The following is a 115,343-nucleotide window of genomic DNA, read 5'->3' as shown; positions in this document are numbered from 1 at the left end:
CGTCGATAGGCACGTTTGATGACCGCAGGCTCTGTCGTGCCGGTCACCCCGAGAATCCGCAGGGCCTCTTGATAGGTGCTACCGCGGGTGACCAGGGGCTTGCGTTCCGGCTCATAGTCATGGGCCAGTGCCTGGAGTTGTTGCGGCGTCCACCCCAGCCATTTGCCCCATAGCTCGATCAGCTCGCGCTCAGCGGGGCTGGCCTTGCCGTCGGCCCAGACCATGCGCCAGCAGGCGCGCAGCACGCCTTCCGCCGCATGGGGCTGCACCTTGAGCACGCGCAGGTAACTGCGCACGCGGTCGGTCCCCGACTTGCCTCGGTTGAACGCGGCAATCGCCCGGCGCTGGGCCGGCTCGCTCATGTCCAGCGAGCGCATCTCCACCCGCGCCTGCTGGATATGGCCGTCCACCACCCGCCCATTACTCTTGGCCAGGCGGCCCAGCAGGACAAACAGCAGTTCGTCATTGCGCAGCGCCGGCCGGCCGCCCAGGCGTTCGCGCAGTTGGGCCCAACTGTGCAATTGCAGGCGCCGATCCAGTGCCTGCCCCAGCAACCCACCCAACATGGCCCCCGGAATGCTGGCGATGGCAAAACCCGCCCCGGCGCCGATCAGAGTCCCAGGCCACAACATCTTACTGGCCCACGGTCAGCAGACTTTCAACCTGCGCCAGGCGCTCCAGCGTACCGACGTCAATCCAGCGTCCATCCATGTGTTCCCCCGAGACCAAGCCTTGAGCCATCGCCGTGCGCAGCAAGGGCGCCAGCTTGAAGGCACCGGCACTGCAACCCGCGAACAGCTTGGGGTGCAGCACCGAAATGCCACTGAAGGTCAGGTTATCGGCACCGGGCGCTGCATCATGAAGCAAACCATCCTTGATATAGAAATCGCCACCACTGGGGTGATGAGGCGGGTTATCGACCATGACCAAGTGCGCCAAGCCGCTCAAGGGCTGCTTGAGGCGGACAAAGTCGTAGTCGGTCCAGATATCGCCATTGACCACCAGGAACGGCTCCTCCCCCAGCAAGGGCAAGGCCTGGAAGATTCCGCCACCAGTTTCCAGGGGCTCGCCCTCTGGCGAATACTGGATACGCACGCCGTACTGCGCGCCGTCTCCCAGATAACTCTCGATTTGCTGGCCCAGCCAGGCATGGTTGATGACGATATCGGTGAATCCCGCTTTCGCCAGCGCCTCCAGGTGGTACTCGATCAGGCGCTTGCCACCGGCCTGGACCAACGGTTTTGGGGTGTGCAGGGTGAGCGGACGCATCCGCTCGCCCTTGCCGGCCGCCAGGATCATCGCCTTCATACGTGGGCCTCGGCCGGTTGGCGCAGGCTGGCCAGCAACTCGCCCAGGTCGGCCAGTTCCGGCCGATCAGCCAGCACCGCGTCTATATAGGCAAAGAAGCGCGGCACGTCCGCCAGGTAGCGCGGTTTGCCATCACGGTGGCAGATACGCGCAAAGATACCGATGACCTTGAGGTGACGCTGCACCCCCATCAAGTCGCTGGCGCGCAGGAAATCTTCAAAGTCCGCCTGCACCGGGATGCCCAATTGGCCAGCACGCTCCCAATAACCACGCTGCCATTCGCGCACCCGCGCCTGGGGCCAACTGAGGAAGGCGTCCTTGAACAGGCAGGTGATGTCGTAGGTCACGGGGCCGTAGACCGCATCCTGGAAATCCAGCACGCCAGGGTTCGGCACGCTGATCATCAGGTTGCGCGGCATATAGTCGCGATGCACCAGGACCTTGGGCTGGGCCAGGGCGCTGTCGATCAGCAATTGGCTGACCCGCTGCCATTGAGCCAACTGCTGCTCGTCGAACTCAATGCCCAGATGCCGGCGCACGTACCATTCGGGGAACAGCTCCAGCTCACGGCGCAACAATGGCACGTCGTAGCTGGGCAACCCGGCGTCCATCGGCAATTGCTGGAAAGCCAGCAGCGCGTCGATGGCTTCGGCAAACAATTGATCGGCATTTTCACCGTCAATCACATCCAGATAGGTGTTTTTGCCCAGGTCGTTGAGCAAAAGAAAGCCTTGGGAGAGATCTTCTGCATAAATTTGCGGAACATTTATTCCCGATTTCGCCAACATTCTCGCGATATCGACGAAAGGTTTGCAGTTTTCCTGGGGGGGTGGGGCATCCATCACGATCAATGTGCGACCTTCGCCCTGCCAACGGAAGTACCGTCTGAAACTCGCGTCGCTGCTGGCCGCAGTCAATGTAGCCGGGGGTACGAGCCCCCATCCCTGGGCATGGAAAAGCTCGGGTAACTGCTGATCGAGCCAGACTTTCAGGTGTTGCAAACGTAGATCTTGGTCGGGCATTACAAGGGTCTCCGACGGCGCTAGCCGTCAAGCGGGTCATGCTTTATTATCACGCATCTTTTTCAGACCATCGAGAGGCGTGCGGCCCACACCGCGGGCAGATGGCACGCAGGAAGCCCGGACTAATAAGATGGCATTGAAATCCCCCGCGTTTCGTAGAAAATTTCCGTTGCTGGTAACCGGCAGTCTGCTGGCCATGCAACCCTTCGCCACCTCATTCGTGGTCGCCGCGGAACAGTATGACTGCTCAGTCTCTGCTTCGGGTGCCTGGGATTGCGCGCCGAAAGCCAGCGCAGCCCCTTTACCACCGCGCCCGGTGCATGACGGCAGTGCCGTCAGCTCGGCCAGCGGCACGCCGCAAGGCGAAGCTGCTGGTGCCGAAGCCGTGCCGCAGACCAAGCTGGTCACCGAATCCAAGGGCCGTGGCCTGCGTTCGCGCAGCGCTGACTACAGCCACCTGGACTGGGTCCCTCGGGAGAAACTCACTGCTGCGCAACTGGCCGAAACCGGTCCTTATTGCGCCGGTGCGTACGTCGAGCCGCTCCGTCCTGGCATGAACGACAAGACGGACAAGAGCGACGCGCCGACCTTCATCGGTGCCAAGGCCTCTCGTTACGAGCAGGACACCCAGGTCGCCACCCTGGCCGGTGACGTGGTCATGCGTCAGGGCAGCATGCAGGTCGAGGCCGAAGAGGCCAGCCTGTACCAGGCCGAGAACCGTGGCGAGCTGAACGGCAATGTGCGCATGCGCGACAATGGCGCGCTGATCGTCGGCGACCATGCCCAGGTCCAACTGGACACCGGCGCCGCGCAGATCGACAACGCCGAGTACGTAATGCACAAGTCGCGCATCCGCGGTAACGCGCTGTACGCCAAGCGTGCCGAAAACGCGATCATCCGCCTCAAGGACGGTACCTACACCACCTGCGAGCCAGACAGCAATGCCTGGCAGCTGCGCGGTAACAACATCACGTTGAACCCGGCCACCGGCTTCGGTACGGCGACCAACGCGACGTTGCGGGTCAAGAACATCCCGATCCTGTACACCCCGTACATCTACTTCCCGATTGACGATCGTCGTCAGTCCGGCTTCCTGCCGCCGAGCTTCAGCTCGGGTGGGGAAAGTGGCTTCACGCTGGTGACACCGTACTACTTCAACCTGGCACCGAATTACGATGCCACGTTGTACCCGCAATACATGACCAAGCGCGGCATGTTGATGGAAGGCGAATTCCGCTACCTCACCAAGTCCAGCGAAGGTCAGTTCGGCGGCGCGTACCTGAACGATGACAGCGACGAGCGGAAGAAGCAGAGCGACTACAACAAAACCCGCTATATGCTCAATTGGCAGCATAAGGGCGGGTTGGATTCGCGGCTGTTGACTCAGATCGACTACACCAAGATCAGCGATCCGTTCTACTTCCAGGATCTGAAGTCCAATCAGATTGGCGTTGAGTCTCGTGAGTTCGTCAACCAGCAAGGTGCTGCCAGCTATCGCGGCGATACCTATACCGCTCAGTTGAATTTGCAAGCCTACGAGCTGGCGACGATCTCCCAGATCACTCCGTACAACCGGTTGCCGCAGTTAACCATCAATGGTGCACTGCCTTACCGTCCTGGTGGGCTGTACTTTGCTTATGACGCCGAGGCTGTCCGGTTTGATCGGGATTTGAGGACTGGCAATATCTTCAATAAAGATGGAGGTCCGCTCCCCAACGGCGAACCACGTCTGGACACCTACGTGAGAGGGCTAACCCGTGCAAACGGCACGCGCTTGAACGCGGCTCCAAGCGTATCGTTGCCGATGAGTTCGAGTTACGGTTTCATCACGCCAAAGCTCAAGTACGCCTACACCAAGTACGATCTTGATCTCGACGGCGCTGGCAAGCAGCAAATGATTGATGCGGGCCAGAAGTTCAAGAGTTCGCAAGATCGCGCCATTCCAATCGCCAGTGTCGATAGCGGGCTGTTTTTCGACCGCAGTACCCAGTGGTTCGGCAAGGACTACACCCAGACCCTGGAGCCGCGCCTGTTCTATCTCTATGTTCCAGAGAAAGACCAGTCCGATATCCCGGTGTTCGATAGCAGCGAAACCACGTTCAACTACAACTCACTGTTCCGCGACAACCGCTTCTCGGGCACTGACCGGATCGGCGACGAAAACAAACTGTCCCTGGGCGTGACCAGCCGCTGGATCGAAGAGAACGGTTTCGAGCGTCAACGTGTTGCCATCGGCCAGGCGCTGTATTTCAAGGACCGCGAGGTCCAACTGCCTGGCATCGTTGCCGCAGACCGCGAAGATTCGCAGTCGGACGTCTCGCCAATCGCTCTGGACTACGAGTTCCGCTTTAACCGCGACTGGCGCGCCACTGCCGATTACAACTGGGACACTGAAAGTCACGCCGCCCGCTCCGGCAGCGCGATGTTCCACTACCAGCCGGAAGACAACCCGAACAAGGTTATCAACGTTGGCTATCGCTATCGTAACGACCAGGTTGTCTACAACCAGTTGACCGGTAAGTGGCAGTTTGGTGGTGATTACGGCACTGAAGGGCAACCAGGTTTCGAGAAGGATTACTACAAAATCCAGCAACACGATTTCTCGATGATGTGGCCGATCGTTCCACAATGGAACCTGATCACCCGCTGGCAGTATGACTATGCACGCAACCGTACCCTAGAAGCCTTTGGTGGCTTCGAATACGACAACTGCTGCTGGAAACTGCGCGTGATCAACCGTTATTGGGTTTCCAACGACGAATACACCCAGATCGCCCCGCAGAACGAAAAAGGCGACCACGGTCTCTTCCTCCAAATCGTCCTCAAAGGACTCGGCGGCCTGACTGGCGCCAAGGTAGAGAGCTTCCTCGACAAAGGCATCCAAGGTTATCGTGAACGTGAAGATCAAGCTTTCTGATTGTCTGCGCCCGCTGATGCTGGGCGCGCTGTTCCTGGGTACTGCAGCGGCACACGCTGCAGTGCAACCGCTGGACAAGGTGGTGGCCATCGTCGATAACGACGTGATCATGCAGAGCCAACTGGACCAACGGGTCAAGGAAGTTCAGCAAACCATCGCCAAGCGTGGTGGTGGCGTGCCGCCGACCAGCGTCCTGGACCAGCAGGTGCTGGAACGCCTGATCGTCGAAAACCTGCAATTGCAGATTGGCGACCGCTCCGGCATCCGCATCACCGACGAAGAACTGAACCAGGCCGTCGGCACCATCGCTCAACGCAACAACATGAGCATTGATCAGTTTCGTGCGGCCCTGGCCCGTGACGGTTTGTCCTATGAGGACGCCCGTGACCAGATCCGCCGCGAAATGATCATCAGCCGTGTGCGTCAGCGCCGTGTGGCCGAACGTGTGCAGGTATCGGAGCAGGAAGTGAAGAACTTCCTGGCCTCGGACCTGGGCAAGATGCAGCTCTCCGAAGAACTGCACCTGGCCAATATCCTGATCCCGACACCGGACAGCGCCAACGCCGAGCAACTCAATGCCGCAGCGGCCAAGACCCAGGCGATCTATGACCGTCTGAAGGCCGGTGCCGACTTTGCCCAGATGGCAATCGCCCAGTCCGGTAGCGACAACGCTCTCGAAGGCGGCGACATGGGCTGGCGTAAAGCTGCTCAATTGCCACCGCCGTTTGACCGTGAGCTGAGTGCCATGGAAGTAGGTGGCATCACCCAGCCTGCGCGCACCCCTGGCGGCTTCATCATTCTGAAGTTGCTGGAACGCCGAGGCGGTGAAACTTCGTTGAAAGACGAAGTGCATGTTCGCCATATCCTGGTCAAGCCAAGCGAAATCCGCACCGAGGCTCAAACCAAGGAACTGGCGCAAAAGATCTATGAGCGCATCGAAGGCGGTGAAGACTTCGCCACCCTGGCCAAAAGCTTCTCGGAAGATCCGGGTTCTGCCCTCAACGGCGGCGACCTGAACTGGATCGACCCACGAGCCCTGGTGCCCGAGTTCCAGCAAGTCATGAACGATACGCCCCAAGGCGTGCTGTCCAAGCCGTTCAAGACCCAATACGGTTGGCATGTCCTGGAAGTCCTTGGCCGCCGCGCCACCGACAACACCAGCCAGGCCCGTGAGCAGCAAGCACTGACCGTACTGCGTAACCGCAAATACGACGAAGAGCTGCAAACCTGGCTGCGTCAGATCCGTGACGAAGCCTACGTGGAAAACAAGCTTCCTGGCGCCGACACAACAGGCACCGACCAGGCAGTCCAGTGAAACCCCAGCGTTTCGCTTTGACACCCGGCGAGCCGGCCGGCATAGGTCCAGACCTGTGCCTGCTGCTCGCCGCGCAAGCCCAGCCTTACCCCCTGATTGCCATTACCAGCCGCGACCTGCTCCTTGAGCGGGCCGCGCAACTGGGCGTGGCTGTCGACTTGCTGCCCGTTTCGCCGGGCAACTGGCCCGACCAGCCGGCACCTGCCCACAGCCTGTACGTGTGGGACACCCCGCTGCAGGCCAAGGTAGTCGCCGGGCAACTGGACAAGGCCAACGCCGCCTTCGTCCTGGAGACTCTGACCCGGGCCGGACAAGGCTGCATCGACGGCGACTTCGCCGGGATGATCACAGCGCCCGTGCATAAAGGCGTGATCAACGAAGCCGGCATCGCCTTTTCCGGGCATACCGAGTTTCTCGCAGAACTGACCCACACCGAACAAGTGGTGATGATGCTGGCAACCCGCGGCCTGCGCGTGGCACTGGTGACCACTCACCTGCCCTTGCGCCAGATTGCCGATGCCATTACCCCCGAGCGCCTGGAGCGTGTAACGCGCATCCTGCACGCTGACCTGCAACAAAAATTCGGCATCGCCCAGCCGCGAATCCTGGTATGCGGCCTCAACCCCCACGCGGGTGAAGGCGGCCACCTGGGCCATGAAGAAATCGACATTATCGAACCGACACTAGAGCGCCTGCGCCAAGACGGCATGGACCTGCGCGGCCCATTGCCTGCGGACACTCTGTTTACCCCCAAATATCTGGAGCACTGCGATGCAGTGCTGGCGATGTACCATGACCAGGGGCTGCCCGTGCTGAAATACAAAGGTTTCGGCGCCGCAGTCAACGTGACGCTGGGCCTGCCGATCATCCGCACCTCCGTCGACCATGGCACCGCCCTGGACCTGGCGGGCAGCGGCAAGATCGATACCGGCAGCCTGCACGTGGCCCTGGAAACCGCCTATCAGATGGCCGAGACCCGTATATGACCGAGCATTACCAACACCGGGCGCGCAAGCGCTTCGGGCAAAACTTCCTGCACGATGCCGGCGTTATCGACCGCATCCTGCGCTCCATCCATGCCAAGCCCGAAGACCGCTTGCTGGAAATCGGCCCGGGCCAGGGCGCACTGACCCAGGGCCTGCTCAATAGCGGCGGCCAACTGGATGTGGTTGAGCTGGACAAGGACCTGATCCCGATCCTCAACCAGCAATTCGCTGGCATGCCCAACTTCAACCTGCACCAGGGCGACGCGCTGAAGTTTGACTTCACCAGCCTCAATGCCGCCCCCAACAGCCTGCGCGTGGTCGGCAACTTGCCGTACAACATCTCCACGCCACTGATCTTTCACCTGCTGAACAACGCAGGGATCATCCGCGACATGCATTTCATGTTGCAGAAGGAAGTGGTCGAGCGCTTGGCAGCCGGCCCTGGCGGCGGTGACTGGGGTCGCCTGTCGATCATGGTCCAGTACCACTGCCGGGTCGAGCACCTGTTCAATGTCGGGCCGGGCGCGTTCAATCCACCGCCGAAAGTCGATTCGGCGATTGTGCGTCTGGTGCCCCACGCGGTCCTTCCTCATCCGGCCAAGGATCATCGCCTGCTGGAGCGGGTAGTGCGTGAAGCGTTCAACCAGCGCCGCAAGACCCTGCGCAATACACTCAAGGCATTGCTGAGCAACGCCGAGATCGAAGCCGCCGGTGTCGACGGCAGCCTGCGCCCGGAGCAGTTGGACCTGGCCGCGTTTGTACGTCTGGCGGACCAGCTAGCTATCCAGCCAGCGCCGACGGCGGAATAAGCCGCAGAGGCTTGCTGCAACGCGATCCACATGTGGGGGCTGGCTTGCCCGCGATATCGGTGTGTCAGCCAAGGATGTAGCGACTGACCCACCGCCATCGCAGGCAAGCCAGCTCCCACACTTGTTTTTGCTGGCCCCACTCCCAGCGCCCGCCGCAGTTCCAATGTGTGCGGGCTTGCCAGCTCCCACATTTGAGCCGCGCGACACTGGTAGCGCTTCGTCGTCTGCCAGGACGGCATCGTTTACCAAGCCAGACACATGTCTGGCCTAGTGCCCTCCTCATGGCCTAGACTGATCCGCATCTGCTGTCCTCCGCTTTTGCTCTTAAGGCCTCTTGCATGTCCGATCCTCGCTATCAGATCGACGTCAGCGTCGTCACCCGCTTCCTGGCGGAACAATCGCAACCTGAACAGAACCGCTTTGCCTTTGCCTACACCGTCACGGTGAAGAACAACGGCCAGGTGGCCGCCAAGCTGCTGTCGCGCCATTGGGTCATCACCGACGGCGACGGCCATGTCGAGGAAGTGCGCGGTGCGGGTGTCATCGGCCAACAGCCACTGATCGACAGCGGCGCCAGCCACACCTACAGCAGCGGCACCGTAATGACCTCCAAGGTCGGCACGATGCAAGGCAGCTATCAGATGCTTGCCGAAGACGGCAAACACTTCGACGCCATCATCGCCCCCTTCCGCCTGGCGGTACCGGGAGCCCTGCACTGATGGCAACCTATGCTGTCGGCGACCTGCAAGGCTGCCTGGAGCCGCTCAAATGCCTGCTTGACCGTGTAGCCTTCGACCCAGCCCAAGATCGTCTGTGGCTGGTGGGCGATCTGGTCAACCGTGGCCCGCAATCCCTGGAAACCCTGCGCTTTCTTTATGGCATGCGCGACGCCCTGGTGTGCGTACTGGGCAACCATGACCTGCACCTGCTGGCGGTCGGCAATAACATCGAGCGCCTGAAAAAGGGCGATACCCTGCGCGAAATCCTCGAAGCTCCGGATCGCGCCGAGTTGCTGGACTGGCTGCGCCGGCAAAAGCTCGTGCACTACGACGAGGGCCGCAATACCGTCCTGGTGCATGCCGGCATACCACCGCAGTGGAGCCTGAAAAAAGCCCTTAAATGTGCTGCCGAGGTTGAAACCGCCCTGGCCGATGACACGCTGTTCGCCACCTACCTGGACGGCATGTACGGCAATGAGCCAGTGAAGTGGGATAACGATCTGACCGGCGTTGCCCGCCTACGGGTCATTACCAACTACTTCACGCGCATGCGCTTTTGCACCGCCGAAGGCAAACTCGACCTCAAGAGCAAGGAAGGCGCCGAAACCGCCCTGCCCGGCTACAAGCCCTGGTTTACCCACAAGGAGCGCAAGACCCGCGAAACGAAGATCATCTTCGGTCACTGGGCCGCCCTTGAAGGTCACTGCGACGAGCCCGGGGTATTTGCCCTCGACACAGGGTGTGTCTGGGGCGGAGCCATGACCCTGATGAACATCGACACCGGCGAGCGCCTGAGCTGCCAGTGTGAATCCCCCCTTCCCGTTACACTGCCGGCTGCCGCCAAGCGCTAAACGCCGCTTGCCGCCCGCCCAAGGAGCCCGCCATGAGCCAATTCAAACGTATCCCTCCCGAACAAGCCCAGGCCCTGCGTGAACAAGGCGCCGTGGTGGTGGATATCCGTGATCCCCAGACTTACGCCCTGAACCACATCAAGGGCGCACAGCACCTGGACAACCACAACATTGCCGATTTCATCCGCGCCGCCGACCTCGACGCGCCAGTGATCGTGGCCTGCTATCACGGCAATTCCAGCCAGAGCGCGGCGGCCTATCTGGTCAGCCAGGGGTTCTCCGATGTCTACAGCCTGGACGGCGGCTTTGAGCTGTGGCGTACGACGTATCCTGCGGAAACTGCCACAGGCAATTCGCAATAATTTTTTTCAAACCCCGCTACCCCGCGTGACGCTTGGGCTCGCGCCGTTTCTGAGAAACGGCGCACCCAAACTAATTAGGCATCTCGCCTTGACCTCCCGGATTCCCAACTATCATTAAGCGCAGGCCATCCAAAACAGGGGAGAGCCGGTACACCGGCGTGCGGGTCATCGGTAGCGTTTCAGGGTGTTCTGGGGGGAAATGGCCACGGCAAACGCCACTGGCTGCCAGCATCGACTGATTGATCCGGCGTCGGCTCCACGTATCGAGCGAGGTGACGACGTCATGAGTATTTTTAGCCACTTCCAACAACGCTTCGAGTCCACCCAGCAGGAAGAACTCACGCTGCAGGAGTATCTTGAGCTGTGCAAAAAGGACCGCAGCACCTATGCGTCTGCCGCCGAGCGCCTGCTACTGGCGATTGGCGAACCGGAGCTGGTAGACACCTCCAACAACTCGCGGCTGTCGCGAATATTCTCCAACAAGGTGATCCGCCGCTACCCGGCCTTTGAAGACTTCCATGGCATGGAAGAATGCATCGACCAGATCGTCTCCTACTTCCGCCATGCCGCCCAGGGCCTGGAAGAGAAGAAACAGATTCTCTACCTGCTCGGCCCCGTGGGCGGCGGTAAATCTTCCCTGGCCGAAAAGCTCAAGCAACTGATCGAAAAGGTGCCCTTCTACGCGATCAAGGGCTCTCCGGTGTTCGAGTCGCCCCTGGGCCTGTTCAACGCCACAGAAGATGGCGCAATCCTCGAAGAAGACTTTGGCATCCCACGGCGCTATCTCAACACCATCATGTCGCCCTGGGCCACCAAGCGCCTGGCCGAGTTCGGCGGCGATATCAGCCAGTTCCGGGTGGTGAAGCTCTATCCGTCGATTCTCAACCAGATCGGCGTCGCCAAGACCGAACCGGGGGATGAAAACAACCAGGATATTTCCGCGCTGGTGGGCAAGGTGGATATCCGCAAGCTGGAGGAATTCCCGCAGAACGACGCCGATGCCTACAGCTACTCGGGCGCACTGTGCCGGGCCAACCAGGGCCTGATGGAGTTCGTGGAGATGTTCAAGGCGCCGATCAAGGTGCTGCACCCACTGCTCACCGCCACCCAGGAAGGCAACTACAACAGTACCGAAGGCCTCGGGGCGATTCCGTTCACTGGCATCCTGCTGGCCCACTCCAACGAATCGGAGTGGCACACCTTCCGCAACAACAAGAACAACGAAGCCTTCATCGACCGGATCTATATCGTCAAGGTGCCGTACTGCCTGCGGGTCAGCGATGAAATCAAGATCTACGACAAATTGCTGTTCAACAGTTCCCTGGCCAAGGCCCATTGCGCGCCAGATACCCTGAAGATGCTCGCCCAGTTCACGGTGCTCTCGCGTCTCAAGGAGCCGGAAAACTCGAATATCTACTCGAAAATGCGCGTCTACGACGGGGAGAACCTCAAGGACACCGATCCCAAGGCCAAGTCGATCCAGGAATACCGCGACACGGCGGGCGTCGATGAGGGCATGAATGGCCTGTCGACCCGCTTCGCCTTCAAGATCCTGTCCAAGGTCTTCAACTTCGACCCCCATGAGATCGCCGCCAACCCGGTACACCTGCTCTATGTACTGGAGCAGCAGATCGAACAGGAGCAGTTCCAGGCTGAAACCCGCGAGCGTTACCTGCGCTTCCTCAAGGAGTACCTGGCGCCGCGCTATATCGAGTTCATCGGCAAGGAGATCCAGACCGCCTACCTGGAGTCCTACAGCGAATACGGCCAGAACATCTTCGACCGCTATGTGCTGTACGCCGACTTCTGGATTCAGGATCAGGAATACCGCGACCCCGAAACCGGCGAGATCCTCAACCGCGTAGCCCTCAACGAAGAGCTGGAGAAGATCGAGAAACCGGCCGGCATCAGCAATCCGAAGGATTTCCGCAACGAAATCGTCAACTTCGTACTGCGCGCCCGGGCCAACAACAACGGCAAGAACCCGACCTGGCTCAGCTACGAGAAGCTGCGGGTGGTCATCGAGAAAAAAATGTTTTCCAACACCGAGGATCTGCTGCCGGTCATCAGCTTCAACGCCAAGGCCAGCAAGGAGGACCAGCAAAAACACAACGACTTCGTCACGCGAATGGTCGAGCGCGGCTACACCGACAAACAGGTACGGCTGCTCTCCGAGTGGTACCTGCGGGTGCGCAAATCGCAGTAAGGCAGCGACAGGCGTGCGCTGCCGGGCGGCCTGGCAGTTGACCGCTTGTCTCTAAGCTTCCAGCTCGCGGCTTGAAGCTTGTAACGTGAAGCTGCCCGGAGGGCTCCCTATGAGCTATGTGATCGACCGACGCCTCAATGGCAAGAACAAGAGCACGGTAAACCGCCAGCGGTTCCTGCGGCGTTACCGTGACCACATCAAAAAGGCCGTCGAAGAGGCGGTGAGTCGCCGTTCCATTACCGATATGGAGCACGGCGAGCAGATCAGCATTCCCGGCCGGGACATCGACGAACCGGTGCTGCATCACGGCCGCGGCGGCAAACAGACCGTGGTTCATCCGGGAAACAAGGAATTTACCACTGGCGAGCATATCCAGCGCCCTCAGGGCGGTGGCGGCGGCAAAGGCCCAGGCAAGGCCGGCAACTCCGGCGAAGGCATGGATGAGTTCGTGTTCCAGATTACCCAGGAGGAATTCCTCGAATTCATGTTCGAGGACCTGGAGCTACCCAACCTGGTCAAGCGCAACCTGACCGGCACTGACACCTTCAAGACCGTGCGCGCCGGTATCAGCAACGAGGGCAACCCCTCGCGCATCAATATCATCCGCACCCTGCGTTCGGCCCACGCACGGCGTATCGCCCTGTCTGGCAGCAGCCGCGCCAAACTGAGGGAAGCCAAGGAAGAGTTGGCGCGCTTGAAGCGCGAAGAGCCGGACAACTTCGGCGATATCCAGGAAATCGAAGCAGAAATCGAGAAACTCAGCGCGCGCATCCACCGCGTGCCGTTCCTCGACACCTTCGACTTGAAATACAACCTGCTGGTCAAGCAACCCAACCCCAGCTCCAAGGCCGTGATGTTCTGCCTGATGGACGTTTCCGGCTCCATGACCCAGGCGACCAAGGACATCGCCAAGCGCTTCTTTATTCTGCTGTACCTGTTTCTCAAGCGTAACTACGACAAGATCGACGTGGTGTTTATCCGCCATCACACCAGCGCCCGCGAGGTCGACGAGGAAGAGTTTTTCTATTCGCGGGAGACCGGCGGCACCATCGTGTCCAGTGCTCTGAAGCTGATGCAGGAAATCATGGCTGAGCGCTACCCAGCCAACGAATGGAACATCTACGCGGCCCAGGCTTCCGACGGCGACAACTGGAACGACGACTCGCCCATCTGCCGCGACATCCTGATCAACCAGATCATGCCGTTCGTGCAGTACTACACTTATGTGGAGATTACCCCCCGCGAGCACCAGGCCCTGTGGTTTGAATACGAGCGCATCGGTGAAGCCTTCGCCGATACCTTCGCCCAGCAACAACTGGTCTCGGCCGGCGATATCTATCCGGTCTTCCGTGAACTCTTCCAGCGCAGGTTAGTGACATGACCGCCAAAGAGCATAAGCGCCAACCCATTTCCACGGGGTCCGAATGGACCTTCGAACTGATCCAGGCCTATGACCGGGAAATCAGCCGCATTGCGGCCGGTTATGCCCTGGATACCTATCCCAACCAGATCGAAGTGATCACCGCCGAACAGATGATGGACGCGTATGCCTCGGTGGGCATGCCCCTGGGCTATCACCATTGGTCCTACGGCAAGCACTTCCTCAGCACCGAGAAGTCCTACAGCCGTGGCCAGATGGGCCTGGCCTACGAAATCGTGATCAACTCCGACCCGTGCATCGCCTACCTGATGGAAGAAAACACCATCTGCATGCAGGCACTGGTGGTGGCCCACGCGTGCTACGGCCACAACAGTTTCTTCAAGGGCAACTATCTGTTCCGCACCTGGACCGACGCCAGTTCGATCATTGATTACCTGGTGTTCGCCAAGCAGTACATCATGCAATGCGAGGAGCGCCACGGGATCGACGCCGTGGAAGACCTGCTCGACTCCTGCCATGCCTTGATGAACTACGGGGTAGACCGCTACAAACGCCCTTACCCCATTTCCGCCGAAGAGGAACGGCTGCGGCAGAAGGACCGTGAAGAGCATCTGCAAAAGCAGATCAACGACTTGTGGCGCACCATCCCCAAGCGCGCCGACAAGAACAGCGACAAAGACAATGCACGCTTCCCCAGCGAACCCCAGGAAAACATCCTGTACTTCCTGGAAAAGCACGCCCCGTTGCTGGAGCCGTGGCAACGGGAGATCGTGCGGATCGTGCGCAAGATCGCCCAGTATTTCTACCCCCAGCGCCAGACCCAGGTGATGAACGAAGGCTGGGCTACGTTCTGGCATTACACCCTGATAAACGACCTCTACGACGAAGGGCTGGTGACCGACGGTTTCATGATGGAGTTCCTCACCTCCCATACCAGCGTGGTCTTCCAGCCAGGCTTCGACAGCCCCTACTACAGCGGCATCAACCCTTATGCCCTGGGCTTTGCCATGTACCGGGATATCCGGCGCATGTGCGAACACCCGACCGAGGAAGATCGCCGCTGGTTCCCGGAGATCGCCGGCAGCGACTGGTTATCGACCCTCAAGTTCGCCATGAGCAGCTTCAAGGATGAGAGCTTTATCCTGCAGTACCTGTCGCCCCAGGTGATTCGTGATCTCAAGCTGTTCAGCATTATGGATGACGACCTCAAGGACGACCTGCTGGTACCTGCCATTCACGACGAAGCCGGTTACCGCACCATCCGCGAGACCCTGGCGGCCCAGTACAACCTGGGCAACCGCGAGCCCAACGTGCAGATCTACAGCATCGATATGCGCGGCGACCGCTCCCTGACCCTGCGCCACCAGCAGCACGACCGCAACCCCCTGGGCGAATCCACGGATGAAGTGCTCAAGCACCTGCACCGGCTATGGGGTTTTGATATCCATCTGGAGACGCTGCAAGGCGACCAGATCATGAAAACCCACCATGTTCCGCCGCGCAACGAACACAACGACAACGACTACGGCCGCCTGGACCTGGCCGTGGTTCACCTTTGACACAGCAATGCCTCCATTGGCCTGGCACAGGCGTTATCCTGTAGGGCTAATGGAGGCTTTTTCATGCAAATCTACAAAGTCGGCGGAGCGGTACGTGATCGCTTGCTGGGCATTTCCGTTACCGATGTCGATCGGGTCGTCGTAGGCGCCACCACCGAAGAAATGCTCGCCCTGGGCTATCGGCCTGTGGGCTCTGATTTTCCGGTGTTCCTGGACCCGAAAAACAACGAGGAGTACGCCCTCGCCCGTACCGAGCGCAAGAGCGGCCGGGGGTATGGCGGATTTGTGTTTCATGCCAGCCCTGAAGTCACCCTCGAACAAGACTTGATCCGTCGCGACCTGACCATCAACGCCATGGCTGAAGACGACGACGGCAACCTGACCGATCCCTATCATGGCCAACGCGATCTGCAAGCCCGAGTGCTGCGCCACGTTTCCCCGGCGTTCGCCGAAGATCCCTTACGTGTGTTGCGGGTGGCACGGTTTGCCGCACGTTATGCCAGCCTCGGTTTCACTGTCGCCCCCGAAACCCTGGAACTGATGCGCCAACTCAGTGACTCTGGCGAACTGGATGCGCTGACCCCGGAGCGCAGCTGGAAGGAAATTTCCCGGGCGCTGATGGAAGATCAACCCCAGGTGTTTATCCAGGTGCTGCGCGACTGCCACGCCCTGAAAACCTTGCTGCCGGAAGTGGACGCGCTGTTCGGTGTACCCCAACCCGAAGCCCACCATCCGGAAATTGATACCGGCATCCATACCCTGGGCGTGCTGGAACAGGCAGCCCTCCACGCCCAACCCTTGACTGTGCGCTGGGCTTGCCTGCTGCATGATCTGGGCAAGGGCCTGACCCCTGTGGATAAGTTGCCCCGGCATATTGCTCACGAGCAGCGGGGCCTGAAGCTGATCAGAGCGGTCAATGAACGCTTCAAAGTGCCGAAGGATTGCCAGGAACTGGCACTTTTGGTTGGCGAGTATCACACCCACGGCCATCGTGCCCTGGAGCTGAAAGCCTCGACCCTGCTGGAGTTGCTGCAGAGTTTTGACGTATTCCGCCGACCACAGCGTTTTGAAGAGTTTGTTGTCGCCTGCGAAATGGACGCACGGGGCCGCAAGGGCCTTGAGCAGCGAAGTTATCCACAGGCGGATTATTTACGCGGTGCTGCGCGGGTAGCGCGGGGGGTGGCGGTGGCGCCATTGCTGGAGAAAGGCTTCAAGGGCCCGGAACTGGGTGAGGCTCTCAAGCGTGAGCGGCTCAAAGCCCTGAAAGCCTACAAAGAACACCATTCACTGCAGGAGCGGGGGGACGCCTAGTGCTTGCCCGCGCCTACAGAAGAGCGTCCGGAGTCAGTTGCCGGTCGCGCCATTTGAAGGCAACCGGGGCCAGCACCTGCTCAATCTGTGCATCCCGCCACAGCACGGCAAATGTCTTGCCCACTTCAGGATGCACACGCTCCGGCGCCATCAACGACAGCGGCCACAGCACAAACGCGTTCTTCAGGATCTCTGCGCGCGGCAGCACCAGCCCGTCGAAATTTCCCGTCAGGTCGCCATACAGCAGCACATCAATATCCAGGGGCAAGCCCTTGCGATCCGGCGCGTAACGGCCATTGTCAGCCTCGATGACCTTCAACCGGCGGTCCAACTCCAGCAACGACAGATCGGTATACGCCGACACCACCAGATTGAAAAACGGCCCACTCTTGATCCCCACCGGCTGGCTTTCGAACACGGCGGAACAGCGCATATCGGTCAAAAAGCCATCCAACGCCTCAAGCCCCGCCTGCAAATGGGGCTCGCGCTCGATATTACTGCCAAGACCAAGGTAAACCTGAGTTAGCGACATCCGCGCTCGATCTCCACGCCCACGCCCTTGGCGGCCGGGACGGCACCGGGCTTGGTCAACTTGAGGTGCAGCCAGGGGATCTGGAACTCCTCCATCAAGACTTGCGCCAGGCGCTCGGCGAACGTTTCCACCAGTTGGAACTGCGCCTGCTCGGCAAACGCCTGGATGCGTGTGCAAACACTGGCGTAATCGAGGGCCAGGGTCAGGTCATCACCGGCTGCGGCGGGGCGATTGTCCCAGGCGAAACTCAGGTCCAGGCGCAGGCACTGACGGATACCGCGCTCCCAGTCGTAGGCCCCGATTACGGTGTCAACTTCCAGGCCTTCGATAAACACTCTGTCCAAGCACTCTTCTCCACAGCACGACAAGGGCGCAATGCCCCGTTAGAATCAAGGCGTCCTCGCCCGGAATAGTTAGCATGTCTTGGTTACTGGCGACCCTCGCCTACCTGCTCGGCTCGCTGTCCTTTGCCATCTTGCTCAGCCGCCTGACGGGAAATCCCGACCCGCGAATGAGTGGCTCAGGCAATGCCGGCGCCACCAATATGTTGCGCCTGGCCGGCAAGAAGCTCGCCGTACTCACGCTGCTTGGCGACGTGTGCAAAGGCCTTTTGCCCGTACTGATCGCCGATCTCGCCGGCCTCTCCCTGCAACAACAAGCCTGGATCGGTGTATGCGCCGTCCTCGGCCATCTGTTCCCGCTGTACTTTCGCTTTCGCGGTGGCAAGGGCGTCGCGACGGCGGCCGGCATGCTGCTGGGGATCTACCCACCGGCAGCCCTGCTAGCGGTGGCCGCCTGGCTGCTGACGTTCTACCTGACCCGCACCAGCTCCCTTGCCGCATTGATCGCCACGCCCCTGACCCTGCCATTGCTGGCCTGGCAGGAGCCGGCGGCCCTGCTACCGATGAGCGTACTCACCCTGCTGATTGTATGGCGCCATCGCGGCAATTTACGCGACCTGTTTGCCGGGCGCGAACGGCATTTTTAAATACGCCGGCTGAACCCGCCTCATGTTCGTCGATCACAACGGCGGCAATTGCTCCATCGGCCAACGCGCCTGCACGCTGATGGCCAGGCTTTCATGCTGGCCAGCCTGCAACCGCTGGCAACCGGCGAAGGCGATCATCGCGCCGTTGTCGGTGCAGAACTCGGGGCGAGCGTAAAACACCTCGCCCTTGAGGTCGCCGAGCATTTTTTCCAATGACAGACGCAAGGCCTTGTTGGCGCTGACGCCGCCTGCAATGACCAGGCGCTTCATGCCGGCCTGTTTCAAGGCACGCTTGCACTTGATGGTCAAAGTCTCCACCACCGCCTGCTGGAACGCCAGAGAGATGTCGCAACGGGCTTGCTCGCTGTCGTCCCCGGCGCTGACGCTTTGCTGCCAGGTGTTCAAGGCAAAGGTTTTCAAGCCACTGAAGCTGAACATCAGGCCAGGGCGATCACACATCGGGCGAGGGAAGGTATAGCGCCCGGCCACGCCTTTTTCCGCCAGACGCGCGATTTCCGGACCACCGGGATAATTGAGGTTCATCATCTTGGCGGTCTTGTCGAAAGCCTCGCCGGCAGCATCGTCCAGGGTCTCCCCCAGAAGCGTGTACTGGCCGATTGCATCGACCTGAACCAGCTGCGTATGGCCACCGGAAACCAACAAAGCGACGAACGGGAACCCAGGCGGGTTTTCTTCCAGCATCGGCGCCAGTAAATGGCCTTCCATATGGTGCACGCCGAGGGCTGGAATACCCCAGGCAAACGCCAGCGCCTGGGCGCAGGAGGCCCCAACCAGCAGGGCCCCGACCAATCCCGGGCCGGCGGTATAGGCGATGGCATCAATCTCGGTGGCGACGCAACCGGCCTCGTCCAACACCTGACGAATCAGTGGCAGCATGCGTTTGACGTGATCCCGGCTGGCAAGCTCGGGCACCACGCCGCCGTAGGCCCGGTGCAGGTCGATCTGACTGAACAGCGCATCGGCCAAAAGCCCGCGTTCACTGTCGTAAAGCGCGACGCCGGTCTCGTCGCAGGAGGTTTCTAAGCCCAGTACTAACATGGGTTTGCGCCTTGTAGAGGCTGAATTCGAAGGCGCGCATAATAGTCGCCACTTCCCCTCCCGACTAGCGGTTTTCGATCAGAGGCTTTGCATTCCGGGCAATGAGGGGTTAACATCCGCAACCCTTAAAAACCGACGACCTCAGCCGCGAATTTTTTGCGACGAGAACGTTGATTCCCGGTAATGAAAGAAGGTAGCTCTGGATGCCAGCCGTCAAAGTAAAAGAGAACGAACCCTTCGACGTAGCTCTGCGTCGTTTCAAGCGCTCCTGCGAAAAAGCCGGTGTTCTGGCTGAAGTTCGTAGCCGCGAATTTTATGAGAAGCCAACTTCTGAGCGTAAGCGCAAAGCAGCAGCCGCTGTTAAGCGTCACGCCAAGAAAGTTCAGCGCGAGCAGCGCCGCGCCGTTCGTCTGTACTAATACACAGACGTTCGTAGCAAGCTTCTGCCAAGCCCGGCCCTCAGCCGGGCTGTTGGCATTTGCGGATATCGCTTGATGCTTCACCGTCGACGCCGCACATGCGACCGAGACAAAGCTTCACACGTCAGGACTGGCTCTTTTGCCAGCGGTGCGCGTCTCTTCTGACGAGCCTATCAAGGCTACTGACGAGCACACTTATTTTCCAAGCAGGCGATCAATAGGTCGACTGTGCCCCATGATGAGCTCCCGAGGCCGCACTGGCCGCGACCGGACTCCAGGGCAACACTTTCAAACACGTCGAAGACTGATTGGAACTACCGTCAGTGAACACTCGACAGATACACTTCCTGACAGCCCAAACAGACATTTGATGATCAAGCCGCCAACATGCGCGCCTTGAGTGCGTCACGGGCTCTCATTTACACGCAGTGATGACGAGAACGCCATGGCCGGGCTAATTCCCCAGAGCTTTATTGACGACCTTCTGAACCGCACCGACATCGTCGATGTTGTCAGCTCACGCGTGCAAATGAAAAAGGCCGGCAAGAACTACACGGCCTGCTGCCCATTCCACAAAGAAAAGACCCCATCGTTCAGCGTCAGCCCCGACAAGCAGTTCTACTACTGCTTCGGCTGCGGCGCGGGCGGCAATGCCCTCGGCTTTATCATGGACCACGACAACCTGGATTTCCCCCAGGCCGTCGAGGAACTGGCCAAAGCCGCCGGCATGGAAATCCCCCGCGAAGAAAGTGGCCGGCCGCACAAACCACGCCAGCCCACCGACTCGCCGCTGTACCCGCTGCTCACCGCCGCCGCCGAGTTCTACCGCCAGGCCCTGAAAAGCCATCCGCAGCGCAAGGCCGCCGTGGACTACCTCAAGGGCCGCGGCCTGACCGGGGAAATTGCCCGCGACTTCGGCCTGGGCTTCGCCCCGCCGGGCTGGGACAATCTGTATAAGCACCTGAGCAGCGACACCCTGCAGCAAAAAGCCATGATCGACGCCGGCCTCCTGGTGGAAAACGCCGAGACCGGCAAACGCTATGACCGTTTCCGCGACCGGGTGATGTTCCCGATCCGCGACAGCCGTGGCCGTATCATCGCCTTCGGCGGCCGAGTACTGGGTGACGACAAGCCCAAATACCTGAACTCCCCGGAAACCCCGGTTTTTCACAAGGGCCAGGAACTCTACGGCCTGTTTGAAGCGCGCAAGAACAACCGCAACCTCGATGAAATCATCGTGGTTGAAGGCTATATGGACGTGATCGCCCTGGCCCAGCAAGGCCTGCGCAATGCCGTCGCGACCCTCGGCACCGCCACCAGCGAAGAGCACATGAAGCGCCTGTTTCGTGTGGTGCCCAGCGTATTGTTCTGTTTCGACGGCGACCAGGCCGGGCGCAATGCGGCCTGGCGTGCCCTCGAGGCCACCCTGTCGAGCCTGCAGGATGGCCGCCGCGCACGTTTCCTGTTCCTGCCCGAAGGCGAAGACCCGGACACTCTGGTGCGCTCCGAAGGCACCGACGCGTTCCGCGCGCGCATCCACCAGCACGCACAGCCGCTGGCCGATTATTTTTTCCAGCAATTGACCGAAGAAGCCGATCCGCGCTCCCTCGAAGGCAAGGCCCACATGGCCACCCTCGCAGCACCGCTGATCGACAAGGTGCCCGGCGCCAACCTCAAGGCCCTGATGCGCCAGCGCCTGCTGGAAATCACCGGCCTGAGCGGCGAAGCGGTCAGCCAGCTGGTGCACAGCGCGCCCCAGGACGCGCCACCGGCCTATGACCCGGGCTTCGACTACGATGCAATGCCGGACTACGCTGACTTCCACCAGCCCCAAGAAGCCTTTGTGCCTCAACAGGACTGGACGCCGAAGAAACCCGGCGCCGGCGGCAAGAAATGGGACAAGAAGCCCTGGAGCAAAAACGGCAAGCGCGGCGATCGCGACGAGGCCTACGCCCCGCGCACGCCGGTGGCCGTGGAGGCGCCGACGCTGATTGCCCTGCGCACCCTGATCCACCACCCGCAACTGGCAGGAAAAGTGGAAAGCGCCGAACATTTTGCCAACGAAAGCAACACCTATGCCCAGGTGCTAATTGCCCTGATCGAGGCCGTACAGAAAAATCCTAAGCTAAACTCTATTCAGCTTATGGCTCGCTGGCACGGCACGGAACAAGGCCGCTTGTTGAAGGCTCTCGCGGAAAAGGAGTGGCTAATTGACGGCGATAACCTTGAACAACAGTTTTTAGACACCATTACTAGGTTATCCGCGGGCCAGCACACGCAGACCCTCGATGAACTCATCAAGAGAGCAAGGCAGCCGGGATTGTCGGCTGAAGAGCAAATTCAGATAGCAAAACAGATGCGCGACCTCTTAAAACAGAATGTTTCCGCATCAAACCCGACCTCAGCTGGCGTGTGAGGTCATAGCTCGGGTATAATCCTCGGCTTGTTTTTTGCCCGCCAAGACCTTCAGTGGATAGGGTGTTATGTCCGGAAAAGCGCAACAGCAGTCTCGTATCAAAGATTTGATCCTCCTGGGTCGTGAGCAGAAGTATCTGACTTACGCAGAGGTCAATGACCACCTGCCTGAGGATATTTCAGATCCTGAGCAGGTGGAAGACATCATCCGCATGATTAACGACATGGGGATCCCCGTACACGAGAGTGCTCCGGATGCGGACGCCCTTATGTTGGCCGACTCTGATACCGACGAAGCAGCCGCTGAAGAAGCAGCCGCCGCGTTGGCAGCAGTGGAGACCGACATCGGTCGCACGACTGACCCTGTGCGCATGTATATGCGCGAAATGGGTACGGTAGAGCTCCTGACACGGGAAGGCGAAATCGAAATCGCCAAACGTATCGAGGAAGGCATCCGTGAAGTGATGGGCGCAATTGCGCACTTCCCAGGCACGGTTGACCATATTCTGTCCGAGTACACTCGTGTGACCACCGAGGGTGGCCGCCTGTCCGACGTCCTGAGCGGTTATATCGACCCGGACGACGGCATTACTCCGCCGGCTGCCGAAATACCGCCGCCTGTCGACCCGAAAGCCGTGAAAGCGGACGACGAAACCGACGACGACGAAGCTGAAGCCAGCACCGACGACGACGAAGAAGTCGAAAGCGGTCCGGATCCCATCATCGCAGCCCAGCGCTTTGGCGCGGTCTCCGATCAGATGGAACTGGCGCGCAAGGCCCTGAAGAAGCATGGTCGTGGCAGCAAGCAGGCAACCGCCGAACTGCTGGCCCTGGCTGAGCTGTTCATGCCGATCAAACTGGTACCGAAGCAATTCGAAGGCCTGGTTGAGCGGGTTCGTAGCGCCCTTGAGCGTCTGCGTGCACAAGAGCGTGCGATCATGCAGCTCTGTGTCCGTGATGCGCGCATGCCGCGTGCCGACTTCCTGCGCCAGTTCCCGGGCAATGAAGTTGACGAAAGCTGGACCGACGCACTGGCCAAGGGCAAAAGCAAATACGCTGAAGCCATTGGTCGCTTCCAGGCCGACATCGTTCGTTGCCAGCAGAAGCTGACTGCACTGCAGACCGAAACCGGTCTGACGATTGCCGAGATCAAGGACATCAACCGTCGCATGTCGATCGGCGAGGCCAAGGCCCGCCGCGCGAAGAAAGAGATGGTTGAAGCGAACTTGCGTCTGGTGATCTCCATCGCCAAGAAGTACACCAACCGTGGCCTGCAATTCCTCGACCTGATCCAGGAAGGCAACATCGGCTTGATGAAGGCTGTGGACAAGTTCGAATACCGTCGCGGCTACAAGTTCTCGACTTATGCCACCTGGTGGATCCGTCAGGCGATCACTCGCTCGATCGCCGACCAGGCCCGCACCATCCGTATTCCGGTGCACATGATCGAGACCATCAACAAGCTCAACCGTATTTCCCGGCAGATGTTGCAGGAAATGGGTCGTGAACCGACCCCGGAAGAGCTGGGCGAACGCATGGAAATGCCTGAGGATAAAATCCGCAAGGTATTGAAGATCGCTAAAGAGCCGATCTCCATGGAAACCCCGATCGGTGATGACGAAGACTCCCATCTGGGTGACTTCATCGAAGACTCGACCATGCAGTCGCCAATCGATGTCGCCACCGTTGAGAGCCTTAAAGAAGCGACGCGCGACGTACTGTCCGGCCTCACTGCCCGTGAAGCCAAGGTACTGCGCATGCGTTTCGGCATCGACATGAATACCGACCACACCCTTGAGGAAGTCGGTAAGCAGTTTGACGTGACCCGCGAGCGGATCCGTCAGATCGAAGCCAAGGCGCTGCGCAAGTTGCGCCACCCGACGAGAAGCGAGCATTTGCGCTCCTTCCTCGACGAGTGATCACAAAACCCCCAGGCCCAGGCCTGGGGGTTTTGCTTTGTGCAGATTAAATCCTCCCCGCGTCACTCCCCCTCGCAATGCCCGTCTACACTCGAAATATTCCCCGTGCCATAACGAGACCGTTATGCCCAGACTGCCGACCGTGCTACTGCTGTCGCTGCTGACCTGGACCGCGACGGCTGGCGCGTTGACTCTCACAGATGAAGAGCAGGGCTGGTTGGCGGACCACCCAGAGTTGCGCCTGGGCGTTGATGCCTCGTGGCCGCCGTTTGAATATCGCGATGAAGAAGGTCGCTATCAGGGCCTGGCCGCTGACTATGTGCGGCTGCTCCAGGAACGCCTGGGCATCAAGATCAAGCTGATAGAACCGGCCAACTGGAGCGCATTGCTGGAGCAGGCGCGGAACAACCAGCTCGACCTGTTGCCGGGCATCATGTCCACCCCGGAGCGCCAGGGCTTCCTCGCATTCTCCCGGCCTTACCTCGACTTCCCCATCGTCATTCTCGCCCATGAAGGCGGTGCCCAGCCCCGCTCCCTCAAGGACCTGTATGGCCTGAAGATCGCCGTGGTGGAGAACTATGCCCCCCACGAATTGCTGCGCACCCACCATCCCGACCTGAACCTGGTGGCGATGCCCAATGTCAGCTCGACGTTGCAGGCCCTGGCCACCGATGAGGTGGACGCCGTCGTCGGCGACCTCGCCTCCAGCGTCTGGAGCCTGCGCCAGCTCAAGCTCGACGGCTTGTATGTCAGTGGCGAAACGCCCTATCGCTACCAACTGGCAATGGGCGTGCCTCGAGAGAACAAACTGCTGATTGGCATTCTGGATAAAGTGCTCGCCGACCTCAGCCCCAGCGAAATTAACGAGATCCAGGAGCACTGGGTCGGCAATGTCATTGATCACCGGGCGTTCTGGGCCGACTTGCTGCTCTACGGCCTGCCTGCCGTGCTGCTGTTAAGTACCGTGCTGGCCATCGTCATTCGGATCAACCGCCGGCTCAGTTCGGAAATTTCCCGCCGGGTAGCCCTGGAGCAAAAACTGCGCAGCAGCGAATACCATTACCGTGGGCTGGTAGAGAGCCTCTCCGCCATAGCCTGGGAAGCTGACATCAACGATTTCACCTACAGCTACGTGTCACCCCACGCCGAAGAACTACTGGGCTATCCACGGGCTCACTGGCTGATCCCCGGCTTCTGGCGCAACATCATTCACCCCGCCGACCTGACCCGCGCCGACAGCTTCTGCAAGCAGGAAACCCGCGCCAACCGCGACCACAGCATTGATTACCGGGTGATCACCGCTGACGGCCGCTGCCTGTGGGTCAGGGACATTGTCAGCCTGATCAAGTATGGGCATGAGCCGGTTCTGCGTGGCCTGATGATTGATATCAGCGAGGCCAAGCGCACCGAGGAAGCGTTGCGGCTCTCGCAGGAGAAGTTCGCCTCGGTGTTCCAGCAGTGCCCGGACATCCTGGTAATCGCCCGCCTGTCCGATGGCTGTCTGCTGGAGGTCAACAATGCATTCGAGGACCAGATTGGCCTGAGCGCCGCAGACGTCATTGGCAAGACCGCTACCGAGCTGAACATCTGGGGTATCCAGGGTGTGGGGCCCAACCTGCTCAAGCGCGTGCAGAGCACCAGTATCCGTAACCTGGAGATGCCGTTCCTGCGCAGCAACGGCCAGGCGTTTACCGGGCTGATTTCTGCCGAACCCTTCCAGCTCGATACCACCGCAGCCTTGGTAGTGGTGGTGCGGGATATCACCCAACTGAAGGAAACCCAGCAACTGCTGCAGACTACCGAAGAGAAGTTCGCCAAGGCCTTCCACGCCTCGCCGGATGGCTTGTTACTGACCCGCCAGAGTGATGGCCTGCTGCTGGAAGTCAATGAAGGCTTTAGCCGTATCACCGGGTTCAACAGTGCGATGTCCCTGGACCAATCGACCCTGGACCTGGGCATCTGGGTGGACTTGAACGAACGCAAGCACATGCTCGAGCTGCTGCAGCGCGACGGCCTGGTGCGTGATTTCGTCTGCCATATCCGACGCAGTGACGGGCAGATTCGCCTGTGCGAGGTGTCCAGCCGCCCACTGCCCATCGGTGATGACGATTGCATGCTGACCATCGCCCGCGACATTACCGAACGCCAGTTGATGCAGGAAAAACTGCAACAGGCCGCAACAGTTTTCGAAAGTACCGCCGAAGGCGTATTGATCACCGATACCCGGCAGAACATCAGCGCCGTCAACCGTGCCTTCAGCGAAATCACTGGCTACAGCGAAGCCGAAGCCCTGGGCCACACCCCACGCCTGCTGGCTTCCGGCCTGCACGACAGCGCCTTCTACGCGGCGATGTGGCATCAATTGACCGCCAACGGCCACTGGCAAGGCGAGATCTCCAACCGCCGCAAGAACGGCGAGTTGTATCCCAGTTGGCTGACCATCAGCGCCGTGCGCAATCACGACCAGTCGATCACCCACTTCGTGGCGGTATTTGCCGATATCTCCAGCCTCAAGCACGCCCAGGCACGGCTTGACTACCAGGCGCACCACGACCCGCTCACCGGCCTGCCCAACCGCACTCTGTTTGAGAATCGCCTGCAGGCCGCCCTCAATAACCAACAGGAAACCGGCAGCCAGGGTGCGGTGCTGTTTCTCGACCTCGACCGTTTCAAACACATCAACGACAGCCTCGGCCACCCGATTGGCGACCTGCTGCTCAAGGACATTGCCGTGCGCCTCAAGGAGCAGTTGCGCGATATCGACACCGTGGCCCGCCTGGGCGGTGACGAATTCATCATCCTGCTGCCCGGCCTGCAACAAGCCTGCGACGCCCAGCACCTGGCCAATAAACTGCTGGCCTGCTTCACCCCGCCCTTCCAGGCGGGCGAGCACGAGTTCTTTATCAGCGCCAGCATCGGCACCAGCTTCTATCCCCAAGACGGCATCGACGTTGCCACCCTGGTCAAAAACGCCGATGCCGCCATGTACCGCTCCAAAGCCAAGGGCCGCAACCGGGTCGAGCGCTACACCCAGGACCTCACCGCCCAGGCCAACGAGCGCGTCGCCCTCGAACACGAACTGCGGCGCGCCTTAGAGCGCGAAGAACTGTTTCTGTATTACCAACCCAAGCTGAGCCTGGAGACCCAACAACTGATCGGCGCCGAAGCCCTGATCCGCTGGCGCCACCCGACCTTCGGCGACGTGCCTCCCGAACACTTCATCGCCCTGGCCGAAGAAAACGGCATGATCCTGCAAATCGGCGACTGGGTCCTGGAACAGGCTTGCCGACAACTGCACCAGTGGCGCAAGTCCTATGACTACTTTGGCCCACTCTCCGTCAACCTCGCCGGTGCCCAACTGCGCCACCCCAACCTGCTGGGGCGCATCGAGCAACTGCTCCGGGACAACCACCTGGAGCCCGGTTGCCTGCAACTGGAAATCACCGAAAACTTCATCATGAGCCAGGCCGAAGAAGCCCTGGAAGTACTGCATAAACTCAAGCGCCTGGGCGTACAGCTGGCCATCGACGACTTCGGCACCGGCTATTCATCCTTAAGCTACCTCAAGCGCCTGCCCCTGGACTTCCTGAAAATCGACCAGTCCTTCGTCCGCGGCCTGCCGGATGACCCCCACGACGCCGCCATCGTGCGCGCCATCATCGCCCTGGGTCACAGCATGCAATTCACCATCATCGCCGAAGGCGTAGAAACCCTCGCCCAACAGGCCTTCCTCACTGACGAAGGCTGCGAACAAATGCAAGGCTACATCGTCAGCCTGCCCCTGCCCCCCGACATATTCGCCGCGACCTTCCTTCACATGACCCATTCGGATTTTTCGGATAGCACAGTGGAGAAACCATCGTTATAATCCGCGACCTACTGAGGGCCTATAGCTCAGTTGGTTAGAGCAGGGGACTCATAATCCCTTGGTCGTAGGTTCGAGTCCTACTGGGCCCACCATCTCTAAAAGCCGCGCACTGCGCGGCTTTCGCGTTTCTAGCGGTCCCCCCAAGCACCACTGGCCATGAGCCTGTAACATGCTCCCCCATTGCCGCCCACGCCGGAGCCCATCTTGTCCGCCCCCCGCCCTCCCGTTCTCGATGAAATCGACCGCCAACTAATCGCCGCCTTGCAGCTCAACGCCCGTGAAAGCGTGGCAATGCTTGCTCGGCAATTGGGGGTTGCCCGCACCACGGTGACCTCGCGCCTGGCGCGTCTGGAAAAGACTCAGGTGATTACCGGTTATGGCGTGCGCCTTGGCCAGCGGGTGGTGGATGGGGGGCTGCAGGCGTATGTGGGGATCACGGTGCAACCGCGTTCCGGCAAGGAAGTGCTGCGCCGACTCAGTGCCATGGCTCAGGTCCAGCAGCTGTGTGCGGTCAGTGGTGAGTTTGACTATGTAGCCTGGCTGCGCACCGATTCGCCGGAGCAGCTGGATCAACTGCTGGACCAGATCGGCAGTGTCGATGGGGTAGAAAAGACCACCACCTCGATCATCCTCAGCAGCAAACTGGATCGCGGCCAGCCAATCTGACCGCCAGCTTCGTCACTTCGACTAAAAACAAATCAAACCGACGACACATTGCGTCTTATTAACGAGCGCTACGCTCCCTAGAATGGCTGCCATCTTTTCCTATACTTCACGGGTCGTGCCCCGCGGAGTTGCCAGCAAGGTCAGCCATGAACGCCACTCACAAGAACAATCGCCACCCTGCAGACGGTAAAAAACCTATCACCATCTTTGGTCCGGACTTCCCGTTCGCCTTCGATGACTGGATCGAACACCCGGCCGGGCTGGGCAGTATTCCTGCCGCCAACCACGGCGCCGAAGTGGCGATTGTCGGTGCGGGTATTGCCGGGCTGGTGGCCGCCTACGAACTGATGAAGCTCGGTCTCAAGCCAGTGGTGTATGAAGCCTCGAAAATGGGCGGGCGCCTGCGCTCCCAGGCGTTTGAAGGAGCCGAAGGCATCATCGCCGAACTGGGCGGCATGCGTTTCCCGGTGTCGTCGACGGCGTTCTACCACTATGTGGATAAGCTGGGACTGGAAACCAAGCCCTTCCCCAACCCGTTGACCCCGGCCTCCGGCAGTACCGTGATCGACCTGGAAGGCCAGACCCATTACGCACAGAAACTCGCCGACCTTCCTGCGCTGTTCCAGGAAGTGGCTGACGCCTGGGCCGACGCCCTGGAGGCCGGTTCGCAGTTCAGCGATATCCAGCAAGCCATTCGCGACCGCGATGTGCCACGCCTCAAGGCGCTGTGGAACACCCTGGTGCCGCTGTGGGACGACCGCACCTTCTACGACTTCGTCGCCACGTCCAAGGCATTCGCCAAGCTGTCGTTCCATCACCGTGAGGTGTTCGGCCAGGTAGGTTTCGGCACCGGTGGCTGGGACTCGGACTTCCCCAACTCGATGCTGGAAATCTTCCGGGTGGTGATGACCAATTGCGACGACCACCAGCACCTGGTGGTCGGTGGCGTGGCGCAGGTGCCCATGGGGATCTGGCGCCACGTGCCGGAGCGTTGCGCCCATTGGCCAGCCGGCACCAGCCTCAGCTCCCTGCACCATGGCGCGCCACGGGCTGGGGTCAAGCGCATTGCCCATGCTGCCGACGGGCGTTTCGCGGTCACCGACAATTACGGCGACACCCGGGAATACGCCGCCGTGCTGACCACCTGCCAGAGCTGGCTGCTGACCACTCAGATCGAATGCGACGAAAGCCTGTTCTCGCAAAAAATGTGGATGGCTCTGGATCGCACGCGCTATATGCAGTCGTCGAAAACCTTTGTCATGGTCGACCGGCCTTTCTGGAAGGACAAAGACCCGGAAACCGGCCGCGACCTGATGAGCATGACCCTCACCGACCGCCTGACCCGTGGCACCTATCTGTTCGACAACGGCGACGACAAGCCGGGGGTTATCTGCCTGTCCTACTCGTGGATGAGCGACGCCCTGAAAATGCTGCCGCAGCCCATTGATAAACGGGTGAAGCTGGCACTCGATGCGCTGAAAAAGATCTACCCGAAAGTCGACCTCAAGGCGCGGATCATTGGCGACCCGATCACCGTCTCCTGGGAGGCCGACCCGCACTTCCTCGGCGCGTTCAAGGGCGCGCTGCCGGGCCACTACCGCTATAACCAGCGTATGTACGCACACTTCATGCAAAAGGATATGCCGGCCGAGCAGCGCGGGATTTTCATTGCCGGCGACGATGTATCCTGGACCCCTGCCTGGGTCGAAGGCGCAGTGCAGACCTCGCTGAACGCGGTTTGGGGCATCATGACCCACTTCGGTGGCAGTACCCACCCGCAAAACCCGGGGCCTGGGGATGTATTCGATGAGATCGGCCCTATCGCCCTGGCCGAATAAGGAGTCAAGCCATGCGTGTCGCCCTGTACCAATGCCCGCCATTGCCGCTGGATGTGGCCGGCAATCTCAAGCGCCTGCATAGCGTCGCCCATGAGGCGTCCGATGCAGATGTGCTGGTGCTGCCGGAGATGTTCCTCACCGGCTACAACATCGGTGTTGAAGCAGTGGGCGCGCTGGCCGAAGCGCAAGATGGGCCATCGGCACAAACCATTGCCGAACTGGCGCAGAACGCGGGTCTGGCAATTCTGTACGGCTACCCGGAGCGGGCAGAAGATGGGCAGATCTACAATGCCGTGCAACTGATCGACGCCAATGGCCAGCGCCTGTGCAACTACCGCAAGACGCACTTGTTCGGTGATCTCGATCACTCGATGTTCAGCGCCGGCGGCGACGAATTCCCTATCGTCGAGTTGAACGGCTGGAAGCTGGGATTCCTCATCTGCTACGACCTGGAGTTCCCGGAAAACACCCGGCGCCTGGCCCTGGCCGGCGCCGAGTTGATCCTGGTACCGACGGCCAACATGGTGCCCTTCGACTTCGTCGCCGATGTCACCGTGCGGGCACGGGCCTTTGAAAACCAGTGCTATGTGGCCTACGCCAACTATTGCGGGCATGAGGACCAGATCCAGTATTGCGGGCAAAGCAGCATCGCGGCGCCGAATGGCCAACGTGTCGCCCAAGCCGGCCTGGATGAAGCGCTGATCGTCGCCACCCTCGACCGCCAGGCGATGCGCGACGCGCAAGCGGCCAATCACTACCTGGCAGACCGGCGCCCCGAGCTATACGCAGCGCTGCACAAGCACTGACCGCCGCGCTTTGCGCTAGCATAGGCACTTCCTACGTTCTGGAAGTGCTCATGCCTGTGCCGGCCCACCCTCATTATTTACAACTGACCCTGGCCAATGGCCTGCGGGTTTCCCTGCGTCATGCCCCACGCCTCAAGCGCTGTGCAGCAGCCTTGCGGGTAGCGGCTGGCAGCCATGACGCGCCGCTGGCCTGGCCGGGGCTGGCACATTTTCTCGAGCACCTGTTGTTTCTCGGCACCGAGGCTTTTCCTGCACCCGACGGTTTGATGGCTTACGTGCAGCGCCACGGCGGGCAGGTCAACGCCAGTACTCGCGAACGCACCACCGACTTCTTCTTTGAAGTGCCCACCCCAGTGTTTGGCGACGCGCTGCAGCGCCTGGGCGATATGCTCGCCCACCCACGCCTGGCCATGGACGAGCAACTGCGCGAGCGTGAGGTGTTACAGGCGGAGTTTGTCGCCTGGTCCCAGGATGCCGAGGCACAGCTTCAAGTCGCGATACTTGAAGGCCTGGCAACTGGGCATCCGCTGCGGGGGTTTCATGCGGGTAATCGCGACAGCCTGCCGGTGCCACAGGAGGATTTCCAACAAGGGTTGCGCGGGTTTTATCAAGACTTCTATCAAGCCGGGCAAATGACCTTGAGCCTTGCCGGCCCACAGTCGCTCGAGGAGCTGCAAGCCCTGGCCCAGTGCTTTGCCGACAGCCTGCCCTCAGGCCACCTACGCCCGCAGCAGGCGCCACCGGCATTGATGAACGGCGATCAACATCGCTATCAACACCTCGACAAACAGCATCTGCACCACCTCATCGCCTGTAATGCACCCCGTGAAGCCCTGGAGTTCCTCTGCACCTGGCTGAATGCCGAAGCGGCCGGCGGTTTGCTCGCCGAGCTAAAAAGCCGGGAATGGGCCAGCGCGCTACATGCCAAGGTGCTGTACCAATTCGCCGGGCAGGCGCTGCTGGATATCGAATTCACCCTGGGGCCAAAGGGTTCACAACAGGCCCCGGCCATCGAAGCACTGTTAAACGACTGGCTGGGCTTTTTCGCTCACAGCGACTGGACGGCGCTGCGTGAAGAGTACGCTCTGCTGGTCGACCGCCAGCGACAAGTCCGTGGTGCCCTGGCTCTGGCGCGCCAGGACAGTGAACACCTCGAGGCGCAACTTTCCGAGCCGCACTGCCAGGCCCTCAAGGCCATGCTGAATACGCTGCAACCGACACCCGCGCAACAGACCTGGCAACTGCCGCCGAGCAATCCATTCCTGCAACGGGCACCCCAGGAACAACGTCCCGGACTGATTCGTGGCCAGACCAGCGCCCATCGCGGCTTGCGTACCTTTGCCCAGGACCGCTCCCGTGGCCGGCGCGAACTGCCAGGCCTGTCGTTCAGCCAAGCATTGCCTGCCGATAGCGACGAAGGCGCCCTTTACCTGCGCTGGCAACTGGATTCGACCGCGCAGGGCTTGGGCAACAGCCTGCAAACACTGCGGACCAACGCCCGTCAGGCCGGAGTGGAATTATCCTTCGAAGCCGTAGGCAATGACTGGCTGCTGAAAATGAGCGGGCTGCATGAACCGATGCCGGCCATCGTCGAGCAACTGGCACGGGACCTGACCCGGCCCGCTGCCAACCTTTGGCACAACGCACTCGTCAGCCCGGCGCCGCAGATGGCCATTCGCGAACTGCTCAAGGTACTACCGACCTGTTTTGCCGACACCGCTAACGGCAACGCGCTACCTGACCGGTGGGCCACCGCTCGCTGGCAGGGCTTGGGCATGGGCCTGCCGGCTGCGTGCGAAATGGCGATCAAAAATGCGGCGGCACGCCTACCCGGACACTGCACCGACAGTGAACACAAAGCTCTATCCATCAACGGCCAACATCGCTGGCAAACCGTCACAACCGATGGCGACGAAGCGGCCTTGCTGCTGTTTTGCCCGGCCCCCAGCCAATCCCTCGCAGACGAAGCCGACTGGCGGTTGCTCGCTCACCTGGCGCAGGTCCCGTTTTACCAACGCCTACGTGTCGAGTTGCAAGTGGGCTACGCAGTATTCAGTGGCATCCGACAGTTCAATGGGCAAACCGGCCTGCTGTTTGGCGTGCAGTCGCCCAATGTCGCGCTTGCGGGCCTGCTCGAACACATCCAGGCCTTCCTCACGCAACTGCCAGCCTTGATCAAGGGGAACGACGACTTGGGCAACACCACCCTGGCCCAGCAGTTCTCGCCACAGACACTGCCCAACGCCCAAGCCGCCGAGTTGCTCTGGCAGGCGCATTTGGCGGGGCATGGCACGGACTATCTTGAGCAACTGCAACAGCTGATCCAGGCCCGCAACCGTCAGAACCTCGTCGATGCGGCGCAGCAACTCAAGCAAGCCGCCGGCGGCTGGCAGTGCCTGGCCAATGGTGCGGCGGTGGGCGATTGCTGGCAGCAATGAAGCTAATCGTTGCCGATGCTGCAAAAGGCTTTTTCTGCCAAGACAGCGCTAGCTCGGCGAGAAATGGGTAATATTCCCACACACATCTGAACATCTCCGCCAGGAGGTGGACTATATGTATTACTTGGTAGTAAACGTCCCATCCCTTCGTAGGAGTATGAATATGACTTGGTCCAAACCTGCTTACACTGATCTGCGTATCGGTTTTGAAGTCACCATGTACTTCGCCAGCCGCTGATTGCTTTTGTATTGCAATGCAACGCCTCGGCTCGCCGGGGCGTTTTTATTTTGAGTCTTGTGTGAAGGAGCGGCGATGTTTGTCCAGATTCTAGGTTCAGCCGCCGGTGGTGGCTTCCCGCAGTGGAACTGTAACTGTGTGAACTGCGCCGGCTTTCGCGACGGCAGCATGCGTGCCCAGGCGCGCACCCAATCGTCCATCGCCCTCTCCGATGACGGCGTGAACTGGGTGCTGTGCAACGCTTCCCCGGATATCCGCGCCCAATTGCAGGGCTTTGCACCGATGCAACCCGGCCGGGCACTGCGTGATACCGGGATCAGCGCAATCATCTTGATGGACAGCCAGATCGACCACACCACCGGCCTGCTCAGCTTGCGCGAAGGCTGCCCGCACCAGGTGTGGTGTACCGACATGGTCCATGAAGACCTGAGCACCGGTTTCCCGCTGTTCACCATGCTGACCCACTGGAATGGCGGCCTGGATTGGCAGCGCATCGAGCTGGATGCCAGCTTCACCATTCCCGCCTGCCCCAACCTGCGCTTCACCCCGCTGCCCCTGCGCAGTGCCGCGCCGCCCTACTCGCCCCATCGGTTCGACCCGCACCCCGGTGACAATATCGGCCTGATCGTCGAAGACCTGCGCACCGGCGGCAAACTGTTCTATGCCCCCGGCCTGGGCAAAGTGGACGCGCCGCTACTGGAAATCATGGCCGGCAGCGACTGCCTGCTGGTGGACGGCACGATGTGGGATGACGATGAAATGCAGCGCCGTGGCGTCGGCACCCGCACCGGCCGCGAAATGGGCCACCTGGCCCAGAACGGCCCCGGCGGCATGCTAGAGGTCCTGGAGCAACTGCCCCAGCAGCGCAAGGTGCTTATCCACATCAACAACACCAACCCGATCCTCGACGAAGACTCGCCCGAGCGCGCCGAGTTGGCCCGGCGCAATGTAGAAGTAGCCTACGACGGCATGAGCATTGAACTGTAGGAGAGCCCCAATGACCGATACACCGCTGAACCCCGCCGAGTTTGAACAGGCCTTGCGGGCCAAGGGTGCCTTCTACCATATCCACCATCCCTACCACGTGGCGATGTATGAAGGCCGGGCCACCCGCGAGCAGATCCAGGGCTGGGTCGCCAACCGCTTCTACTACCAGGTGAATATCCCACTGAAGGACGCCGCGATCCTGGCCAACTGCCCGGACCGGGAAATCCGCCGCGAGTGGATCCAGCGTTTGCTCGACCATGACGGCGCCCCCGGCGAAGACGGCGGCATCGAAGCCTGGCTGCGCCTGGGTCAGGCAGTGGGCCTAGACCCGGATCAACTGCGCTCCCAGGAACTGGTGCTGCCCGGCGTGCGCTTTGCCGTGGATGCCTACGTCAATTTCGCCCGCCGGGCCAGTTGGCAGGAAGCCGCCAGCAGCTCGCTGACCGAGCTGTTCGCCCCGCAGATCCACCAATCGCGCCTCGATAGCTGGCCCCAGCATTACCCGTGGATCGACCCTGCCGGCTACGAATACTTCCGCACCCGCCTGGGCCAGGCCCGGCGCGATGTCGAACACGGGCTGGCGATCACGCTTACGCACTACACCACCCGCGCCGGCCAGGAGCGGATGCTGGAGATTCTCCAGTTCAAACTGGACATCCTTTGGAGCATGCTCGATGCCATGAGCATGGCCTACGAACTGAACCGCCCGCCCTATCACAGCGTGACCGCGCAGCGGGTCTGGCATAAAGGGATCACCCTATGAGTTTCGACCGCAGCAAAAAACCGACGTGGCGCCAGGGTTATCGCTACCAGTACGAGCCGGCGCAAAAGGGCCATGTGTTGCTGTACCCCGAAGGCATGATCAAGCTCAACGACAGTGCCGCGTTGATTGGTGGCTTGATCGACGGTGAGCGCAGTGTGGCGGCCATCATTGGCGAGCTGGAGCAGCAATTCCCCGGCGTGCCCGAACTCGGTGAAGACATCGAGCAATTCATGGAGGTCGCACGTGCAGAACACTGGATCGAACTTGCCTGACAAGCCCGAGATTGGCCTGCCGCTCTGGTTGCTCGCCGAGCTGACCTATCGCTGCCCGCTGCAATGCCCGTATTGCTCCAACCCGCTGGACTTCGCCGAGCAGGGCAAGGAGTTGAGCACCGAACAATGGATCAAGGTGTTTCGCGAGGCCCGGGAAATGGGCGCGGCGCAATTGGGGTTTTCCGGAGGTGAGCCGCTGGTGCGCCAGGACCTCGCCGAGCTGATCAGTGAAGCCCGCAAGCTGGGGTTCTATACCAACCTGATCACCTCCGGCATCGGCCTGACCGAGCAGAAGATCAGCGACTTCAAAAAGGCCGGCCTGGACCATATCCAGATCAGCTTCCAGGCCAGCGACGAACAGGTGAACAACCTGTTGGCTGGCTCCAAAAAGGCCTTCGCGCAGAAGCTGGAAATGGCCCGGGCAGTGAAAGCCCATGGTTATCCGATGGTGCTGAACTTCGTCACTCATCGACACAATATCGACAAGATCGACCGCATCATCGAGCTGTGTATCGCCCTTGAGGCGGACTTTGTCGAGCTTGCCACCTGCCAGTTCTATGGCTGGGCCCAGCTCAACCGCGTCGGCCTGCTACCTACCCAGGAACAACTGACCCGCGCCGAGCGCATCACCAACGAATACCGCGCCAAGCTGGAAGCGCAAGGTCATCCGTGCAAGCTGATCTTTGTCACACCGGACTACTACGAAGAACGCCCGAAGGCCTGCATGAATGGCTGGGGCAGTATCTTTCTGACAGTAACGCCAGACGGCACCGCCCTACCTTGTCATGGCGCCCGACAGATGCCGGTACAGTTTCCCAATGTGCGCGACCACAGCATGCAGCACATCTGGTACGACTCGTTTGGCTTCAACCGCTTTCGCGGCTACGACTGGATGCCAGAGCCGTGCCGCTCGTGCGACGAGAAAGAAAAGGACTTCGGCGGCTGCCGCTGCCAGGCGTTCATGCTGACCGGTGACGCCAGCAACGCCGACCCGGTGTGCAGCAAGTCTGCCGATCACGGCATCATCCTTAATGCCCGCCTCGAAGCCGAGCACGCCACGCAGACCATCGAGCAATTGGCTTTTCGCAATGAGCGAAACTCACGGCTGATCGCCAAAGGCTGACGGCTCAGCGCTTGGCGATGATGTACACCGCATGCACGATACCTGGGATGTAGCCGCACAGGGTCAACAGGAGATTCAGCCAGAATGCGCCGGCGAAGCCCACTTGCAGGAACACACCCAAGGGCGGCAACAGAATGGCGATGATGATACGAATGAAGTCCATGGGTCAGCTCCAAAAAATCGGCTCGTGTGAGCCGTACAGCTAATCGACCCTGGCCGCGCGTGAGGGTTCAGTGGAATCTGGCACCGGGCCATCCTCCTCAGGCGAGGATGTCCAACCCGTGCTTTTGCACAATGCTCAATAGCTTGAGCGCCATACCACTGGGTTGCTTCTCGCCGGATTCCCATTGCTTGACTGTCGAGGCGCTGGTGTTCAGGTAGCGGGCGAACACCGGCTGGCTGACATGGCTACGTTCGCGCAGCTGCTTGATCTGGGCGGCAGGTATCTGCGCCGGCACAGGCGCAATGCATAGCTCATCGAACTGCCGAAGGGTGGTCTTGCTGATGGCGCCAATCGAATGCAGCGCGCTGGCCGATTGGTGAATGGACGCCAGCGCTTCAGTTTCATATTTTTTGCGCATGATCTATCTCCACAAACTCCCTGAGATCCAGTAATTGCTGGATCTGTATTTCGTTTAAGCCTTCATAGGCCTTTGCCAATGCCCTAAACCCAGCCAATTCCTTGTGGCTGATATTGCTTTGACCTTGCTTGGCGAACAGAAACTGATAAACCCAGTAATGCCTGCCCTTTGCCAAAACGATGGAACGATGCCGGTTGTGATTGAGGCGTTTCTTCCAGACTCCACCACCCAAGTTATCCGCCTGGCCCCTGAGCATTTCGCCAAATGCCTCCCCCAATTCCGAATCGCAGGTCCAGGCTTTGCTGGCGGCATCAGCAAAATGCCGGCTTTTGAACAGTCTGAGCTTCATAGGCATCCCTTCCCCACAAACATACCACCCAGTGGTAGATATTAGAAATAGGGCACACACAAAAATCTCTGCACCCTACCGGCACTCCCTGCCGGCGCCTGCAAAAAAGCCATTTTTTTCGACGGATCTCAAGCCTCCTTTTCAATCCAAAAATGACACACAAAAAAACGCCCCCAGCCAAAAAAATCAGGCTGGAGGCGCCGCGTATAACGCGAGACGGTTCAGGAATAAGGGTTAAACAGCGATGCCCTTGCGGCATTGCAGTTGGGCGGTGTGCACGCGGGAAAACGCGCGGGCCAGACGCAGCAGCATTTCGTCAATATTGCTCTTGCTTAGCGTCAGCGCCGGGGTAAAGCGCAGGCAGTCGGGTTGTGGGGCATTGAGGATCAAGCCTTCGTACAGCGCCGCCTTTACCACGGCATCTGCCGAATCATCCGACAAGGTCAGGCCCCACAACAGGCCCTGGCCTCGCAGTTCGCCCTGTCCATAGCGGTGAGCAACACGGGCCAGGCCTTCTCCCAGGTACTGTGCGGTATCACGTACGTGTTCGAGGAAGCCGTGCCCCAACACGCTATCGAGCACGGCGACGCCGGCCGCAGCCATCAGCGCATTGCCATGATGGGTGCCTTCGAGCTCACCCAGTTCAAAACAACAGGCTTTGCCACGGGCCAGCAACGCCGCCAATGGCACTCCGCCCCCAAGGCCTTTACCCAGGGCGACGATATCGGCGCGCACACCGTAGCGCTGTTCCGCCAGCAAGGTGCCGCAACGCCCGATCCCGGTCTGCACTTCGTCGAGGATCAGCAGGATCCCCAGCTCCCGGCACAGCCGCTCCACCCCCTTGAGGTAATGCTCGGTGGCCGGAACGACGCCGGCGTCGCTCTGGATCGGCTCCAGCATGATCGCCACGGTTTGCGCATCAACGGCGGCATGCAAGGCCGGCAGATCGTTGAACGGTACGTGGCAGAAGCCCGGCAGTTGCGGCTCGAAACGATTGTCGCCAGCACCTGCCGAGGCAGCCAGTGTCGCCAGGCTGCGGCCGTGGCAAGCGTTGCTGGCGGTGATGATGCGATAGGCGCCGCCACGATGCAGTTGGCCCCACTTGCGCGCCAACTTGATGGCCGCTTCGCAGGCTTCTGCACCGCTGTTGAGCAGGTAGGCCTGGTCGCTACCGGTGCTGTGGCACAGGCGGTCCACCAGGTTCAGTTGGCTGCGGTTGTGCAGCCCGATGCCAGGGTTGATCAGCGCTTGCGCCTGGTCAGCCAGCGCACGCACCAGTACCGAGGGGCTATGGCCGAGACTGTTGGCTGCGCCGCCCTGGGTAAAGTCCAGGTAGGCACGGTCTTCGCTGTCCCACAGCCAGGAGCCCTGGCCGCGTACGAAAACCTGTGGCGGACGGGCCACGGTGGGCATCAGGGATTGGCTGGAAAGCTCATCGCGCAGCATCGGTTTTTTCGCGTCCAGTAACAGGTCATCCAGGCTCGGTGCCGGGCGGCGCAGGTTGAACAGATTCATGCCCGCACACCCCGCTGGCTGTTGGCAACCCTCGATTGACGGAAGCCCGGCAAGTCGTTTTTTGCCTTGCCTATGTAAACACCATCGCTGTAAACGGTATTCATCGCGCTTTCTGGCCCTGTAAGCCTTGTGAATAGGCGCTAGACTAGGCGCCTTGGGGGCATACAGCCATTTCGATTTTCCAGCTTTTTCGATAAGTGTTACTTATGGATTTCAAGCAACTGCGTTATTTCGTCGCGGTGTACGAAGAGGGCCATGTCGGCCGGGCTGCCGAGCGCCTGTCGATCTCCCAGCCGGCGCTGTCGCAGCAGATCCGCCAGTTGGAGCAGCACCTGGATGTGAGCCTGTTCGAACGCAGCAGCAAGCGCCTGTTGCCAACCCTGGCCGCCCACACCTTGTACAACCACGCCCTGCCGCTGCTCGATGGTATGCAGCAAGCCGTCGAGGCCCTGCGGCATTTCAAGGGCCAGGCGCTGCGCACCCTGGCCATCGGCGTGCTGCAAACCGTGCATACCAGCCTGGTGCCGCAGATGCTGGAGCGGGTACGCAAGGCCCAGCCGCACCTGGTGGTGCAGATCTACGAGCTGACGGGCCTTGAGATCGAACGCCGCCTGCTCAATGGCTCGCTGGACATTGGCATCAGCTACCTGCCGGCACGCCAGCCCGGTTTGCACGGTGTGCTGCTGTATGAAGATGAACTGAAAGTGGTCATCCCGGCCGACCATCCCTTGCGTGAATTCAAGAAGGTCTCCCTCAAGCAGGCGGCGGAGTTGCCCATGCTGTTGTTGGGCGAAGAGTTCCAGGTCAGGCAGATCTGGCAAGCGCAACTGGCGAACCTGGGACGTCGGCCCCAGGTGCAAGCCGAGCTGAACACTATGGTGGGGATTCTCGACAGCCTGCCCCATACCAAACTGGCGACGGTACTGCCCGGCCGATCACAGGACGAACACAGCAGCCAGGCGCTGCTATGGAAGCCCTTGAGTGAGCCACGGGTGCCGCTGAAGGTGGGGTTGGTGTGCCGGGATGTACAACGTCAGCAGGCAACGTTGGCATTGCTGCGCACCTTGCTCGAAGACGTGATGAATGGTCCACATGGGCCGACGGCCACGGTAGACGGGCTGGCCTGAACTTTTTCGCGGGCAATAAGAAAACCCCGCCGAAGCGGGGCTTTGCAGACTGTTTCCCTGACATCCATTTCACTCCGCCATCCTGGCAGAATCCTACGTGTCCCTGTTGTTGCTTTGCGCTTCCTGCGCGACGTCCATGTGAAGTAGATTAGCTGTGGATCCAATCTGGCGATAGAGGACGATTAGCAGCACGTCATGTAAGAGAATGCTTACACGCCCTCTTCGGCTTAGAACTGCGCTTCGTCCAGCAGGAACAGCGATTCACTGCCGGCCTTCACCGAAGCACTCAAAGAGTGGATACGCGGCAGCAGGCGGGCAAAGTAGAAGCGCGCCGTCCCCAGTTTGCTGGCGTAAAAGTCCTCCTCGGCCTCTTTGCCCAAGGCGGCCTTGGCCATCAGCGCCCACATGTAGGCGTAGGCCATGTAGCCAAAGGCGTGCAGATACTCCACCGAGGCCGCACCGATTTCATTCGGGTTGCTCTTGGCGCGGTCCAGGACCCAGGCAGTCAAGGTGTCGAGTTCGTCCACCGCAGCACTCAGCGGCTGAATGAACTCGGCCAGGTCACTGTTGGCAGTGGCGATGAAATGGCGGATCTCATCGGCGAACAGGGTGTAGAACGCCCCGCCGCTGCCAACGATCTTGCGCCCCATCAAGTCCAGCGCCTGGATGCCGTTAGTGCCTTCGTAGATCTGAGTGATGCGCACATCCCGCACCAACTGCTCCTGACCCCACTCGCGAATATAGCCATGACCGCCGAAAATCTGCTGGCCGTGCACGGTGGTTTCCAGGCCCAGGTCGGTGAGGAACGCCTTGGAAACCGGGGTCAGCAGCGCCACCAGGTCATCTGCGCGCTTGCGGGTCGCGGCGTCTTCGCTGAACTTGGCGGTGTCCAGTTGCATCGCCACGTAAGTGGAGAACGCCCGGCCGCCTTCGTTCGCGGCCTTCATGGTCAGCAACATGCGACGCACGTCAGGGTGGTTGATGATCGGGTCGGCGATCTTGTCCTTGGCCTTGGGGCCGGTCGGCGAGCGGCTTTGCAGGCGGTCACGCGCATATTCGACCGCGTTCTGGTAAGAGCGCTCGCCGGTCGCCAGGCCCTGGATACCGACACCCAGGCGCTCATAGTTCATCATGGTGAACATCGCCGCCAGGCCACGGTTCGGCTCGCCAACCAGATAGCCAACGGCTTCGTCGAAGTTCATTACACAGGTCGCGGAGGCCTGGATCCCCATCTTGTGCTCGATCGAGCCACAGGTCACCGGGTTGCGCGCGCCCAGGCTGCCATCGGCATTGACCATGAACTTGGGCACCAGGAACAACGAGATGCCCTTCGGCCCGGCCGGGGCGTCCGGCAGCTTGGCCAGCACCAGGTGGATGATGTTTTCGGTGAGGTCGTGTTCGCCACCGGTGATAAAGATCTTGGTGCCGCTGACCTTGTAGGAACCGTCCGCCTGCGGCTCGGCCTTGGTACGAATAATCCCCAGGTCGGTACCGGCATGGGGCTCGGTCAGGCACATGGAACCGGCCCACACACCCGAGTACATATTCGGCAGATAAGTGGCTTTCAGTTCGTCACTGGCGTGGGTGTTGATCGACACGCAGGCGCCGGACGTCAGCATCGGGTACAGGCCAAACGCCAGGCCCGAGGAGTTGATCATCTCTTCGACCTGGGCCGAGACCGCCTTGGGCATGCCCATGCCGCCGTAGGCAGGATCGCCACCTACGCCCACCCAGCCGCCTTCGGCGTAGGTCTTGTAGGCCTCGGGGAACCCGGCCGGGGTGGTGACCACGCCGTTGTCCCAGCGGCAACCTTCCTCGTCGCCATTCCGGCTCAACGGGGCGATGGTCTTGGCGGTGACTTTACCGGCCTCCTCAAGGATCGCCTCGACGGTTTCAGCATCCACGGTCTCGGCCAGGGCCGGCAATTGCGCCCACAGCTTGGCAACCTCGAATACTTCGTTGAGGACGAAGCGCATATCGCGCAGCGGCGCTTTGTAGTCAGCCATGGCAAACCTCGTGAGAACGTTAAAAGTGATTCGGTAGGATCGGTTTCACAGACCCAGAGTGTAACCGAACAACTTTTGTGACACATAGGGTCTGCTTGTGACCAATTGGTATTTTACAGTCACGCCAACAGTTATAAGGCGAACAATTCGGCCGGCAAACTCATCAGGCAATCACTGCCCGCCTCCACCGCCGCACGATGGGCACTGGTGCGCGGCAACAGGCGCTTGAAATAAAACTCACAGGTCACCAGCTTGCCCCGGGCGTAATCCCCATCGCCACTGCCCGCGTCCAATTGCGCCTGGGCCACCAGGGCCATGCGCAACCACAGGTAGGCATGGATGATGTAACCGCTGTACATCAAATAATCCAGGGCGGCGGCGCCGACTTCATCAGGGTTTTTCATCGCGGCCATGCCGACCTTGGTGGTCAACTCGCCCCATTGCTGGTTCAGCTCGTTGAGCTGTGCAACCTGGGCCTTGAGTTGCGGGTGCTCGGCATTCGCCGCACAGAACTTATGCACAATCTTGGTAAAGCCGCGCAGCAACTTGCCCTGGCTGCCCAGCACCTTGCGCCCCAGCAAATCCAGGGCCTGGATGCCATTGGTGCCTTCATAGATCGGCGCGATGCGACAATCGCGCACCAACTGTTCCATGCCCCACTCGCGGATAAAACCGTGGCCGCCGAACACCTGCATGCCGTGGTTGGTCACTTCCAGGCCGGTCTCGGTCATAAAGGCTTTGCAGATCGGCGTGAGGAACGCCAGCAAATCCTCGGCTTCCTGGCGTTGCTGCGGGTCGTCGCTCAGGTGTGCGGTGTCCAGCAGTTTCGCGGTGAAGTACGTCAGGGCGCGGTTGCCTTCATTGAAGGCTTTCATGGTCAGCAACATGCGCCGCACATCGGGATGCACGATGATCGGGTCCGCCGGTTTGTCCGGGGCCTTGGCGCCGGTCAGGGCGCGCATCTGCAGGCGGTCGTTGGCGTACTTGATCGCGCCCTGGAAGCTCGCTTCACCCAGGCACAGCCCCTGCATGCCGGTGCCCAGGCGCGCATGGTTCATCATGGTGAACATGCAATTGAGGCCTTTGTTGGCCTCGCCGATCAGATAGCCCTCGGCACCATCGAAATTCAGCACGCAGGTGGCCGAAGCCTTGATCCCCATCTTGTGCTCGATGGAGCCGCAACTGACGCCATTACGCGCCCCGCTATCGGCGAGGAACTTGGGCACGATAAACAGCGAAATACCCTTGGTGCCAGCAGGCGCATCCGGCAACTTGGCCAACACCAGGTGGATGATGTTTTCACTCATGTCGTGCTCGCCGGCCGAGATGAAGATCTTGCTGCCGGTCACCGCGTAGCTGCCATTGGCCTGGGGCACAGCGCGGGTCTTGATGATGCCAAGGTCAGTGCCACAGTGGGCTTCGGTCAGGCACATGGTGCCCGTCCACTGGCCGGCGGTGAGCTTGGTCAGGTAGGTGTCTTTCTGCTCTTGAGTGCCATGGGCGTGGATCGCCGACATGGCGCCGTGGGTCAAGCCGGGGTACATGCCCCAGGAGGTGTTGCTGGAGCCGATCATCTCGCTGAGCACCAAGCCCAGGGAGGACGGCAAGCCCTGCCCGCCGTAGGCCGGATCCGCCGCCAGGCCGTGCCAGCCGCCTTCGACGTATTGCGCGAACGCTTCCTTGAAACCTTTGGGTGTGGTCACCACGCCATTGTCGAAATGGCAGCCCTCTTCGTCCCCCGGGCGGTTCAACGGCGCCAGCACGTTCTCGCAGAACCTCGCGCCTTCTTCGAGGATCGCGCTGACCATGTCCGGGCTAGCCTCGGTGGCGCCCAGGGCAGCGTAGTGAGCGGGGAAATCAAACACGTGATCAATCAGAAAGCGCATATCGCGCAGGGGAGCTTTATAGGCAGGCATGGTGATGTCTCCGGCGGCAGATGACTCAAACCTACTGCCGCCAGGAGCCCCGGACAATCACTGTACAGACGCTGAATACACCACCATCACTCAACCGGCAGCGCCCTGCATGCGCACCGCGCCACGGCGGTTCTGGCCGGCCGCCACCACACAGTTGCGCCCGGCGCCCTTGGCGTTGTACAGCGCCTGGTCGGCGGACTTGAGCACTTCTTCGGGGGTGCGCTGCTCGGCCTGGCGCTCGGCGACGCCGATGCTCACGGTCACCGACACACTGTTCGCACCCGTGCCGGAACGGCGCTGGCGCCCCTGGTGATCGTCCTGGGGGCGGCTGTCGGGGTTACGCAACTTGATGTGGTAGTTGGCAATGATCTCGCGGATTTCTTCCAGGTGCGGCAGGCATTCATCCAGGGTCTTGCCGGCAAACACCACGGCAAACTCTTCGCCACCATACCGATAGGCCCGGCCGCCGCCGCTGACTTTCGACAGTTTGCTGGCGACCAGCCGCAGCACCTGGTCACCGACGTCGTGACCATGGGTGTCGTTGAATCGCTTGAAGTGGTCGACGTCGCTCATCGCCAGCACATAGTTGCGCCCCAGGCGCTGCATACGCTCGTTGAGGGCGCGGCGTCCGGGCAGGCCGGTGAGTTCATCGCGAAAGGCCATCTGATAGGCCTCGTGGGACACACCTGCAGCAATCATCAACATCACCTGGCTGCACATGATGTTCAGGGTGAACGGCAGGATAAAGGTCTGCGGCAACATCCAGAACATCCCCAGCAATCCCACCAGCTGTGCCGCATGCAACGGCCGCGGTTCGCGCCAGTACTGGGCCGCCAGTGCGACAAAGCCCAGCAGGAACATAGGGTACGACAGTTGGATCAAGCTCATCCACGCGCCATGCAATGCCGGCCAGCGAATTTCCGCCAGCCAGTTGAGCAACGGCCCCGGGTAACTCTGCTCCAGGCCCAGGGCCACGCTGCCTACGGCGAGCAGCACCGCGCAGCGTGCGACAAAGTCGCGGAACAGGTGGGTTTTCTCCTGCCACAGGGCATAAATGCTGAACAGCATCGGCAACAGCAGGCACACCAGATGGAACACCACGGCGGCGTCTTCGCGCACACGGCCATGGTCGCGGTAGAAATCAGTCTGGGTGTCCAGCAGGAAGTAGGCGACATACACCGTCACCATCAAGAACAGCTCACGCTGGCGACGGTACACCGTGCAATAGGCCCCTCCGAGCAACAGTACCAAGGTCGGCAGGACATTGAACAACGAGGTGAAGAAGACGTTGAGGTCCTTGACGTAAGCAGCCGACAACCCCGCCAGCAATAACAGCAACGACGGTAGGAAATGACTGAAACGTACAGCAGACGCGCGCGACAAGGGTAAAGCTCCGACCCATAAAAAAGATGGCACAGTGCCTTCACCGAACACAGTTAAGCACACTCAATGTGACCTGTATCACATTGCCACCACTGTAACGGCAGCCAAGCGCAATCCCTGAGCGCGCTACTCAGGTTTTTTCATGCGCCCACAAAAAAGCCGCCGCTCCCGAAAGAGCGGCGGCTTGGCAGGGAACCCGCCGAGGCTTAGTAGCCCAGGTCGAAATTCTCTTCTTTCATGTCCATCAGGTTGTTGGCACCCGACAGCATGGTGGCTACGTGGGTGCGGGTACGCGGCAGGATGCGCTGGAAGTAGAAGCGTGCAGTCTGCAGCTTGGCGGTGTAGAAGCCTTCTTCGCTGGTGCCGGCAGCCAGTTTTTCAGCAGCCAGGCGCGCCATCTCGGCCCAGAAGTACGCCAGGCAGGCATAACCGGAGTACATCAGGTAGTCCACGGACGCGGCACCGACTTCTTCACGGTCCTTCATGGCAGCCATGCCGACCTTCATGGTCAACTCGCCCCATTCCTTGTTCAGGGCAGCCAACGGTGCGACAAACTCGCTGACCGCTGCGTTGCCTTCGTTGGCCTGGCAGAACTTGTGCACGATCTTGGTGAAGCCCTTGAGCGCTTCGCCCTGGGTCATCAGCACTTTACGGCCGAGCAGGTCCAGGGCCTGGATGCCCGTGGTGCCTTCGTACAGCATCGAAATGCGGCTGTCGCGAACGTTCTGCTCCATGCCCCACTCGGCGATGAAACCGTGGCCGCCGTAGATCTGTACGCCGTGGTTGGCGGACTCAAAACCGACTTCGGTCATGAACGCCTTGGCGATCGGGGTCATGAACGCCAGCAGGCCATCTGCCTGTTTCTTGGCTTCGTCGTCGGTGCCGTACTTGACGATATCCACTTGCTTGGCGGTGAAGTACACCATCGCACGGTTGCCTTCGGCGAAGGCTTTCATGGTCAGCAGCATGCGGCGCACATCAGGGTGCACGATGATCGGGTCAGCGGCCTTGTCCGGCGCTTTCGGGCCAGTCAGGGAGCGCATCTGCAGACGGTCACGCGCATATTTCAGGCCACCCTGGAAACCGATCTCGGCGTGGGCCAGGCCTTGCAGTGCGGTACCCAGACGAGCGGTGTTCATAAAGGTGAACATGCAGTTCAGGCCTTTGTTCGCCGGGCCGATCAGGTAGCCGGTGGCCGCGTCGAAGTTCATTACGCAGGTGGCGTTGCCGTGGATGCCCATCTTGTGTTCCAGGGAACCACAGGACACCGCGTTGCGCTCACCCACCGAACCATCGGCGTTGGGCAGGAACTTAGGCACGATAAACAGCGAAATGCCTTTGGTGCCAGCCGGAGCATCCGGCAGGCGGGCCAGTACGATGTGGACGATGTTATCGGCCATGTCGTGTTCACCGGCCGAGATGAAGATCTTGGTCCCGGAGACTTTGTAGGAACCGTCGGCCTGAGGCTCGGCCTTGGTGCGCAGCATGCCCAGGTCGGTGCCGCAGTGCGGTTCGGTCAGGCACATGGTGCCGGTCCACTCGCCCGAGACCAGTTTGGTCAGGTAGGCATCCTGCTGCTCGGGGGTACCGTGCTCGGAAATGGTGTTCATCGCGCCATGGGACAGGCCTGGGTACATGCCCCACGACCAGTTGGCTTCACCGACCATCTCGCTGACGGCCAGGCCCAGGGATTCCGGCAGGCCTTGGCCGCCGTGCGCGACGTCGTGGGCCAGGCTCGGCCAGCCGCCTTCGACGAATTGCTTGTAGGCTTCTTTGAAACCAGTAGGGGTTTTAACGCCTGACTCGCTCCAGGTGCACCCTTCGATGTCACCGACGCGGTTCAACGGGGCCAGCACTTGCTCGCAAAACTTGGCGCCTTCTTCGAGAATGGCGTCAACCATGTCTGGGGTAGCGTCCTGGCAAGCCGGCAGACTCTGATAGTGCGCTTCGTAGCCGAGCAGTTCGTCACGAACGAAGCGAATATCACGCAAGGGGGCCTTGTAGTCAGGCATAGCGATAAACCTCTGCTGATGAATCCTGGAATGAACAACCGCGTGGATTTGTTGTAGCGGTCAAACAGTTGTTTGAAACATACGTTTACGCCCAATCCTTGTCAAGCGCCCAGCGGATGCCGTTTGTCATGACGCAGGTCAACGCCAGGCGCGACGAGGCCTGCAGCGTGATGCCGCACGACGTTTCAACGAGAGGAAGATGGGAGAATCAGGCGGTTGTGGCGAACGGGCTTGCCACAGGAAAAGCTCCCGCCATATGGCGAGGGGGGGATCAGGCGTAGGTGTCGATCAACGTGCCGAGCATTTCGTCGGAAGCTTTGGCGACTTTTGCGCCCAGCTCCACCTGAAACTTGCCTTCGGCCAGTTCCACCATATTGCTCGCCGAGTCGGTCGGCTGGCCGCGATTGACCGCCTGCAAGCGATCATTCTGGGCATCCGAAGGCTGGCCGGTGGCGGCACTGGCGATTTTGCCGGCGGCCTGGTCGACACGGTTCTGCCCGGCCTGAATAGTGCTCAGGCCTGAATAAAACGCACTGCTTCCAGAGATTTCCATGGCGAACCTGCCTTGCAATAAATCGTGAACCCTTATTGAAGCAGACAATCTGGCAAAAGGCCCGTCAATAACACTAATGGCATAATGCCTTATCGCTAGGAAAAACTAATCAAGCAAGTCCAGTTGCAGGTACCCGGCCACTGCTTCCGCCGTGGGCTGCTTGAGCCTTGGCACTCGGCCCAGGCAGGGCGCCGGCAGGCGTTCGGCCAAGGTGGCGAGGTTTTCTTCCAGACGGGAGGTCTTCGGGTCGATGATATTGGCCACCCACCCCGCCAGCGGTAAACCGTCCCGGGCGATGGCTTCGGCGCTCAACAACGCATGATTGATGCAGCCCAGACGCACGCCCACCACCAGGATCACCGGCAGCCCCAAGGCCTTGGCCAGGTCGGACAGGTTGTGCTGATCGGCCAGCGGCACGCGCCAGCCGCCTGCGCCTTCGATCAAGGTGAAGTCCGCGTGTTTATCGAGGATGTGCCGCATTGGCTTGAGCAGCGCTTGCACGGTCAACGCCACACCGGCTTCACGGGCCGCCAGGTGCGGCGCGATGGCGGGCTCGAAGGCCAGTGGATTGACCTCGGCATAAGCCAGCGGCAACGAGCACTCGGCCAGCAAGGCCAGGGCATCGGCGTTGCGCAAGCCACGGGAGGTCACTTCGCAGCCCGAGGCCACCGGCTTGCCGGCGGCCGTGCTCTTGCCTGCTTGCCGTGCGGCATGCAGCAGGCCTGCGGCGACGGTGGTCTTGCCGACATCGGTGTCCGTGCCGGAGATGAAATAGGCGGCGCTCATAATGGTTTCTCCAATACGGCGTACACGACTTGATAGGTTGCCGGCAGCCCCTGGGTCTGGCGAAACTGCTCGTAGGCCTGCACCAGTGCAACAACCCGTGCCCGGCCCGTCAAGCCACCGGGGCGCCCCGGGTTCAGATTGTGCGCGCCCAATGCTTTCAATTCGTGGGTCAGGCTGCGCACATCCGGGTAATGCAACACATGGGCACGTTGCTCCAGGCTGACCACACGCAAGCCACTGTCCGCACACAGCTGTTGATAAGTACTGAACGGGCGGAAGCGATTGACGTGCACCATCCCATCCGCCGCCCGCCAGCTTTCGCGCAGTTCGTCCAGGGTGCCGACGCACAGGCTGGCAAACGCCAGCACACCGCCAGGCTGCAGCACGCGCCGGGCTTCACTGAGCACCGCGGCAAAATCGGCACACCACTGCACTGCCAGGCTGGAGAAGATCAACTCGCAGCTTGCATCCTGTAACGGCAAGCGCTCGGCATCCCCGGCAATAAAGTACTCAGCACCGCCCAATGGCCGGGCGTGATTAAGCATGCCTTCGGCGATATCCAGCGCCAGGCCCTGGCCCTCGGGGAATACACTGTTTAATGCGCGGCTGAAATACCCGGTGCCGCACCCCAGGTCCAACCAGCGCTGGGGAAGCAAGGCTGACGGCAGACGGGACAGCAGTTCGCCGCCCACATCACGCTGCAACGCGGCCACGCTGTCATAACTGGCCGCAGCCCTGGAAAACGACGCCGCGACCTGGCGCTTGTCGGGCAAGGCGCCCGGCAGTGGAGGATGGGACAAATCAGTCATCACCACACTCATGCAAAAAAGCCTGGATCGCCCCCGCCACTCCGTGGGGGTTGTCCAGTAGGAAAGCGTGGCCGGCCTGTTCAATCAGACCGACTTCGACATCTGGCAGCAACTTCAACAACTCAATAGCCGCCTCACAGGGCACCAACTCATCCAGGCCGGCAAACAGATGCAACTGCGGGCCACGAAAGGCCTGCAAGGCCTCGCGAGTATCCAGTTGCGCGAGCAGTTCAAGGCCGCTCATCAGCACACTGGAGGGGGTAGCCGGCGCGCTGCTGACCAGCAAGCGCGCAATGCCCCGTGGGTCTTGCGTGCCCTTGGCGCACAGCAGGCCGAAACGTTTGAGGGTGACTTGTGAGTCGGCATGGCAACCGGCCAGGAATGCATCGAAAGTCTGCGCCTGCATCGCGCTGGGCCAGCCCTCATGCGCCACAAAACATGGGTTGCTGGCCAAGGTCAGCAGGCCACAGCAGCGCTCGCCACGCCGTGCCGCCAACTCAGAGGCGAGCATCCCGCCCAACGACCAGCCGCCCAGCCAGGCGTTATCGGGCAAGGTGGCGTCGAGTTCGTCGAGCCATTCGTCGAGGTCGCTGCCCGCCAGCGCCGGCAACGGTTCGATATCTACCCGCAGGTGCTCGTCCAAACCGCGCAAGGCGGCGGCCAAAGGCTCCAGCGGCGAGACACCCAGGCCCCAGCCGGGGAGCAATATCAGTCGATCACGCATGGTCGGACTCCCGGCCTGACAAACGGAAACACGTGTCCAATGCGTCTAACAATAGTCGTACCTGCGCCTCGCTGTGGGCGGCGGTCAAGGTCACGCGCAAGCGCGCGCTGCCGGCCGGCACCGTGGGCGGGCGGATGGCCGTGACCATGATCCCGCGTTCGCGCAGCATCTGAGACAGGCGCATCGCCCGGGCACTGTCGCCAATCATGATTGGCTGGATCGGCGTGAAGCTGTCCATCAGCTCCAGGCCGATCTGCTCGGCGCCCTGGCGGAACTGGCGGATCAGCGTGCGCAGATGCTCGCGTCGCCAGTGCTCGCTGCGCAGCAGCTCCAGACTTTTCAGGGTCGCGCAGGCCAGCGCCGGCGGTTGGCTGGTGGTGTAGATGTATGGGCGGGCGAACTGGATCAGGCTTTCGATCAGTTCCTCACTGCCAGCCACAAACGCCCCGGCGGTGCCGAAGGCCTTGCCCAGGGTGCCGACCAACACCGGCACATCCTCCTGGCTCAGGCCGAAATGCTCGACAATCCCGCCCCCCGTGGCGCCCAACGGACCGAAGCCATGGGCGTCATCCACCATCAGCCAGGCGCCCTTGGCCCGGGTTTCGCGGGCCAGCGCCGGCAGGTCCGCCAGGTCGCCGTCCATGCTGAACACACCGTCGGTGACCACCAGGGTATTGCCGCTGGCTTTTTCCAGGCGCTTGGCCAGGCTGAGCGCATCGTTGTGCAGATAGCGATTGAATCGTGCCCCGGAGAGCAAACCCGCATCTAGCAGGGACGCGTGGTTGAGGCGGTCTTCGAGCACCGTATCGCCCTGCCCCACCAATGCGGTGACGGTGCCGAGGTTGGCCATATATCCGGTGGTGAACAACAAGGCACGCGGGCGCCCGGTGAACTCGGCCAGGGCCTCCTCCAACTCATGATGCGGGGTGCTATGACCGACCACCAGGTGCGAAGCCCCGCCGCCGACGCCCCAGCGGGAAGCCCCGGCCTGCCAGGCTTCGATGACTTGCGGATGATTGGCCAGGCCCAGGTAGTCGTTATTGCAAAAGGCCAATAGCGGCTTGCCGTCTACCACCACCTGCGGCCCCTGGGGGCTTTGCAGCAGTGGGCGCTGGCGATAGAGATGGTCTGTACGGCGGGCAGCGAGGCGCGCGGCGAGATCGAAAGACATGCTGGCCTCGGTAGATCAGGTTGAACTCGACCCACTGTAGGAGCTGGCTTGCCAGCGCCCACATTTGGATTGCATTCCAACAGGGAGATGGGGGTCAGACGGCGGCGTTGTAGAACTGCTCGCTGCTTTTCTGCTCGACCAACGCCTGCTCAATCGCCGCCTGGTGCACTTCATCGGCATGCTCTTCGCGGGCTTCCGGCAGGATGCCCAGGCGCGAGAACAGTTGCATGTCCTTGTCCGCCTGCGGGTTGGCGGTGGTCAGCAATTTGTCACCGTAGAAAATCGAGTTGGCACCGGCAAAGAACGCCAGGGCCTGCATCTGCTCATTCATTGCCTCGCGGCCGGCGGACAGGCGCACGTGGGATTTCGGCATCAGGATGCGCGCCACGGCGAGCATGCGGATAAAGTCGAACGGGTCGATATCCTCGGCATTTTCCAGGGGCGTACCGGCCACCTTGACCAGCATGTTGATCGGCACCGACTCCGGATGCTCCGGCAGGTTGGCCAGTTGGATCAGCAGGTTGGCGCGATCGTCCAGGGATTCGCCCATGCCGAGGATGCCGCCCGAGCAGATCTTCATCCCCGAATCACGCACATACGCCAGGGTTTGCAGGCGCTCGCTGTAGGTGCGGGTGGTGATGATCGAGCCGTAGAACTCCGGCGAGGTGTCCAGGTTGTGGTTGTAGTAGTCGAGGCCGGCCTGGGCCAGGGCCTCGGTCTGGTCCTGGTCGAGACGGCCGAGGGTCATGCAGGTTTCCAGGCCCATGGCCTTCACCCCTTTGACCATCTGCAACACATAAGGCATGTCTTTGGCCGACGGGTGCTTCCAGGCCGCGCCCATGCAGAAACGGGTCGAACCGATGGCCTTGGCGCGTGCAGCCTCTTCGAGGACTTTCTGCACTTCCATCAGTTTTTCTTTTTCCAAGCCGGTGTTGTAGTGGCCCGACTGCGGACAATATTTGCAATCTTCCGGGCAGGCACCGGTTTTGATCGACAGCAACGTCGACACCTGCACCCGATTGGCATCGAAATGCGCGCGGTGCACGGTCTGCGCCTGGAACAACAAATCATTGAACGGCTGGACGAACAGGGCTTTGACTTCGGCCAAAGACCAGTCGTGACGCAGAGTGGCAGTGAGGCTGGCGCTCATGGGCGATTCCTTGTTTATGCTTGGGCAAGCGCTGTGGGCAGGGCAATACCCACAGGCACGACACGGATGCTCGGCATATTTAAGGAAGATTCATGCACTGTCAACCCAGTCACAAACACGAAGTTTACATCTGGTCAAAAAGCAACCAAACCTGTTTGATCTGTGATGAAGCCACCGACTCGCCTTCAACGGTGTGCAACGCCTGCGAACTCGATCTGCCGTGGCTGACGGACGGCTGTCGCGTGTGTGCCCTGCCGCTGCCGATGAGCGGGCTGATCTGCGGCGAATGCCAGCGCTCACCGCCGGCGTTCCATCAGGTGACCGCGCCTTGGACCTACAGCTTCCCGGTGGACAGCCTGATCAGCCGCTTCAAGCATCAGGGCAAATGGCCTCTGGGCCATCTGTTGGCCAATCTATTGGGGCAATGTCTGCAAGACGGCTTCGACAACGCCGAACTGACCCGCCCCGACCGCCTGCTTCCCGTACCGATGGCCGCCAAACGCCTGCGCCAGCGCGGCTATAACCAAGCCGCCATGCTCGCCCGCTGGCTAAGCCAAGACCTCGACCTGGCCTTGGATGAACACATGCTGTTGCGCCCTCAAGACACCATCGCCCAGCAACAATTGGCTGCCAAACAACGCCAGCGCAACTTACTCAAGGCGTTTGCCCTGGCCCCCGACGCACAGGTGCGCGGCCAGCACCTGGCGCTGGTGGACGATGTACTGACCACCGGCTCCACCGCCCACAGCCTGGCCCGCCTGCTGCTGCACGCCGGCGCGCGCCAGGTCGACGTGTACTGCCTGGCGCGCACGCCCAAGCCCGGCACATGACTTGACTCTGGCGCCGCCTGCCCGCAACGTCCGGTGCATTCCAAATCAGTGTGCAGCCGTTCGCCATGCCTTTACCGTCGCTGTTGAGCCAACATATTGTCCGTCGCCCGCAACGCATCGCCTTGCTGCAACACATCGCCGAACAGGGCTCCATCACCCGGGCGGCGAAAAGCGCGGGTTTGAGTTACAAGGCCGCGTGGGACGCCATTGATGAACTGAACAACCTGGCGCAAAAACCACTGGTCGAACGTAGCGTCGGCGGCAAGGGCGGCGGCGGTGCGCGACTCTCGGCAGAGGGCGAGCGGGTGTTGCGCCTGTATCAGCGCCTGCAAACCCTGCAAGCCCAAGTGCTGGAGGCCGCCGAAGACGCCAGCGACTTCAACCTGCTGGGCCGCCTGATGCTGCGCACCAGTGCGCGTAACCAATTGCATGGCCAGGTGATCGCCATGGATAGCCATGGTCGCAATGACCGGGTGCGCCTGGAACTGGCCGGCGGCTTGACCCTCGACGCACAGATCACCCACGACAGCACGCTGCGCCTGGAGCTGGAAATCGGCACTGAAGTGGTGGCATTGATCAAGGCCGGTTGGCTGGAGCTGATCGCTGCCGACCAGGCGCCGGTGCCTGGGTTTAACTGCATGGGCGGCCAGGTCGAGGCGGTTCTTGATGCAGAGGATGGTCCCAGTGAGGTGCGCATAGCCTTGCCCAATGGCCTGGTGCTGTGTGCGCTGGCGGCGCCCGAGCAGCTCAAGGCGCTGGGGGCGGGTGAAGGCACGCGGGTTCAGGTGCAGTTTGCGCCGAGCAATGTGCTGTTGGGTACGCCGGTTTAGGTGATCTTTAGGGCCTCATCGCGGGCAAGCCCGCTCCCACATTTGAGCGGTGTACACAGAAACATTGTGTGGGCTTGCCTGCGATAGCAATGGCACACGCGCCACCTATCCAAGGCCCGGTGCGATACCATACCCGGCCGGACGCGGCGACCTGCTGCGCGCAGGAGTTCGCATGGCCCACCCGTTTGAAACATTGACCCCCGACCTGGTTCTCGATGCTGTCGAAAGCATCGGTTTCCTCAGCGATGCTCGCGTATTGGCGCTCAACAGCTACGAAAATCGCGTCTATCAGGTCGGCATCGAAGACTCCGAGCCATTGATCGCCAAGTTCTATCGCCCCCAGCGCTGGACCAACGAGGCGATCCTCGAAGAACACCGCTTTACTTTCGAACTGGCCGAGTGCGAAGTCCCGGTCGTCGCCCCGATGATCCATAACGGTGAAAGCCTGTTCGAACACGCGGGCTTTCGTTTCACCCTGTTCCCCCGTCGTGGTGGCCGGGCGCCGGAGCCGGGCAATCTCGATCAGCTGTACCGCCTCGGGCAGTTGCTCGGGCGCTTGCATGCGGTCGGCGCCACCCGCCCTTTCGAGCACCGCGAAGCCCTGGGCGTGAAGAACTTCGGTCACGACTCCCTGAACACCCTGCTTGAAGGCAATTTCATCCCCAAGAGCCTGTTGCCTGCCTACGAATCCGTGGCCCGTGACCTGCTCAAGCGTGTGGAGGATGTGTACAGCGCCACGCCGCACAAGAACATCCGCATGCATGGCGACTGCCACCCCGGCAACATGATGTGCCGCGACGAGATGTTCCATATCGTCGACCTCGACGACTGTCGCATGGGCCCGGCGGTACAGGATTTGTGGATGATGCTTGCTGGTGATCGCCAGGAATGCCTGGGGCAGTTGTCGGAGCTGATGGATGGCTACCAGGAATTCCACGACTTCGATCCCCGCGAACTGGCGCTGATCGAACCGCTGCGCGCCCTGCGCCTGATGCACTACAGCGCGTGGCTGGCACGGCGCTGGGATGACCCGGCATTTCCGCACAGCTTCCCGTGGTTTGGCAGCGAGCGGTATTGGGGCGACCAGGTGCTGGCGCTGCGCGAGCAATTGTCGGCGCTCAACGAAGAGCCCCTGAAACTGTTCTGACACTGGCGTCGCTGTGGCGAGGGGCTTGTGCCCTCGCCACAAAAAAAGTCAGCACGCATTTCCTGACAAACATCCTTACAATTGCGGCATTGTTAGCTGCCTAAGCAAGGATTCTGCATGCAAGCCGCCAACCCGCGTCGCGGGTACATTCTGGGCCTGAGTGCCTACGTCATCTGGGGCCTGTTCCCGCTCTACTTCAAAGCCATCGCCAGCGTCCCGGCGGCCGAAATCATCGTCCACCGCGTACTGTGGTCGGCGCTGTTCGGCGGTTTGCTGTTGCTGGTGTGGAAACACCCCGGCTGGTGGCGCGAACTGCGGGACAACCCCAAGCGCCTGGCGATCCTGGCGTTGAGCGGCTCATTGATCGCGGGCAACTGGCTGACCTATGTGTGGTCAGTCAACAGCGGGCGCATGCTGGAGGCCAGCCTGGGTTACTACATCAACCCGCTGGTCAACGTACTACTGGGCATGCTGCTCCTCGGCGAACGCCTGCGGCGCTTGCAGTGGGTGGCCGTCGGGCTGGCCGCCGTGGGCGTTGCGCAACAGGTGTGGCAGGTCGGCAGCTTGCCGTGGGTGTCGCTGGTGCTGGCGCTGACCTTTGGTTTCTATGGTTTGATCCGCAAGCAAGCGCCAGTCAAGGCGCTACCCGGGTTGGTGGTGGAAACCTGGATGCTGGTGCCGATTGCCCTGGCGTGGCTGCTGCTCAACCCCACAGCCCATAGCGCCAACCTGGCATTCTGGAGTACTTCCGAGGCCTGGTGGCTGGTGGCCGCAGGCCCGGTGACATTGATTCCCCTGGTCTGCTTCAACGCTGCGGCACGGCATCTGCCCTACACCACCCTGGGCTTTTTGCAGTACCTGGCGCCGACCCTGGTGCTGCTGCAAGCGGTGCTGTTGTTCGACGAACACATGAGCCCCGCCAGCCTGGTGGCGTTCGTGTTTATCTGGGCCGGGCTGGCGGTGTATAGCGTTGATGCATGGCTGAGCCTGCGCAAACGCTGATCAAATAACGTACAAAACCCTGTAGGCCACGGCCGGCGTGGCTTACAGGGTTTCACCCCAAGGTTATCCACAACCTGATCCCCGGCGTTTGTGCACAAGCTGTTGAAATTGCTCGTTTTTTGTTCAATACACTACACGCCACGGCCGGCGTGGCCTGGCGCCGGGTCTCTACAGCTTATCCACAGGCCCATGCAAGATTTAGATGAACAACCCTGTGGACGGTTATTCCTCGCTGCGCAGTTGCAGTTCCACCATCAAATCATCGGCCAGGGTTTCCAGGGCGGCTTGCAGCGTGTCCAGTGCCAGGCTGGACGGCACCGCCAACGCGGCCTCGGCGTGAAACAACGGGTCACTGCTCATGGGCGCCGGACGCACGTCGGTGCTCAGGCGTTCCAGGTTGACCCCTTGCTTGCTCAACAGCGCGGTGATCTCGCGCACGATCCCCGGCCGGTCATTGCCCACCAGGGTCATCAGGATCGGTTTGCTCGCCGAGGCTTGCGCGCCGCTGCTCTCGCCCACCAGCACGCGGATGCCATGGGTGGACAGGTCCTCCAGGGCGCTGACCAACTCACTGCGGTTTTCCATCGGCACACTGACCCGCAGGATCCCGGCAAATTGCCCGGCCATATGGGCCATGCGACTTTCCAGCCAGTTGCCGCCGCGCTCGGCAATGCAGTGGGCAACACGTTCGACCACGCCGGGTTTGTCGGCGGCGATCACGGTGAGTACGAGATGGTCCATGGCAACAGCCCTCTTGTTGTGGATTAGCCAGTATAGGCAGATACGGGTATCGGTTGGCTCATGTGGCAGTTGGCTTGCCGGCGATGCGGGTGCTGCGGTGTAGAGGCCATCGCAGGCAAGCCAGCTCCTACATTGATCGCATGGCGGTGAGGAAAAACAAATCGTGTACCATTTTTATATTTATCTGGAACAATCCATTGGTTTTTTGAGAACATCCCATACCCCGCTGTGACCGTACAACCAAAGTGGGTCGCTAAACGACGTATTTAGTCTAATTTTCACAACCGCAACTCATCATGTAGTATGCCTCGGCGCGCACTACATAACGTTAGGTCGATGTCTGCCCAGGCGCCGTCGTAACCCCGAACACCCCGTCAGCAAGCCTTGCGCCGTTGATTGGAACCACCCAGCCGCCGTGATGGCATGTACTGGTGCCGGGTTTGTGGTTTAAATGGCCAGAGGCTTCATTGGTAAATTGAAAAGCTGAAAAGCGAATTAGCTCCGCAGAGTGAGGCAAGCAATGACTGAACACGTTCAAGTCGGTGGCCTGCAGGTCGCCAAAGTCCTGTTCGACTTCGTGAACAACGAAGCCATTCCCGGTACCGGCCTGACCGCCGACCAGTTCTGGGCCGGTGCCGACAAGGTCATCCACGACCTGGCACCGAAGAACAAAGCCCTACTCGCCAAACGCGACGATTTCCAAGCGCGAATCGATACCTGGCACCAGACCCATGCCGGCCAGGCCCACGACGCGGTGGCCTACAAAGCCTTCCTGCAAGATATCGGCTACCTGCTGCCAGAAGCGGCGGATTTCCAGGCGACCACCCAAAACGTCGATGACGAAATCGCCCGCATGGCCGGCCCGCAGCTGGTGGTGCCGGTGATGAATGCGCGGTTCGCCCTCAACGCCTCCAACGCGCGCTGGGGCTCGCTGTACGACGCACTGTATGGCACTGACGCCATCAGCGAAGCCAACGGCGCCGAGAAAGGCCAGGGCTACAACAAGGTGCGTGGCGACAAAGTCATCGCCTTCGCCCGTGCCTTCCTCGACGAAGCCGCACCACTGACCGCCGGCAGCCACGTTGACTCCACCGGCTACAAGATCGTCGACCGCAAGCTGGTGGTCAGCCTCAAGGGCGGCAGCAACAGCGGCCTGCGCAGCGACGCCCAGTTGATCGGCTACCAGGGCGACGCCGCCCAGCCCATCGCACTCTTGTTGAAGCACAACGGCCTGCATTTCGAAATCCAGGTTGACCCCAGCACCCCGGTCGGCCAGACCGACGCCGCCGGCGTCAAAGACATCCTGATGGAAGCCGCGCTGACCACCATCATGGACTGCGAAGACTCCGTTGCCGCCGTCGATGCCGATGACAAAGTGGTGATCTACCGCAACTGGCTCGGCCTGATGAAGGGCGACCTGGCCGAAGAAGTGGCCAAGGGCGGCAAGACCTTCACCCGCACCATGAACGCCGACCGCACCTACACCGGTGTCGATGGTAATGCCGTGACCTTGCATGGTCGTTCGCTGTTGTTCGTGCGCAACGTTGGCCACCTGATGACCATCGACGCGATCCTCGACGCCCAGGGCAATGAAGTGCCCGAAGGCATCCTCGATGGCTTGATCACCAGCCTCGCGGCGATCCACAGCCTCAATGGCAACAACAGCCGCAAGAACAGCCGCACCGGCTCCGTGTACATCGTTAAACCGAAGATGCACGGCCCGGAAGAAGCGGCGTTCACCAACGAGCTGTTCGGCCGCATCGAAGACGTACTGAACCTGACGCGCAACACCCTCAAGGTCGGGATCATGGACGAGGAGCGCCGTACCACGGTCAACCTCAAGGCCTGCATCAAGGCGGCCAGCGAGCGCGTGGTGTTTATCAACACCGGCTTCCTCGACCGTACCGGCGACGAAATCCACACCTCCATGGAAGCGGGCGCGATGGTGCGCAAAGCTGCCATGAAGGCCGAAAAATGGATCGGCGCCTACGAGAACTGGAACGTCGATATCGGCCTGAGCACCGGCCTGCAAGGCCGTGCGCAGATCGGTAAAGGCATGTGGGCCATGCCCGACCTGATGGCGGCCATGCTCGAGCAGAAAATCGCGCACCCGCTGGCCGGTGCCAACACCGCTTGGGTGCCGTCGCCGACCGCCGCGGCATTGCACGCGCTGCATTACCACAAGGTCGATGTATTCGCCCGCCAGGCCGAACTGGCCAAGCGCGAACGCGCGTCGGTGGACGACATCCTGACCATCCCCCTGGCGCAGAATACCGACTGGTCCGAGGAAGAAATCCGCAACGAACTGGACAACAACGCCCAGGGCATCCTCGGCTATGTGGTGCGCTGGATCGACCAGGGTGTGGGTTGCTCGAAAGTACCAGACATCAACGATGTGGGCCTGATGGAAGACCGCGCCACCCTGCGTATTTCCAGCCAGCACATTGCCAACTGGCTGCGCCATGCCGTGGTCAGCGAAGCCCAGGTCATGGAAAGCCTCAAGCGCATGGCGCCGGTGGTGGATCGGCAGAATGCCGGTGATGCGCTGTACCGCCCGCTGGCACCGGATTTCGACAGCAATATCGCGTTCCAGGCCGCGGTGGAGTTGGTGATTGAAGGGACCAAGCAGCCCAATGGTTATACCGAGCCGGTGTTGCATCGTCGGCGGCGGGAGTTCAAGGCCAAGAATGGTTTGTAACTGGTCATTGAAATGAAAAAGCCCCGGTCCTATGACCGGGGCTTTTTTATGTTGCAAGGCTTAACCTGAAACCACAATCAGGTAACTACCCGACAGCTCCAACTTACTGCCTTGCCCTGAGCCCGTTCCGTCAACCTTCAAGCCGATCAACTGACCGGTATGGTTATTACCGACGACTTTCACAACGATGGTGCCTGCAACTGGATGAGTGAATGTGCTTCCGGTTGCATCTAAATATTCAATTCCAAACTGAGTATGCGTCAGGGTATGAGTCCCGTTCTTCAGGTCCTGGCCGTAATTAATTGTCAGGTGGGTAGTAATATCTGTGTCCATTCTGACCTGGGAAGGGATACCAAAAAACTGATTCGGAGAAAAAACCTCCTGCTGACCATTGATAGAGGCGTGAATATTAGCGCTGTGTTGCGGGTTGTTTTTTTCAGTACTCATAATGAACTCCTGTTCGCGTCATTTAGAGGCGCTGATTCCAAACCAGCACCCTCCCAACGATTAAACAAGCGCCACTCAAACCGCCGATACTGTGAAATCTGACAGTACTGACCAACGGTAAAAACACCCCCTACTGCGCCATCCCCAGCTCGCGTTTGACCATCTTCGCCAACTTCACGCTATCAATCGGCTTGAGCAAAAAGTCCACCACGCTCAGGTGCATCGCGTCGATCACGTCCGGTGCCTCGGCATCCCCCGACATGATGATGATCGGCAACGCAGCCCGGGTGGACTCGCGTACTTTGCGGATCAGTTCCAGGCCGTTGCTGGGCGCCATGCGCAAATCGGTGATCAACAAACCAATGGATGTGCTGGCATTCAAGAGTTCCCAGGCCGCCTCGCCGCTGTCTGCCGTCATGCAGCGAATGCCATCCAGCCCAAGAATCTCCGCCAACAGTTCACGGGCATCTTTATCGTCATCAACGATCAGTACCCGCTGCGGCGGTAGATCAGGCTCCAGCATCACGGCGCTTAGCGCCTCGCGCTCGGCATCGCTCAAAATATCTTGGTCGGGCATATATTTCTCAGCAGTTGCACTCAATCTCCCAGCACAGAAGTCAGACATCACCGGAAGGGCGAACAATGTGCACTTCGTCGGATAGTTTTCCTAGTGGGCGTTCTACGGGGTCTGGACGATATTCATGTAAGGTTTTTCCCTAGTCATTGAAGGCCGGATAGCTACCTAGACTTACGTCCAATGGGCACCCGCCGCGTGGGGGTCGACCATGAGGGACGATAACGACAAAAAAACTGCGGTCATGGTTATGAGTAAAGCTGATGCTTTCACCCAGGCAGGGAAAACTGCGGTATTGCAGAACATTCACGGCACCCTGCAATTCCTGCAACGCTTCCCTCCGTTCAATCAGATGGAAAACGCCCACCTGGCGTTTCTGGTAGAGCAGTGCCAGTTGCGCTTCTACGGCCCCGGCGAGAGCATTCTCAAACCGTCGGCAGGCCCTGTGGAGCACTTCTACATCGTCAAACAGGGTCGGGTGATCGGCGAGCGCCCGGATTCGGCGCAAACCACCTTCGAAATCACCACCGGCGAATGCTTCCCCCTGGCCGCGCTACTGGGGGAACGGGCGACGCGAACTGAGCACAAGGCCGCCGAAGACACGTTCTGCCTGCAATTGAACAAGCCGGCGTTTATCAAGTTGTTTGCCCTGTCCGGGCCGTTTCGCGACTTTGCCTTGCGTGGGGTCAGCAGCCTGTTGGACCAGGTCAACCAGCAAGTCCAGCAAAAGGCCGTGGAAACCCTCGGCACCCAGTATTCGCTGAACACCCGCCTGGGCGAGCTGGCCATGCGTCACCCCGTGACCTGCAGCCCGCGGACGCCGCTGCGTGAGGCGGTCACACTGATGCATGAGCAGCAGGTCGGCAGCATTGTGGTGGTCGATGAACACAAGGCGCCCCTGGGGATTTTCACCCTGCGTGACCTGCGCCATGTCGTGGCCGAAGGCACCAGCGATTTCACCCAGGCCATCGAACAGCATATGACCCAGGCGCCCTTCTTCCTCAGCCCGGATCACAGCGCCTTCGACGCGGCGATTGCCATGACCGAACGGCATATCGCCCATGTGTGCCTGGTCAAGGACCGGCGCCTGTGTGGAGTGGTGTCCGAGCGCGATCTGTTTTCCCTGCAACGGGTTGACCTGGTCCACCTGGCACGCACCATCCGCAATGCACCACGGGTGGAAAACCTGGTGGCGATCCGTGGCGAGATCAGCCAATTGGTGGAGCGCATGCTGGCCCACGGCGCGTCCTCGACCCAGATCACCCATATCATCACCCTGCTCAACGATCACACGGTATGCCGGGTCATCGAGCTGAGCATCGCAGACAAGGGCGACCCCGGCGTGCCATTCAGTTGGCTGTGTTTTGGCAGCGAAGGCCGCCGTGAGCAGACGCTGCACACCGACCAGGACAACGGCATCCTGTTCGATGCCCGCGATGCCGCCCACGCCGCCGAGATTCGTGGCCTGTTGTTGCCCCTGGCGCAGCAGATCAATCAAAGCCTGGCACTGTGCGGTTTCACCCTGTGCAAGGGCAATATCATGGCCGGCAACCCCGAACTGTGCCTGTCCCGTGCCGAATGGGCCCGGCGCTTTGCCGCATTTATCCGCGAAGCGACGCCAGAGAACCTGCTCAAGTCCAGCATCTACTTCGACCTGCGGGTGGTGTGGGGCGATGAGCAAGGCTGCGAGCAACTGCGCCAGGGCATGCTTGAGCAAGTGGCGGACAATCGCCTGTTCCAACGGATGATGGCCGAGAACGCCTTGCGCCAGCGTCCGCCGGTGGGGCGCTTCCGTGACTTCGTGCTGACGCGCAAAGGCTCGGACAAGGCCACCCTCGACCTCAAGGTGCAGGGCCTCACGCCCTTCGTCGACGGTGCCCGCCTGCTGGCCCTGGCCAATGGCATCGCCACCAACAACACCCTGGAGCGCTTGCGTCAGTTGGTGGATAAAGAGGTGATCGAACGCCTGGACGGCGCGGCCTATGAAGAGGCCTACCACTTTATCCAGCAAACCCGCATGCAGCAGCACCAGTTGCAAACCCGCGAGAACCAGCCCTACTCCAACCGGGTCGACCCCGACAGCCTCAACCACCTGGACCGGCGCATCCTGCGTGAATCCCTGCGCCAGGCCCAACGCCTGCAAAGCAGCCTGGCCCTGAGGTATCAGCTGTGAGCCTGTTCAGTTGGCTGCGCCCTGCCCGGCCAGGCCTGAATGCCCAGCAACAGGCGCGCCTGCAACAACTGGCTGCCCCCAAGGCACTCGGCGAACACAGTCTGCGCGAGCAGCGCTGGGTGGTACTGGACCTGGAAACCAGCGGCCTGAACCTCAATCGCGACCAGGTGCTGTCGATTGGCGCGGTGGTGATCGAAGACGGCGCGGTCGACTTTTCCCAGCAGTTCGAACGTACCCTGCAACGGGCCGACAACAAAATCAGCCCCAGCGTGCTGATCCATGGCCTGGGCCCCAGTGCGATCGCCGCCGGTTGCGATCCAGCCGAAGCGTTACTGGACTTCATGGACTTTGTCGGCGACAGCCCGCTGCTGGCGTTCCACGCACCATTCGACCAGCACATGCTTGGCCGAGCGCTCAAGGACAGCCTGGGTTATCGCCTGACCCATCCGTTCCTCGACGTGGCAGACCTGGCGCCCATGCTGTGCCCCCAGGCGCATATCCGCGAAGCCGGCCTGGATGACTGGATTACCCATTTCAACCTGCAAGTGGGCGAACGCCATCACGCCAGCGCCGATGCTCTGGCCACCGCAGAATTGATGTTGATTCTATTCAGCCGTGCCCGCCAGCAAGGGCTGGACAGCCCTGCCGCGTTGCAACAACGCCTGAGCCAGTGGAAACGTCGCAAACAAGCCCCTTCCTTCTAACGGCTGCCGCTCAGTTAAGAGAGACAATCGGTAACCTGTGGCGAGGGAGCTTGCTCCCGTTGGGGCGCGAAGCGGCCCTGAAACGGGAGCAAGCCCCCTCAGCAACATCCGTCCCGCCCGACCAACGCCAATTGCACCCATCCGCCACCTCTGCCACAATCGCGAATAATTCTCGTTAGTTTAAACATCTCGATTGGTGATGCCTTGTCGTCAGCCCAAAGTCCCCACAGTGAGCTTGTTGGCACGTTGTACCGTGACCATCGCGGCTGGCTGCTGGCGTGGCTGCGGCGCAACGTGGCCTGCCCCAGTCGTGCCGAGGACCTGAGCCAGGACACCTTCATGCGCCTGCTGGGCCGTGAAGAACTGCGTGAACCCCGCGAACCCCGGGCGTTTCTGGTGGCTGTCGCAAAGGGCCTGTTGTTCGACTACTTTCGCCGCGCCGCGCTGGAACAGGCCTACCTCACCGAACTGATGCTGATCCCGGAAAGCGAACAGCCTTCCCCGGAAGAACAGCACCTGATCCTCGAAGACCTCAAAGCCATCGACCGCTTGCTCGGCAAGCTGTCCAGCAAGGCCCGCGCCGCGTTCCTCTATAACCGCCTGGACGGCCTGGGCCACGCCGAAATCGCCCAGCGCCTCGGCGTGTCGGTGCCCCGGGTACGGCAATATCTGGCCCAGGGGATTCGCCAGTGCTACATCGCCCTGTATGGCCAGCCGTTGTGAGCCAGGTCAGTTCCAGACCGGTCAGCGCACGGGTGCTGGATGCGGCGATTGCCTGGCAACTGTCCCTGGACTCCGGGGACAGCAGCCCCGTGGAGCATGAAGCATTCAACAAATGGCTGGCCAGCAGCGAAGAACACGCCCGCGCCTGGCGCCAACTGGGCATGCTCGACCAGCGCTTCAGCGTGGCCAGCGGCCCGGCACGGGCGGCGCTGCTGCAATCGCGCGAAGGCATTCGGCAACGGGTGCGCAAGCTCGGCAGCGGCCTGGCCAGTGTGGTGCTGGTCTGCGGCCTGGCGGTGTTCGCCGGCCAGCGCTACGTGCCGATCAACTACTGGCTGGCCGACCAACGCACCGCCACCGGTGAACAGCGCACGCTAAAACTGGCAGATGGCACCCTGATCAACCTCAACACCCACAGCGCCATTGACGTGCGTTTTGACGAAAAGCGCCGAGTAATCGTGCTGCAGGAAGGTGAGATCTTCGTCGAAACCGGGCACAACGATGGGCGCCCCTTTGTTGTCGAAACCCGCGACGGCAGCCTGCGCGCCCTGGGTACGCGGTTTATCGTCAAGCGCGAGGACGACGGCACGCGGCTCAGCGTGTTGCAGTCGGCGGTTGCGGCGCAGCCCGAGGCGTTGCACCAGGAGCAGGTGTTCAAGGAAGGCCAGCAAGTGCTGATGCGCCGTAACAGCCTCGGCCCGTCGCTGGCCGTAACCCCCGGCACCGACGCCTGGACCCGCGGCATGCTGGTGGTGGACAACGCGCGGCTGGGGGATGTGGTCGAGGAACTGGCGCGCTACCGCACCGGCTACCTGGGTGTGGATAAAAACGTCGCCGACCTGCGCATCACCGGCAGCTTCCCGCTGCACGACACCACGCTGGCGCTTAACGCGCTGCTGCCGACCCTGCCGGTGCAGATCGAGCAACATACGCCGTGGTGGATTAACGTGGCCGCCAGGCCCGTGCCAGACGGTTCCGTTAGCAATAATTGAATAAAGGCAATGTCGAAAACAAAGCCCTCTGCGCCCCCGCTGCCGAGGCGCTGGCCGCTGAATGCCGACTGCGCTGCGGGGTGGCCGGTGCGCTCAACCTCAATCGCTTCGCCGACTGCAAAAACTACGAAGAGCGCGTGAGCATTCACAGATTTATTTTCACTTGGCCCTATCACTTTTTGATTCTCGTCCGGCACCTAGGCAATTGAGAAATATTTCCATTCCGGAGCCGCCCTATGTCCCGCACATTAGACACCTTGTTGCGCCCCAGCCTGCTAGCCGTGGCCATCGCCCTCAGCGCCCCGCTGACCAGCACCTCGCTGTTCGCCGCCGAACAGGCGTCCAGTGTGCGCGCCTACAACCTGCCGGCTGCGCCATTGGCCAGCACCCTGAACCAGATCGCCAGCCAGGCTGGCCTCCCCCTGACCCTCAGCCCGGCACTGGCCGCCGGCAAGACCTCGGCCCCGGTCAAGGGCCAGTTCGATGCACCGGGCGCACTGCGCGAGGCCCTGCGTGGGACGGGGTTGCAGTTGGAGCAGAGCAGCGCAGGCACCTACACCCTGGTGGCGATTCCAGAGGGTGTGGTGTCGCTGCCGGAGACCAATATCACCGGGCAGGGGAATTACGAGAGCGCGTGGGGGCCGGTGGAGGGTTATGTTGCTACGCGGACGGCGGCGGGGAGCAAGACTGATACGGCCCTGGTAGAAGCACCCCGCTCGATTTCCGTGGCCACCCGCCAGCAAATGCTGGACCGCAACGTTCAGAACCTGGATGACGCGGTCAAATACATGCCGGGAATCGTGTCCGCCAGCTACGGCAGTGATACCCGCTACGACTGGATGCGTGTGCGTGGCTTCGAACCCACCCATTTCCTCGATGGCCTGCCATTGCCTCGCGGTGTGTACGCCAACCCGAAAGCGGAAACCTGGAACCTTGATCGTCTCGCCCTACTGCGCGGCCCGGCCTCGTCGGTCTACGGCCAGACCCCGCCAGGCGGTCTGCTGGATATGGTCAGCCGGCGCCCCAGCGCGGAATCGAGCAATGCCATCCAGGTGCAATACGGCAGCGACAACTATCGCCAGATCAACTTCGCCAGCACCGGTAAGATTGACGATGAAGGTCAGTTTCTTTATGGCCTCAGCGGCGTGGTGCGCGATGCCGGCACCCAGGTCGATCACATCGACAACAAGCGCTACAACATTGCGCCCAGCCTGACCTGGAACATTGATACCGATACCAAGCTGACCGTGCTCTCGCAGTTCACTCGCGACGATACCGGCGCCACCAGCCAGTTCCTGCCGATCGTGGGCACCAAGATCAAATCACCGCTGGGCGAAGTCTCGCACCACAAGAACCTGGGTGATCCGGACTACGAGTTCTACGACCGTACCTATTACGCCTTGGGCTATGCCTTTGAACATCGTTTTAACGATACCTGGCAGTTCAAGCAAAACCTGCGTTACACCAAGTCGGAGTTATCGTTTCAGCAACTAACTGTCGGTGCCTATGGTTATGCTCCGGTTGATTCTGCGGGAAACATGAACCGCATCTCGACCAACGTTGACGAGAACATCGGTCAGTTCGCGGTGGACAACAATTTCCAGGCTGACTTTGCTACTGGTGATATCACCCACACCCTGCTGCTGGGACTGGACCACCAACGCACCGACACCTCGTACCTGTCGATTTACGGTGACGGCGGGAGGGTCAACATCTTCAACCCGGCCAACACTAAGCCAGTAGAGCGTCCTTTGCGCTCAGCGGCCTATTACGACTACAACCAGAAAACTGTGCAGACCGGCCTCTACGCTCAGGACCAGATGGCCCTCGACAAGTGGCGCCTGACTCTCGGCGGCCGTGGAGACTGGGTTCATCAGGGCACCACGTACCTCAACAAGCAAGACGCTACCAACACTGACCGCAGCAAGAACTTCAGTGGCAACGCCGCACTGAGTTATGTATTCGATTCGGGCTTTGTCCCCTACCTGTCCTACGCCGAATCGTTCCAACCCGCGAGCAACGCCAGCGCAGACCCGGTCAAGTCGTACAAGCCCACCGAAGGCAAGCAATGGGAGTTAGGGGTCAAGTACCAGCCGCCCGGCAGCAACACTCTGCTCAGCGCCGCGGTTTACGACTTGACCCAGAAAAACGTGCTGGTGACTAGAACCGGCTCAGGCGGCCAGTCGATCACCGACCAGGCCGGCGAAGTCAAGGTCAAGGGCCTGGAACTGGAAGCGGTGTCTGACGTGACCGAGAACCTCAAGGTCATCGCCGCCTACACCCTGGCCAAATCCGAGGTGCAAACAGGCATCTACAAAGGCAACCGCCTGCAACTGATACCCAACCAGCAAGCCTCGTTGTGGACCGACTACACCTGGCACGACGGTGTGCTCGACGGTTTCGGTATCGGCTTTGGGGCCCGCTACACCGGCAACACCTACGGCGACCAGGGCAATACCTGGCTAGGCAAGGCTGATGCCTACACCGTATTCGACGGTGCGGTGCATTACGACCTCGGCCGCCTGGACAACAGCCTCAAAGGTGCCTCGGTAAAACTGAACGCCACCAACCTGTTCGACAAGCAGTACATCTCCACCTGTGATGCCTCCTACTGCTACTACGGTGATCAGCGCAGCGTCGTCGCCAGTGCCACTTACCAGTGGTAATCGGCTGAGTTAACAACCAGGCCGCCCCGTGGGCGGCTTTGGTGTGTCTGAAGGCTAGAAAATGAAAAGCACAACCATCCGCCGCTGGTCCTTCATCCACACCTGGACCAGCCTGATCTGCACCGTGTTCCTGCTGATGCTGGCGCTGACCGGCTTGCCGTTGATCTTTCACCACGAGATCGATCACCTGCTGGGCAACGAACCCGAGCTCAAGCAGATGCCTGCCGATACTCCGCAGCTCAACCTTGAGCAACTGGTGGCCAAGGCCCAGGCCCATCGCCCGGGCGAAGCCATGCAGTACCTGGCCTGGGATGAGGACGACAAGAACGGAGTGGTTGCGATCATGGCGGCCACCGCCGGCACCGAGCCCAATTCGTCCCACACCTTTATGCTCGATGCGCGCACCGGGGAAAGCGTGGAGATGCCGTCGGCCAATGGCGGCTTGACGATGTTCCTGCTGCGCCTGCATGTGGATATGTTCGCCGGCCTGCCGGGCAAGTTGCTGCTGGCCTTTATGGGCGTGCTGTTTGTGCTGGCGATTGTTTCCGGCACGGTGTTGTACCTGCCCTTTATGCGGCGCTTGAAGTTCGCCACGGTGCGCCAGGACAAGTCCACACGCCTGCGCTGGCTGGACCTGCATAACCTGATCGGCGTTGTCACCCTGACCTGGGCCCTGGTGGTGGGCGTCACCGGGGTGATCAGCGCCAGTGCCGACTTGATCATCGCCGCATGGCGCAGTGACAGCCTCACCGCGATGATCGAGCCCTATAAGAACGCGCCACCGCTGACCTCGCGTGCGCCGGCCACCGACCTGCTGAAGATTGCTGAGCAGGCCGCGCCGGGCATGACCCCAGACTTTATTGCGTTCCCCGGTACGCGCTTTTCCAGCGAGCACCATTACGCAGTGTTTATGAAAGGCAGCACGCACCTGACCTCGCACCTGCTGACCCCGGTGCTGATCGACGCCAGCGACCTGAGTGTCACCGCCGTGGCCGGGCGGCCGTGGTACATGGACGCCATGGGCATGTCCCAGCCCCTGCACTTTGGCGACTATGGCGGCATGCCGATGAAAATCCTCTGGGCGGTGCTGGATGTGCTGACCATCATCGTGCTGGGCAGCGGCGTATACCTATGGCTGGTGCGGCGCAAGGCGGCCAAGTCATGAGGCCAAGGCAATCGAATTTCTGGAAGGTGTTCGGGGTGCCGCTCGGGATCGGGCTGCTCAGTGCTGCCGGACTGTTTGCGGCGTTGCTGGGGGATGGGGGTTGGGATTCCCTGAGCTGGATTGGACTGGGGATCCCGTCGGTAATCGGTGTCTGGGGGTTGCTGCGGCGACCGTGAGGGCGCCATCGCAGGCAAGCCAGCTCCCACAGTTGACGGTGTTCACATATCAAAATGTGTGTGGGTTGGTCTGGGGGTTGCTGCGGCGGCCGTGAGGGCGCTATCGCAGGCAAGCCAGCTGCCACAGTTGGCAGTGTTCACACATCAAAATGTGGGAGCTGGCTTGCCTGCGATGAGGCCCGCAAAAACAACCAAGATCCCCCTCGCCAGTCACCTCGCAACTGTCTAGTCTATGGCCGACCCTTTCCGAGGATTGCCCATGTTCGCGCCCAGCATGACCTTGTTCCACAACCCTGCCTCGCCGTTTGTCCGCAAAGTCCTGGTGCTGCTCCACGAAACCGGCCAGCAAGACCGCGTTGTCCTGGAGACTGTGCTGGTCACGCCGGTCAACCCGATCACCGCGTTGAACGAGGGCAATCCGCTGGGCAAGATCCCGGCCCTGCGCCTGGCCGATGGCAATGTGTTGCACGACAGCCGGGTGATCCTCGACTACTTCGACCACCAGCATGTCGGCAACCCGCTGATCCCCCGGGACGGTTCGGCCCGCTGGCGCCGCCTGACCCTGGCCTCGATGGCCGACGGGATCATGGACGCGGCCGTATTGGTACGCTATGAAACCGCCATGCGCCCGGCCGACAAACACTGGGATAGCTGGCTGCAGGAGCAGCGCAACAAAATCCGCCGCGCCCTGGCCGAATTGGAACAGGACGCTATCGCTGAACTGGCCAGCCATTTCGACATCGCCGCGATCAGCGTCGCCTGCGCCCTGGCGTATGTGGACTTCCGCCACCCCGACCTGCAGTGGCGTTCAAGCAATCCCAAACTGGCCGCCTGGTACGCCGAGGTCAGTCAGCGGCCGTCAATGTTGGCGACCCAGCCGCCGGCCTGATTCCTGTAGCAACCCGTTATGGGTGGCAAGCGAGGCTTGTTGTGGCGAGGGGACAAGCCTCCTCGCCACAACAAGGCCATTAGCCACAAAGGTGTCGCGCCACTCCGGAAACAGCGCGTTAATTTTTCCCACCAGTTGTGCCTTCTCCCGCTGATCCTCCCGTAGCCCGATCATTGCATCACCTCCAACTCGGCCGCCTTACGCTTGCCCACCCCATACCAGTCCAGTTTGCGCGTCAGCACCATCACCGTACCCAGCAGCCCGAACAGCAACAGCGAGCCCATCAACAGCGCGTAGTCCTCGGCACTCAACAACCCGTACAGCAAGCCATACAGGGCCGCCAACCCCGTCGAAAACCCCAGCCCATGGGCCACGCTGCGCAGCACATGGCACACGTAAAAACCGATCAACAACACACAGGCACTGGCCGAGATCAGGTACGCCAGGGCAAAGCCGATATGCTCGGACAACGACAGCAACAGCAAGTAGAAAAACGCCAGGGCCACCCCCACCAACGCATACTGGATCGGGTGCACCGCCAGGCTCTTGAGCACTTCAAACAGGAAGAAACCGGCGAACGTCAGGGCGATGAACAGCAGCGCATATTTGATCGCGCGGTCGCTCTTGAGGTACTGGTCCACCGGGTCGATAAAGTTCACGCCAAAGCTGCGTTCGTTGAAGTCCTCGCAGCGACTGCCAACCACACAGCCGTACAACGATTCCTCAAGGTTGGTGGAGAAGAACGAGGTCTGCCAGTTGGCGCTGAAGCCTTGGTCGTTGATCTCACGCTGCGCCGGCAGGAAGTTGCCGACAAAGCTCGGATGGGGCCAGTTGGAGGCCAGCTTGACCTTGCTGGTCTTGCCCACCGGCAGTACCTGCAGTTGCTCGGTACCCTGCAGGCGCAGGTCGAAGGCAAAATCCAGCGGCGCGGGGTTCTTACTGTCCTGGGTCGGCAACATCACGTGTACGCCAGCGCCGAGAAAGCTCACTTGGGTGCCTGGGGCAAACTCCAGGCGCTGGCTGCCCAGCTCCAGTTTCAGGGCGTTTTCAATGCCGCGGATATCGCTGATACCGACCGCCAAAAATGCCTGGCCAAACTTGTAATCGGCAAAGTCCTCCTTGATGCCCATTTGCGCCGGCAGCACAAAGCGGCCGCTGATGCGGTTGTCGGCATGGAACAGCCGCGCCTGGTAGATTCCTCGCGCCCGCAGTTCGGTTTGCACCTGCCCATCGAGCTCGAACTGCTCCGGCAGGAAGTACAGGCGGCCCTGTTCTTCGCTGAGCACTTCATAGCGTTTGTTGAGTTTTTCGTTGAGCTTCCACTCACGCACGGTCTTGCGAAACGGCACCACCATCAATGGCCCGCTGACCTGCTGGCTGTAGCTGGAGCTGCGGGCAATGTCCATCACGACGCCGTCGCGCAGTTCCTGGCGCTCGTTGATGATGCCGTTGATCATCAGCAACGGAATCAGCAATAGCAGGATCAGCAGCGCGATGGCGCCCAGTTTGAATAGCAGACTGCGGTTCATGGGTCTCTCCCTGTTTTGATGGGGAGAGTCTGGCGGCGGCCTGTGGGGGATTTATGAGGGCAATGTGGAGACTGTGTGGAGATGCAGCACCACTTCCACGCCACCCGGCACGTTGCCAATCTGCAATGAGCCGCCGTGCAGCTTCATCACTTCTTCGACAAAGTTCAGGCCCAGGCCGGTGCTTTTGCGGCCACTGACCGGGCGCGGCAGGGAATAGAAACGCTCGCTCAGGCGTGGCAGGGCGTATTCGGGGATCGGTTCGGCCTGGTTGAACAGGCGCACATCCACAGCATGATGCCGCACCTGGGCGCTGAAACGCAGCGTGCCGCCGGGCGGGGTAAAGTCCAGGGCATTTTCCAGCAGATTGCCCAGGGCCTGGCGCAGCAGAAACGGCTCGCCAAACAGCTTTACGTCGGCTTCGATCAGACGTTCGACCTGCAACCCGGCCTGCTCGATCCGCGCGCATTGCGCCTTGAGGACCTCATCGACCAAGGCGGCCAACGGTACCGAAATCTGCTGCTCCAAGCCCTGGCGCTGCTCGACCTGGGCCAGGTTCAGCAGGCGTTCGATCAACTGCTGCAAGCGCGCGCTTTCACTGGCGATATTGCCGACGAACCGCTGCTGCTGGGCGACTGTCATTTCCCCCTGCAACAGTTCCGCCGCACCGCGAATCGCCGCCAACGGGCTTTTCAGTTCGTGGGTCAGGGTGTGCACATAACGCTCGACATAGGCCTTGCCTTCCAGTTGCGTGCGCATGTGCTCCACAGCGGTGGATAACTGCGCCAACTCGCCGCCACGATAATGCGGCAACTCGGCGCGGCGCCCTTCGCTGACCGCCTGGGCATAAGTGGTCAGGCGCCGTAGCGCCGCGCTCAACCACCAGGACAACAGGGCCCCCAGCAGCAAGCCCAGCGCCACCAGACCGGCGCCGTACCACAGCAGGCGGCGTTCGGTACGGTCGACATAGGGCTGCAGCGAGCTGTTGGGCTTGGCCACCGTGACCACGCCAATGATCTGCCCGTTATCGCGGATCGGCGCGCCCACGTGCATCACCGAGGATGCCGGGTCATCGGCATCGCTGCGGGTCGAGCGGGCGCCGTACTCGCCGCGCAGGGTCAGGTACACATCGTTCCATTTCGAGTAGTCCTGGCCCACCGCCGTACCGCTGGAATCCAGCAACACGACACCCTTGGCGTCCGTCACATAGATGCGGTGGTTGACCTGGTTTTTCGCCAGGCCCCAGATGGTTGCCCCCGGCTGGCGCTCGCCGTAGGCCTTGAGCACGGTGGGCCAGTGGCTTTGACCAAGGGTGCCGTTCTTCACATCATCACGCAGGATTTCCGCCAGCAGGTTGGCGGTGTCCACCAGGGTTTCTTCAGTGGACTGACGCACGCCGGGGCGGATTTCCTTCATGACGGTGTTGAGCACAAAGTAACCGGTCAGACCGATAAACAGCGCATACACCAGGAAAATCCGCAGCCCCAGGCGCATCAGGCGTGGCTCGGGCTGTAGCTGTAGCCCAGGCCGCGATGGGTCTGGATCGGCTCGGCCTCGGCAACCACGCCCCGCAGCTTGCTACGCAGGCTTTTGATATGGCTGTCGATATTGCGCTCGTAGCCGGCATCGGCCGCCACGCCGACCGCATCCAGCAATTGCTCGCGACTGAACACCCGTTCGGGCTGTTCCAGCAGGCAATTGAGCAGGCGGAATTCATGGCGAGTCAGGCCCAGCAACTGGCCGCGATACTGGATCTGCACCCGCTCGTGGTCTACCTGGAACAGCCCGCCGCTGGCCGGCACTGCCACCGGTGCCACGCGCTTGAGGATCGCCTTGACCCGCGCCGCCACTTCCCGTGGGCTGAAGGGTTTGACCACATAGTCGTCGGCGCCGATTTCCAGGCCCACCACGCGGTCGATCTCGCCGTCGCGGGCACTGAGGAACATCACCGGCACTTCGCTGAAGCGGCGCAGTTGCTTGCAAGTTTCAAAGCCGCTGATGTCCGGCAGGCCGATGTCGAGGATCAGCATGTCTGCCGGGGTCTGCCGCTGATGCTCCAGCGCGGACTGGCCGAGGGTCAGCCAGGTGGTGGTGAAGCCTTCGCCCTGCAGGGCAAAAATCAGCGTATCGGCTATCGCCGCTTCGTCTTCGACAATCAGGATATGGGGCATGGCGTCCGAGCACTGGGAGCTAAAGGTGAACGGTGCCCCATGCCTTGTGCGGCGTCAATCAGCAGTCCGGTTTGTCGGCGGTGTAGCGCCGGGCCGGGTTCACCGCAGCGCCGAACTCGCGCAGAGCCTTGGCGCCGATCAGCAGCGGGTAGTTGAAGCTGCTGCGGTCGGTGAGGTTGACCTCCACCGTGCGCTTGACGTTGCCCAGGCACATTTCCAGCTCCACCACCGGGCGCTTGGCCACGCTGGTGTCTTCCTTGTCTTCATCTTCGTCGGCGCGGTTCTTGATCTTGCTGATGCGCGCCACTTTGTGTTCATAGACCTTGTTGCTCACATCCTTGCCACTGAGACGGAACCGCACCCAGTCCTCGCCATCGCGGGTGAAGGTCTGGATGTCGCGGGCCGACAGCGAGGCGGTCAGCGCGCCGGTGTCCATCTTGGCCTTGAAGGTCTCGCCGATTTCCGGCAACTGGATATATTCGTAGCGCCCGTACAGGGTCGGCTCGGCGGCCATCACGGGCAGGGCAACCACGGCTAACAGGGCAAGGAGGGATTTCACGTAGGAGGTTTCCTTGAAGGTAAGTAGGCCAATACTAGACTGCAAACACAGCCCGAAGTTGGATCGTTACCCAGCATACGCAACACAAAGTGAAACATTCGTCAGGTCATTTGCGATTTGGCCTCTAGACTCAAGCTGCTTATCATGGCCCGTCCAACCGTTTGCAAGAGTTCCTTATGCGCCGCCTGCTCACCGGCTGTTTCGTCACACTGCTGCTGTTACTCAACACGCTGATCCTGATCGGCCCGCTGATGGTCTTCGCCCTGCTCAAGCTGGTGGCGCCCGGGCGGTCACGGGACTATGCCTCCCGGGCCGTGATGTGGATTGCCGAGACCTGGGCCGAGATCGACAAGCTGATCTTTGCCCTGTGTATCCCCACCCAATGGGATATTCGCGGCGATACCGGGCTGAGGGTCGATACCTCGTACCTGGTGATCAGCAACCATCAATCCTGGGTGGATATCCCGGCGCTGATCCAGACCCTCAACCGGCGCACGCCATTTTTCAAATTCTTCCTGAAAAAGGAGCTGATCTGGGTGCCGTTCCTGGGCCTGGCCTGGTGGGCCCTGGATTACCCGTTCATGAAGCGCTACACCAAGGCATTCCTGGCCAAGCATCCGGAACTGGCGGGCCAGGACCTGAAGATCACCAAACAGGCCTGCGAGCTGTTCAAGCGCCAGCCGGTGACGGTGGTCAACTACCTGGAAGGCACGCGCTTTACCGAGGCCAAGCGGGCCCAGCAGAACTCGCCGTTCACTCGCCTGCTCAAGCCCAAGGCCGGTGGCGTGGCATTTGTACTGGCGGCCATGGGCGAGCAGTTGGATGCGATCCTCGACGTAACCGTGGTCTACCCACAGGACAGGATTCCAGGGTTCTGGGATTTGATCAGCGGCGCGGTGCCCCGGGTGATTGTTGATATCCGCACCCGCGAGCTGGATCCGGCGTTGTGGCAGGGGGATTACGAGAATGATCCGGCGTTTCGCCAGAGCGTCCAGAACTGGGTCAACCAGCTCTGGCTGGAGAAGGATGCGCGCCTTGATGAGCTTATCAGGTGACTCGTCGCAGCCCGTGACGGCCACCTGGCAGGCTGGTTCATTTAAAACTTGATCGAAGCACCGGCACCGGCACTAAAACCCACACCGGCAACGCTCCCGGAGGCGTCCGCGCCGCCGGAGACACGACCCGTTTCCGAGTCAGGCTTATTGCCGTTGATCATTTCATCGTAAGACATGAACTTCATGCCTGCAGCCTTCTCAAACTCCTCCCTGGTCATCTTGCTGTAGTCGACCGGGGATTTGCCAAATCCCGGGAATGAATTGCGCGATATTGTTGATTCGCTCATTGGAAGATCTCCTTAAAGGGAACGACACCCGGTCTGGAGCCCCCTCGCTGGGGGAGGAGAAGGCCGAGTTCCAGGCGGGTGTAGATCAGTGGTTAGAGCCGACCACTCAGTTCCCAGGACGACTTCACACCGAGGTGTTTTTCAGCTCCCCGCCCCCCAGATGCCGGCTAGCTTGCCCAGTACTGAACTGTCGGCACCCTGGCCACCCAGGTACTGCAGGATCACCGGGGCAAACTGGCCGATCATGCCGCTGTCCATGCCCAAGGCGCTGAACGCAGTGTTCAGGTCGTTGGTGTCCTTGACGTTCCCCAACAGGCCATCGAGGCCGCTGGTCTTGCTGCCACCGGTTTGGCCGAGCATGCCGCTCAAGGCGCCAAGGCTGCCCAAAGCGTTGCCACCCGACAGCTTATCCAGGCCCGGCACGCTTTTGCCCAACTGCGAATAATCAGTGCTGCTGAGTTGGTTCTTGGCCAGGCCCAACATCGCACCGGTGCCACCGACGGCTTGCTCCGGGGTGACATTCAACTGTTTGGTCAACGCCCCCAGCAAACCTGCGGTTTGTGCGCTCGGCGCAGCGGCGGCGGCCTTGTTGGTGCCCTGGGCGCCAGCAACGGCGTTGGCCACATCACCCAGGCTGAAGCCTGCTGCAAATACCGGGCTGGCCGCCACGGTCAGGAGGCAGGACAGGGCAAAACCGCGTGAAATCTTCATCGAGACAACCTCGTAAATGTAGGAGCTAAAGCAGCCGTTTGACCCAGCATCCCACCGGTTGTTCCAGCTCACAGATTTGTTCAGAAAAGCCCTAAAAACCGACACCATCAAACTGCCACTAGGAACCCATCGCCAGCCACAGGGTCAATCAACACACTACAAAACTTGTCAGGAAGAGCCTTATGACTGCGTCCCAACCCCCAGTGATCGAGCACAAGCCCTCATTCTGGACCCGCCCGCGCCTGTTCATCGGCGTCTGCGTGGTGGTGGTTGCCGGTATCGGCGGCGCGCTCTATACCCAGGACAGCGTCAAGTCTGCAGCGACCCTGGTCAGCAGCACCCAACAGCCGGCGGCGCAAATCATGGCGCACAAGGATTACCTGGAAGTCCAACCGATTGCGGCCACTGCGCCGGAACCAGACCGCAGCCTCGAACTGTGGGCCCTGCCTGCAGGCGGCACGCCGGTGTCTTTGGGCCTGTTGCCGGAGGATGGCAAAGGCATCATCGGCCTCAACCCACGTCAGCAGGAAACTATCAGCCAGCCGGTGGAATTGATGGTCAGTTCGGAGACCAAGGGTGGCTCGGTGAGCAAGCAGCCTACCGGCCCGATGGTGTACCAGGGTGCGCTGGCGATCCGCTGATCCCCAGACACCCAATCGCCAATGTGGGGGCCCAGCTCCCACAGCCCCCACATTGGCGAGTGGTTGTTGCTGTTAAGCCGCGCTGAACAGCTTGTGCGGATCAATCACAAACTTCTTCGGCACACCTGCATCGAACTCGCCATAACCACGCGGCGCGTCGTCCAGGCTGATCACCTGCACACCCACGATCTCCGCGATGTTAATGCGGTCCCACATGATCGCCTGCATCAACTGGCGGTTGTACTTCATCACCGGGGTCTGGCCGGTGTGGAAGCTGTGGGACTTGGCCCAGCCCAGACCGAAACGAATGCTCAGGCTGCCCATTTTTGCGGCGGCATCCACCGCCCCTGGATCTTCAGTGACGTACAGGCCGGGAATACCGATCTTGCCCGCCACACGCACCACGCCCATCAGTGAGTTGAGCACCGTGGCCGGGGCTTCGGCCTTGACGCCGTCATGGCCATGGCCGCGGGCCTCAAAGCCCACACAGTCGACGGCGCTGTCCACTTCCGGCTCGCCAAGCAGCGCGGCGATTTGCTCGTGTAGCGGGGTGTCGGTGGACAGGTCGGCGATTTCAAAACCCTGGGCCTTGGCGTGGGCCAGGCGGATCGGGTTGACGTCACCGATGATCACCACCGCCGCCCCCAGCAAGCGTGCGGAAGCGGCAGCGGCCAGGCCTACGGGACCGGCGCCGGCGATGTACACGGTGCTGCCAGGGCCAACGCCCGCAGTGACGGCGCCGTGGTAGCCAGTGGGCAGGATGTCGGAGAGGCAGGTCAGGTCACGGATTTTCTCCATGGCCTTGTCGCGATCCGGCAGTTTCAGCAGGTTGAAGTCGGCGTAGGGCACCAGCACGTACTCGGCCTGGCCGCCGGTCCAGTCGCCCATGTCCACGTAGCCGTAGGCACCACCGGCACGGGCCGGGTTGACGGTCAGGCATACGCCGGTGTGTTGTTCCTTGCAGGAGCGGCAGCGGCCGCAAGCAACGTTGAACGGCACAGACACCAGGTCGCCGAGTTTCAGGTTCTCGACGTCGCTGCCCTTCTCGATCACCTCGCCGGTGATTTCGTGACCGAGCACCAGGCCGGTCTGGGCGGTGGTACGGCCGCGCACCATGTGTTGGTCGGAGCCGCAGATATTGGTGGAAACCACGCGCAGGATAACGCCGTGTTCAATCTTCCTGCCACGGGGGTCCTGCATTTTGGGATAGTCGATTTTCTGTACTTCGACCTGACCGTTGCCGAGATACACGACACCACGATTACCAGACATGCTTTCACCTCGCTGTTGTTTTTATGGAACTGCGTTGCCCCTTGGATGGGCAGCGCGTTTGAGTGCTCGGGTTACAGATGCTGTTTTTGCGTTGTTTGTGAGGGCCTCATCGCGGGCAAGCCCGCTCCCACAGGGTTCACATATCACCCTGTGGGAGCTGGCTTGCCTGCGATGGCGTCAGTCAGAGCACCACCGTTCTATTGGCGTTCAAGAACACCCGTCGCTCAATGTGGTACCCCACCGCCCGCGCCAATGTCAGTCCCTCGATATCCCGCCCCTTGGCAATCAGGTCCTCGGGATAGTGGCTGTGATCCACCACTTCCACGCCCTGGGCGATGATCGGGCCTTCGTCCAGGTCGTTATTGATGTAATGCGCAGTGGCGCCAACCAACTTCACCCCTTTGTTGTATGCCTGGTGATACGGCTTGGCGCCCTTGAACCCCGGCAGCAACGAGTGATGGATATTGATCGCCTTGCCATCCAACTTGCGGCACAGCTCCGGCGACAGCACTTGCATGTAGCGCGCAAGGATCACCAGTTCGGCCCCCGTCTCTTCAATCACTTGCCACACCTGGCGCTCTTGGGACGGTTTGTCATTGGGGTCGAGGGGGAAATGGTAGTAAGGAATCTGGTGCCAGTCGGCCAATGGCTTGAGATCGGGGTGGTTGGACACCACTGCGACCACGTCCATCGACAATTGGCCGATGCGTTGGCGGTACAACAGATCGTTGAGGCAGTGATCGGCCTTGGACACCATGATCACCACTTTTGGCCGGTAGTTCGGCGCCGTCAGCTCGAAGATCATGCCAAAGGCTTCGCCGCGGGTGGCCAGGCCATCGCGGAAACCTTGCTCGTCAAAGTCGTCGGGCTGGCGGAATTCCACGCGGATAAAAAAACGCCCGGAGAGGCGGTCATCGAACGAATGGTGCTCGGTGACGTAGCAGCCCTGCTCGAACAGATAGCGGGTGACCGCGTCCACCGTGCCGAGCACGCTGGGGCAGTCGGCGGTCAAAATCCATGTATCGGGTGCGCGGCTCATACTTGAATCCTCAGGCCTTTGTGGCGAGGGGGCTTGCCCCCGTTGGGCTGCGAAGCAGCCCTAAAATCAGCCACTCGGTTCTTTCAGAAAAACTGCAGTGACCTTACCGGGACCGCTGCGCGCTCCAACGGGGGCAAGCCCCCTCGCCACAACAGCCCATCTGCTCAGGCTTGGACACTCAGGCCGTATTCGGCCGAGGCATCCTGCAGCCACAACCACCAATAGTCCGAGAAGCTGCGACGAATCAGCAGTTCCCAGGTGTCTTCAGCGGTATGGCGGATCACCAGTTGCGACTTGGCGAACACCGTGCCCACGGCCTTGCCCACCGGGAAGTTGTCGGGGTGCACGTCGTAACTGGTGGATTTCATCAGCACATCGCGTACGTTCGGGCCGCTCAGTTCGAGGATCTGCTGGCCGCCGCTGACGTTGACGATCTGGATATGCAAATCCCCCAGGGCCGCGCGCAGGTTTTGCTCGGCGGCAAATTCCTCACCGCTCGGCACGATCAGCAACCATTCATCCGGGCCGAGCCATTGCAGGCTGGTTTCACCTTTGACGATCACGCTCAGGGCACCCGGCAGTTCGATGCCCAGGGCCTTGTGCACGCCAGCGGCGAACGCGGCATCGTGGCCATCGCCGCGCAGGGTCAGGTGGCCGAGGAGTTTCTTTTCACGTACGGTCACGCCGGCGTTCTTGCGCCCCTTGCCGACCAGGCTGGCGAGGTCGGCATGGTGCAGCGACGACTCGGCCTTGGCGCCGGTGGTGGGGCGTTGTTGGTACACATTGGCTGCGGTCATAAAGCACCTTTCTTGAATTCTGTTGTGCGGCTTCTGCCGCCATCGCGAGCAAGCTCGCTCCCACATTTCGGAATGCATTTCCCCAGTGGGAGCGGGCTTGCTCGCGAAGGCCGCACCTCGGTCTATCAGATGTTCTGGCGCTCGCCTTTCGGGTCAAAGAACACCGAAGACACAATCTCCGCTTCGATCACACTGCCATCCGCCTGCGGTGAGAACACCCGCTCGCCCATACGCTTCAAGCCGCCCTTGACCACCGCCATCGCAAACGAATAGCCGAGGGAGTTGTGCGCATAGCTGGAGGTCACGTGGCCGACCATCTTCATCGGGATGCTCTGCTTCGGATCGAACACCAGCTGCGCGCCCTCAGGCAGCCACACTTTCGGGTCAATCGGCTTCAAGCCCACCAGTTGCTTGCGCTCTTCGCGCACGCAGTCTTCGCGGTTCATCCCGCGCCAGCCGATCCACGAGAACGGTTTGGTGCGGCCCACACACCAGCCCATGTTGAGGTCGTCCGGGGTCATCGAGCCGTCGGTGTCCTGGCCGACGATAATGAAGCCCTTCTCGGCCCGCAGTACGTGCATGGTCTCGGTGCCATACGGGGTCAGGTTGTACTGTTTGCCAGCCTCGACAATCTGTTCCAGCACGCCCATGGCGTAGTCGGCCTGCACGTTGACTTCATAGGACAGCTCACCGGTAAACGAGATACGGAACACCCGCGCCGGCACGCCGCCCACCAAGCCTTCTTTCCAGGTCATGAACGGGAAGCCGTCCTTGTCCAGGTCGATATCGGTGACTTCGCTCAACAGCTTGCGGCTGTTGGGCCCGGACAAGGTCATGGTCGCCCAGTGGTCGGTGACCGAGGTGAAGTACACCTTGAGGTCCGGCCACTCGGTCTGCTGGTAGATTTCCAGCCACTGCAGCACGCGGGCGGCGCCGCCCGTGGTGGTGGTCATCAGGAAGTGGTTGTCGGCAAGGCAGGCGGTCACGCCGTCGTCGAAGACCATGCCGTCTTCCTTGCACATCAGGCCGTAGCGCGCCTTGCCCACGTCGAGCTTGGTCCAGGCGTTGCTGTAGATGCGGTTGAGGAACTCGCGGGCATCCGGGCCTTGAATGTCGATTTTACCCAGGGTCGAGGCGTCCAGCAGGCCGACGCTGTCGCGCACGGCCAGGCATTCGCGCTTGACTGCCGCATGCAGGTCTTCACCGTTGCGCGGGAAGTACCACGGGCGTTTCCACTGGCCGACATCTTCAAACTCGGCGCCGTTTTTCACGTGCCAGGCTTGCAGCGCGGTGTAGCGCACCGGCTCGAAGATGTGCCCACAGTGCCGGCCCGCTACCGCGCCGAAGGTTACCGGCGTGTAGTTGGGGCGGAACATGGTGGTGCCCATCTGCGGGATGGTCACGTTCAGCGAGCGGGCCGCGATGGCCAGGCCGTTGACGTTGCCCAGCTTGCCCTGGTCTGTGCCGAAGCCCAGCGCGGTGTAGCGCTTGACGTGCTCCACCGACTCGAACCCTTCGCGGGTCGCCAGTTCGATGGCGGCGGCGGTGACGTCGTTCTGCAGGTCGACAAATTGCTTGGGCGCCCGTGCAGTGGCTTTTTCGTGAGGCACCTGGAACAGGGCCAGGGTCGGCTCTTCCAGGCGCGTCAGGGCCTTGGGCAGCGTACCTTCCACCGGAGCAAACCCGGCCTCGCTGGCCGCGCGCACGCCGCCTTCAAAGCCATCGGCCAGGGAGTCACCCAAGCCGTAGACACCGTTGATCCCCCCCACGCACACACGTTTCTGCGGCGCTTCGCCCGGTACAAAACCGAGGATATCTTCACGCCAGGTCGGCTTGCCGCCCAGGTGCGAGGCCAAGTGCACCACCGGGCTATAGCCGCCGGAGCTGGCCACCAGGTCGCAGTCCAGCCACTCGCCGGGGCTGGTGACCTTATGTGCTTTGACGTCGATGGCGGCCACACGGGCGCCGGTCACATGCTTACTGCCACGGGCTTCGATCACGGCGCTGCCGGTGAGGATGCGAATGCCTTTGGCGCGCGCTTCTTCCACCAGCGCGCCGCGTGGGTTGTGGCGTGCATCGGCCACCGCGACCACGGTGAGGCCAGCGTCGAACCAATCCAGCGCCACACGGTAAGCGTGATCGTTGTTGGTCGACAGCAGCAGTTTTTTACCCGGCGCCACGCCGTAACGGCGCACGTAGGTCGAAACTGCACCGGCGAGCATATTGCCCGGCACATCGTTGTTGCCGTACACCAGTGGACGCTCACACGCGCCGGTCGCCAGTACCACACGCTTGGCACGCACACGGTGAATACGCTGGCGCACCACGCCAATCGGCGCACGGTCACCGAGGTGATCGGTGAGGCGCTCATGGATGGTCAGGAAGTTATGGTCGTGATAACCATTGACGGTAGCGCGAGGCAGCAGCACCACGTCTGGCAGGGCCTTGAGCTCGGCGATCACACTGGCGACCCATTCGGTCGCCGGCTTGCCGTCGAGGTTTTCGCGCGAATCGAGCAACGACCCGCCGAACTCTTCCTGCTCATCAGCGATGATCACCCGCGCGCCACTGCGCGCAGCGGCCAGGGCCGCTGCCAGGCCGGCAGGGCCGGCGCCGACGATCAGCACATCGCAATGGCGGTTCATGTAGTCGTAGGTGTCCGGATCGTTCTCGGTCGGCGAGCGGCCAAGCCCGGCGGCCTTGCGGATGTACTTCTCGTAGGTCATCCAGAACGATTGCGGGTACATGAAGGTTTTGTAGTAGAAACCCGGCGGCATCAGCTTGCCGCCGACCTTGCCGAGAATGCCCATCATGTCGTTGTTCACGCTCGGCCAGCCGTTGGTGCTGGTGGCGACCAGGCCTTGGTACAGCGCCTGTTGCGTGGCGCGCACGTTAGGGATTTGCGTGGCTTCGGTGGCACCGATCTGCAGCACCGCGTTCGGCTCTTCGGCGCCGGCGGCGAAGATGCCGCGCGGGCGCGAGTACTTGAAGCTGCGGCCGATGATATCCACACCGTTGGCCAGCAAGGCGGCAGCCAGGGTGTCGCCTTCAAAGCCTTTGTAGCTCTGGCCGTTGAAGGTAAACGTCAGGACTTTGTTACGGTCGATGCGGCCACCGTTGGACAGGCGATTGATCTGGCTCATACCTTCTCTCCAGAAGCCTTGGCGGTGAATTGCGGCTGGGTACCGATCTTGTAGGTTTCAAGAATTTCGTAGGTCAGGGTGTCGCGGGTCGCGTTGAAGTACTGGCGGCAACCGGCGGCATGGATCCACAGTTCGTGGTGCAGGCCACGGGGGTTATCGCGGAAGAACATGTAGTCGCCCCACTCTTCATCGGTGCAGGCATTCGGGTCCAGCGGGCGCGGGATATGCGCTTGGCCGGAGGCATGGAATTCCTCTTCGGAGCGCAGTTCGCCACAGTGAGGACAGAAGATATGCAACATAGGGAATTTCTCCTGTTAGTGGGCGACGGCCGCAGCGCCGTGTTCGTCGATCAGCGCACCGTTGTGGAAACGGTCGATGGAGAAAGGTGCCGCCAGCGGGTGCATCTCACCCTTGGCCAGGCTCGCGGCAAACACGTTGCCTGAACCGGGGGTGGCCTTGAAGCCACCGGTGCCCCAGCCGCAGTTGAAAAACATGTTCGGTACCGGGGTCTTGGAGATGATCGGGCAGGCGTCCGGCGTGGTGTCGACGATGCCGCCCCACTGACGGTTCATGCGCACCCGCGACAGCACCGGGAACATCTCGACGATGGCCTGGATGGTGTGCTCGATCACCGGGTACGAGCCGCGCTGGCCGTAGCCGTTGTAGCCGTCGATACCGGCGCCGATCACCAGGTCGCCCTTGTCGGACTGGCTGATGTACCCGTGCACGGCGTTGGACATGATCACGCTGTCGATAATCGGCTTGATCGGCTCCGACACCAACGCTTGCAGCGGGTGGGATTCAATCGGCAGGCGGAACCCGGCCAGCGAGGCCATGTGCCCGGAGTTACCGGCTGTGACCACCCCGACGCGCTTGGCGCCGATAAAGCCCTTGTTGGTTTCCACGCCGATGCACACGCCGTTTTCCTTGCGGAAACCGATGACTTCGGTCTGCTGGATCAGGTCCACGCCCAAGGCATCGGCAGCACGGGCAAAGCCCCACGCCACAGCATCGTGACGGGCCACGCCGCCGCGCCGTTGCACGGTGGCACCCAGTACCGGGTAGCGGGTATTTTTCGAGCAATCGAGGTACGGAATCTCGTCCGCGACCTGCTTGGCATTCAGCAGCTCACCGTCCACGCCGTTGAGGCGGTTGGCGCTCACGCGACGCTCGGAATCACGGATGTCCTGCAGGGTGTGGCACAGGTTGTAGACGCCACGCTGGGAGAACATCACGTTGTAGTTCAGGTCCTGGGACAAACCTTCCCAGAGCTTCATCGCATGCTCATAGAGATGCGCCGACTCGTCCCACAGGTAGTTGGAACGCACAATGGTGGTGTTGCGTGCGGTGTTACCGCCGCCCAGCCAACCTTTCTCGACCACGGCCACATTGGTGATGCCGTGTTCCTTGGCCAGGTAGTAAGCGGTGGCCAGACCATGCCCGCCGCCGCCGACGATGACCACGTCGTAGACCTTTTTCGGGGTCGGCGTGCGCCACATCTTCTGCCAGTTTTCGTGATGGCTGAGGGAGTGCTTGAAGAGGCCGAAGCCTGAGTAGCGTTGCATAGGCATTACTCCAAAACCGCGCTCAGCGATAAACCGGGAAATCAGCGCACAGCGCAGACACGTGCTTGGCCACATTGGCCTCGACATCGGCGTCACCGAGGTTGTCGAGGATGTCGCAGATCCAGCCCGCCAGCTCCACGCATTGCGTCACCTTGAAACCACGGGTGGTCACCGCCGGGGTACCGATGCGCAGGCCCGAAGTCACGAACGGCGACTGCGGGTCATTGGGCACGGCGTTCTTGTTGACGGTGATGTGGGCGCGACCGAGGGCGGCGTCTGCGTCCTTGCCGGTCAGGCCCTGGCGGATCAGGCTGACCAGGAACAGGTGGTTATCGGTGCCGCCGGACACTACATCGTAGCCGCGTTTGATAAACACGCTGGCCATGGCCTGGGCGTTGTCGATCACCTGCTGTTGATACGCTTTGAAGCCTGGCTCCATTGCCTCCTTGAAGCACACCGCCTTGCCCGCGATCACATGCATCAACGGGCCGCCCTGGGCGCCGGGGAATACAGCGGAGTTGAGTTTTTTCTCAATCTCTTCGTTGGACTTGGCCAGGATCAAGCCGCCACGTGGACCGCGCAAGGTTTTGTGGGTGGTGGTGGTGACCACATCGGCGTAAGGCAGCGGGTTCGGGTACAGACCCGCAGCCACCAGGCCGGCGACGTGAGCCATGTCAACGAACAGCAGCGCACCGACCTTGTCGGCGATGGCGCGAAAACGCGGGAAGTCCAGGGTCTTGGAATAGGCGGAGAAGCCGGCAACGATCATCTTCGGCTTGTGTTCCACGGCCAGGCGCTCGACTTCGTCGTAGTCGATCAGCCCGGTGTCGGTGTTGATGCCGTACTGCACCGCGTTGTACAGCTTGCCCGACGACGACACCTTGGCGCCGTGGGTCAGGTGACCGCCGTGGGCCAGGCTCATGCCGAGGATGGTGTCACCGGCATTGATCAGCGCCAGGTACACCGCACTGTTGGCGGACGAACCGGAGTGCGGCTGCACGTTGGCGTAATCGGCGCCGAACAGTTGCTTGGCGCGCTCGATGGCCAGGGCCTCGACTTTATCCACATGCTCGCAGCCGCCGTAGTAGCGCTTGCCAGGGTAGCCTTCGGCGTATTTGTTGGTCAGGCCGCTGCCCTGGGCCTGCATCACACGCTTGCTGGTGTAGTTCTCCGACGCGATCAGCTCGATATGATCTTCCTGGCGCTGCTCCTCGGCATTCATGGCCGCCAGCAGTGCGTCGTCATATCCCTGGATCTGGTCTTGTTTGCTGAACATCGCGTCTCTCCCAGCCTTTCGTATTGTTGAGGCCCGTGCAGGGCCCTTTGATGCGATGGTAGGGCTGGCGCAGGCAGGTCAAATGCCTACGCACGCCACGCAAAGGTGCGTTTACGACATGGCCAGAACAACACTGAACAAATCTGGGAGCGGGCTTGCTCGCGAATGCGGTGTGTCAGGCAGCACATGCATTGGCTGGGCCACCGCATTCGCGAGCAAGCCCGCTCCCACAGGGGCTATGTGATGACCTTTCGAAGGAGTAGCAGCAGTAAGAAATGCGCGGGATAAAGTGCATACGCCCAGCGGCGCATGGCCGGGGGCGAGGCGCCTTGGGCATGTCGCAACAAGACCAATCCGGCCAATGGCGCAATCAGGCAGGTGGCCAACCCGAGCATCGCGACGAGATTGCCGCTATTGAGTAAGACCTGCCATTGATTGGCAGCTACACACACCAACCCCGGCAACACGCTGAAATACCAGGGGCGACTAAACACCAACAACATCGCCAGCGGCAGCAATACACCAAAAAAGCCGAACATCAGTTGCGCCGAGCACACAGCGCCGGCCAGCAGGGCAATCAGCGCCAATCCGCGGTCAAAAAGCGTCTTTTGCTGCCATCCTCGGGCAACCAGCAAACCCAGCGCCAGGGTCGGCAGCACATTCAATGTATCGGCATTGTCGATAAACAGCCGATACGGCACCTCGCTGATCACGCTGAACAGCAGCAGCCACCCCAGGTAACGCCATTGCCCGGTGACGGGCGCATCACGGACCCGCTGCAAATTGGCCGCAATCGCCAGGCAAAACCACGGGAACGCCAGGCGCCCCGGCACGTACAGGCCATCGAGGCTTAAACCGACATAGCGCAAGTGGTCCAGCACCATGCTCAATAGCGCCAGCCATTTGAGCAGGTCCAGCGCGCCATCGCGCTCGCGCTGTAAAGGAATCGTTTCAGTACCGTGCATAATTCCCCAGAGACTTTGCATTAACAGTGCGTGCGCGCTCCGGATATTCTTGGTTAAAGTGCGCACCAACATCGACCACAGGAACGGGCCATGACCGACAAGAGCCAACAATTTGCCAGTGACAACTATTCCGGTATCTGCCCGGAAGCCTGGGCCGCCATGGAGCTCGCCAACCAGGGCCATCAACGCGCCTATGGCGATGATGAATGGACCCACCGCGCCGCCGACGGATTCCGCAAACTGTTCGAAACCGACTGTGAAGTGTTCTTCGCCTTCAACGGAACAGCGGCCAACTCCCTGGCCCTGTCTTCCTTGTGCCAGAGCTACCATAGCGTGATTTGCTCGGAAACCGCCCACGTCGAGACCGACGAATGCGGCGCGCCGGAGTTTTTCTCCAACGGCTCCAAGCTGCTCACCGCGCGCACCGAAAACGGCAAGCTGACCCCCGAATCCATCCGCGAGATCGCCCTCAAGCGCCAGGACATCCACTACCCCAAGCCCCGCGTCGTGACCCTGACCCAGGCCACCGAAGTGGGCAGCGTGTACACCCCGGATGAAATCCGCGCCATCAGCGCCACCTGCAAGGAACTGGGGCTGAACCTGCACATGGACGGTGCACGCTTCTCCAACGCCTGCGCCTTCCTCGGCTGCTCGCCTGCCGACCTGACCTGGAAAGCCGGTGTGGATGTGCTGTGTTTTGGCGGCACCAAAAACGGCATGGCGGTGGGTGAAGCGATCCTGTTCTTCAACCACAAGCTGGCGGAAGACTTCGATTACCGCTGCAAACAGGCCGGCCAACTGGCGTCGAAAATGCGCTTCCTTTCCGCCCCTTGGGTCGGCCTGCTGGAAAACGACGCCTGGCTCAAACATGCACGCCACGCCAACCACTGCGCCCAGTTGCTCAGCAGCCTGGTAGCGGATATTCCCGGCGTGGAATTGATGTTCCCGGTGCAGGCCAACGGCGTGTTCCTGCAACTCTCGGAACCGGCCATCGCGGCGCTGACGGCCAAGGGCTGGCGCTTCTACACCTTCATCGGCAAGGGCGGTGCGCGCTTCATGTGTGCGTGGGATACCGAGGAAGATCGGGTGCGTGAACTGGCAGCGGATATTCGTGAGGTGATGGGCGCCTGATCTCATCCGGCTTGCCGGTGTGGGCCTGATACTGGCGGAATGCCGAGACTATTTTTTGATATTTCTGACAGCACCCAGCCTGCTTTTCATGGGCTAGCCTCTTGGAACCCGCAATGAAAGGCCACTGCACAGGCCGCCTTGCGGGCCACACTGCCTGCCGAACTATCGGCCGGAAACGGAAATCCAGCAGAGGGCTGCACCATGGAAAATCAAACCTTCGGCAACATCCTGCAAAGCGATACCCAACTCTCGACCACCCTCGTCGGCTGGGATGAATTCCGCAAACTGGCGAAGGTCGGTGACATCATCCAGGAACCTGGCCAGACCTTGAGAATCACCGAAAAAGTCTTCGAACCGACAGCTTCAGGCGAGCAATTCGCGATTCATATCTACGCCCGCTAACTTCCTGATCGTCCCACGCTCTGCGTGGGAACGCCTCCCAGGACGCTCTGCGTCCCCTCAAGGATGAGCCTATGGGTAGAAGCCGCTACGTCATCACCGAACCCGAAAAACCACACTTCCTGACATGTACCGTCATGGAGTGGCTACCACTGTTCACTCGTGACTACCTCGTCAGTCATCTTCTGGATTGTTGGCGATATCAACAAAACCACCACGCCCTCAACCTTTATGGCTACGTCGTCCTGGAAAACCACCTGCACTTCGTCGCTCAGGCGCCTGACCTGAGCAAATGCGTCAGCCAATTCAAATCCTTCACCGCTCGAACCATCATCGATGACCTGCACAGCAAAGGCGCTGAACGGGTATTACAACGTCTGCGCTTTTGCAGACGTGCACACAAGGTAGATCGGGTGTATCAACTCTGGCAGGAAGGCTCACATGCCGAGCTGGTATACAGCGAGGCGGTGATGCGCCAGAAGCTTGATTACATCCACCACAACCCAGTGAAGCGGGGTTATGTGGACCTTGCTGAACACTGGAGGTACTCCAGTGCTCGCAACTATTTGGGCATGGAGGGGTTGATCGACATCCAGCGCTGGTATTGAAGATCGTTCCCACGCTCTGCGTGGGAACGCAGCCTGTGACGCTCCGCGTCACATCGCACACAAGGGACGCGGAGCGTCCCGGGAGGCATTCCCACGCGGAGCGTGGGAATGATCAGGGGGGGTATTAGAACTCGATCCGCACATCGCCCTTCGGCACGCTGCAGCACGACAGGATGTAGCCTTCGGCTTCGTCTTCCTCGGTAATCCCGCCGTTGTGCTCCATCTCCACTTCCCCACCCAGTTTCATCACCTTGCATGTGCCGCATATGCCCATGCCGCAGGCCTTGGGAATCAGCAGGCCCAGCTTGGCAGCTGCCGCATGCACGGTTTCCCCGGGTGCCACACGAATGCTTTTGCCTGACGAGATAAATTCCACCTGGTGCAGATCCGCCAGGTCGATTTCCGGCGCATCGGCGGCCTGTTCGGCTTGTTCCACAGCATCGGCCCGCGCCTCCGGTGGCGTGGCGCCGAAGGATTCCTCGTGGTAACGGCTCATGTCGAAGCCATTGGCTTCCAGCAGGCGCTTGACCGCGTTCATATAGGGCGTAGGGCCGCAGCAGAACACTTCGCGCTCAAGGAAGTCCGGCACCATCAGTTCGAGCATTTTCTGGTTGAGGTAACCCCGATAACCGGCCCACGGCTCGCCCAGGCCGTGTTTCTCACAGATCAGGTGCAGGCTGAAGTTGTCGATGCGCGACGCCATATGCTCCAGCTCGCGGTGGTAGATGATGTCTTTCGGCGAGCGGGCACTGTGCACAAACACCATGTCGACATTGGCGTTGGTGTCGTAATACCAGCGCGCCATGGACATCACCGGGGTGATCCCCACGCCGCCGCTGAGGTACAGCACCTTGGGGTTGCTGAAGTCGATGGCATTGAACAGCCCGACCGGCCCGTGTACCGCCAGCTCCTGGCCTTCGTGCAGGGTGTCGTGCAACCAGTTGGAGACCTTGCCACCCGGCACGCGCTTGATCGTCACCGAGAAGCTGTAGGGCACCGATGGCGAGCTGGAAATGGTGTACGAGCGCATGATCGGCTGGCCGTCGATCTCCAGCTCCAGGGTGACGAACTGCCCCGGCTTGAAAAAGAACAGGATCGGCTGGTCGGCCATAAAGCAGAAGGTGCGCACATCCCAGGTTTCCTGGATGACTTTGACGCAACGGACGATGTGCCGACCATTGGCCCAGGTCTGGGTGGTGACAGGATTCAGGAAGCTGTTGGACATGCTGTTCTCCACGGCCGTAGTTCGGCTTGATGCTGGCGATTCTGCGTAACGCCGCGACCTGCCATTTACCTATCTGCGACATTCGCATACTTATCGCGACCAGCCCCCATACCACTGGGGTTGCGCGTCGGGAACAGAGTGGGCCATGTCGTTAATGGATAAGGTTGCGGGCAGCACCGGGCCCACACTCGCAGCCAACAACGACGCTTTCTTTACGCCTTGCTGCAAACCTGATCAGCCACTTATCGCGGCCACACAGAATGGCCTTGAGGACACACATAATGGACGTCACCGCAACCTTGAGCTTGGGCGATCCGCTGGAACCCGCACGCAAGGCCACCGCGCAAATGCTGCAAGAGCGCGAGCGCACTTTTTCGCTGCCCCAGCCGTTTTACTCTGACCAGCGGCTGTTCGATATCGACATGCAGGAGATCTTCCAGAAGGAATGGTTGATCGCCGGTATGACCTGCGAAATCCCGGCCAAGGGCAACTACCTGACCCTTCAGATCGGCAAGAACCCGATCATCGTGATTCGTGGCGCCGAAGGCGTGGTGCATGCCTTCCACAACGTCTGCCGCCATCGCGGCTCGCGCCTGTGCACCAGCGACAAGGGCAAGGTCGCCAAACTGGTGTGCCATTACCACCAGTGGACCTACGAACTGGACGGGCGCCTGCTGTTCGCCGGCACCGAGATGGGCGCCGACTTCGACATGAAGCAGTACGGCCTCAAACCGGTGAACGTGAAGACCGCCGGCGGCTACATCTTTATCAGCCTGGCCGAGAACCCGCCGGCCATTGATGACTTTTTGTCGACGCTGAACCATTACATGGAACCCTACGACATGGAAAACACCAAGGTGGCGATCCAGACCACCTTGTTCGAAAAAGCCAACTGGAAACTGGTGCTGGAAAACAACCGCGAGTGCTACCACTGCAACGCCTCCCACCCCGAGTTGCTGAAAACCCTGCTGGAATGGGACGACGTCACCGACCCACGGGCTGACCAGGCGTTCAAGGACCACGTCGCCGCTTCAGCCGCCGCCTGGGACGCCGAGAAGATCCCTTACGCCCACGCCAGCTTCGGCCTGCGCAACCGCATCGTGCGCATGCCACTGCTCAAGGGCACCGTGTCGATGACCCTGGATGGCAAGCAGGGCTGCAAGAAACTGATGGGCCGCATCAAGAACCCCGACCTCGGCTCGATGCGCATCCTGCACCTGCCGCACTCGTGGAACCACTGCATGGGCGATCACATCATCGTCTTTACCGTGTGGCCGATCAGCGCCCAGGAAACCATGGTCACCACCAAGTGGCTGGTGCACAAGGACGCTGTGGAAGGGGTGGACTACGACGTCGAGCGCATGCGCCAAGTGTGGGACGCGACCAACGACCAGGACCGGCGTCTGGCCGAAGAGAACCAGCGCGGAATCAACTCCACCGCTTACCAGCCAGGGCCGTACTCCAAGACCTATGAGTTTGGCGTGGTGAACTTTGTGGACTGGTACAGCGAGCGCATGCTGAACAACCTGGGGGCGGCACCGGCGCCGTACCTCAAAGGTGTCGCCGCACACGAGTAACTGATGTACCAGAGATCAAAAATGTGGGAGCAAGTCTGCTCCCACATTTGGATACTCATCTGTTCATAAATTGACCATCACTGCTCCAGCCCGCCACTACCCTGCACTCCAGCCATCGCCCAACAACTTATCCACAAACCCACCCACAGCAATTGTGGGCAACTGCCCTGTTCCCTTGAAATAAAACCAAGAAAATCCGTGACTTATTCAAAGCAGCAGGTTTTATCCAACATTGATCAGTTTTTAACCAGAAGCTCACAAGCCACGTTCTATATGGCCTGCAGAGGAACGCAAACACCTTATCCACAGAAGCGCCAACAGACTTTGGGGGCAACTTTGCCCCTTCTGTGGAAAACCGCCTGCAACCGAGCAAAATCGAGGCTTTACGCGCGTAGATCGGTTGAAACAGCGATATTGATCATTTTTCAACCAATTTACTACAAGCCTTTATCCCTATGGCTTACAGCGGATAGCGAACATCTTATCCACAGAAGCACCAACAGACTTTGGGGGCAACTTTGAACCAGGCTATTTCCTTATCCACAGAAAAAGCCGAGCAAAAACCGTCGCTTAGGTTGGTTGTTTTTCGTACAGAGGGCTGCAGGGCTTGATTTCACTGGGGAGTGGACAACCGCGAACAGGTTATCCACAGGTGAACCAACAGGGATTGTGGGTAACCCCCAGTCGAGGGCTACGGGTACTGCATCAAATAAGCTTTGCCGGTGACACCTAGCATCGGGTGCGGGGTTATCTGGCAACTGTCGACAATCCGAAAGCCATGGCGCTCATAGAACCTCAGGGCACCGGTATTGGCCGCATAGTCAATCAGGCTCAAGCCGATAAGCCCAAGGTGCTCGGCCCGCTGTCGGGCATGGGCGAGAAATTGCACGCCCAAGCCTTGGCCGCGCCAACCTTCGTGCAGCGCCAGGCTGGAAATATAAAGGGTATCGGGGATCTCCAGGTCCGCGTAGGGAGCAAGGACTGGATCGGTAACCGGCTCTGCATCCGGATCATGGCGCATGACATAACTGTGCATCATGCCCACCACCACGCCCTCTGATTCGGCGATCAGGCAATTTTCATAAGAGAAATCCACACCCGAGCGCGCATAACGGCTGGCGCCAACGTCCAGGAGTTCCTGGCCTGGCTCTGCGAGCTGGCTCCAGATGTAAGCCGCGGCTCCTTCTGAAGAGATCAGGAACAGACGCGCTATATCGCGGGCATCGGCGGGCACTGCCGCGCGGAAGTTGACGGGCATGGGGCTGGATCCTTTGGCTGAAAATTTATTTAAGCTCACACCCAGGCACTGGCAAAGGCTGGCATCGCGGTATGTATGTGCGATTATTTCAGCCCTAGCGAACCACACCCTCCTCAATCAGCAGCTTGAGAATTGCCTCAGCGCCCGCCTCAGGGCTTACCCCCTTCAGCACCTGCCCACCTCCGCCGCTGGCCTTGGCCGTGGCGGCCTTCATGCGGTCGGCGCCGCTCTTGGCCTTGATCACCTTGAGCCGCTTGGGCCGAGGCTTGGCCGGTTGCAGCACGGCGCCTGTGAATAACTCATCGTCCACCACCGCCACGTCGTGCTCCTGCAGCACGCCACGCTGGGCCGGGCCGTAGGCGCTTTGCCGCGGCTTGGGCCCGGCGTTATCCACCGTGGCCAGAAACGGCAGGCGCACTTTCAGGCGTCGCCGCTGACCACGAGGCAGCGCTTGCAGTACCTGGGCTACGCCGCTGTCGATGGACTCCACCTGAGCCAGGCCGACAATCAGCGGCCAGCCCAGTTGCTCGGCCAGCAGGAACGGCAACATCCCCGAGCCCTCGCCCGTTTCGGCCTGGCTGCCGGTAAGCACCACCTGCGCACCAGTGTCCCGCAGATAGTCGCCGAGCACTGGCAGGGCATCGGCGCCGGCCGGTTGTTCCAGCACGTGTAACTGCGCCAGCCCCATGCCCAGGTAAGCACGCAGGGTCGGCTCGGCGATATCGCCGGCATGCAGCACTTGCAGGTTATCCCCAGCCAGTTGCAACCCCAGCTCGACGGCACGCGCATCCTGTTCGGCGCGGCGCGGCCGGCCGGAGGTCGGGTGGGCGCCTATGGATACCAGGCTGATTACATGGGTGGTCATGGCCATATCCTTTGTTTAAGCCGCATCGCGCTTGGCGCCGTTACGGTGGGCCTGGACCGCAGCAATCAAGGCCCGGAGAATGTCGCCGCTGTCGCCGATCACCGACAGGTCGGCGCGCTTGATCATGTCGCAACCCGGATCGAGGTTGATCGCCACCACCTTGTCGCAGGCACCGATGCCTTGCAGGTGCTGGATCGCCCCGGAAATCCCGACCGCCACATACACCCGGGCGGTGACCCAGATACCACTGGCACCCACCTGGCGATCACGAGCCATGAAGCCATCATCCACCGCCACCCGCGACGCACCTTCGGTAGCGCCCAGGGCCGCGGCCGTCTGATGGAACAAGTCCCAGTCCTTGACCCCATTGCCACCGGAGAAAATAAACTCGGCCTCGGCCATGGGAATCGCACCGGGATCCACTGCCACCGCACCCAGATCCTCAATACGCGGCAAGCTGCGCGCCAGGGCTGTGGATAACTCCACCGGCAACACTTCATGGCGCGTTTCGCTGACTGGATCGGCACATTCCACCGCAGCGAGGATCAGCCGTGGCAGCGTGCGCGCCAGGTCTTCCTGGCCCGCGCCGGCACGGCCGATGCACTCATTACCCTTGATCTGCCACACCCGGGTGGCCGGGCGCTCCGTGAGGCTCGCGGCAAAGCGCCGCCCCAGTTCACCCCCGCCACTGCGGCTGTCGGGCAGCAGCCAATGACGCGGGCGGAACTGGTTATCCACAGCCCGCAGGCCATGGACCCGCTGCTCCGGTGAATAACCCTCGAATTCGTGGCCGTCGAGCACCAGCAGGCGATCCACGCCGGCCGTGTCGAAGGCACTTTCCTTATGTTCGCCAAACACCACCGCCAGCACCGCACCGTCGCTGCCGGCCAGTTGCCGCGCCAGGCCCAGCAAGTCGCGGTCGTGGCTGCTCAGGCGGCCGCCGACCATGTCCGGCACCACGTTGATGTAAAACGCCGGGGCTGGCACCTGGTGCAGCGGCAACTGCACTTGCGCCGCGGCCGTACGTTTGGTCGCACCGCCCTGCTGGGCGCCGCTGCGGTCGATCCGCTTGATGCCGTTGGGGCCGATAAAACCGATGCCATGCACATTTTTACGGATGATGCCGTTAGGCCCCATCCAGCTGTGCTCCTCCGGTTGCATCGCCGCGTGCAACGGGTGCAAGCGGTTGCGGGCGATCCATTCAGCCCGTGGATCGCGGCGGATAATGTCGCTCATCAGTGGACCTCCGCTGGTACACGTGTGTTCTTGGCCGGTGCAGCCTCTTCGAGCAAGGCATCCGCCACCAACTCGGCAATGTCCTTGATCAGTGGGCGGGGCTCGACAACCCCTTCGAGCATCGCCGTGCACTGTGGGCAACCCACGGCTACCAGCTCGGCGCCGGTCTCGCGGATGTCTTCCATACGCATGTCGGGGATGCGCTGCTTGCCGGGAATATCAGTGATCGGCGCGCCGCCACCGCCACCGCAGCAACGGGAACGGAAACCCGAACGTTGCATCTCCTTGACCTCAATCCCCAGTGCCCGCAGCACTTGGCGCGGGGCCTCGTACTCACCGTTATAGCGCCCCAGGTAGCACGGGTCGTGGTAGGTCACGCTGTTGCTCTTGTGCTGGCCCAGGTTCAGCAGGCCTGCGTCGATCAGCTCGGCCATGTAGGTGCTGTGGTGCTGCACCTGGTAGTTGCCGTCGAAGGCGCCGTATTCGTTTTTCAACACATGGAAGCTATGGGGATCGCAGGTCACGATGCGCTGGAAGCGGTACTTGGCCAGGGTCTGGATATTGCGCGCGGCCAGCAATTGGAACGTCGCCTCATCGCCCAGACGCCGGGCCACGTCGCCGCTGTCGCGCTCCTCCAGGCCTAGTACGGCGAAGTCTACCTTGGCCGCTTTCAGCACTTTGACGAAGGCGCGCAAAGTGCGTTGGTTGCGCATGTCGAAGGCGCCGTCGCCGACCCAGAACAGCACGTCGGTGGTTTGCTTGTCGCCGAGCAATGGCAGGTTCAAATCCGCCGCCCAGTTCATCCGCCCACCTGGGGCGAATCCGCCGGGGTTGTCGGTGGCGATCAGGTTCTCCAGGACTTCGGCGCCCTTGTTCGGCGTGGCACCTTTTTCCAGGGTCAGGTGGCGGCGCATATCAACGATGGCGTCTACGTGCTCGATCATCATCGGGCACTCTTCGACGCAGGCGCGGCAGGTGGTACACGACCACAATGTCTCGGCGTCCACCAGGCCATTGACGATCGGTTGGTGCGGATTGCCGCCGTGTTCGCCCACGGGCTTGCCGGGATACGGGCTGCCGGCGAATTTGGCATCCGTGCCGCCGGCCAGGCCGACCACCATGTCCTGGATCAGCTTTTTCGGGTTCAGCGGCTGGCCGGCGGCGAAGGCCGGGCACGCGGCTTCGCACTTGCCGCACTGCACACAGGCGTCAAAACCGAGCAGTTGGTTCCAGGTGAAATCCTTGGGTTTTTCCACGCCCAGGGGCGCGTTCTTGTCGGCCAGGTCCAGCGGCTTCAAGCCGGTGGAACGGCCACCGCCAAAGCGTTCGGCGCGGCGGTGCCAGGCCAGGTGCAGGGCGCCGGCAAAGGCGTGTTTCATTGGCCCGCCCCAGGTCATGCCGAAGAACATTTCCGACACGCCCCACAGCACGCCCACACCGAGCAGCGCGGCCAACAGCCAGCCACCGAAGTCGGCAGGCAGGAGCCCGGCCACCGGCAACGTCACCAGGAAGAAGCTCACCGAGAACGCCATCAGGCTTTTCGGCAGGCGCATCCACGGGCCTTTGGACAGCCGCGACGGCGGGTTGCGCCGGCGCAGATAGACGAAGGTGGCGCCGACAAACATCAGCACCGATGCCAGCAGCAAGGCGTAGCCGAGGATACGGTTATGCAGGCCGAAGCCGTGCACCAGGATCGCCAGCAACGCCGACAGCACAAAGCCCAGGGCCGTGGCGACGTGGGTGTTGGCGATGTATTTGTCGCGGGCGACCACGTGGTGCAGGTCGACCATATAGCGCTTGGGCATGGCCAGCAGGCCACCCAGCAGGTCGACCTTGGCGGCACGGCCACGGCGCCACATATTCACCCGGCGCAGGGCGCCGAGGACGGCGAGGCCCATCGCTGCGAACAAAAGAACAGGAAGCAAGGTGTTCAACATGGTGAAGCTCCCACAGACCACACAGGTCTAATGTGGGAGCGGGCTTGCTCGCGAAGGCGGTGCATCAGCCACCGGATGTATCGACTGACACACCGCTTTCGCGAGCAAGCCCGCTCCCACATTTTTGACCGAGTCCACATTGGTTCGGTGTTGGGTCAGAAATCCTTGCACAGGCGCAGGGCGTCGTAGATCGCAGCGTGGGTATTGCGCTGGGCCACGCAGTCGCCGATGCGGAACAGCAAGTAGCCCTCCCCCGGCTCGCTCAGGCACGGTTGCGGCTTGATCGCGAACAGCGCCTCAACGTCCATCTGCCCCTTGTTGCGCGCCCCTTGCTTGAGGGCGTAGTAGATTTCTTCGTCCGGACGCACGCCGTTCTCCACCACCACCTGGTCCACCACCCGCTCTTCCTTGGCGCCGGTGTATTCGTTCTCCAGCACGGCGATGAGTTTGTCGCCCTCGCGGTAGACCTTCTCCAGCATCATGTCGCCGGTCATGATCACTTCCTTGGGGTACATGCTGCGGTAGTAGGTCGGGAATGACGTACCGCCGATGGCCACGCCAGGCTTGATATCGTCAGTGACGATCTCGACCTGGCAGCCCTTGTCGGCCAAAAAGTCCGCCACCGACATGCCGGTGAATTCGCAGATGGTGTCGTACACCAGCACGTTCTTGCCCGGCGCCACCTTGCCGTCGAGCACGTCCCAACTGCTGACCACCAGGCCTTCTGCCGCGCCCCAGTGTTCGTTCTGCTCGAGGAACGGGTGCCCGCCCACGGCCAGCACCACCACATCGGGACGCAGGTCGAGGATGGTCGCGGCATCGGCCGCCACGCCCAGGCGCAGGTCGACGTTCAGCCGCGCCAGTTCCAGCTGGAACCAGCGGGTGATACCGGCGATCTGGTCGCGCTGCGGTGCCTTGGACGCCGTGGTGATCTGCCCGCCGATAAAGTCTTTTTTCTCCAACAGGGTCACATCGTGGCCGCGCTCGGCAGCGACCCGCGCCGCTTCCATCCCGGCCGGGCCGGCACCGACCACCACCACTTTGCGCTTGGGCCCGGTGGATTTTTCGATGATGTGCGGCACGCCCATGTATTCACGGGAGGTCGCGGCATTCTGGATGCACAGCACGTCCAGGCCCTGGTACTGGCGGTCGATGCAATAGTTGGCGCCGACACACTGCTTGATCTGGTCGATCTGCCCCATCTTGATCTTGGCGATCAGGTGCGGGTCGGCCATGTGCGCCCGGGTCATGCCGACCATGTCCACATAGCCGCCTTCGAGGATGCGCGTGGCCTGGTTCGGGTCCTTGATGTTCTGCGCGTGCAGCACCGGGACCTTGACCACTTCCTTGATCCCGGCGGCCAGGTGCAGGAACGGCTCCGGTGGGAAACTCATATTGGGGATCACGTTGGCCAGGGTGTTGTGCGTGTCGCACCCCGAGCCGACCACGCCGATAAAGTCGAGCATGCCGGTGTCGTCGTAATACTTGGCGATCTGCTTCATGTCCTCGTGGGACAGGCCGTCCGGGTGGAACTCGTCACCGCACAGACGGATGCCGACGCAAAAATCCGGGCCGACTTCTGCACGCACGGCCTTGAGCACTTCCAGGCCGAATTTCATCCGCCCCTCGAAGCTGCCGCCCCATTCATCGGTACGCTTGTTGACTCGCGGGCTCCAGAACTGGTCGATCATGTGCTGGTGCACCGCCGACAGTTCCACGCCATCCAGGCCACCGGCTTTGGCCCGAGCTGCGGCGCTGGCGTAGTTGCCGATCACCCGCCAGATTTCTTCCGGTTCGATGGTCTTGCAGGTGGCACGGTGTACCGGCTCACGCACGCCGGAGGGCGACATCAGGGTTGGCCAGTTAAAGCCGTCCCAACGCGAGCGACGGCCCATGTGGGTAATCTGGATCATGATCTTGGCGCCATGCTTGTGCATCGCGTCAGCCAGGTTCTGGAAGTGCGGGATGATGCGGTCGGTGGACAGGTTCACCGAACTCCACCACTCCTGCGGGCTGTCGATCGCCACCACCGAGGAGCCGCCACAGATCGCCAGGCCAATACCGCCCTTGGCTTTCTCTTCGTAATACTTCACATAACGCTCGGTGGTCATCCCGCCGTCGGTGGCATACACCTCGGCGTGGGCGGTACTGAGCACGCGGTTGCGGATGGTCAGTTTGCCGATCTGGATCGGCGCAAACATTGCTTCGAAAGCCATGGCACGGTCCTCGGCTTACAACGGCTTGACAGTGAACAAGCCGTCATCGTGGCCCTCTTCGGAGCCTCCGTAGACTTGTTCGGCGACAGTGCGGATCTGGCTGCCGCGCGCTTGCAGAATCTGGTCCATGGCGCCGGCAAACCAGCCGGTGAACATGTAGTCCACTTTGCGCCCGACCTTGCCGTACACATACACAAAGGCCGAGTGTTCGAGCTTGACGCTGGCAGTGCCTTTGTCGAGGTCGATGTCCTGGATCTTGAACAGGCCCCAGCCGCGCTGCGACAGGCGCTTCATGTAGTGCTCGAACACCGCGACGCCTTCCAGACCGTGGCATTCGGCTTCTTTTTCACACCAGTGCCAGGCCGACTTGTAGCCGGCCTTGTAGAGGATTTCGGCGTAGGCTTCAGCGCCCAGCACTTCCTCGATGCCCATATGGTTGTTGACGAAGAAATGGCGCGGCACGTACAGCATCGGCAGGGCGTCGGAAGTCCAGACACCGGTTTCGCTGTCGACTTCGATAGGCAATTGCGGGGCGATCTTGGCCATGGAAACTTAACTCCAGAAAATTCTTGGTAATGCCCCGGCGCGAATGGCCGGGGGAGAAAAAACGATGGCTTATTCGCCCCAGACGTCTTTCAACACGCTGACCCAGTTTTCACCCATGATCTTGCGCACCACGCGTTCGCTATGGCCGCGCTTGAGCAGGGTCTCGGTCAGGTTGGGGAACTCGCCCACGGTACGGATGCCCAGCGGGTTGATGATTTTGCCGAAGCTGGTCAGGCGGCGGGCATAGCCCTTGTCATGGGTCAGCATTTCGAAGAAATCCTGGCCATGGCCCTGGGTAAAGTCGGTACCGATGCCGATGGCGTCTTCGCCAACAATATTCATGGTGTACTCGATGGCTTCGGCGTAGTCGTCGATGGTCGAGTCAATGCCCTTGGCCAGGAACGGCGCAAACATGGTCACGCCGACAAAACCACCGTGGTCGGCAATGAATTTGAGTTCTGCATCGGATTTGTTGCGCGGGTGCTCTTTGAGCCCGGACGGCAGGCAGTGGGAGTAGCACACCGGTTTTTTCGATTCGAGGATGACTTCTTCGGATGTCTTGGAGCCGACGTGGGACAGGTCGCACATGATGCCGACACGGTTCATCTCGCCGACGATTTCACGCCCGAAGCCCGACAGGCCGCCGTCGCGCTCGTAGCAGCCGGTACCCACCAGGTTCTGGGTGTTGTAGCACATCTGCACCACGCCGACGCCGAGCTGCTTGAAGATCTCGACATAGCCGAGTTGGTCTTCAAAAGCATGGGCATTCTGGAAGCCGAAGATGATGCCGGTCTTGCCCTGCTCTTTGGCGCGGCGGATATCGGCGGTGGTCTTCACCGGGATCACCAGGTCGCTGTTCTCGCGGATCAGGGTCTGGCTGGCCACGATGTTATTGATCGTGGCCTGGAAGCCTTCCCACACCGACACCGTGCAGTTGGCGGCGGTCAGGCCACCCTTGCGCATGTCCTCAAACAGGTCGCGGTTCCACTTGGCAATGATCAGCCCGTCGATAACGATGCTGTCGGCGTGCAGTTCGGCTGGGCTCATCAGGCGTCCCCTTATTGGCGATTCATGCGCCGAATCGTCTGCCGGCGCTTTGGGGCCAGCATATGCCCAGGGGCTGACGGAGCCGGGTGCAAAAACGACAGGGGAATTGCCGAAAGCGTCAATCCACGACAAAGGGTGCACGGACGTGTCTGTCCTGCATCTGTTCTTTGGCCTACGCTTGAGCCAGAATTCGACCCATCCCCTGACATGAGAAGGCGCAATGAAACCGATTTTCCTGGCTTTGGTACTCCTCGCCACCGGCGTCCACGCGGCTGAAGACACCGACAGCACGCCGTGTGATGGCATCGAAAACGACAAACAGACCCTGGAATGCGCCTCCTACAACAAAACCACCGCCGAACAGCTGCTCAAGGATAACTACCAGAGCTTGCTGGAACGCATGGGCACTACCTACGCCAGCAACAAGGCACAGTTGGCAGACATCACCGCTCGTCTGAAGGATGCCCAGCAGAAGTGGGAAAAGTTACGGGATGCTGATTGCGCGGTGGATACCTTCCCGGCGGTGACCGGCACCCAGGCCTATGCCATTGCGCAGAATGACTGCCTGGCGCGGATGAGTGATGAGCGGTCGGAGTTTTTGGAGTCGATTGGGCAGGAGTAGCGTTAAAAGACTCAAACACCGGTTTGAAACGTCAGCGGGGCAGGAAAAGCCCCCGCAGCACTCTGCGCTGCCTGCCAGAGCCGCGCCAAACTAACGACCAACAGGTCCAGTCTAAATCGGTATCGTATAAACGCCGGTTTTAAATACGTTCTGCAGTTGCGCCTTCATCTGCTCCAGCCTGGCGCTCATACCACACTCAAATAGCACATTTGCAAAATCTGCCGTGGATAACAGGCAAGAGATTGCCAGACGAATTGCCGATGCTCTGTCAGTCTCTACATCTTTCGTGAGATAGACTTTCCCATCCTTCAGAGCAAAACGCTTTCCGACGGATTCGGTTCCCCAGTGATGATAGTCTGACATAGGGTAATAATATTCATCATAAAGACGCTCAAACCCGACTTTCTTTACAATTGAATAAATACTTTCGTCATCGCGCCAGGTAGCGGCATAGCTGCCGTCTTCACGTTTGAACAGGCGATCACAATCAGGCAACTGACTGTCAATGTACGCCCTTATTTCAGGAGGTACCGGCAGTCCACGCTTATCAGAAAAATCGATTTTTTGTTTATCCAAAACAATACAATACTTCCGCCAGCGTGTTGCGACCTGGGCATCCTTAGAGGCATACATCAAATAAAGCGCGCCCTCAAACATACTTCTGGAGATCAATTGCGCATCACATGACTCCTTAAGAAGAACCAGACTTTGCATATGATCAATCTGCCGTAGAAAAAAAGCCTGGCACATGTACTTCAAATCATCATGACCATCACCCTTCATTGGAATGATCATATCCTTGCAGATTGACAGCAACTCTTCGATTACACCACTCACGTCAACCAAAATGACCTCGACAACAAAAAATCATTGATCCGCGCAACAAAATTATAACCGGTGCGCCTTCCCAGCAGCCGCTCACCAGCCACCCTTGTAAAAACCACACAAAATAACTACTTTTAGTTGACATACCCAACAGCCACTATGTACTTTATCATATGCTAAAATTGATAGGGATGTCACATGGATCACTCGCTAAAAAGCCTAGCTGAACTAGAGCTTCAAATTCGTAATCGCCTTACCGAGTTTGAGGCAAAGCGCGCTAAAAATCAAAAGTACAACCGACTTTTTTCGCTGGCTCAAATACTCCTCACCGCTTTAACTACATTACTTATAGCAATTAACACCAAGTACACCACTTTTCCGCTCGCCGTCATTGCCATCATCACCAGTTCCATGGCAGCAGTCGCAGGTCAACTGCTAAGTAAGTTCATGTATCAAGAACGAATGGCCATGGATATAGCCACGACTTGCGCGCTTCGCGAACTGGCTCACTGCATCACCATGGATAGAAGAAAAGAAGAAGACGACGAAACCAATTGCAAAATCACACTTAAACAGGTTGACGCTTATCAAGGGCGCTATCAGACGATTTTAAATACCGCAAACGGCCAGTGGCAAAAAAACATACAGAAAAGTAAAAAATAGAATGACTATTTTTTCGAAAATTCTTACATTAAACAAACTGCACATCATTGAAAAAATACTGTGCCCGGCCGCCACAAGCGAACAACAAGCCGATTATTTCAACATTGGTAATCCCATCGAAAACCCACCCCTGCTCAGAGGCTCAATTGTCCTAGAGTTAAATATATCTTTCTTGACAGACAATATCAGCGCATTTGAAATGGGCAGCCCTATTGATACCGGCAGCTTAAAATTCGGCTTTCTTAAACCGAACCATGACAAAGAACTTTTTCTCGAAATGGTCCACTGCGACTACACTAAATTTCACGCACTGACAACCGAGTTATTTGGCCTGCCTGAAGACGCCCTAAAAAGTCTTGTCTCTCATAGCGCCTGCCTTTCATTAAAGCCTACTTTTGAAAAACATTTCGAACCGACCGTCATAGACTTCATGTACAGCGAAGCCAACCCCCACGCCCGACTATTTGAGTTTCGCCTCAACAAAAACTATAGCATTACAGAAAAACACATAAACAGAATATTCATACCCAACACCTACCTGTCCAACCAAACGATAAATAAGTTAAAACGAAAACTTGCAAGCAAGGTCATCACCTATAACCCCAAGTACGGAATTGAGAGCAGAACCGCCTGATGAAAAATTTTTATATTGTCGGGTTTTACGAAGATTTCAAACTTAACGTCTTCCCAACACATGCCTCACCGATCATCGCAGAGCAGCAGAACGGACAATTCCGCCGATGGGCCTACCGAATCGAAAAACCATACAAAATAATACCCACTCATTCCGTCGGGCAATTTTATGACTCGCCAAACTTAATGTTTGCATACATCACTTACACCCTCAGCACCCCGACCCCGTTGCAACAACACTCTCAAATAGTTGCCATTTCGAGAGACAAGATACTGGTTGAACATCGCAAGTTTCATCTCTGCTGTAAAATAGTTACAGAAGCGCTGAAAAATTTTCATAATTTCGGCTTTGTCTATCGCGCCTACTTATCGATTAAAAACGCGATATCTTGAAGCCCGGAAAACTCCTAACCATATTGAACGGGCCCAACCGTTTTTTCCCAAAAATACAGGGGTGACTCATGAACATCTGCGGCATCGAAATCAAAGGCAGCGAAGCCATTATCGCCGTTGCCGCCCAGGACCTGACCCACGTCGCCCTGGCCACCAAGAAAATCGCCCTCGAGGACGATGACGAGGCCGCCAACGTCAAAGCCTTTGCCCGCCAGGTGGCCGCGTTTGTGCGCGACAACGGCATCACCCGTATCGCGATCAAGAAACGCAGCAAGAAAGGCGAATTCGCCGGCGGCCCGACCACGTTCAAGATTGAAGGGGTATTGCAGTTGCTGGACGGCGTTGAAGTGACGCTGCTGTCGCCGCAGACCATCAATGCGCAGAACAAGAAGCATGACTTTGCATTGCCGGCGACGCTGAACAAGTATCAGCATGAGGCGTTTAAAGCCGCGTACTCGGCCTTGGTAAAAAAATAAGCCCCACCACACATCCCATGAGGGAGCTGGCTTGCCTGCGATAGCGGTGGGTCAGCAACTTATCTGCCAACTGATACACCGCGATCGCAGGCAAGCCAGCTCCCACATGGGGTCGGCATATGCCCAATAGACTTACACCACCTCCCGCCGCCGATCCTCTCGCGGGCACTTGGCAAACCGCGCCCGGTAGCTGCGGGTGAAATACGACGGCGACTCAAACCCGCAGGCAATGCTCACTTCCAGCACGCTCATGCCGCTCTGGCGCAATAACTGCCGGGCTTTTTCCAGGCGCAGGCCAAGGTAGAAGTTGCTCGGGGTGTCGTTCAGGTGCAGGCGGAACAGGCGCTCCAGCTGTCGCCGCGTAACCTTGATCATCTGCGCCAGCACCAGGGTGCTCAGGGGGGGCTCGGTATGTAGCTCCATCTCGCCAATCACCTGCACCAGCTTCTGGTTGTTGATGCCGTAGCGCGTGGCGATCTGCATGCGCTGGTGGTCTTTGCGCGGGCGGATGCGGCCCAGCACGAATTGCTCGGAAACCTGGATCGCCAGCTCCGGGCCGTGGGCCTGGCTGATCAGGTCGAGCATCAGGTCGATGGACGCGGTGCCGCCGGCACAGGTGATGCGCCGGCGGTCGATCTCGAACAGTTCCTGAGTCACCGTCAGCGCCGGATAGGACTCTTTAAAGGCGTCGATGGCCTCCCAGTGCAGGGTCAGACGGTAGCCGTCGAGCAGGCCGGCCTGGGCCAGGACGAAGCTGCCAGTGTCGATGGCGCCCAGGGTCACGCCGTCGTGGTCGAGACGGCGCAGCCAGTGCTCCAGGGCCGGAGTGGCGAATTCCAGCGGTTCGAAGCCGGCCACCACCAGCAGGGTCGCACCTTTTTTCAGGGGCTCCAGCCCGGCGTCGGCATTGACCGACATGCCATTGCTCGCCAACACCGCGCCGCCATCCGCGCTCAATACGTGCCAGCGATACAGTTCACCGCGAAAGCGGTTGGCCACGCGCAGCGGTTCGATGGCGGAAATAAAGCCGATGGCGGAGAACCCCGGCATCAGCAGGAAGTAGAAATCCTGGGACATGGTGCGCACTCGTGGGACGGGTAGCGTGGTCTGTGATACGCCAGTTCCATCGCCCATTCAAGGGCACAAGGTCGCTGCAGTGCAAAAGTGGGTCGCCGCCGTGCGTTTTACCGGGCAGCAAGCTGGGTAACTTGGCTGCACGGCGCACAAAGACGCCGGAACCCACAATAACGACCTGCCGAGGGATCCATCATGAACCGACTGATCAGCCGCTGCGTGCTCGCACTCGGCGCCGTGTTGAGCACCAGCGTGTGGGCCGCCGATGCCGCCTCCTGTAAAAACGTGCGCATGGGCGTGGTGAACTGGACCGACGTGATCGCCACCAGCGCCATGACCCAGGTGCTGCTCGACGGCCTCGGCTACAGCACCAAGCAAACCAGCGCGTCCCAGCAAATCATCTTCTCCGGCATTCGCGACCAGCGCCTGGACCTGTTCCTCGGTTACTGGAACCCACTGATGACCCAGACCATCACACCTTTCGTCGACGCCGGGCAGGTCAAAGTCCTCGACGCGCCCAGCCTCAAGGACGCCCGCGCGACTCTCGCGGTGCCGACCTATCTGGCAGACAAGGGCCTGAAAACCTTCGCCGACATTGCCAAGTTCCAGAAAGAGCTGGGCGGCAAGATCTACGGCATCGAGCCCGGCTCGGGGGCCAATACCCAGATCAAGGCGATGATCGCCAAGAACCAGTTCGGCCTGGGCAAATTCCAACTGGTGGAGTCCAGCGAGGCCGGCATGCTCGCCGCCGTGGACCGCGCCGTGCGTCGCAAGGAAGCGGTGGTGTTTTTCGGCTGGGCGCCGCACCCGATGAACGTCAATGTGCAGATGACCTATCTGTCCGGCAGCGAGGACGCTTTGGGGCCCAACGAAGGTATGGCCACGGTCTGGACCGTCACCACCCCGACCTACGCCGAGCAATGCCCGAATGTGCACAAGCTGCTGACCAACCTGACCTTCACCGCCGCCGACGAGAGCCGGATGATGCAGCCGCTGCTGGAGCACAAGGATGCGTTCGAGTCCGCCAGGCAGTGGCTCAAGGACCACCCCCAGGACCAGCAGCGCTGGCTGGAAGGTGTGACCACCTTCGATGGCAAGCCGGCTGCGCAAAACCTGCAACTGAGCAGCAAATAACCTCTTTCAAATCACCGCTTCGCAGCTGATACCGGCTGCGAACGGCATCACTACGCCCGCCTGTAAGGAACCTGCCCCATGAACCACGACGTCATCATCACCTGCGCGCTCACCGGTGCTGGCGACACGACCGCCAGAAGCCCCCACGTGCCGGTCACCCCCAAGCAAATCGCTGCAGCAGCAGTAGAAGCGGCCAAAGCCGGCGCCACCGTGGTGCATTGCCATGTGCGCGACCCGCACACCGGCAAATTCAGCCGCGACGTAGCGCTGTACCGCGAACTGATGGAGCGCATCCGCGAGGCGGACATCGACATCATCGTCAACCTCACCGCCGGCATGGGCGGCGACCTGGAAATCGGCGGCGGCGAGCACCCCATGGAATTCGGCCCCAACACCGACCTGGTCGGCCCGTTGACCCGCCTGGCCCACGTCGAAGCGCTGCTGCCGGAAATCTGCACCCTGGACTGCGGCACCCTGAACTTCGGCGATGGCGACACCATTTATGTGTCCACCCCGGCCCAGCTGCGTGCGGGTGCCAAGCGCATCCAGGAACTGGGAGTGAAGGCCGAACTGGAGATTTTCGATACCGGCCACCTGTGGTTCGCCAAGCAGATGATCAAGGAAGGCTTGCTCGATGACCCGTTGTTCCAACTGTGCCTGGGCATCCCGTGGGGCGCGCCGGCCGACACCACCACCATGAAAGCCATGGTCGACAACCTGCCTGCCGACGCGGTGTGGGCCGGCTTTGGCATCGGCCGCATGCAAATGCCGATGGCGGCGCAGGCGGTGCTGCTGGGCGGCAATGTGCGGGTCGGTCTGGAAGACAATTTGTGGCTGGACAAGGGCGTACTGGCGACCAATGGGCAACTGGTGGAGCGGGCCGGGGAGATCCTCAGCCGCCTGGGCGCGCGAGTGCTGACCCCGGCTGAAGGCCGAACCAAGATGGGCCTGACCAAACGCAGCTAATCCCCCTGCCGCAACCGGCTCCCACAATGAACCTCTTTAGCACTGGAAATTACCAAAATGAGCTTTATCACCGAAATCAAAACCTTCGCCGCCCTGGGCAGCGGTGTGATCGGCAGCGGCTGGGTGTCCCGCGCCCTCGCCCACGGCCTGGATGTGGTGGCCTGGGACCCGGCGCCCGGCGCCGAAGCCGCCCTGCGCAAGCGCGTTGCCAATGCCTGGGGCGCCCTGGAACAACAGGGCCTGGCGCCGGGCGCCTCCCAGGAGCGCCTGCGTTTTGTCGCGACCATCGAAGAATGCGTGCAAGACGCCGATTTCATCCAGGAAAGCGCCCCCGAACGCCTGGAACTGAAACTGGAACTGCACAGCAAAATCAGCGCAGCGGCCAAACCCGATGCCTTGATCGGCTCCAGCACTTCGGGGCTATTGCCCAGTGAGTTTTATGAAGGCGCCACGCACCCGGAACGCTGCGTGGTCGGCCACCCGTTCAACCCGGTTTACCTGCTGCCGCTGGTAGAAGTGGTCGGTGGCAAACACACCGCGCCCGAAGCAATCCAGGCCGCGATCAAGGTCTACCAATCTCTCGGTATGCGCCCGCTGCATGTGCGCAAGGAAGTCCCGGGGTTTATCGCCGACCGCTTGCTGGAAGCGCTATGGCGTGAGGCGTTGCACTTGGTCAACGATGGGGTGGCGACCACCGGCGAGATCGACGATGCGATCCGCTTTGGCGCCGGCTTGCGCTGGTCGTTCATGGGCACCTTCCTGACCTACACCCTGGCCGGCGGCGATGCCGGGATGCGGCATTTCATGGCGCAGTTCGGGCCGGCACTGCAGTTGCCGTGGACGTACCTGCCGGCGCCGGAGCTGACCGACAAACTAATTGATGATGTGGTTGATGGCACCCGTGAGCAGTTGGGCAGCCATAGCATTTCGGCGCTGGAACGCTATCGTGATGATTGCCTGCTGGCGGTGCTGGAGGCGGTGAAGACCACCAAGCAAAAACACGGCATGAGCTTCGCCGAATAACGGCGGTTGATATCTGTGGGAGCAGGCAAGCCAGCTCCTGCAGTTGACCGAGTACAGATCTGGAATTGACGCCATGCCCGCACTGACGACCTACACCACCAACATCCTCCCTGACTGGGTCGATTACAACGGCCATCTGCGCGATGCGTTTTACCTGCTGATCTTCAGCTACGCCACCGATGCATTGATGGACACCCTGGGCCTGGACAGCGACCACCGCGAAGCCAGTGGCCACTCGCTGTTCACCCTGGAACTGCACCTCAATTACCTGCACGAAGTGAAACTCGGCGCCGAGGTCGAGGTGCATACCCAGTTGATCGCCCATGACAACAAGCGCCTGCATCTGTATCACAGCCTGCACCTGGTGGGCGAAGAGCGGGAGCTGGCGGGCAATGAGCAGATGCTGCTGCATGTCGACCTGGCGGGGCCACGCTCGGCCCCCTTCAGTGAGGGGGTTGCACAGCGGTTGACGGCCATCAGCACCGAGCAATCAGACCTGCCCCGGCCGGCCCTGCTCGGTCGCGTCATCGGCCTGCCCGGCAAATAAAAAAAGCCCCGATCAAGCCGTGACAGGATCGGGGCAGAGTGCTTTGTGCGAGCGTGCGGGCCGAGGGTGACCAAACCTTCATTCTGCTTGCTTGAAAACCAGTGTGCCCGCAACCACCCTCGGCAACTGGCCCGAAAACGACCTGCTCATAGTCGTTCCAGCCATCGCGTCATTCAGCCCTTGCCGACCCGCTGGCAGCCCACCAGAATCAAAGGCTCCCCTAACCAGGATGAACATCATGATGCACGCGGATTTGATTGATCAGGATGACCTGCTGAGCCAACTGCGCTCCCTGGGTTTCGAGGTGTCCAGCGGCGCCACCGCCGAGCAGGCCTGTGAATGCGCGGTACGCGGTTTGAGTGAGGCGCGGGCCAAGGCACTCAAGGGTATGGTCGAGCAGATGTACACCAGCAGCGCGACGATTCTGCCGGCGGTGCGCCAGGCGATTGATAAGCAGTTGTTGCCGGCCCTGATGCAGTTCAAACAGAATTCCGGGGCCTGATACACCGCTATCGCCGGCAAGCCAGCGCCCACATTTTGATCTGTGAATACCTTCAAATGTGGGCGCTGGCTTGCCGGCGATGCAGACGCCTCGGCCTACAGCCTTACACTGGCAAACGTCGACTCATTGCGCGCCTGGCTCAACGCCGACATCGGCCCGGCCAGCGGTGACAACACCAGCGCCTGCGGAATCGGCATCATCGCCACTTGCTGGGTGGTGTTGGAACCTACGCGCTCATCCCGTGGCGGAATGCCGAAGTATTCGCGGTAGCACTTGGAGAAGTGCGGCGTGGACACAAACCCGCATACCGAAGCCACTTCGATGATCGACATCGGCGTTTGCTTGAGCAACTGCCGGGCGCGGATCAGGCGCAGCTTGAGGTAGTAGCGCGACGGCGAGCAGTGCAGGTATTTCTGGAACAGCCGCTCCAGCTGACGCCGCGAGACGGCGACATAGACGGCCAATTCATCGAGGTCGATCGGCTCTTCCAGGTTGGCTTCCATCAGCGCGACGATTTCCTGCAGCTTCGGCTGATTGGTGCCGAGCATGTGCTTGAGCGGCACGCGCTGGTGGTCCTGCTCATTGCGGATACGTTCGTACACGAACATCTCGGAAATCGCCGCCGACAGTTCACGGCCATGGTCGCGGCTGATCAGGTGCAACATCATGTCCAGCGGCGCGGTACCACCAGAACTGGTGAAGCGATTGCGGTCGAGGGTGAACAGGCGCGTACTCATCGACACCCGTGGGAAGGCTTCCTGCATCGACGCCAGGCATTCCCAGTGCACGCTGCAATCAAACCCGTCGAGCAAGCCGGCGCAGGCCAGGGCCCAACTGCCGGTGCACACCGCGCCGAGACGACGGGACTGGCGCGCCTGGCTTTGCAGCCACGACACATGTTCACGGGTCACGGTGCGCTGGATACCCACGCCGCCGCAGACAATCACGGTGTCCAGGGCCGGGGCTTTGTGCATGGAGCAATCGGGGGTGATTTGCAGGCCATCGCTGGCCCATACCTGGTTGCCGTCGACGCTCAAGGTAGTCCAGCGATACAGCTCGCGGCCGGACAATTGGTTGGCCATGCGCAGTGGTTCCACTGCGGACGCCAGGGAAATCAGCGTGAAATTGTCCAGCAGCAAAAAGCCGATGGATTGAGGCGCACGGTTCTGGGGTTGGGCCCCGGAGTTGAACGACGTCATCGCGGTATCTCCTCACACAAAGCAGGTAATGGCCTCAGGCGAGGCTCTTGTTATTGCGCTCGTCATCCGTCAGGAGAGAGGCTTTGAATTGATAGAGCAAATGCCATGCCTAAAGTTGAATAGGTATTCAATAACTCCTGAAAACGACCTGTTGAGGTGTCTATATAAGCCCGCGCGCAGCGTGAGGATATGACTCGGAAAAAGCCTACGCTCAGGGTCTGTGAGCAGATCGGTAGCACTTGTGGGAAGGCGCTTTCAGGGCGTAGGAAAAGTGTGTCACCACACGCACAGGTGACGGGTGGTCGGGAGGGAAATCGTTTGGGGGCTACTTATCTGTTTGCGACGCGCTAAAAGGTGGCGTGTTGGGGTTGGAGTGTTCACTTTATGAGCAGTGGGGTTCGACACACCACCATCGCGGGCAAGCCCCAATGCCAGTCAGTTAAACGCAGATCCCCTGTGGGAGCGGGCTTGCTCGCGAAAGCAGTGGGTCAGTCAACATCAACGTTTGCTGGGCCGACGTCTTCGAGCAAGCCCGCTCCCACATTTGATCTTCACTGTTTTGAACATTGCGTTCACTTAACACTCGACAGCACTCACCGCCAACCCACCCCGCGAGGTCTCCTTGTACTTGTCATGCATATCCGCGCCGGTATCGCGCATGGTGCGGATCACCCGGTCCAGGGAAATAAAGTGCTGGCCGTCGCCCCGCAGGGCCATCTGCGCGGCATTGATCGCCTTGACCGCGGCAATCGCATTGCGCTCGATACACGGCACTTGCACCAGGCCGCCCACCGGGTCGCAGGTCAGGCCCAGGTTGTGTTCCAGGCCGATTTCGGCGGCGTTGCACACCTGCTCCGGCGAGGCGCCAAGAATCTCTGCCAGCCCCGCCGCCGCCATGGCGCAGGCCGAACCGACTTCACCCTGGCAACCCACTTCGGCGCCGGAGATCGACGCATTCTTCTTGCACAGGATGCCGATGGCCGCCGCACCGAGGAAGTAGTCCACCACATTGGCCTCGGTGACTTCTTCGCTGAACTTCATAAAGTAGTGCAGCACCGCCGGGATGATCCCCGCCGCGCCATTGGTGGGTGCGGTGACCATGCGCCCACCGGCGGCGTTTTCTTCGTTGACGGCCAGGGCGAACAGGTTGACCCACTCCATGGCGCTCAAGGTGGAGCCGATCACATTCGGCTTGCCCAGCTCCTGCAAACTGCGGTGCAACTTGGCGGCGCGGCGGCGCACATTCAAGCCGCCGGGCAGGATGCCTTCATGCTTGAGGCCCTGCTCGACACAGTCCTGCATGGCACGCCAGAGTTTCATCAGGCCGCTGCGGATTTCTTCCTCGGAGCGCCAGACCTTTTCATTGGCCAGCATCAGGTCGGCAACCCGCAGGTTGTGGGTGTTGCACAACTGCAACAACTCCATCGCACTGGAAAAATCATAGGGCAGTTCGGTGCGGTCCATATCCGCCACGCCGCTGCGCGCCTGGGCCTCATCCACCACAAAACCGCCCCCCACCGAATAGTAGGTATCGCGATGCAACTCGGTCTGGGCGCCGTAGACCACCAGGGTCATGGCATTGGGATGGAACGGCAGGTTTTCGTCGATCAGGCGCATGTCCCGCGACCACACAAAGGGCACCGGCACACGGTTGTCCAGCAGCAGCGTCTGCGTCTCACGCAGGGTCTCGATACGCGGGCCGATCTGCGACGGATCAATCGCATCCGGCCACTCGCCCATCAGCCCCATGATCACTGCATTGTCGCTGCCATGCCCGATGCCGGTGGCCGACAACGAGCCATACAGCTGAACTTCGACACGCTGCACCTGTTCCAAAAGAGCACGTTCACGCAAGTCCTGGACGAACAACGCCGCGGCCCGCATGGGGCCGACGGTGTGGGAACTGGACGGCCCGATGCCAATCTTGAACAGGTCGAAAACGCTGATAGCCATTGCGCGAAACTCCTCGATAGCACAGGCCAGGCGCAGTAACGCCTGGTGGCGGAGCTGCTACGCTCAAGTCGCCCAGATGGCGGCATCATCAAGCTTTCGTTGCGCCGTCCGGCGTCTGACACCGACATACCCATGCTCACCAGCGTCGTCCCCTCGCAATGGGGCGTAATCGCCGTTTTTTGCGGCGCAGATCGAGAAAAAGTGCAGTTTTGCCTGTGGAAAAACCTGTATGCGACGTCACCGACACTGGATACGACCATCCCTGTACTGGATGCGACCCACCCTGTAGGCGTCAGATTTTCACTGGTACATGATCAGTCTCGACTCGTTTGCAAGGTACCGAGGCTGCACGTTGCTCGCACGCCCCAACTGCAACACTTATAAGCGCGGTCTCGCACCGCCGGAAAAACACCAGGAGTCCAAACCCATGAAAGGTTCCCCCCCGTTGTTGTTGGCCGCCATGCTGAGTCTTCCCTTTGCGGCCCACGCTGCTGATCCCGAGCAGTGCAGCACCGTCAACTTCTCCGATGTCGGCTGGACCGATATCACCGTCACCACCGCCACCACCAGCGAAATCCTCAAGGGCCTGGGCTACAAGCCCCGGACCACGATGATTTCCGTGCCCGTGACCTACAAGTCCCTGGCTGATGGCAAAAACATGGATATCTTCCTCGGCAACTGGATGCCGACCATGGAAAACGACATCAAGCAGTACCGTGATGCCGGCACCGTGGAAACCGTGCGCGCCAACCTGGAAAACGCCAAGTACACCCTGGCAGTGCCACAAGCGCTGTACGACAAGGGACTGAAGGACTTTGCCGATATCGCCAAGTTCAAGAAGGAGCTGGGCGGCAAGATCTATGGCATTGAACCGGGCAACGACGGCAACCGCACGATCCAGAGCCTGATCGACAAAAATCAGTTCGGCTTGAAAGACGCAGGTTTCAAGGTGGTCGAGTCCAGTGAGGCGGGGATGCTCTCGCAAGTCGAGCGCGCCACCAAACGGGAGCAGGCCATTGTATTCCTGGGCTGGGAACCACACCCGATGAACACCCGGTTCAAGATGAAGTACCTGACTGGCGGTGACGATTCATTCGGCCCCAACTACGGCCAGGCCACCATCTACACCAACACCCGCAAGGGCTACGTGCAGGAGTGCAGCAACGTCGGCCAGCTCCTGAAAAACCTGGTGTTCACCCTCGACATGGAAAGCACCCTGATGGGTAACGTCCTCGACGACAAAATGAAGCCCGACGCCGCCGCCAAGGCCTGGCTGAAGAAGAACCCGCAAGTGCTCGACACCTGGCTCGCCGGGGTCACCACCCTTGATGGCAAACCAGGACTTGCCGCCGTAAAAGCCTACCT

The 115,343-nt window shown here is 60.6% G+C and carries 105 protein-coding genes, 1 tRNA gene and 1 pseudogene (2 of these 107 cut by a window edge); 58 read left to right on the top strand and 49 right to left on the bottom strand.

Annotation, left to right across the window (positions count from 1 at the left end):
- The 3 genes in view from HBR94_RS16570 to HBR94_RS16560 are tightly spaced (at most 1 nt apart) and all read right to left on the bottom strand, a layout consistent with a single transcriptional unit that may run on beyond the window.
- Window positions 1–632, bottom strand: the 5' portion of a protein-coding gene (locus tag HBR94_RS16570) for a TerB family tellurite resistance protein (RefSeq protein ID WP_057960783.1). Its footprint begins 136 nt before the window's first position; 632 of the gene's 768 nt are visible here — the first part of the coding sequence; its start codon is at window positions 630–632; the stop codon falls past the left edge of the window.
- 1 nt (window position 633) lies between these two features.
- Window positions 634–1,308 carry an N-acetylmuramate alpha-1-phosphate uridylyltransferase MurU gene (gene murU, locus HBR94_RS16565; RefSeq protein WP_115129125.1) on the bottom strand — a complete coding sequence of 225 codons (675 nt, stop codon included), beginning with the start codon at window positions 1,306–1,308 and terminating at the stop codon, window positions 634–636.
- Window positions 1,305–2,330: a phosphotransferase gene (locus HBR94_RS16560; protein ID WP_170045214.1), complete on the bottom strand. Its 1,026-nt coding sequence runs from the start codon at window positions 2,328–2,330 to the stop codon at window positions 1,305–1,307. Before HBR94_RS16560 ends, murU begins: the two co-directional genes overlap by 4 nt.
- Before the next feature lie 130 nt (window positions 2,331–2,460).
- Here HBR94_RS16560 and HBR94_RS16555 point away from each other — a divergent pair, with 130 nt between their 5' ends.
- The 11 genes from HBR94_RS16555 to HBR94_RS16505 all read left to right on the top strand — a co-directional run bounded on the left by HBR94_RS16555 (window position 2,461) and on the right by HBR94_RS16505 (window position 16,746).
- Window positions 2,461–5,247: an LPS-assembly protein LptD gene (locus tag HBR94_RS16555; RefSeq protein WP_170045213.1), complete on the top strand. Its 2,787-nt coding sequence runs from the start codon at window positions 2,461–2,463 to the stop codon at window positions 5,245–5,247.
- The gene (locus HBR94_RS16550) at window positions 5,228–6,562 is read left to right on the top strand and encodes a peptidylprolyl isomerase (RefSeq protein WP_169960149.1); all 1,335 of its coding nucleotides are present in this window, start codon (window positions 5,228–5,230) and stop codon (window positions 6,560–6,562) included. The genes HBR94_RS16555 and HBR94_RS16550 overlap by 20 nt, the downstream gene beginning before the upstream one ends.
- Complete coding sequence (gene pdxA / locus HBR94_RS16545; RefSeq protein ID WP_057440317.1) at window positions 6,559–7,548, top strand: 4-hydroxythreonine-4-phosphate dehydrogenase PdxA; 990 nt, start codon at window positions 6,559–6,561, stop codon at window positions 7,546–7,548. Before HBR94_RS16550 ends, pdxA begins: the two co-directional genes overlap by 4 nt.
- Window positions 7,545–8,357, top strand: coding sequence for a 16S rRNA (adenine(1518)-N(6)/adenine(1519)-N(6))-dimethyltransferase RsmA (gene rsmA / locus HBR94_RS16540; RefSeq protein WP_057440316.1), 813 nt, complete (start codon window positions 7,545–7,547; stop codon window positions 8,355–8,357). Before pdxA ends, rsmA begins: the two co-directional genes overlap by 4 nt.
- 338 nt (window positions 8,358–8,695) lie before the next feature.
- Window positions 8,696–9,076, top strand: a complete 381-nt coding sequence (gene apaG / locus HBR94_RS16535) for a Co2+/Mg2+ efflux protein ApaG (RefSeq protein WP_057960789.1) — start codon at window positions 8,696–8,698, stop codon at window positions 9,074–9,076.
- The gene (locus HBR94_RS16530; RefSeq protein ID WP_057960790.1) at window positions 9,076–9,927 is read left to right on the top strand and encodes a symmetrical bis(5'-nucleosyl)-tetraphosphatase; all 852 of its coding nucleotides are present in this window, start codon (window positions 9,076–9,078) and stop codon (window positions 9,925–9,927) included. Before apaG ends, HBR94_RS16530 begins: the two co-directional genes overlap by 1 nt.
- Window positions 9,928–9,959: 32 nt before the next feature.
- Window positions 9,960–10,289 carry a thiosulfate sulfurtransferase GlpE gene (glpE, locus tag HBR94_RS16525; protein ID WP_170045212.1) on the top strand — a complete coding sequence of 110 codons (330 nt, stop codon included), beginning with the start codon at window positions 9,960–9,962 and terminating at the stop codon, window positions 10,287–10,289.
- A 283-nt stretch (window positions 10,290–10,572) separates the two neighbouring features.
- Window positions 10,573–12,495, top strand: a complete 1,923-nt coding sequence (locus tag HBR94_RS16520) for a PrkA family serine protein kinase (RefSeq protein WP_017739508.1) — start codon at window positions 10,573–10,575, stop codon at window positions 12,493–12,495.
- 109 nt (window positions 12,496–12,604) lie between these two features.
- Window positions 12,605–13,876 carry a YeaH/YhbH family protein gene (locus HBR94_RS16515; protein ID WP_057444302.1) on the top strand — a complete coding sequence of 424 codons (1,272 nt, stop codon included), beginning with the start codon at window positions 12,605–12,607 and terminating at the stop codon, window positions 13,874–13,876.
- Window positions 13,873–15,435 (top strand): SpoVR family protein, encoded by a 1,563-nt coding sequence (locus tag HBR94_RS16510; RefSeq protein WP_170045211.1) that lies wholly within the window; start codon window positions 13,873–13,875, stop codon window positions 15,433–15,435. Before HBR94_RS16515 ends, HBR94_RS16510 begins: the two co-directional genes overlap by 4 nt.
- Before the next feature lie 63 nt (window positions 15,436–15,498).
- Entirely contained in the window at window positions 15,499–16,746 is a 1,248-nt protein-coding gene (locus HBR94_RS16505; RefSeq protein WP_170045210.1) for a multifunctional CCA addition/repair protein, read from the top strand.
- Between the two features lie 13 nt (window positions 16,747–16,759).
- On the opposite strand, the gene folK is transcribed toward HBR94_RS16505, so the two are convergent.
- Both folK and folB read right to left on the bottom strand, forming a co-directional pair.
- On the bottom strand, window positions 16,760–17,278 hold the full coding sequence (folK, locus tag HBR94_RS16500) for a 2-amino-4-hydroxy-6-hydroxymethyldihydropteridine diphosphokinase (protein WP_170045209.1): 519 nt from the start codon (window positions 17,276–17,278) through the stop codon (window positions 16,760–16,762).
- A complete protein-coding gene (gene folB, locus HBR94_RS16495; protein WP_057440310.1) occupies window positions 17,269–17,622 on the bottom strand; it encodes a dihydroneopterin aldolase in 354 nt (117 codons plus the stop codon). Before folB ends, folK begins: the two co-directional genes overlap by 10 nt.
- Window positions 17,623–17,696: 74 nt before the next feature.
- Between folB and plsY the strand changes: the two genes are divergently transcribed.
- Window positions 17,697–18,266 carry a glycerol-3-phosphate 1-O-acyltransferase PlsY gene (plsY, locus tag HBR94_RS16490; RefSeq protein ID WP_057440309.1) on the top strand — a complete coding sequence of 190 codons (570 nt, stop codon included), beginning with the start codon at window positions 17,697–17,699 and terminating at the stop codon, window positions 18,264–18,266.
- Window positions 18,267–18,299: 33 nt separating this feature from the next.
- Here the strand turns inward: plsY and tsaD are convergent, their stop codons facing one another.
- Window positions 18,300–19,325 carry a tRNA (adenosine(37)-N6)-threonylcarbamoyltransferase complex transferase subunit TsaD gene (gene tsaD, locus HBR94_RS16485; RefSeq protein WP_057960795.1) on the bottom strand — a complete coding sequence of 342 codons (1,026 nt, stop codon included), beginning with the start codon at window positions 19,323–19,325 and terminating at the stop codon, window positions 18,300–18,302.
- Window positions 19,326–19,528: 203 nt separating this feature from the next.
- Between tsaD and rpsU the strand changes: the two genes are divergently transcribed.
- The 14 genes from rpsU to pqqE all read left to right on the top strand — a co-directional run bounded on the left by rpsU (window position 19,529) and on the right by pqqE (window position 37,077).
- Window positions 19,529–19,744 (top strand): 30S ribosomal protein S21, encoded by a 216-nt coding sequence (gene rpsU, locus HBR94_RS16480; protein WP_002551877.1) that lies wholly within the window; start codon window positions 19,529–19,531, stop codon window positions 19,742–19,744.
- Window positions 19,745–20,189: 445 nt separating this feature from the next.
- The gene (gene dnaG / locus HBR94_RS16475) at window positions 20,190–22,160 is read left to right on the top strand and encodes a DNA primase (RefSeq protein ID WP_115129134.1); all 1,971 of its coding nucleotides are present in this window, start codon (window positions 20,190–20,192) and stop codon (window positions 22,158–22,160) included.
- 67 nt (window positions 22,161–22,227) lie between these two features.
- Window positions 22,228–24,078 (top strand): RNA polymerase sigma factor RpoD, encoded by a 1,851-nt coding sequence (rpoD, locus tag HBR94_RS16470; protein WP_057444304.1) that lies wholly within the window; start codon window positions 22,228–22,230, stop codon window positions 24,076–24,078.
- A 124-nt stretch (window positions 24,079–24,202) separates the two neighbouring features.
- On the top strand, window positions 24,203–27,946 hold the full coding sequence (locus tag HBR94_RS16465; protein WP_170045208.1) for a bifunctional diguanylate cyclase/phosphodiesterase: 3,744 nt from the start codon (window positions 24,203–24,205) through the stop codon (window positions 27,944–27,946).
- 15 nt (window positions 27,947–27,961) lie between these two features.
- A tRNA-Ile gene (locus HBR94_RS16460) sits at window positions 27,962–28,038 on the top strand.
- Window positions 28,039–28,150: 112 nt separating this feature from the next.
- The gene (locus HBR94_RS16455) at window positions 28,151–28,612 is read left to right on the top strand and encodes an Lrp/AsnC family transcriptional regulator (RefSeq protein WP_170045207.1); all 462 of its coding nucleotides are present in this window, start codon (window positions 28,151–28,153) and stop codon (window positions 28,610–28,612) included.
- Between the two features lie 146 nt (window positions 28,613–28,758).
- A complete protein-coding gene (locus HBR94_RS16450) occupies window positions 28,759–30,450 on the top strand; it encodes an NAD(P)/FAD-dependent oxidoreductase (RefSeq protein ID WP_170045206.1) in 1,692 nt (563 codons plus the stop codon).
- A gap of 11 nt (window positions 30,451–30,461) precedes the next feature.
- Window positions 30,462–31,256 (top strand): carbon-nitrogen hydrolase family protein, encoded by a 795-nt coding sequence (locus HBR94_RS16445; protein WP_057440304.1) that lies wholly within the window; start codon window positions 30,462–30,464, stop codon window positions 31,254–31,256.
- A 50-nt stretch (window positions 31,257–31,306) separates the two neighbouring features.
- Entirely contained in the window at window positions 31,307–33,694 is a 2,388-nt protein-coding gene (gene pqqF / locus HBR94_RS16440; RefSeq protein ID WP_170045205.1) for a pyrroloquinoline quinone biosynthesis protein PqqF, read from the top strand.
- Between the two features lie 163 nt (window positions 33,695–33,857).
- Window positions 33,858–33,932, top strand: a complete 75-nt coding sequence (gene pqqA / locus HBR94_RS16435; RefSeq protein ID WP_003194766.1) for a pyrroloquinoline quinone precursor peptide PqqA — start codon at window positions 33,858–33,860, stop codon at window positions 33,930–33,932.
- A 75-nt stretch (window positions 33,933–34,007) separates the two neighbouring features.
- Window positions 34,008–34,919 (top strand): pyrroloquinoline quinone biosynthesis protein PqqB, encoded by a 912-nt coding sequence (pqqB, locus tag HBR94_RS16430; RefSeq protein WP_170045204.1) that lies wholly within the window; start codon window positions 34,008–34,010, stop codon window positions 34,917–34,919.
- Between the two features lie 10 nt (window positions 34,920–34,929).
- A complete protein-coding gene (pqqC, locus tag HBR94_RS16425; RefSeq protein ID WP_057960803.1) occupies window positions 34,930–35,682 on the top strand; it encodes a pyrroloquinoline-quinone synthase PqqC in 753 nt (250 codons plus the stop codon).
- On the top strand, window positions 35,679–35,954 hold the full coding sequence (pqqD, locus tag HBR94_RS16420) for a pyrroloquinoline quinone biosynthesis peptide chaperone PqqD (RefSeq protein ID WP_032858571.1): 276 nt from the start codon (window positions 35,679–35,681) through the stop codon (window positions 35,952–35,954). Before pqqC ends, pqqD begins: the two co-directional genes overlap by 4 nt.
- Window positions 35,926–37,077, top strand: a complete 1,152-nt coding sequence (gene pqqE, locus HBR94_RS16415; protein WP_170045203.1) for a pyrroloquinoline quinone biosynthesis protein PqqE — start codon at window positions 35,926–35,928, stop codon at window positions 37,075–37,077. The genes pqqD and pqqE overlap by 29 nt, the downstream gene beginning before the upstream one ends.
- A gap of 4 nt (window positions 37,078–37,081) precedes the next feature.
- On the opposite strand, the gene HBR94_RS16410 is transcribed toward pqqE, so the two are convergent.
- From HBR94_RS16410 to HBR94_RS16395, 4 genes are all read right to left on the bottom strand, one after another.
- Window positions 37,082–37,240, bottom strand: a complete 159-nt coding sequence (locus HBR94_RS16410) for a YqaE/Pmp3 family membrane protein (protein WP_081044318.1) — start codon at window positions 37,238–37,240, stop codon at window positions 37,082–37,084.
- A gap of 97 nt (window positions 37,241–37,337) precedes the next feature.
- A complete protein-coding gene (locus HBR94_RS16405) occupies window positions 37,338–37,658 on the bottom strand; it encodes a DNA-binding transcriptional regulator (RefSeq protein WP_170045202.1) in 321 nt (106 codons plus the stop codon).
- On the bottom strand, window positions 37,642–38,007 hold the full coding sequence (locus HBR94_RS16400) for a type II toxin-antitoxin system RelE/ParE family toxin (protein WP_057440298.1): 366 nt from the start codon (window positions 38,005–38,007) through the stop codon (window positions 37,642–37,644). The genes HBR94_RS16405 and HBR94_RS16400 overlap by 17 nt, the downstream gene beginning before the upstream one ends.
- Before the next feature lie 234 nt (window positions 38,008–38,241).
- Entirely contained in the window at window positions 38,242–39,522 is a 1,281-nt protein-coding gene (locus HBR94_RS16395) for an aminotransferase class III-fold pyridoxal phosphate-dependent enzyme (RefSeq protein ID WP_057440297.1), read from the bottom strand.
- Between the two features lie 206 nt (window positions 39,523–39,728).
- Here HBR94_RS16395 and HBR94_RS16390 point away from each other — a divergent pair, with 206 nt between their 5' ends.
- Window positions 39,729–40,649, top strand: coding sequence for a LysR family transcriptional regulator (locus HBR94_RS16390; RefSeq protein ID WP_057960806.1), 921 nt, complete (start codon window positions 39,729–39,731; stop codon window positions 40,647–40,649).
- Window positions 40,650–40,876: 227 nt separating this feature from the next.
- Here the strand turns inward: HBR94_RS16390 and HBR94_RS16385 are convergent, their stop codons facing one another.
- From HBR94_RS16385 to bioB, 10 genes are all read right to left on the bottom strand, one after another.
- Entirely contained in the window at window positions 40,877–42,655 is a 1,779-nt protein-coding gene (locus tag HBR94_RS16385) for an acyl-CoA dehydrogenase C-terminal domain-containing protein (RefSeq protein ID WP_057960807.1), read from the bottom strand.
- A gap of 131 nt (window positions 42,656–42,786) precedes the next feature.
- The gene (locus tag HBR94_RS16380) at window positions 42,787–44,571 is read right to left on the bottom strand and encodes an acyl-CoA dehydrogenase C-terminal domain-containing protein (protein WP_170045201.1); all 1,785 of its coding nucleotides are present in this window, start codon (window positions 44,569–44,571) and stop codon (window positions 42,787–42,789) included.
- Window positions 44,572–44,661: 90 nt separating this feature from the next.
- Window positions 44,662–45,954, bottom strand: coding sequence for a GGDEF domain-containing protein (locus HBR94_RS16375; RefSeq protein ID WP_057960809.1), 1,293 nt, complete (start codon window positions 45,952–45,954; stop codon window positions 44,662–44,664).
- Window positions 45,955–46,160: 206 nt separating this feature from the next.
- Entirely contained in the window at window positions 46,161–47,966 is a 1,806-nt protein-coding gene (locus HBR94_RS16370) for a phenylacyl-CoA dehydrogenase (protein WP_057440295.1), read from the bottom strand.
- A 271-nt stretch (window positions 47,967–48,237) separates the two neighbouring features.
- On the bottom strand, window positions 48,238–48,519 hold the full coding sequence (locus tag HBR94_RS16365) for a hypothetical protein (RefSeq protein WP_057960810.1): 282 nt from the start codon (window positions 48,517–48,519) through the stop codon (window positions 48,238–48,240).
- A gap of 105 nt (window positions 48,520–48,624) precedes the next feature.
- Complete coding sequence (gene bioD / locus HBR94_RS16360) at window positions 48,625–49,305, bottom strand: dethiobiotin synthase (protein WP_170045200.1); 681 nt, start codon at window positions 49,303–49,305, stop codon at window positions 48,625–48,627.
- On the bottom strand, window positions 49,302–50,114 hold the full coding sequence (gene bioC, locus HBR94_RS16355) for a malonyl-ACP O-methyltransferase BioC (RefSeq protein ID WP_128593321.1): 813 nt from the start codon (window positions 50,112–50,114) through the stop codon (window positions 49,302–49,304). The genes bioD and bioC overlap by 4 nt, the downstream gene beginning before the upstream one ends.
- A complete protein-coding gene (locus HBR94_RS16350) occupies window positions 50,107–50,838 on the bottom strand; it encodes an alpha/beta fold hydrolase (protein ID WP_170045199.1) in 732 nt (243 codons plus the stop codon). The genes bioC and HBR94_RS16350 overlap by 8 nt, the downstream gene beginning before the upstream one ends.
- Window positions 50,831–52,009, bottom strand: a complete 1,179-nt coding sequence (gene bioF, locus HBR94_RS16345; protein WP_170045198.1) for an 8-amino-7-oxononanoate synthase — start codon at window positions 52,007–52,009, stop codon at window positions 50,831–50,833. The genes HBR94_RS16350 and bioF overlap by 8 nt, the downstream gene beginning before the upstream one ends.
- Window positions 52,010–52,103: 94 nt before the next feature.
- Window positions 52,104–53,159, bottom strand: a complete 1,056-nt coding sequence (gene bioB, locus HBR94_RS16340; protein ID WP_057440290.1) for a biotin synthase BioB — start codon at window positions 53,157–53,159, stop codon at window positions 52,104–52,106.
- A 92-nt stretch (window positions 53,160–53,251) separates the two neighbouring features.
- Between bioB and HBR94_RS16335 the strand changes: the two genes are divergently transcribed.
- From HBR94_RS16335 to rarD, 4 genes are all read left to right on the top strand, one after another.
- On the top strand, window positions 53,252–53,989 hold the full coding sequence (locus tag HBR94_RS16335; protein WP_170045197.1) for a ComF family protein: 738 nt from the start codon (window positions 53,252–53,254) through the stop codon (window positions 53,987–53,989).
- A 65-nt stretch (window positions 53,990–54,054) separates the two neighbouring features.
- Window positions 54,055–54,819: a TOBE domain-containing protein gene (locus tag HBR94_RS16330; RefSeq protein ID WP_128593319.1), complete on the top strand. Its 765-nt coding sequence runs from the start codon at window positions 54,055–54,057 to the stop codon at window positions 54,817–54,819.
- Window positions 54,820–54,991: 172 nt separating this feature from the next.
- On the top strand, window positions 54,992–55,966 hold the full coding sequence (locus tag HBR94_RS16325) for a serine/threonine protein kinase (RefSeq protein ID WP_032858595.1): 975 nt from the start codon (window positions 54,992–54,994) through the stop codon (window positions 55,964–55,966).
- Between the two features lie 117 nt (window positions 55,967–56,083).
- Window positions 56,084–56,968, top strand: a complete 885-nt coding sequence (gene rarD, locus HBR94_RS16320; protein WP_057960816.1) for an EamA family transporter RarD — start codon at window positions 56,084–56,086, stop codon at window positions 56,966–56,968.
- Between the two features lie 222 nt (window positions 56,969–57,190).
- On the opposite strand, the gene HBR94_RS16315 is transcribed toward rarD, so the two are convergent.
- Window positions 57,191–57,709, bottom strand: coding sequence for an ACT domain-containing protein (locus tag HBR94_RS16315; RefSeq protein WP_057440288.1), 519 nt, complete (start codon window positions 57,707–57,709; stop codon window positions 57,191–57,193).
- Between the two features lie 520 nt (window positions 57,710–58,229).
- Here HBR94_RS16315 and HBR94_RS16310 point away from each other — a divergent pair.
- Window positions 58,230–60,407, top strand: a complete 2,178-nt coding sequence (locus tag HBR94_RS16310) for a malate synthase G (protein ID WP_170045196.1) — start codon at window positions 58,230–58,232, stop codon at window positions 60,405–60,407.
- Window positions 60,408–60,467: 60 nt separating this feature from the next.
- Here the strand turns inward: HBR94_RS16310 and HBR94_RS16305 are convergent, their stop codons facing one another.
- Window positions 60,468–60,854 carry a hypothetical protein gene (locus HBR94_RS16305; RefSeq protein ID WP_057960818.1) on the bottom strand — a complete coding sequence of 129 codons (387 nt, stop codon included), beginning with the start codon at window positions 60,852–60,854 and terminating at the stop codon, window positions 60,468–60,470.
- Between the two features lie 130 nt (window positions 60,855–60,984).
- On the bottom strand, window positions 60,985–61,431 hold the full coding sequence (locus tag HBR94_RS16300) for a response regulator (protein ID WP_057440286.1): 447 nt from the start codon (window positions 61,429–61,431) through the stop codon (window positions 60,985–60,987).
- A 247-nt stretch (window positions 61,432–61,678) separates the two neighbouring features.
- Here HBR94_RS16300 and HBR94_RS16295 point away from each other — a divergent pair, with 247 nt between their 5' ends.
- From HBR94_RS16295 to HBR94_RS16260, 9 genes are all read left to right on the top strand, one after another.
- Window positions 61,679–63,601: a putative nucleotidyltransferase substrate binding domain-containing protein gene (locus tag HBR94_RS16295; RefSeq protein WP_057440285.1), complete on the top strand. Its 1,923-nt coding sequence runs from the start codon at window positions 61,679–61,681 to the stop codon at window positions 63,599–63,601.
- Entirely contained in the window at window positions 63,598–64,305 is a 708-nt protein-coding gene (locus tag HBR94_RS16290; RefSeq protein ID WP_170045195.1) for a 3'-5' exonuclease, read from the top strand. Before HBR94_RS16295 ends, HBR94_RS16290 begins: the two co-directional genes overlap by 4 nt.
- Window positions 64,306–64,509: 204 nt before the next feature.
- On the top strand, window positions 64,510–65,028 hold the full coding sequence (locus tag HBR94_RS16285) for an RNA polymerase sigma factor (protein ID WP_057440283.1): 519 nt from the start codon (window positions 64,510–64,512) through the stop codon (window positions 65,026–65,028).
- Window positions 65,025–66,020, top strand: coding sequence for a FecR family protein (locus HBR94_RS16280; RefSeq protein ID WP_170045194.1), 996 nt, complete (start codon window positions 65,025–65,027; stop codon window positions 66,018–66,020). Before HBR94_RS16285 ends, HBR94_RS16280 begins: the two co-directional genes overlap by 4 nt.
- Window positions 66,017–66,229: a hypothetical protein gene (locus tag HBR94_RS16275; protein ID WP_115129155.1), complete on the top strand. Its 213-nt coding sequence runs from the start codon at window positions 66,017–66,019 to the stop codon at window positions 66,227–66,229. Before HBR94_RS16280 ends, HBR94_RS16275 begins: the two co-directional genes overlap by 4 nt.
- Before the next feature lie 27 nt (window positions 66,230–66,256).
- Window positions 66,257–68,686, top strand: a complete 2,430-nt coding sequence (locus tag HBR94_RS16270; protein ID WP_170045193.1) for a TonB-dependent siderophore receptor — start codon at window positions 66,257–66,259, stop codon at window positions 68,684–68,686.
- 61 nt (window positions 68,687–68,747) lie between these two features.
- Window positions 68,748–69,851: a PepSY-associated TM helix domain-containing protein gene (locus HBR94_RS16265; protein WP_120734259.1), complete on the top strand. Its 1,104-nt coding sequence runs from the start codon at window positions 68,748–68,750 to the stop codon at window positions 69,849–69,851.
- Window positions 69,848–70,027, top strand: a complete 180-nt coding sequence (locus HBR94_RS28725) for a hypothetical protein (protein ID WP_057440280.1) — start codon at window positions 69,848–69,850, stop codon at window positions 70,025–70,027. Before HBR94_RS16265 ends, HBR94_RS28725 begins: the two co-directional genes overlap by 4 nt.
- A gap of 259 nt (window positions 70,028–70,286) precedes the next feature.
- Window positions 70,287–70,916: a glutathione S-transferase gene (locus tag HBR94_RS16260; protein ID WP_057440279.1), complete on the top strand. Its 630-nt coding sequence runs from the start codon at window positions 70,287–70,289 to the stop codon at window positions 70,914–70,916.
- A gap of 170 nt (window positions 70,917–71,086) precedes the next feature.
- On the opposite strand, the gene creD is transcribed toward HBR94_RS16260, so the two are convergent.
- Genes creD through HBR94_RS16240 form a run of 4 tightly spaced genes read right to left on the bottom strand, consistent with a single transcriptional unit; the run spans window position 71,087 to window position 75,172 of the window.
- The gene (gene creD / locus HBR94_RS16255) at window positions 71,087–72,445 is read right to left on the bottom strand and encodes a cell envelope integrity protein CreD (RefSeq protein WP_057440277.1); all 1,359 of its coding nucleotides are present in this window, start codon (window positions 72,443–72,445) and stop codon (window positions 71,087–71,089) included.
- 51 nt (window positions 72,446–72,496) lie between these two features.
- Window positions 72,497–73,936 carry a two-component system sensor histidine kinase CreC gene (gene creC / locus HBR94_RS16250; protein ID WP_115129161.1) on the bottom strand — a complete coding sequence of 480 codons (1,440 nt, stop codon included), beginning with the start codon at window positions 73,934–73,936 and terminating at the stop codon, window positions 72,497–72,499.
- Entirely contained in the window at window positions 73,936–74,613 is a 678-nt protein-coding gene (gene creB, locus HBR94_RS16245; protein WP_170045192.1) for a two-component system response regulator CreB, read from the bottom strand. Before creB ends, creC begins: the two co-directional genes overlap by 1 nt.
- Before the next feature lie 58 nt (window positions 74,614–74,671).
- Window positions 74,672–75,172 (bottom strand): ATP-dependent zinc protease, encoded by a 501-nt coding sequence (locus tag HBR94_RS16240; RefSeq protein ID WP_057440275.1) that lies wholly within the window; start codon window positions 75,170–75,172, stop codon window positions 74,672–74,674.
- Window positions 75,173–75,348: 176 nt separating this feature from the next.
- Between HBR94_RS16240 and HBR94_RS16235 the strand changes: the two genes are divergently transcribed.
- Window positions 75,349–76,227 (top strand): acyltransferase, encoded by an 879-nt coding sequence (locus HBR94_RS16235; protein WP_057960827.1) that lies wholly within the window; start codon window positions 75,349–75,351, stop codon window positions 76,225–76,227.
- Between the two features lie 41 nt (window positions 76,228–76,268).
- Here the strand turns inward: HBR94_RS16235 and HBR94_RS16230 are convergent, their stop codons facing one another.
- Entirely contained in the window at window positions 76,269–76,514 is a 246-nt protein-coding gene (locus HBR94_RS16230; protein WP_115129162.1) for a hypothetical protein, read from the bottom strand.
- Between the two features lie 141 nt (window positions 76,515–76,655).
- Complete coding sequence (locus HBR94_RS16225) at window positions 76,656–77,225, bottom strand: DUF2780 domain-containing protein (RefSeq protein WP_115129163.1); 570 nt, start codon at window positions 77,223–77,225, stop codon at window positions 76,656–76,658.
- A gap of 182 nt (window positions 77,226–77,407) precedes the next feature.
- On the opposite strand from HBR94_RS16225, the gene HBR94_RS16220 reads away from it, so the two are divergent.
- The gene (locus HBR94_RS16220) at window positions 77,408–77,866 is read left to right on the top strand and encodes an anti-sigma factor (RefSeq protein WP_057440273.1); all 459 of its coding nucleotides are present in this window, start codon (window positions 77,408–77,410) and stop codon (window positions 77,864–77,866) included.
- A gap of 72 nt (window positions 77,867–77,938) precedes the next feature.
- Here the strand turns inward: HBR94_RS16220 and fdhA are convergent, their stop codons facing one another.
- From fdhA to HBR94_RS16180, 8 genes are all read right to left on the bottom strand, one after another.
- A complete protein-coding gene (fdhA, locus tag HBR94_RS16215) occupies window positions 77,939–79,138 on the bottom strand; it encodes a formaldehyde dehydrogenase, glutathione-independent (protein WP_032858631.1) in 1,200 nt (399 codons plus the stop codon).
- Between the two features lie 181 nt (window positions 79,139–79,319).
- A complete protein-coding gene (purU, locus tag HBR94_RS16210; protein ID WP_057960830.1) occupies window positions 79,320–80,177 on the bottom strand; it encodes a formyltetrahydrofolate deformylase in 858 nt (285 codons plus the stop codon).
- Between the two features lie 164 nt (window positions 80,178–80,341).
- Entirely contained in the window at window positions 80,342–80,974 is a 633-nt protein-coding gene (gene soxG, locus HBR94_RS16205) for a sarcosine oxidase subunit gamma family protein (protein WP_115129165.1), read from the bottom strand.
- A 125-nt stretch (window positions 80,975–81,099) separates the two neighbouring features.
- Window positions 81,100–84,117 carry a sarcosine oxidase subunit alpha gene (locus HBR94_RS16200; RefSeq protein WP_120734260.1) on the bottom strand — a complete coding sequence of 1,006 codons (3,018 nt, stop codon included), beginning with the start codon at window positions 84,115–84,117 and terminating at the stop codon, window positions 81,100–81,102.
- On the bottom strand, window positions 84,114–84,416 hold the full coding sequence (locus HBR94_RS16195) for a sarcosine oxidase subunit delta (RefSeq protein ID WP_057440270.1): 303 nt from the start codon (window positions 84,414–84,416) through the stop codon (window positions 84,114–84,116). Before HBR94_RS16195 ends, HBR94_RS16200 begins: the two co-directional genes overlap by 4 nt.
- 15 nt (window positions 84,417–84,431) lie before the next feature.
- The gene (locus HBR94_RS16190; protein WP_010207084.1) at window positions 84,432–85,682 is read right to left on the bottom strand and encodes a sarcosine oxidase subunit beta; all 1,251 of its coding nucleotides are present in this window, start codon (window positions 85,680–85,682) and stop codon (window positions 84,432–84,434) included.
- 22 nt (window positions 85,683–85,704) lie between these two features.
- Window positions 85,705–86,958: a serine hydroxymethyltransferase gene (locus tag HBR94_RS16185; protein WP_057440269.1), complete on the bottom strand. Its 1,254-nt coding sequence runs from the start codon at window positions 86,956–86,958 to the stop codon at window positions 85,705–85,707.
- A gap of 236 nt (window positions 86,959–87,194) precedes the next feature.
- Window positions 87,195–87,923: a TraX family protein gene (locus HBR94_RS16180; protein ID WP_170045191.1), complete on the bottom strand. Its 729-nt coding sequence runs from the start codon at window positions 87,921–87,923 to the stop codon at window positions 87,195–87,197.
- A gap of 90 nt (window positions 87,924–88,013) precedes the next feature.
- Here HBR94_RS16180 and HBR94_RS16175 point away from each other — a divergent pair, with 90 nt between their 5' ends.
- The 3 genes from HBR94_RS16175 to HBR94_RS16165 all read left to right on the top strand — a co-directional run bounded on the left by HBR94_RS16175 (window position 88,014) and on the right by HBR94_RS16165 (window position 90,061).
- A complete protein-coding gene (locus HBR94_RS16175) occupies window positions 88,014–89,054 on the top strand; it encodes a low specificity L-threonine aldolase (protein ID WP_057960833.1) in 1,041 nt (346 codons plus the stop codon).
- A gap of 201 nt (window positions 89,055–89,255) precedes the next feature.
- A complete protein-coding gene (locus tag HBR94_RS16170; RefSeq protein ID WP_057960834.1) occupies window positions 89,256–89,456 on the top strand; it encodes a hypothetical protein in 201 nt (66 codons plus the stop codon).
- Window positions 89,457–89,527: 71 nt separating this feature from the next.
- The gene (locus HBR94_RS16165) at window positions 89,528–90,061 is read left to right on the top strand and encodes a transposase (RefSeq protein WP_120734262.1); all 534 of its coding nucleotides are present in this window, start codon (window positions 89,528–89,530) and stop codon (window positions 90,059–90,061) included.
- Window positions 90,062–90,185: 124 nt separating this feature from the next.
- Here HBR94_RS16165 and gbcB read toward each other — a convergent pair whose 3' ends face one another.
- Complete coding sequence (gene gbcB, locus HBR94_RS16160) at window positions 90,186–91,286, bottom strand: glycine-betaine demethylase subunit GbcB (protein WP_057440266.1); 1,101 nt, start codon at window positions 91,284–91,286, stop codon at window positions 90,186–90,188.
- 281 nt (window positions 91,287–91,567) lie between these two features.
- Here gbcB and gbcA point away from each other — a divergent pair, with 281 nt between their 5' ends.
- The gene (gbcA, locus tag HBR94_RS16155) at window positions 91,568–92,863 is read left to right on the top strand and encodes a glycine-betaine demethylase subunit GbcA (protein WP_057440265.1); all 1,296 of its coding nucleotides are present in this window, start codon (window positions 91,568–91,570) and stop codon (window positions 92,861–92,863) included.
- A 691-nt stretch (window positions 92,864–93,554) separates the two neighbouring features.
- Here gbcA and HBR94_RS16150 read toward each other — a convergent pair.
- From HBR94_RS16150 to HBR94_RS16120, 7 genes are all read right to left on the bottom strand, one after another.
- Window positions 93,555–94,121, bottom strand: coding sequence for a GNAT family N-acetyltransferase (locus HBR94_RS16150; RefSeq protein ID WP_057960837.1), 567 nt, complete (start codon window positions 94,119–94,121; stop codon window positions 93,555–93,557).
- 94 nt (window positions 94,122–94,215) lie between these two features.
- Window positions 94,216–94,986, bottom strand: coding sequence for an electron transfer flavoprotein subunit beta (locus HBR94_RS16145; protein WP_057440263.1), 771 nt, complete (start codon window positions 94,984–94,986; stop codon window positions 94,216–94,218).
- 15 nt (window positions 94,987–95,001) lie between these two features.
- Window positions 95,002–96,222 (bottom strand): electron transfer flavoprotein subunit alpha/FixB family protein, encoded by a 1,221-nt coding sequence (locus HBR94_RS16140; RefSeq protein ID WP_170045190.1) that lies wholly within the window; start codon window positions 96,220–96,222, stop codon window positions 95,002–95,004.
- Window positions 96,222–98,159 carry a dimethylglycine demethylation protein DgcB gene (gene dgcB / locus HBR94_RS16135; RefSeq protein ID WP_170045189.1) on the bottom strand — a complete coding sequence of 646 codons (1,938 nt, stop codon included), beginning with the start codon at window positions 98,157–98,159 and terminating at the stop codon, window positions 96,222–96,224. Before dgcB ends, HBR94_RS16140 begins: the two co-directional genes overlap by 1 nt.
- Window positions 98,160–98,314: 155 nt before the next feature.
- Window positions 98,315–100,375, bottom strand: a complete 2,061-nt coding sequence (gene dgcA, locus HBR94_RS16130) for a dimethylglycine demethylation protein DgcA (protein ID WP_057960840.1) — start codon at window positions 100,373–100,375, stop codon at window positions 98,315–98,317.
- Window positions 100,376–100,390: 15 nt separating this feature from the next.
- On the bottom strand, window positions 100,391–100,921 hold the full coding sequence (locus HBR94_RS16125; protein WP_027606002.1) for a DUF5943 domain-containing protein: 531 nt from the start codon (window positions 100,919–100,921) through the stop codon (window positions 100,391–100,393).
- Between the two features lie 69 nt (window positions 100,922–100,990).
- Window positions 100,991–101,968: a dipeptidase gene (locus HBR94_RS16120; RefSeq protein WP_170045188.1), complete on the bottom strand. Its 978-nt coding sequence runs from the start codon at window positions 101,966–101,968 to the stop codon at window positions 100,991–100,993.
- Between the two features lie 220 nt (window positions 101,969–102,188).
- On the opposite strand from HBR94_RS16120, the gene HBR94_RS16115 reads away from it, so the two are divergent.
- Window positions 102,189–102,590 carry a lysozyme inhibitor LprI family protein gene (locus tag HBR94_RS16115; protein ID WP_170045187.1) on the top strand — a complete coding sequence of 134 codons (402 nt, stop codon included), beginning with the start codon at window positions 102,189–102,191 and terminating at the stop codon, window positions 102,588–102,590.
- A 111-nt stretch (window positions 102,591–102,701) separates the two neighbouring features.
- Here the strand turns inward: HBR94_RS16115 and HBR94_RS16110 are convergent, their stop codons facing one another.
- The gene (locus HBR94_RS16110) at window positions 102,702–103,427 is read right to left on the bottom strand and encodes a DUF5677 domain-containing protein (protein ID WP_346342846.1); all 726 of its coding nucleotides are present in this window, start codon (window positions 103,425–103,427) and stop codon (window positions 102,702–102,704) included.
- A 186-nt stretch (window positions 103,428–103,613) separates the two neighbouring features.
- Between HBR94_RS16110 and HBR94_RS16105 the strand changes: the two genes are divergently transcribed.
- The 4 genes from HBR94_RS16105 (at window position 103,614) to HBR94_RS16090 (ending at window position 105,580) form a co-directional block, all read left to right on the top strand.
- Window positions 103,614–104,078, top strand: coding sequence for an SLATT domain-containing protein (locus tag HBR94_RS16105; RefSeq protein WP_170045185.1), 465 nt, complete (start codon window positions 103,614–103,616; stop codon window positions 104,076–104,078).
- Between the two features lies 1 nt (window position 104,079).
- The gene (locus HBR94_RS16100; RefSeq protein WP_170045184.1) at window positions 104,080–104,712 is read left to right on the top strand and encodes a hypothetical protein; all 633 of its coding nucleotides are present in this window, start codon (window positions 104,080–104,082) and stop codon (window positions 104,710–104,712) included.
- The gene (locus HBR94_RS16095; RefSeq protein ID WP_170045183.1) at window positions 104,712–105,104 is read left to right on the top strand and encodes a hypothetical protein; all 393 of its coding nucleotides are present in this window, start codon (window positions 104,712–104,714) and stop codon (window positions 105,102–105,104) included. Before HBR94_RS16100 ends, HBR94_RS16095 begins: the two co-directional genes overlap by 1 nt.
- A gap of 68 nt (window positions 105,105–105,172) precedes the next feature.
- Window positions 105,173–105,580: a DUF3010 family protein gene (locus HBR94_RS16090; RefSeq protein ID WP_170045182.1), complete on the top strand. Its 408-nt coding sequence runs from the start codon at window positions 105,173–105,175 to the stop codon at window positions 105,578–105,580.
- Between the two features lie 132 nt (window positions 105,581–105,712).
- On the opposite strand, the gene HBR94_RS16085 is transcribed toward HBR94_RS16090, so the two are convergent.
- A complete protein-coding gene (locus HBR94_RS16085; RefSeq protein ID WP_169960130.1) occupies window positions 105,713–106,657 on the bottom strand; it encodes a GlxA family transcriptional regulator in 945 nt (314 codons plus the stop codon).
- Between the two features lie 192 nt (window positions 106,658–106,849).
- Between HBR94_RS16085 and HBR94_RS16080 the strand changes: the two genes are divergently transcribed.
- The 5 genes and pseudogenes from HBR94_RS16080 to HBR94_RS16060 all read left to right on the top strand — a co-directional run bounded on the left by HBR94_RS16080 (window position 106,850) and on the right by HBR94_RS16060 (window position 110,826).
- On the top strand, window positions 106,850–107,788 hold the full coding sequence (locus tag HBR94_RS16080) for a choline ABC transporter substrate-binding protein (protein ID WP_170045181.1): 939 nt from the start codon (window positions 106,850–106,852) through the stop codon (window positions 107,786–107,788).
- Between the two features lie 78 nt (window positions 107,789–107,866).
- Window positions 107,867–108,754 carry a 3-keto-5-aminohexanoate cleavage protein gene (locus tag HBR94_RS16075; protein WP_128593314.1) on the top strand — a complete coding sequence of 296 codons (888 nt, stop codon included), beginning with the start codon at window positions 107,867–107,869 and terminating at the stop codon, window positions 108,752–108,754.
- A 57-nt stretch (window positions 108,755–108,811) separates the two neighbouring features.
- Window positions 108,812–109,777 (top strand): L-carnitine dehydrogenase, encoded by a 966-nt coding sequence (locus tag HBR94_RS16070; protein ID WP_057440255.1) that lies wholly within the window; start codon window positions 108,812–108,814, stop codon window positions 109,775–109,777.
- A 73-nt stretch (window positions 109,778–109,850) separates the two neighbouring features.
- A pseudogene (locus HBR94_RS16065) lies at window positions 109,851–110,347 on the top strand (thioesterase family protein).
- Window positions 110,348–110,562: 215 nt separating this feature from the next.
- A complete protein-coding gene (locus HBR94_RS16060) occupies window positions 110,563–110,826 on the top strand; it encodes a hypothetical protein (protein WP_057440253.1) in 264 nt (87 codons plus the stop codon).
- A 95-nt stretch (window positions 110,827–110,921) separates the two neighbouring features.
- Here HBR94_RS16060 and HBR94_RS16055 read toward each other — a convergent pair whose 3' ends face one another.
- Both HBR94_RS16055 and HBR94_RS16050 read right to left on the bottom strand, forming a co-directional pair.
- Window positions 110,922–112,025, bottom strand: a complete 1,104-nt coding sequence (locus tag HBR94_RS16055) for a GlxA family transcriptional regulator (RefSeq protein ID WP_029300670.1) — start codon at window positions 112,023–112,025, stop codon at window positions 110,922–110,924.
- 576 nt (window positions 112,026–112,601) lie between these two features.
- Entirely contained in the window at window positions 112,602–113,978 is a 1,377-nt protein-coding gene (locus HBR94_RS16050; RefSeq protein WP_170045180.1) for an L-serine ammonia-lyase, read from the bottom strand.
- 427 nt (window positions 113,979–114,405) lie between these two features.
- On the opposite strand from HBR94_RS16050, the gene HBR94_RS16045 reads away from it, so the two are divergent.
- Window positions 114,406–115,343, top strand: the 5' portion of a protein-coding gene (locus HBR94_RS16045) for a choline ABC transporter substrate-binding protein (protein ID WP_057960844.1). The gene runs 10 nt beyond the window's last position; the window shows 938 of its 948 coding nt (coding positions 1–938); its start codon is at window positions 114,406–114,408; its stop codon lies beyond the right edge, outside the window.

It is taken from the genome of Pseudomonas sp. WS 5412 (assembly GCF_012985615.1).
GTDB lineage: Bacteria > Pseudomonadota > Gammaproteobacteria > Pseudomonadales > Pseudomonadaceae > Aquipseudomonas > Aquipseudomonas shahriarae.
This window is presented reverse-complemented; position numbering and strand designations above follow the sequence as displayed.

Coding starts and splice junctions, on each gene's coding strand:
- murU (WP_115129125.1), bottom strand. CDS start 1,308: ATGAAGGCGATGATCCTGGCGGCCGGCAAGGGCGAGCGGATGCGTCCG.
- HBR94_RS16560 (WP_170045214.1), bottom strand. CDS start 2,330: ATGCCCGACCAAGATCTACGTTTGCAACACCTGAAAGTCTGGCTCGAT.
- HBR94_RS16555 (WP_170045213.1), top strand. CDS start 2,461: ATGGCATTGAAATCCCCCGCGTTTCGTAGAAAATTTCCGTTGCTGGTA.
- rsmA (WP_057440316.1), top strand. CDS start 7,545: ATGACCGAGCATTACCAACACCGGGCGCGCAAGCGCTTCGGGCAAAAC.
- apaG (WP_057960789.1), top strand. CDS start 8,696: ATGTCCGATCCTCGCTATCAGATCGACGTCAGCGTCGTCACCCGCTTC.
- HBR94_RS16530 (WP_057960790.1), top strand. CDS start 9,076: ATGGCAACCTATGCTGTCGGCGACCTGCAAGGCTGCCTGGAGCCGCTC.
- glpE (WP_170045212.1), top strand. CDS start 9,960: ATGAGCCAATTCAAACGTATCCCTCCCGAACAAGCCCAGGCCCTGCGT.
- HBR94_RS16520 (WP_017739508.1), top strand. CDS start 10,573: ATGAGTATTTTTAGCCACTTCCAACAACGCTTCGAGTCCACCCAGCAG.
- HBR94_RS16515 (WP_057444302.1), top strand. CDS start 12,605: ATGAGCTATGTGATCGACCGACGCCTCAATGGCAAGAACAAGAGCACG.
- HBR94_RS16510 (WP_170045211.1), top strand. CDS start 13,873: ATGACCGCCAAAGAGCATAAGCGCCAACCCATTTCCACGGGGTCCGAA.
- HBR94_RS16505 (WP_170045210.1), top strand. CDS start 15,499: ATGCAAATCTACAAAGTCGGCGGAGCGGTACGTGATCGCTTGCTGGGC.
- folK (WP_170045209.1), bottom strand. CDS start 17,278: ATGTCGCTAACTCAGGTTTACCTTGGTCTTGGCAGTAATATCGAGCGC.
- plsY (WP_057440309.1), top strand. CDS start 17,697: ATGTCTTGGTTACTGGCGACCCTCGCCTACCTGCTCGGCTCGCTGTCC.
- tsaD (WP_057960795.1), bottom strand. CDS start 19,325: ATGTTAGTACTGGGCTTAGAAACCTCCTGCGACGAGACCGGCGTCGCG.
- rpsU (WP_002551877.1), top strand. CDS start 19,529: ATGCCAGCCGTCAAAGTAAAAGAGAACGAACCCTTCGACGTAGCTCTG.
- dnaG (WP_115129134.1), top strand. CDS start 20,190: ATGGCCGGGCTAATTCCCCAGAGCTTTATTGACGACCTTCTGAACCGC.
- rpoD (WP_057444304.1), top strand. CDS start 22,228: ATGTCCGGAAAAGCGCAACAGCAGTCTCGTATCAAAGATTTGATCCTC.
- HBR94_RS16465 (WP_170045208.1), top strand. CDS start 24,203: ATGCCCAGACTGCCGACCGTGCTACTGCTGTCGCTGCTGACCTGGACC.
- HBR94_RS16450 (WP_170045206.1), top strand. CDS start 28,759: ATGAACGCCACTCACAAGAACAATCGCCACCCTGCAGACGGTAAAAAA.
- HBR94_RS16445 (WP_057440304.1), top strand. CDS start 30,462: ATGCGTGTCGCCCTGTACCAATGCCCGCCATTGCCGCTGGATGTGGCC.
- pqqF (WP_170045205.1), top strand. CDS start 31,307: ATGCCTGTGCCGGCCCACCCTCATTATTTACAACTGACCCTGGCCAAT.
- pqqB (WP_170045204.1), top strand. CDS start 34,008: ATGTTTGTCCAGATTCTAGGTTCAGCCGCCGGTGGTGGCTTCCCGCAG.
- pqqC (WP_057960803.1), top strand. CDS start 34,930: ATGACCGATACACCGCTGAACCCCGCCGAGTTTGAACAGGCCTTGCGG.
- pqqD (WP_032858571.1), top strand. CDS start 35,679: ATGAGTTTCGACCGCAGCAAAAAACCGACGTGGCGCCAGGGTTATCGC.
- HBR94_RS16410 (WP_081044318.1), bottom strand. CDS start 37,240: ATGGACTTCATTCGTATCATCATCGCCATTCTGTTGCCGCCCTTGGGT.
- HBR94_RS16405 (WP_170045202.1), bottom strand. CDS start 37,658: ATGCGCAAAAAATATGAAACTGAAGCGCTGGCGTCCATTCACCAATCG.
- HBR94_RS16400 (WP_057440298.1), bottom strand. CDS start 38,007: ATGAAGCTCAGACTGTTCAAAAGCCGGCATTTTGCTGATGCCGCCAGC.
- HBR94_RS16395 (WP_057440297.1), bottom strand. CDS start 39,522: ATGAATCTGTTCAACCTGCGCCGCCCGGCACCGAGCCTGGATGACCTG.
- HBR94_RS16390 (WP_057960806.1), top strand. CDS start 39,729: ATGGATTTCAAGCAACTGCGTTATTTCGTCGCGGTGTACGAAGAGGGC.
- HBR94_RS16385 (WP_057960807.1), bottom strand. CDS start 42,655: ATGGCTGACTACAAAGCGCCGCTGCGCGATATGCGCTTCGTCCTCAAC.
- HBR94_RS16380 (WP_170045201.1), bottom strand. CDS start 44,571: ATGCCTGCCTATAAAGCTCCCCTGCGCGATATGCGCTTTCTGATTGAT.
- HBR94_RS16370 (WP_057440295.1), bottom strand. CDS start 47,966: ATGCCTGACTACAAGGCCCCCTTGCGTGATATTCGCTTCGTTCGTGAC.
- HBR94_RS16365 (WP_057960810.1), bottom strand. CDS start 48,519: ATGGAAATCTCTGGAAGCAGTGCGTTTTATTCAGGCCTGAGCACTATT.
- bioD (WP_170045200.1), bottom strand. CDS start 49,305: ATGAGCGCCGCCTATTTCATCTCCGGCACGGACACCGATGTCGGCAAG.
- bioC (WP_128593321.1), bottom strand. CDS start 50,114: ATGACTGATTTGTCCCATCCTCCACTGCCGGGCGCCTTGCCCGACAAG.
- HBR94_RS16350 (WP_170045199.1), bottom strand. CDS start 50,838: ATGCGTGATCGACTGATATTGCTCCCCGGCTGGGGCCTGGGTGTCTCG.
- bioF (WP_170045198.1), bottom strand. CDS start 52,009: ATGTCTTTCGATCTCGCCGCGCGCCTCGCTGCCCGCCGTACAGACCAT.
- bioB (WP_057440290.1), bottom strand. CDS start 53,159: ATGAGCGCCAGCCTCACTGCCACTCTGCGTCACGACTGGTCTTTGGCC.
- HBR94_RS16335 (WP_170045197.1), top strand. CDS start 53,252: ATGCACTGTCAACCCAGTCACAAACACGAAGTTTACATCTGGTCAAAA.
- HBR94_RS16330 (WP_128593319.1), top strand. CDS start 54,055: ATGCCTTTACCGTCGCTGTTGAGCCAACATATTGTCCGTCGCCCGCAA.
- HBR94_RS16325 (WP_032858595.1), top strand. CDS start 54,992: ATGGCCCACCCGTTTGAAACATTGACCCCCGACCTGGTTCTCGATGCT.
- rarD (WP_057960816.1), top strand. CDS start 56,084: ATGCAAGCCGCCAACCCGCGTCGCGGGTACATTCTGGGCCTGAGTGCC.
- HBR94_RS16315 (WP_057440288.1), bottom strand. CDS start 57,709: ATGGACCATCTCGTACTCACCGTGATCGCCGCCGACAAACCCGGCGTG.
- HBR94_RS16310 (WP_170045196.1), top strand. CDS start 58,230: ATGACTGAACACGTTCAAGTCGGTGGCCTGCAGGTCGCCAAAGTCCTG.
- HBR94_RS16305 (WP_057960818.1), bottom strand. CDS start 60,854: ATGAGTACTGAAAAAAACAACCCGCAACACAGCGCTAATATTCACGCC.
- HBR94_RS16300 (WP_057440286.1), bottom strand. CDS start 61,431: ATGCCCGACCAAGATATTTTGAGCGATGCCGAGCGCGAGGCGCTAAGC.
- HBR94_RS16295 (WP_057440285.1), top strand. CDS start 61,679: ATGAGTAAAGCTGATGCTTTCACCCAGGCAGGGAAAACTGCGGTATTG.
- HBR94_RS16270 (WP_170045193.1), top strand. CDS start 66,257: ATGTCCCGCACATTAGACACCTTGTTGCGCCCCAGCCTGCTAGCCGTG.
- HBR94_RS16265 (WP_120734259.1), top strand. CDS start 68,748: ATGAAAAGCACAACCATCCGCCGCTGGTCCTTCATCCACACCTGGACC.
- HBR94_RS28725 (WP_057440280.1), top strand. CDS start 69,848: ATGAGGCCAAGGCAATCGAATTTCTGGAAGGTGTTCGGGGTGCCGCTC.
- HBR94_RS16260 (WP_057440279.1), top strand. CDS start 70,287: ATGTTCGCGCCCAGCATGACCTTGTTCCACAACCCTGCCTCGCCGTTT.
- creD (WP_057440277.1), bottom strand. CDS start 72,445: ATGAACCGCAGTCTGCTATTCAAACTGGGCGCCATCGCGCTGCTGATC.
- creC (WP_115129161.1), bottom strand. CDS start 73,936: ATGCGCCTGGGGCTGCGGATTTTCCTGGTGTATGCGCTGTTTATCGGT.
- creB (WP_170045192.1), bottom strand. CDS start 74,613: ATGCCCCATATCCTGATTGTCGAAGACGAAGCGGCGATAGCCGATACG.
- HBR94_RS16235 (WP_057960827.1), top strand. CDS start 75,349: ATGCGCCGCCTGCTCACCGGCTGTTTCGTCACACTGCTGCTGTTACTC.
- HBR94_RS16230 (WP_115129162.1), bottom strand. CDS start 76,514: ATGAGCGAATCAACAATATCGCGCAATTCATTCCCGGGATTTGGCAAA.
- HBR94_RS16225 (WP_115129163.1), bottom strand. CDS start 77,225: ATGAAGATTTCACGCGGTTTTGCCCTGTCCTGCCTCCTGACCGTGGCG.
- HBR94_RS16220 (WP_057440273.1), top strand. CDS start 77,408: ATGACTGCGTCCCAACCCCCAGTGATCGAGCACAAGCCCTCATTCTGG.
- fdhA (WP_032858631.1), bottom strand. CDS start 79,138: ATGTCTGGTAATCGTGGTGTCGTGTATCTCGGCAACGGTCAGGTCGAA.
- purU (WP_057960830.1), bottom strand. CDS start 80,177: ATGAGCCGCGCACCCGATACATGGATTTTGACCGCCGACTGCCCCAGC.
- soxG (WP_115129165.1), bottom strand. CDS start 80,974: ATGACCGCAGCCAATGTGTACCAACAACGCCCCACCACCGGCGCCAAG.
- HBR94_RS16200 (WP_120734260.1), bottom strand. CDS start 84,117: ATGAGCCAGATCAATCGCCTGTCCAACGGTGGCCGCATCGACCGTAAC.
- HBR94_RS16195 (WP_057440270.1), bottom strand. CDS start 84,416: ATGTTGCATATCTTCTGTCCTCACTGTGGCGAACTGCGCTCCGAAGAG.
- HBR94_RS16190 (WP_010207084.1), bottom strand. CDS start 85,682: ATGCAACGCTACTCAGGCTTCGGCCTCTTCAAGCACTCCCTCAGCCAT.
- HBR94_RS16185 (WP_057440269.1), bottom strand. CDS start 86,958: ATGTTCAGCAAACAAGACCAGATCCAGGGATATGACGACGCACTGCTG.
- HBR94_RS16180 (WP_170045191.1), bottom strand. CDS start 87,923: ATGCACGGTACTGAAACGATTCCTTTACAGCGCGAGCGCGATGGCGCG.
- HBR94_RS16175 (WP_057960833.1), top strand. CDS start 88,014: ATGACCGACAAGAGCCAACAATTTGCCAGTGACAACTATTCCGGTATC.
- HBR94_RS16170 (WP_057960834.1), top strand. CDS start 89,256: ATGGAAAATCAAACCTTCGGCAACATCCTGCAAAGCGATACCCAACTC.
- HBR94_RS16165 (WP_120734262.1), top strand. CDS start 89,528: ATGGGTAGAAGCCGCTACGTCATCACCGAACCCGAAAAACCACACTTC.
- gbcB (WP_057440266.1), bottom strand. CDS start 91,286: ATGTCCAACAGCTTCCTGAATCCTGTCACCACCCAGACCTGGGCCAAT.
- gbcA (WP_057440265.1), top strand. CDS start 91,568: ATGGACGTCACCGCAACCTTGAGCTTGGGCGATCCGCTGGAACCCGCA.
- HBR94_RS16150 (WP_057960837.1), bottom strand. CDS start 94,121: ATGCCCGTCAACTTCCGCGCGGCAGTGCCCGCCGATGCCCGCGATATA.
- HBR94_RS16145 (WP_057440263.1), bottom strand. CDS start 94,986: ATGACCACCCATGTAATCAGCCTGGTATCCATAGGCGCCCACCCGACC.
- HBR94_RS16140 (WP_170045190.1), bottom strand. CDS start 96,222: ATGAGCGACATTATCCGCCGCGATCCACGGGCTGAATGGATCGCCCGC.
- dgcB (WP_170045189.1), bottom strand. CDS start 98,159: ATGTTGAACACCTTGCTTCCTGTTCTTTTGTTCGCAGCGATGGGCCTC.
- dgcA (WP_057960840.1), bottom strand. CDS start 100,375: ATGGCTTTCGAAGCAATGTTTGCGCCGATCCAGATCGGCAAACTGACC.
- HBR94_RS16125 (WP_027606002.1), bottom strand. CDS start 100,921: ATGGCCAAGATCGCCCCGCAATTGCCTATCGAAGTCGACAGCGAAACC.
- HBR94_RS16120 (WP_170045188.1), bottom strand. CDS start 101,968: ATGAGCCCAGCCGAACTGCACGCCGACAGCATCGTTATCGACGGGCTG.
- HBR94_RS16115 (WP_170045187.1), top strand. CDS start 102,189: ATGAAACCGATTTTCCTGGCTTTGGTACTCCTCGCCACCGGCGTCCAC.
- HBR94_RS16105 (WP_170045185.1), top strand. CDS start 103,614: ATGGATCACTCGCTAAAAAGCCTAGCTGAACTAGAGCTTCAAATTCGT.
- HBR94_RS16100 (WP_170045184.1), top strand. CDS start 104,080: ATGACTATTTTTTCGAAAATTCTTACATTAAACAAACTGCACATCATT.
- HBR94_RS16095 (WP_170045183.1), top strand. CDS start 104,712: ATGAAAAATTTTTATATTGTCGGGTTTTACGAAGATTTCAAACTTAAC.
- HBR94_RS16090 (WP_170045182.1), top strand. CDS start 105,173: ATGAACATCTGCGGCATCGAAATCAAAGGCAGCGAAGCCATTATCGCC.
- HBR94_RS16085 (WP_169960130.1), bottom strand. CDS start 106,657: ATGTCCCAGGATTTCTACTTCCTGCTGATGCCGGGGTTCTCCGCCATC.
- HBR94_RS16080 (WP_170045181.1), top strand. CDS start 106,850: ATGAACCGACTGATCAGCCGCTGCGTGCTCGCACTCGGCGCCGTGTTG.
- HBR94_RS16075 (WP_128593314.1), top strand. CDS start 107,867: ATGAACCACGACGTCATCATCACCTGCGCGCTCACCGGTGCTGGCGAC.
- HBR94_RS16070 (WP_057440255.1), top strand. CDS start 108,812: ATGAGCTTTATCACCGAAATCAAAACCTTCGCCGCCCTGGGCAGCGGT.
- HBR94_RS16060 (WP_057440253.1), top strand. CDS start 110,563: ATGATGCACGCGGATTTGATTGATCAGGATGACCTGCTGAGCCAACTG.
- HBR94_RS16055 (WP_029300670.1), bottom strand. CDS start 112,025: ATGACGTCGTTCAACTCCGGGGCCCAACCCCAGAACCGTGCGCCTCAA.
- HBR94_RS16050 (WP_170045180.1), bottom strand. CDS start 113,978: ATGGCTATCAGCGTTTTCGACCTGTTCAAGATTGGCATCGGGCCGTCC.